Source organism: Pseudodesulfovibrio cashew (assembly GCF_009762795.1).
In the GTDB taxonomy this organism is placed as follows: domain Bacteria; phylum Desulfobacterota; class Desulfovibrionia; order Desulfovibrionales; family Desulfovibrionaceae; genus Pseudodesulfovibrio; species Pseudodesulfovibrio cashew.
Map to the genome: position 1 here is coordinate 2251408 of NZ_CP046400.1, position 114749 is coordinate 2366156.

General features: G+C 58.2%; 103 protein-coding genes, 4 tRNA genes and 1 riboswitch (2 of these 108 only partly in view). Of the genes, 40 read left to right on the forward strand and 67 right to left on the reverse strand.

Features of this window, described 5'->3' with window-relative positions; all coding sequences use genetic code 11:
- Together GM415_RS10035 and GM415_RS10040 are read left to right on the forward strand one after the other, a co-directional pair.
- Positions 1-897: the 3' portion of an FAD:protein FMN transferase gene (locus GM415_RS10035; protein WP_158947763.1), read on the forward strand. 126 nt of this gene lie to the left of the window's left edge; only the last 897 of its 1023 coding nucleotides appear in the window; the start codon falls outside the window, past its left edge; it ends in the stop codon at positions 895-897.
- A gap of 232 nt (positions 898-1129) precedes the next feature.
- Positions 1130-1588, forward strand: coding sequence for a hypothetical protein (locus GM415_RS10040; protein WP_158947764.1), 459 nt, complete (start codon positions 1130-1132; stop codon positions 1586-1588).
- Between the two features lie 253 nt (positions 1589-1841).
- Here the strand turns inward: GM415_RS10040 and GM415_RS10045 are convergent, their stop codons facing one another.
- The 13 genes from GM415_RS10045 to GM415_RS10105 all read right to left on the reverse strand — a co-directional run bounded on the left by GM415_RS10045 (position 1842) and on the right by GM415_RS10105 (position 16976).
- Positions 1842-2969 (reverse strand): MFS transporter, encoded by a 1128-nt coding sequence (locus GM415_RS10045; protein ID WP_158947765.1) that lies wholly within the window; start codon positions 2967-2969, stop codon positions 1842-1844.
- 532 nt (positions 2970-3501) lie between these two features.
- Positions 3502-3918 carry a cytochrome c3 family protein gene (locus GM415_RS10050; RefSeq protein ID WP_158947767.1) on the reverse strand — a complete coding sequence of 139 codons (417 nt, stop codon included), beginning with the start codon at positions 3916-3918 and terminating at the stop codon, positions 3502-3504.
- A gap of 24 nt (positions 3919-3942) precedes the next feature.
- A complete protein-coding gene (locus tag GM415_RS10055) occupies positions 3943-4695 on the reverse strand; it encodes a 4Fe-4S dicluster domain-containing protein (protein ID WP_158947769.1) in 753 nt (250 codons plus the stop codon).
- Positions 4695-7742 (reverse strand): formate dehydrogenase-N subunit alpha, encoded by a 3048-nt coding sequence (fdnG, locus tag GM415_RS10060; protein WP_158947771.1) that lies wholly within the window; start codon positions 7740-7742, stop codon positions 4695-4697. The genes GM415_RS10055 and fdnG overlap by 1 nt, the downstream gene beginning before the upstream one ends.
- A gap of 21 nt (positions 7743-7763) precedes the next feature.
- The gene (locus GM415_RS10065; protein ID WP_158947773.1) at positions 7764-7994 is read right to left on the reverse strand and encodes a hypothetical protein; all 231 of its coding nucleotides are present in this window, start codon (positions 7992-7994) and stop codon (positions 7764-7766) included.
- A gap of 384 nt (positions 7995-8378) precedes the next feature.
- Complete coding sequence (locus GM415_RS10070) at positions 8379-8885, reverse strand: hypothetical protein (RefSeq protein WP_158947775.1); 507 nt, start codon at positions 8883-8885, stop codon at positions 8379-8381.
- Between the two features lie 28 nt (positions 8886-8913).
- Positions 8914-10212: an ABC1 kinase family protein gene (locus tag GM415_RS10075; RefSeq protein ID WP_158947777.1), complete on the reverse strand. Its 1299-nt coding sequence runs from the start codon at positions 10210-10212 to the stop codon at positions 8914-8916.
- Complete coding sequence (locus GM415_RS10080; protein WP_158947779.1) at positions 10196-10936, reverse strand: TetR/AcrR family transcriptional regulator; 741 nt, start codon at positions 10934-10936, stop codon at positions 10196-10198. The genes GM415_RS10075 and GM415_RS10080 overlap by 17 nt, the downstream gene beginning before the upstream one ends.
- Before the next feature lie 386 nt (positions 10937-11322).
- Positions 11323-12114 (reverse strand): dimethyl sulfoxide reductase anchor subunit family protein, encoded by a 792-nt coding sequence (locus GM415_RS10085; RefSeq protein WP_158947781.1) that lies wholly within the window; start codon positions 12112-12114, stop codon positions 11323-11325.
- A gap of 2 nt (positions 12115-12116) precedes the next feature.
- On the reverse strand, positions 12117-12677 hold the full coding sequence (locus tag GM415_RS10090) for a 4Fe-4S dicluster domain-containing protein (protein ID WP_158947783.1): 561 nt from the start codon (positions 12675-12677) through the stop codon (positions 12117-12119).
- Positions 12678-12688: 11 nt separating this feature from the next.
- Complete coding sequence (locus GM415_RS10095; protein WP_199244284.1) at positions 12689-14935, reverse strand: molybdopterin-dependent oxidoreductase; 2247 nt, start codon at positions 14933-14935, stop codon at positions 12689-12691.
- Positions 14936-14970: 35 nt separating this feature from the next.
- The gene (locus tag GM415_RS10100) at positions 14971-15525 is read right to left on the reverse strand and encodes a molecular chaperone TorD family protein (protein ID WP_158947785.1); all 555 of its coding nucleotides are present in this window, start codon (positions 15523-15525) and stop codon (positions 14971-14973) included.
- 116 nt (positions 15526-15641) lie between these two features.
- Positions 15642-16976 carry a LuxR family transcriptional regulator gene (locus tag GM415_RS10105; RefSeq protein ID WP_158947787.1) on the reverse strand — a complete coding sequence of 445 codons (1335 nt, stop codon included), beginning with the start codon at positions 16974-16976 and terminating at the stop codon, positions 15642-15644.
- 105 nt (positions 16977-17081) lie between these two features.
- On the opposite strand from GM415_RS10105, the gene GM415_RS10110 reads away from it, so the two are divergent.
- Genes GM415_RS10110 through GM415_RS10120 form a run of 3 tightly spaced genes read left to right on the forward strand, consistent with a single transcriptional unit; the run spans position 17082 to position 18061 of the window.
- Positions 17082-17462 (forward strand): hypothetical protein, encoded by a 381-nt coding sequence (locus GM415_RS10110; RefSeq protein WP_158947789.1) that lies wholly within the window; start codon positions 17082-17084, stop codon positions 17460-17462.
- A gap of 13 nt (positions 17463-17475) precedes the next feature.
- Positions 17476-17754 carry a DUF2958 domain-containing protein gene (locus GM415_RS10115; RefSeq protein ID WP_158947791.1) on the forward strand — a complete coding sequence of 93 codons (279 nt, stop codon included), beginning with the start codon at positions 17476-17478 and terminating at the stop codon, positions 17752-17754.
- Positions 17747-18061 carry a hypothetical protein gene (locus tag GM415_RS10120; protein WP_158947793.1) on the forward strand — a complete coding sequence of 105 codons (315 nt, stop codon included), beginning with the start codon at positions 17747-17749 and terminating at the stop codon, positions 18059-18061. Before GM415_RS10115 ends, GM415_RS10120 begins: the two co-directional genes overlap by 8 nt.
- A 98-nt stretch (positions 18062-18159) precedes the next feature.
- On the opposite strand, the gene GM415_RS10125 is transcribed toward GM415_RS10120, so the two are convergent.
- From GM415_RS10125 to GM415_RS10145, 5 genes are all read right to left on the reverse strand, one after another.
- A complete protein-coding gene (locus tag GM415_RS10125; protein ID WP_158947795.1) occupies positions 18160-19476 on the reverse strand; it encodes a hypothetical protein in 1317 nt (438 codons plus the stop codon).
- Positions 19477-19478: 2 nt separating this feature from the next.
- Positions 19479-20510: a hypothetical protein gene (locus GM415_RS10130; protein ID WP_158947797.1), complete on the reverse strand. Its 1032-nt coding sequence runs from the start codon at positions 20508-20510 to the stop codon at positions 19479-19481.
- 291 nt (positions 20511-20801) lie between these two features.
- Positions 20802-20877: transfer RNA gene (locus tag GM415_RS10135), tRNA-Thr, on the reverse strand.
- Positions 20878-20998: 121 nt separating this feature from the next.
- Positions 20999-22999 (reverse strand): hydantoinase/oxoprolinase family protein, encoded by a 2001-nt coding sequence (locus GM415_RS10140; RefSeq protein ID WP_158947799.1) that lies wholly within the window; start codon positions 22997-22999, stop codon positions 20999-21001.
- 17 nt (positions 23000-23016) lie between these two features.
- Positions 23017-23397, reverse strand: coding sequence for a hypothetical protein (locus tag GM415_RS10145; protein ID WP_158947801.1), 381 nt, complete (start codon positions 23395-23397; stop codon positions 23017-23019).
- Positions 23398-23700: 303 nt separating this feature from the next.
- Here GM415_RS10145 and GM415_RS10150 point away from each other — a divergent pair, with 303 nt between their 5' ends.
- The gene (locus tag GM415_RS10150) at positions 23701-24111 is read left to right on the forward strand and encodes a gamma-glutamylcyclotransferase family protein (protein WP_158947803.1); all 411 of its coding nucleotides are present in this window, start codon (positions 23701-23703) and stop codon (positions 24109-24111) included.
- 26 nt (positions 24112-24137) lie between these two features.
- On the opposite strand, the gene GM415_RS10155 is transcribed toward GM415_RS10150, so the two are convergent.
- Positions 24138-24533 carry a hypothetical protein gene (locus tag GM415_RS10155; RefSeq protein WP_158947805.1) on the reverse strand — a complete coding sequence of 132 codons (396 nt, stop codon included), beginning with the start codon at positions 24531-24533 and terminating at the stop codon, positions 24138-24140.
- Positions 24534-24678: 145 nt separating this feature from the next.
- Here GM415_RS10155 and GM415_RS10160 point away from each other — a divergent pair, with 145 nt between their 5' ends.
- From GM415_RS10160 to acs, 3 genes are all read left to right on the forward strand, one after another.
- On the forward strand, positions 24679-25404 hold the full coding sequence (locus tag GM415_RS10160; protein WP_158947806.1) for an MBL fold metallo-hydrolase: 726 nt from the start codon (positions 24679-24681) through the stop codon (positions 25402-25404).
- 70 nt (positions 25405-25474) lie between these two features.
- The gene (locus GM415_RS10165) at positions 25475-27718 is read left to right on the forward strand and encodes a mechanosensitive ion channel domain-containing protein (RefSeq protein ID WP_158947808.1); all 2244 of its coding nucleotides are present in this window, start codon (positions 25475-25477) and stop codon (positions 27716-27718) included.
- 128 nt (positions 27719-27846) lie between these two features.
- A complete protein-coding gene (gene acs, locus GM415_RS10170; RefSeq protein WP_158947810.1) occupies positions 27847-29961 on the forward strand; it encodes an acetate--CoA ligase alpha subunit in 2115 nt (704 codons plus the stop codon).
- Positions 29962-29967: 6 nt separating this feature from the next.
- Here the strand turns inward: acs and GM415_RS10175 are convergent, their stop codons facing one another.
- Positions 29968-30165 (reverse strand): tautomerase family protein, encoded by a 198-nt coding sequence (locus tag GM415_RS10175; protein WP_158947812.1) that lies wholly within the window; start codon positions 30163-30165, stop codon positions 29968-29970.
- Between the two features lie 170 nt (positions 30166-30335).
- On the opposite strand from GM415_RS10175, the gene GM415_RS10180 reads away from it, so the two are divergent.
- The 4 genes from GM415_RS10180 to speB all read left to right on the forward strand — a co-directional run bounded on the left by GM415_RS10180 (position 30336) and on the right by speB (position 33808).
- Positions 30336-30881 (forward strand): macro domain-containing protein, encoded by a 546-nt coding sequence (locus GM415_RS10180; RefSeq protein ID WP_158947814.1) that lies wholly within the window; start codon positions 30336-30338, stop codon positions 30879-30881.
- Between the two features lie 15 nt (positions 30882-30896).
- Positions 30897-31439 (forward strand): ATP-dependent protease subunit HslV, encoded by a 543-nt coding sequence (hslV, locus tag GM415_RS10185; protein ID WP_158947816.1) that lies wholly within the window; start codon positions 30897-30899, stop codon positions 31437-31439.
- 192 nt (positions 31440-31631) lie between these two features.
- Positions 31632-33008 (forward strand): ATP-dependent protease ATPase subunit HslU, encoded by a 1377-nt coding sequence (hslU, locus tag GM415_RS10190; RefSeq protein WP_199244285.1) that lies wholly within the window; start codon positions 31632-31634, stop codon positions 33006-33008.
- A 2-nt stretch (positions 33009-33010) separates the two neighbouring features.
- The gene (gene speB / locus GM415_RS10195; RefSeq protein ID WP_158947818.1) at positions 33011-33808 is read left to right on the forward strand and encodes an agmatinase; all 798 of its coding nucleotides are present in this window, start codon (positions 33011-33013) and stop codon (positions 33806-33808) included.
- On the opposite strand, the gene GM415_RS10200 is transcribed toward speB, so the two are convergent.
- From GM415_RS10200 to GM415_RS10255, 12 genes are all read right to left on the reverse strand, one after another.
- Positions 33805-35256, reverse strand: a complete 1452-nt coding sequence (locus tag GM415_RS10200; RefSeq protein WP_158947820.1) for a response regulator — start codon at positions 35254-35256, stop codon at positions 33805-33807. The two genes, speB and GM415_RS10200, sit on opposite strands and share 4 nt — an antisense overlap.
- An 87-nt stretch (positions 35257-35343) precedes the next feature.
- Entirely contained in the window at positions 35344-37224 is a 1881-nt protein-coding gene (locus tag GM415_RS10205) for a chloride channel protein (protein WP_158947822.1), read from the reverse strand.
- Positions 37221-38207, reverse strand: coding sequence for a bifunctional riboflavin kinase/FAD synthetase (locus GM415_RS10210; protein ID WP_158947824.1), 987 nt, complete (start codon positions 38205-38207; stop codon positions 37221-37223). The genes GM415_RS10205 and GM415_RS10210 overlap by 4 nt, the downstream gene beginning before the upstream one ends.
- A 70-nt stretch (positions 38208-38277) precedes the next feature.
- Positions 38278-39714, reverse strand: coding sequence for a beta-barrel assembly-enhancing protease (locus tag GM415_RS10215; protein WP_242012221.1), 1437 nt, complete (start codon positions 39712-39714; stop codon positions 38278-38280).
- 133 nt (positions 39715-39847) lie between these two features.
- Entirely contained in the window at positions 39848-41206 is a 1359-nt protein-coding gene (gene rho, locus GM415_RS10220; RefSeq protein ID WP_277872920.1) for a transcription termination factor Rho, read from the reverse strand.
- Positions 41207-41540: 334 nt separating this feature from the next.
- Positions 41541-42056, reverse strand: a complete 516-nt coding sequence (locus tag GM415_RS10225) for a CarD family transcriptional regulator (RefSeq protein WP_158947830.1) — start codon at positions 42054-42056, stop codon at positions 41541-41543.
- Positions 42057-42309: 253 nt separating this feature from the next.
- Positions 42310-42960 carry an aminoacyl-tRNA hydrolase gene (pth, locus tag GM415_RS10230; RefSeq protein WP_158947832.1) on the reverse strand — a complete coding sequence of 217 codons (651 nt, stop codon included), beginning with the start codon at positions 42958-42960 and terminating at the stop codon, positions 42310-42312.
- 130 nt (positions 42961-43090) lie between these two features.
- Positions 43091-43720: a 50S ribosomal protein L25 gene (locus GM415_RS10235; RefSeq protein WP_158947834.1), complete on the reverse strand. Its 630-nt coding sequence runs from the start codon at positions 43718-43720 to the stop codon at positions 43091-43093.
- 109 nt (positions 43721-43829) lie between these two features.
- A complete protein-coding gene (locus tag GM415_RS10240; protein ID WP_158947836.1) occupies positions 43830-44765 on the reverse strand; it encodes a ribose-phosphate diphosphokinase in 936 nt (311 codons plus the stop codon).
- Between the two features lie 31 nt (positions 44766-44796).
- Positions 44797-44871: transfer RNA gene (locus GM415_RS10245), tRNA-Gln, on the reverse strand.
- 300 nt (positions 44872-45171) lie between these two features.
- Entirely contained in the window at positions 45172-46056 is an 885-nt protein-coding gene (gene ispE, locus GM415_RS10250) for a 4-(cytidine 5'-diphospho)-2-C-methyl-D-erythritol kinase (RefSeq protein ID WP_158947838.1), read from the reverse strand.
- A 43-nt stretch (positions 46057-46099) separates the two neighbouring features.
- A complete protein-coding gene (locus GM415_RS10255) occupies positions 46100-47518 on the reverse strand; it encodes a Do family serine endopeptidase (protein ID WP_158947840.1) in 1419 nt (472 codons plus the stop codon).
- A gap of 211 nt (positions 47519-47729) precedes the next feature.
- On the opposite strand from GM415_RS10255, the gene GM415_RS10260 reads away from it, so the two are divergent.
- Positions 47730-47806 (forward strand) — tRNA-Arg (locus tag GM415_RS10260).
- Between the two features lie 203 nt (positions 47807-48009).
- On the opposite strand, the gene GM415_RS10265 is transcribed toward GM415_RS10260, so the two are convergent.
- From GM415_RS10265 to GM415_RS10280, 4 genes are all read right to left on the reverse strand, one after another.
- Positions 48010-48729: a PEP-CTERM sorting domain-containing protein gene (locus GM415_RS10265; RefSeq protein ID WP_158947842.1), complete on the reverse strand. Its 720-nt coding sequence runs from the start codon at positions 48727-48729 to the stop codon at positions 48010-48012.
- Between the two features lie 343 nt (positions 48730-49072).
- Positions 49073-49705, reverse strand: a complete 633-nt coding sequence (locus GM415_RS10270; RefSeq protein ID WP_158947844.1) for a nitroreductase family protein — start codon at positions 49703-49705, stop codon at positions 49073-49075.
- Positions 49706-49994: 289 nt separating this feature from the next.
- Positions 49995-51047, reverse strand: a complete 1053-nt coding sequence (gene corA, locus GM415_RS10275; protein ID WP_158947846.1) for a magnesium/cobalt transporter CorA — start codon at positions 51045-51047, stop codon at positions 49995-49997.
- 95 nt (positions 51048-51142) lie between these two features.
- The gene (locus tag GM415_RS10280; protein ID WP_158947848.1) at positions 51143-51532 is read right to left on the reverse strand and encodes a hypothetical protein; all 390 of its coding nucleotides are present in this window, start codon (positions 51530-51532) and stop codon (positions 51143-51145) included.
- A gap of 276 nt (positions 51533-51808) precedes the next feature.
- Between GM415_RS10280 and GM415_RS10285 the strand changes: the two genes are divergently transcribed.
- Positions 51809-54049 carry a response regulator gene (locus GM415_RS10285; RefSeq protein ID WP_158947850.1) on the forward strand — a complete coding sequence of 747 codons (2241 nt, stop codon included), beginning with the start codon at positions 51809-51811 and terminating at the stop codon, positions 54047-54049.
- Positions 54050-54057: 8 nt separating this feature from the next.
- Here GM415_RS10285 and GM415_RS10290 read toward each other — a convergent pair whose 3' ends face one another.
- Positions 54058-56631 carry a PAS domain S-box protein gene (locus GM415_RS10290; protein ID WP_158947852.1) on the reverse strand — a complete coding sequence of 858 codons (2574 nt, stop codon included), beginning with the start codon at positions 56629-56631 and terminating at the stop codon, positions 54058-54060.
- Between the two features lie 182 nt (positions 56632-56813).
- Here GM415_RS10290 and GM415_RS10295 point away from each other — a divergent pair, with 182 nt between their 5' ends.
- The 3 genes from GM415_RS10295 to GM415_RS10305 all read left to right on the forward strand — a co-directional run bounded on the left by GM415_RS10295 (position 56814) and on the right by GM415_RS10305 (position 61466).
- Positions 56814-58532 carry a methyl-accepting chemotaxis protein gene (locus GM415_RS10295; protein WP_158947854.1) on the forward strand — a complete coding sequence of 573 codons (1719 nt, stop codon included), beginning with the start codon at positions 56814-56816 and terminating at the stop codon, positions 58530-58532.
- Positions 58533-58707: 175 nt separating this feature from the next.
- The gene (locus tag GM415_RS10300; protein ID WP_158947856.1) at positions 58708-60009 is read left to right on the forward strand and encodes a radical SAM/SPASM family putative metalloenzyme maturase; all 1302 of its coding nucleotides are present in this window, start codon (positions 58708-58710) and stop codon (positions 60007-60009) included.
- A gap of 536 nt (positions 60010-60545) precedes the next feature.
- Complete coding sequence (locus tag GM415_RS10305) at positions 60546-61466, forward strand: YceI family protein (protein ID WP_158947858.1); 921 nt, start codon at positions 60546-60548, stop codon at positions 61464-61466.
- Between the two features lie 104 nt (positions 61467-61570).
- Here the strand turns inward: GM415_RS10305 and GM415_RS10310 are convergent, their stop codons facing one another.
- The 6 genes from GM415_RS10310 to GM415_RS10335 all read right to left on the reverse strand — a co-directional run bounded on the left by GM415_RS10310 (position 61571) and on the right by GM415_RS10335 (position 67432).
- Positions 61571-63226 carry a DEAD/DEAH box helicase gene (locus tag GM415_RS10310; RefSeq protein WP_158947860.1) on the reverse strand — a complete coding sequence of 552 codons (1656 nt, stop codon included), beginning with the start codon at positions 63224-63226 and terminating at the stop codon, positions 61571-61573.
- Between the two features lie 195 nt (positions 63227-63421).
- The gene (infA, locus tag GM415_RS10315) at positions 63422-63640 is read right to left on the reverse strand and encodes a translation initiation factor IF-1 (RefSeq protein ID WP_013513878.1); all 219 of its coding nucleotides are present in this window, start codon (positions 63638-63640) and stop codon (positions 63422-63424) included.
- A 91-nt stretch (positions 63641-63731) separates the two neighbouring features.
- The gene (locus tag GM415_RS10320) at positions 63732-63995 is read right to left on the reverse strand and encodes an RNA recognition motif domain-containing protein (protein ID WP_158947862.1); all 264 of its coding nucleotides are present in this window, start codon (positions 63993-63995) and stop codon (positions 63732-63734) included.
- 253 nt (positions 63996-64248) lie between these two features.
- Positions 64249-64548: a hypothetical protein gene (locus GM415_RS10325; RefSeq protein WP_158947864.1), complete on the reverse strand. Its 300-nt coding sequence runs from the start codon at positions 64546-64548 to the stop codon at positions 64249-64251.
- A gap of 41 nt (positions 64549-64589) precedes the next feature.
- Positions 64590-66140 (reverse strand): exo-alpha-sialidase, encoded by a 1551-nt coding sequence (locus tag GM415_RS10330; protein ID WP_158947866.1) that lies wholly within the window; start codon positions 66138-66140, stop codon positions 64590-64592.
- A 2-nt stretch (positions 66141-66142) separates the two neighbouring features.
- On the reverse strand, positions 66143-67432 hold the full coding sequence (locus tag GM415_RS10335; protein WP_158947868.1) for a phenylacetate--CoA ligase family protein: 1290 nt from the start codon (positions 67430-67432) through the stop codon (positions 66143-66145).
- A 135-nt stretch (positions 67433-67567) separates the two neighbouring features.
- Here GM415_RS10335 and GM415_RS10340 point away from each other — a divergent pair, with 135 nt between their 5' ends.
- On the forward strand, positions 67568-68350 hold the full coding sequence (locus tag GM415_RS10340; RefSeq protein WP_158947870.1) for a prepilin peptidase: 783 nt from the start codon (positions 67568-67570) through the stop codon (positions 68348-68350).
- A gap of 52 nt (positions 68351-68402) precedes the next feature.
- On the opposite strand, the gene GM415_RS10345 is transcribed toward GM415_RS10340, so the two are convergent.
- From GM415_RS10345 to GM415_RS10375, 7 genes are all read right to left on the reverse strand, one after another.
- Positions 68403-69236 (reverse strand): BON domain-containing protein, encoded by an 834-nt coding sequence (locus tag GM415_RS10345; protein WP_158947872.1) that lies wholly within the window; start codon positions 69234-69236, stop codon positions 68403-68405.
- 205 nt (positions 69237-69441) lie between these two features.
- A complete protein-coding gene (locus tag GM415_RS10350; RefSeq protein ID WP_158947874.1) occupies positions 69442-71025 on the reverse strand; it encodes an ArnT family glycosyltransferase in 1584 nt (527 codons plus the stop codon).
- A 152-nt stretch (positions 71026-71177) separates the two neighbouring features.
- Positions 71178-72998 (reverse strand): radical SAM protein, encoded by a 1821-nt coding sequence (locus tag GM415_RS10355; protein WP_242012223.1) that lies wholly within the window; start codon positions 72996-72998, stop codon positions 71178-71180.
- Positions 72999-73628 (reverse strand): class I SAM-dependent methyltransferase, encoded by a 630-nt coding sequence (locus tag GM415_RS10360; protein ID WP_158947876.1) that lies wholly within the window; start codon positions 73626-73628, stop codon positions 72999-73001.
- A gap of 59 nt (positions 73629-73687) precedes the next feature.
- The gene (locus tag GM415_RS10365) at positions 73688-74533 is read right to left on the reverse strand and encodes an ABC transporter ATP-binding protein (RefSeq protein ID WP_158947878.1); all 846 of its coding nucleotides are present in this window, start codon (positions 74531-74533) and stop codon (positions 73688-73690) included.
- A complete protein-coding gene (locus tag GM415_RS10370) occupies positions 74533-75588 on the reverse strand; it encodes a FecCD family ABC transporter permease (protein WP_158947880.1) in 1056 nt (351 codons plus the stop codon). The genes GM415_RS10365 and GM415_RS10370 overlap by 1 nt, the downstream gene beginning before the upstream one ends.
- On the reverse strand, positions 75585-76634 hold the full coding sequence (locus tag GM415_RS10375; RefSeq protein WP_158947882.1) for an ABC transporter substrate-binding protein: 1050 nt from the start codon (positions 76632-76634) through the stop codon (positions 75585-75587). The genes GM415_RS10370 and GM415_RS10375 overlap by 4 nt, the downstream gene beginning before the upstream one ends.
- A gap of 303 nt (positions 76635-76937) precedes the next feature.
- Between GM415_RS10375 and GM415_RS10380 the strand changes: the two genes are divergently transcribed.
- From GM415_RS10380 to GM415_RS10390, 3 genes are read left to right on the forward strand one after another with little or no spacing between them, the layout of a single operon-like run.
- The gene (locus GM415_RS10380; RefSeq protein ID WP_158947884.1) at positions 76938-77504 is read left to right on the forward strand and encodes a TetR/AcrR family transcriptional regulator; all 567 of its coding nucleotides are present in this window, start codon (positions 76938-76940) and stop codon (positions 77502-77504) included.
- Positions 77505-77561: 57 nt separating this feature from the next.
- Positions 77562-78791, forward strand: coding sequence for an HlyD family secretion protein (locus tag GM415_RS10385; protein WP_158947886.1), 1230 nt, complete (start codon positions 77562-77564; stop codon positions 78789-78791).
- A 3-nt stretch (positions 78792-78794) separates the two neighbouring features.
- Positions 78795-80375: a DHA2 family efflux MFS transporter permease subunit gene (locus GM415_RS10390; protein ID WP_158947888.1), complete on the forward strand. Its 1581-nt coding sequence runs from the start codon at positions 78795-78797 to the stop codon at positions 80373-80375.
- A 102-nt stretch (positions 80376-80477) separates the two neighbouring features.
- Here the strand turns inward: GM415_RS10390 and GM415_RS10395 are convergent, their stop codons facing one another.
- From GM415_RS10395 to GM415_RS10415, 5 genes are all read right to left on the reverse strand, one after another.
- Positions 80478-81791, reverse strand: a complete 1314-nt coding sequence (locus GM415_RS10395; protein ID WP_158947890.1) for a TRAP transporter large permease — start codon at positions 81789-81791, stop codon at positions 80478-80480.
- A 1-nt stretch (position 81792) separates the two neighbouring features.
- Positions 81793-82299 (reverse strand): TRAP transporter small permease, encoded by a 507-nt coding sequence (locus GM415_RS10400; protein WP_158947892.1) that lies wholly within the window; start codon positions 82297-82299, stop codon positions 81793-81795.
- Between the two features lie 77 nt (positions 82300-82376).
- Positions 82377-83375 (reverse strand): TRAP transporter substrate-binding protein, encoded by a 999-nt coding sequence (locus GM415_RS10405; protein ID WP_158947894.1) that lies wholly within the window; start codon positions 83373-83375, stop codon positions 82377-82379.
- A gap of 99 nt (positions 83376-83474) precedes the next feature.
- The gene (locus tag GM415_RS10410) at positions 83475-84476 is read right to left on the reverse strand and encodes a TRAP transporter substrate-binding protein (RefSeq protein WP_158947896.1); all 1002 of its coding nucleotides are present in this window, start codon (positions 84474-84476) and stop codon (positions 83475-83477) included.
- 20 nt (positions 84477-84496) lie between these two features.
- A complete protein-coding gene (locus GM415_RS10415) occupies positions 84497-85126 on the reverse strand; it encodes a TetR/AcrR family transcriptional regulator (protein ID WP_158947898.1) in 630 nt (209 codons plus the stop codon).
- 326 nt (positions 85127-85452) lie between these two features.
- Between GM415_RS10415 and GM415_RS10420 the strand changes: the two genes are divergently transcribed.
- From GM415_RS10420 to GM415_RS10430, 3 genes are read left to right on the forward strand one after another with little or no spacing between them, the layout of a single operon-like run.
- Complete coding sequence (locus GM415_RS10420) at positions 85453-86052, forward strand: RNA polymerase sigma factor (RefSeq protein ID WP_158947900.1); 600 nt, start codon at positions 85453-85455, stop codon at positions 86050-86052.
- A complete protein-coding gene (locus GM415_RS10425) occupies positions 86042-86344 on the forward strand; it encodes a hypothetical protein (protein ID WP_158947902.1) in 303 nt (100 codons plus the stop codon). The genes GM415_RS10420 and GM415_RS10425 overlap by 11 nt, the downstream gene beginning before the upstream one ends.
- Before the next feature lie 10 nt (positions 86345-86354).
- Positions 86355-86780: a hypothetical protein gene (locus GM415_RS10430; protein ID WP_158947904.1), complete on the forward strand. Its 426-nt coding sequence runs from the start codon at positions 86355-86357 to the stop codon at positions 86778-86780.
- A gap of 57 nt (positions 86781-86837) precedes the next feature.
- Here the strand turns inward: GM415_RS10430 and GM415_RS10435 are convergent, their stop codons facing one another.
- Positions 86838-87131, reverse strand: coding sequence for a hypothetical protein (locus tag GM415_RS10435; RefSeq protein WP_242012224.1), 294 nt, complete (start codon positions 87129-87131; stop codon positions 86838-86840).
- Between the two features lie 250 nt (positions 87132-87381).
- On the opposite strand from GM415_RS10435, the gene GM415_RS10440 reads away from it, so the two are divergent.
- Both GM415_RS10440 and GM415_RS10445 read left to right on the forward strand, forming a co-directional pair.
- A tRNA-Sec gene (locus GM415_RS10440) sits at positions 87382-87475 on the forward strand.
- A gap of 126 nt (positions 87476-87601) precedes the next feature.
- Positions 87602-89320: a DUF6538 domain-containing protein gene (locus tag GM415_RS10445; RefSeq protein WP_158947906.1), complete on the forward strand. Its 1719-nt coding sequence runs from the start codon at positions 87602-87604 to the stop codon at positions 89318-89320.
- 459 nt (positions 89321-89779) lie between these two features.
- On the opposite strand, the gene GM415_RS10450 is transcribed toward GM415_RS10445, so the two are convergent.
- Positions 89780-90667 (reverse strand): DUF6731 family protein, encoded by an 888-nt coding sequence (locus GM415_RS10450; protein ID WP_158947908.1) that lies wholly within the window; start codon positions 90665-90667, stop codon positions 89780-89782.
- 343 nt (positions 90668-91010) lie between these two features.
- Here GM415_RS10450 and GM415_RS10455 point away from each other — a divergent pair, with 343 nt between their 5' ends.
- Both GM415_RS10455 and GM415_RS10460 read left to right on the forward strand, forming a co-directional pair.
- On the forward strand, positions 91011-91655 hold the full coding sequence (locus GM415_RS10455) for a recombinase family protein (protein WP_158947910.1): 645 nt from the start codon (positions 91011-91013) through the stop codon (positions 91653-91655).
- 251 nt (positions 91656-91906) lie between these two features.
- Positions 91907-92830, forward strand: coding sequence for a rolling circle replication-associated protein (locus GM415_RS10460; RefSeq protein WP_158947912.1), 924 nt, complete (start codon positions 91907-91909; stop codon positions 92828-92830).
- A 162-nt stretch (positions 92831-92992) separates the two neighbouring features.
- On the opposite strand, the gene GM415_RS10465 is transcribed toward GM415_RS10460, so the two are convergent.
- A complete protein-coding gene (locus GM415_RS10465) occupies positions 92993-93352 on the reverse strand; it encodes a hypothetical protein (RefSeq protein WP_158947914.1) in 360 nt (119 codons plus the stop codon).
- A gap of 635 nt (positions 93353-93987) precedes the next feature.
- On the opposite strand from GM415_RS10465, the gene budA reads away from it, so the two are divergent.
- Positions 93988-94728 (forward strand): acetolactate decarboxylase, encoded by a 741-nt coding sequence (gene budA, locus GM415_RS10470; RefSeq protein ID WP_158947916.1) that lies wholly within the window; start codon positions 93988-93990, stop codon positions 94726-94728.
- 538 nt (positions 94729-95266) lie between these two features.
- Here the strand turns inward: budA and GM415_RS10475 are convergent.
- The gene (locus tag GM415_RS10475; protein ID WP_158947918.1) at positions 95267-95773 is read right to left on the reverse strand and encodes a hypothetical protein; all 507 of its coding nucleotides are present in this window, start codon (positions 95771-95773) and stop codon (positions 95267-95269) included.
- Positions 95774-96358: 585 nt separating this feature from the next.
- On the opposite strand from GM415_RS10475, the gene GM415_RS10480 reads away from it, so the two are divergent.
- Both GM415_RS10480 and GM415_RS10485 read left to right on the forward strand, forming a co-directional pair.
- Positions 96359-96610, forward strand: a complete 252-nt coding sequence (locus GM415_RS10480; RefSeq protein WP_338419776.1) for a hypothetical protein — start codon at positions 96359-96361, stop codon at positions 96608-96610.
- Positions 96611-97037: 427 nt separating this feature from the next.
- Entirely contained in the window at positions 97038-97274 is a 237-nt protein-coding gene (locus GM415_RS10485; RefSeq protein WP_158947922.1) for a hypothetical protein, read from the forward strand.
- Positions 97275-97485: 211 nt separating this feature from the next.
- On the opposite strand, the gene GM415_RS10490 is transcribed toward GM415_RS10485, so the two are convergent.
- Together GM415_RS10490 and GM415_RS17980 are read right to left on the reverse strand one after the other, a co-directional pair.
- A complete protein-coding gene (locus tag GM415_RS10490) occupies positions 97486-99378 on the reverse strand; it encodes a sensor histidine kinase (protein ID WP_158947924.1) in 1893 nt (630 codons plus the stop codon).
- A gap of 213 nt (positions 99379-99591) precedes the next feature.
- Positions 99592-99738, reverse strand: coding sequence for a hypothetical protein (locus GM415_RS17980; protein ID WP_199244286.1), 147 nt, complete (start codon positions 99736-99738; stop codon positions 99592-99594).
- Between the two features lie 126 nt (positions 99739-99864).
- Between GM415_RS17980 and GM415_RS10495 the strand changes: the two genes are divergently transcribed.
- A complete protein-coding gene (locus tag GM415_RS10495) occupies positions 99865-100497 on the forward strand; it encodes a type 2 periplasmic-binding domain-containing protein (RefSeq protein WP_199244287.1) in 633 nt (210 codons plus the stop codon).
- A 329-nt stretch (positions 100498-100826) separates the two neighbouring features.
- Here the strand turns inward: GM415_RS10495 and lepB are convergent, their stop codons facing one another.
- The 4 genes from lepB to GM415_RS10515 form a co-directional block, all read right to left on the reverse strand.
- On the reverse strand, positions 100827-101447 hold the full coding sequence (gene lepB, locus GM415_RS10500) for a signal peptidase I (protein ID WP_158947926.1): 621 nt from the start codon (positions 101445-101447) through the stop codon (positions 100827-100829).
- A 126-nt stretch (positions 101448-101573) separates the two neighbouring features.
- Positions 101574-103379, reverse strand: coding sequence for a translation elongation factor 4 (gene lepA, locus GM415_RS10505; RefSeq protein WP_158947928.1), 1806 nt, complete (start codon positions 103377-103379; stop codon positions 101574-101576).
- A 186-nt stretch (positions 103380-103565) separates the two neighbouring features.
- Positions 103566-104222, reverse strand: coding sequence for a 3,4-dihydroxy-2-butanone-4-phosphate synthase (ribB, locus tag GM415_RS10510; protein WP_158947930.1), 657 nt, complete (start codon positions 104220-104222; stop codon positions 103566-103568).
- 122 nt (positions 104223-104344) lie between these two features.
- A riboswitch (FMN riboswitch) is annotated at positions 104345-104491 on the reverse strand.
- Positions 104492-104572: 81 nt separating this feature from the next.
- Positions 104573-106441 (reverse strand): sensor histidine kinase, encoded by a 1869-nt coding sequence (locus tag GM415_RS10515; RefSeq protein WP_158947932.1) that lies wholly within the window; start codon positions 106439-106441, stop codon positions 104573-104575.
- A 160-nt stretch (positions 106442-106601) separates the two neighbouring features.
- Here GM415_RS10515 and GM415_RS10520 point away from each other — a divergent pair, with 160 nt between their 5' ends.
- The 6 genes from GM415_RS10520 to GM415_RS10545 all read left to right on the forward strand — a co-directional run bounded on the left by GM415_RS10520 (position 106602) and on the right by GM415_RS10545 (position 111453).
- Positions 106602-106955: a hydrogenase maturation nickel metallochaperone HypA/HybF gene (locus GM415_RS10520; RefSeq protein WP_199244288.1), complete on the forward strand. Its 354-nt coding sequence runs from the start codon at positions 106602-106604 to the stop codon at positions 106953-106955.
- A 24-nt stretch (positions 106956-106979) separates the two neighbouring features.
- Positions 106980-107639 (forward strand): hydrogenase nickel incorporation protein HypB, encoded by a 660-nt coding sequence (gene hypB / locus GM415_RS10525; RefSeq protein WP_158947936.1) that lies wholly within the window; start codon positions 106980-106982, stop codon positions 107637-107639.
- A 136-nt stretch (positions 107640-107775) separates the two neighbouring features.
- Positions 107776-109107 carry a sigma-54 interaction domain-containing protein gene (locus tag GM415_RS10530; RefSeq protein ID WP_158947938.1) on the forward strand — a complete coding sequence of 444 codons (1332 nt, stop codon included), beginning with the start codon at positions 107776-107778 and terminating at the stop codon, positions 109105-109107.
- Positions 109108-109506: 399 nt separating this feature from the next.
- A complete protein-coding gene (locus GM415_RS18085) occupies positions 109507-109680 on the forward strand; it encodes a hypothetical protein (RefSeq protein ID WP_242012225.1) in 174 nt (57 codons plus the stop codon).
- A 110-nt stretch (positions 109681-109790) separates the two neighbouring features.
- Positions 109791-110672, forward strand: a complete 882-nt coding sequence (locus GM415_RS10540) for an Mrp/NBP35 family ATP-binding protein (RefSeq protein ID WP_158947942.1) — start codon at positions 109791-109793, stop codon at positions 110670-110672.
- 64 nt (positions 110673-110736) lie between these two features.
- Complete coding sequence (locus tag GM415_RS10545) at positions 110737-111453, forward strand: DUF6125 family protein (protein WP_158947944.1); 717 nt, start codon at positions 110737-110739, stop codon at positions 111451-111453.
- Here GM415_RS10545 and GM415_RS10550 read toward each other — a convergent pair.
- Positions 111450-112121: an ankyrin repeat domain-containing protein gene (locus tag GM415_RS10550; protein ID WP_158947946.1), complete on the reverse strand. Its 672-nt coding sequence runs from the start codon at positions 112119-112121 to the stop codon at positions 111450-111452. The genes GM415_RS10545 and GM415_RS10550 overlap by 4 nt on opposite strands.
- A 148-nt stretch (positions 112122-112269) precedes the next feature.
- Between GM415_RS10550 and GM415_RS10555 the strand changes: the two genes are divergently transcribed.
- Positions 112270-113922 carry a DUF697 domain-containing protein gene (locus tag GM415_RS10555; RefSeq protein WP_242012226.1) on the forward strand — a complete coding sequence of 551 codons (1653 nt, stop codon included), beginning with the start codon at positions 112270-112272 and terminating at the stop codon, positions 113920-113922.
- Positions 113923-114289: 367 nt separating this feature from the next.
- Here the strand turns inward: GM415_RS10555 and GM415_RS10560 are convergent, their stop codons facing one another.
- Positions 114290-114749 carry the final stretch of a pyridoxal phosphate-dependent aminotransferase gene (locus tag GM415_RS10560; RefSeq protein ID WP_158947950.1) on the reverse strand. The gene runs 728 nt beyond the window's last position, so only the last 460 of its 1188 coding nucleotides appear in the window; the start codon falls outside the window, past its right edge — the gene reads right to left on this strand; it ends in the stop codon at positions 114290-114292.

Below are 114749 nucleotides of genomic sequence, written 5' to 3' on the forward strand. Positions count from 1 at the left end.
TATGGCCTGCACGACGGTCTCACCTCTGACGCCGTGTATAAGGGAATCGGACAGGAGGTGGCCGGAGTAAATGCGGCCATGTCCCTGTTCGACCCCGATTCGGAGTTGTCGCGCTTCAACGCCTACGACAAAACCGACTGGTTTCCGGTGTCGCGCAGGTTGGCCCAGGTCGCCGAAGTGGCCAGACAGGTCCACCTCATGACGGGTGGTGCGTTCGATATCACCATCGCTCCCCTGGTGGACTTGTGGGGCTTCGGCAAGGCGCAACGCGTCGATGTCGTGCCGCCTGAGCAGGCCATTGCAACGGCCATGGCCTTGGTCGGTGAAGACCGTATCGAGGTCCGTCTAGACCCTCCGGCCCTCAGGAAAGGCGATCCGAAGATGTCTCTCGACCTCGGCGCCATAGCCAAGGGCTACTGCGTTGACGCGGTCGGCGACTGGCTCGACAGTCAGGGAGTGACCAGCTTCATGGTCGAGATCGGTGGAGAAATACGAACCCGTGGGAAAAAGCCGGACGGCTCGCTCTGGCGAATCGCCGTGGAAAAACCGGTGACCATGGAGCGCTCCGTACAGGCCATCATCTCGTTTACGGATAAGGCAATGGCCACATCCGGCGACTATCGGAACTATTTCGAGGAGGATGGCATTCGCTATTCCCATATCCTCGACCCGACAACAGGTCGCCCGATCAGTCATTCGCTTGTTTCGGTGAGCGTAATGGATGATACTTGTGCCCGAGCGGATGCGTTGGCCACCGGCCTGATGGTGCTTGGCCCCAAGCGAGGAATCGAGGTAGCTAAAAGGGAAAATCTGTCGGCATTCTTTCTCGTGAAGACAGCCGACGGGTTTGCTGAAACGGCGACCGGCGATTTTCCTCAACATGAAACATTGAAATGAGGATTTAACTCATGGAATTACTTATATTAACAGCGGTTATTTTTGTCGTTGCCTTTACCGGACTGGCGCTTGGCGTCATGTTCAAGAGAGGTTGCATCCGGGGATCTTGCCAGGGTTCCATCCAGGCCGGTGACGGATCCGGTTGCCGATGTGGCAAGTATAACTTTGAAAAAAAGTGTACTGATAAAAAGCATTAATCAACGCTTTCGGAATAGAAGCCAAGGAGAACCGTATGACAAATGTCCAAACTGCCCGGGATGTTATTGACCAAGTGAAGGCGTTTCACAGGAAGTTGGGTGATCTGTATCAGGGGTTGTCTGACACGGTGGAAAAAGAGCGGGTCAAGATCCTGCTGGAATACATGAGCCGTCACCATGACAACCTGGCTTATATCATGGATGAATACGAGGAAGGTCTTACCGAAAAGGTGTTGAACACGTGGTTCATGTACGTCCATGAGGAATGTGACCTTTCCCCGTTCTTCGATGCCAATCTCGGTCCGGATACGACCGCGCAGGAAGCCATCCTTGTCGCCCTGGATCTGGATAAGTGCCTTATGGAGACCTATGAGGCCATGCTGGCCCAGGAAGTCCCCGACGAAGTGAGCGAAGTGTTTGAGCGGTTGCTGGAGTTCGAGAAAAAGGAAAAGATCAAGCTGGCCAAGACCTCGCTTATGATCGAAGACATGTAAATACCGTGTTTGTGTTTCCCGCCGCACCGGCGGGTCATACCTAGACGTTGCCAGTGCCCCGCTCTTTGGAGTGGGGCACTTTTCGTTTGCCTACCGGTATCCTTTATGGAGTGTCTGGCAGCCTGGCAAATGGAATTGGAGGAAGTGCGGGAGCTAGTCAGGCGGTTGTGTCTCGAGGGTGCGCTCGTTTCGGCTTTGTAACTCGCCGGGGCGACACAGGAGCTTTCATCTGTCCCCTGCCGAGAGGCGTCGCTCACTCGACGTGGAGCCTTTTGGTCATGAGCAGGAATGTGGGCAAGAGGCACAGTCCTCCCAAAATGGCGGCAAGCTCGAAGGCATCCGCCATGGTTCCGTATTCCGCCGCAAAGCCGGCCAGCCCAGGACCGAGAACAAAGCCCAGATTTGCCACGCCCAAAAAAATGCCCATGGTGCTTCCCTTGGCGAATCCCATGTCGGCGGCAAGTGACATGGACGCCGGCAGGGAGAGCGCCGAACCGAGTCCCATCACCACGCCCAGGCAGGCGAAAGCCCACAAGGGGATCGGCTGCCCGAGGCCAAAGACGCACGCCGCGCACAGTCCCATTCCGAGGAATGTCAGGCCGGTCCGGTCGCGGATATCCGCCCATCGGCTTGTTACGGGTATGCCCAGAAGGATCACGATGTTGGGCAGGGTGAACAGGATGCCTGCGGCGACACCGCTCAAGCCCAGATGCTCATTGATGAGCCTGGGCAGGAAGGTGACGATCACCGAGGAGCCAAGGGTCCGGCCAAAAACGGCCAGCAGCAGGGCAATGAACGCGAAATCGCGCCAGGGCGGGCCTCCTGCCTTGGCCTGCTTTCCCGGCGTGGCCGATGAGACTGCTCCGCCTCTAAGACACAGCAGAAATGTCAGGCCCATGCTCACGGCGGGCAAGGCGAGCGTCAATGTGCCGATGCCTCCGTCCATGTTGCCGGTCAGTCCGCCTGCCAATGGCCCCAGAATGAATGCCGCGTACAGATAGGTGTTGTACGCGCCAAACAGGCGGCCACGGCGGTCGGGCGGGGCGCATTTTCCCAGGAGGGACATGCTTACGGGTTTGACTATGCCGACGCAAAACCCCAGTCCGATTTGGATGAGCCCGAGGGCTTCCCGTGTTGGATAGGCCGAGTAGAGAGCGGGAATGGCGGCCCCGGCGCAGGTGGCCGTGAGAAGAAGCGGCATGGCTCCGATATAGTCGGCCCCGTAGCCTGCGAGAGGGGCAAGGATGAGCCGCGCCAGAAAATACCCGGAGAAAGCGAGGCCGAGCCAGGATGTCGACAGTCCCGAGGCCCCGGCGTTGGCGGACAGGGCAAACGAGAACGCGCCGACTCCGAACGTGGAGAAGAACGCCGCCCAAAGCATGGATTGAGCTGTTCGCCGTTGGGCTTTGGAAATGTCATTCCAACAATCCTGCCCGAAAAAATTGAGGTGCCTTATCACGCCGAGATCTCCTCACAATAGGGCTTTTCTCTTACGTGTTTTCGATGCGTACTTCCAGTGTATTGTTGGGTGAGTAGGCGGATGAGTCAAGAAGAGGCCCCACGCAGATAGCACGCTGCGTGGGGCCTCAAGAAACTCCGTTAGCCATGTGACGCAAGGTCCGGCGCGTCTGCTTACGGAGGTGTTCCTATCAGTCTGTTCAAAATCCTCGCCATCCTTGCTCAAGTCCCTGCATGTGGTCGACATACGGCCCTGATTCCTTCTTGCGCCTCTCCTGCGAGCATTTTGAGCAGTCTGATAAGCCGGGCAGGATAAACCCGGGGCGGGTGAGGTGCCCCGCCCCGGGTGTTAGTGTGTTTCAGTACGATTTCGCCATACTCTGGCCGGACCCCGACCTTCATTCATATCAATGAGTTCGGTATCTGGTGCGTTGTACGGCTTTCCTCTTGTCGCCCTAGTACAAACCTTCAGGGTGGCAGGAGGAGTTTGCACAACCCGTCATGTCCTTGTCGCCAGAGAATTCTTCCTCATGGCAGGAGAGACAGGAGGTCCGTCCCGGGTTCTTCACATGCATCGCACGGAAGTAGGACTTGGGACCCTGGGCGTCGGGCGCGGTGTCGGTGTGACAGTTCGCGCAGGACTCGGGTTCGTCCTTGACCGTGTTTTTATGGTGACAGGTGAAGCAATCGATACCTTCATGACTGGAATGGTTGAAGACCACTCCCAGGTCACGCTTGCTGTTTCCCTTGATGACATTGATCTCAAGGTCATCGTCAGGAGCATCGATGGACGACACCAGTTCTGACTGGGCAAAGGCCAACACTGCGGTAAGACAAACACACAGCAGGGACATGATGAATGCTTTTTTCATGATATTTCCTTTATGTATGCTTGGTTACGCTTTTGCCTTGGAAGCGAAACGGCCGACGAGCAACTCGCGGCGGTTGACGCCTCCCTTGGCCAAAGCCTTTTTCGCCAGCTTGCTGCCATCGGCTGATGCGAGCAGGTTGCCGTTATAGCTTTCCGGCGGAGCGGCGCACAAGTAGATGACTCGAACAGACTCGGGGTCTGCCAGGTAGGCATCAGGGTTGGTCTTCTTGACTTCCGCCAGGCGTTTTTCCGCAAGCGCGAGCATGTCCTCACGGTTGCCGAAGTTCATGGTGCCGGTGGGGCAACTCTGAACACAGGCGGGCAGACGGCCGACTTGCACACGGTCCAGGCACATGTCGCACTTGAACCATTCTCCGCTTTTTTCGTCCATGCGAGGCACGTTGTACGGGCACAGCTCTTCACTGGTCACTTTCGCGCCAATGCCTGCCGTGCGGCTGTTCATGACAACGGCCCCGGTGTCGGCGTCCTGCTTGATGCCTTCATTGCAGTACATGTTTCCAATGTACTTGCAGGGAGGCTCAAGGCAGTGACGGCACTGCTCCGGGAAGAAGTACCACTGCAGCTTGCCTTCGGCATCACGGTCTTCGTTGAAACGGACAAGACGGATGGTCTGAAAGGACAAGTCCTGCGGGTTCTGGTGGGAGCCGACATTGCGGGTTTTTTCAGCAGGGAGGTTCTTCCACTGCTTACAGGCAACCTGGCAACCACGGCACGCGGTACAAAGGGTCAAATCAACAAAAAAGCTTTTGCCGTTCATTATTTATCCCCTTCCTTCCACTTGCGCAGGTTGACCATGAACGCCTTGTATTCGGGAATACCGGTGTTCGGATCGCCAACGTTGGGTGTTACAATGTTTGCGGAGTCGCCACCGTCGACAGGCATTACCCAGCCGTAGTGCCAGGGCATGCCCACCATATGAACGTCATTGCCGTCGATCTTGTACGGCTGGATGCGTTCGGTGACCATTGCGATTGCCCATAGGGAACCACGGACGCTTTCGATGGTGACTTTTTCACCGTTCTTGATGCCGCGAAGTTCAGCCAGTTGCGGGCTGATCTCGACAAACATCTGCGGTTCGGCTTCCACCAGCCAGTCGCACCAGCGGGTCATGGACCCTGTCTGCCAGTGCTCGGTCAGGCGGTAGGTGGTACCGACGAACGGGTAGCGCGGATCGCAAACAGCCTTCTCTTCTCCCTTGATCTGAACCGCAGTCGGGTTGTGGAGCGTGCTCGAGAAGGGATGTTCTTTGACGGGACATTCCAAGGGCTCGTAGTACTCGGGCAGCGGTCCATCAGCGCGGCCGGGGCCAAAGAGCTGGCCGAAGCCGTGCTTGCGCATGATGAACGGATGCTTGGTGCCGGGAGCCCAGCCGCCGTCGGGAACGTCGCCTTCCCATTTCTTGCCGTTCCATTCGATAACGGTTCGTTCCGGGTTCCAGGGCTTGCCCTGTAAATCGACGGATGCCCTGTTGTAGAGGATGCGTCGGTTGACGGGCCAGCACCAGGTCCAGTTCGGGAACAAGCCGATCTTCTCCTGCAGAGGAGTCTGAGCGGCGTTGTGGCGTTCGGCCTTGTTCTCCGTGTCACTCACGGAGTTGCAGTAGAGCCAGTTGCCGGATGTGGTGGAGCCGTCGTCCTGGAGGTAGGCAAAGCTCGGGACCTGCTGTCCCTTCTTGAACTCCTTGCCCTTGATCACAGTGTCCTTGGTGAACCAGCCGTTGATGAGCCTTGCAGTCTGCTGTGCGCTGAACTCCATGTGACCATGGTCATTCTTCACACACATATTTTCAAAGCTCAGGCGGGTGATCGGTTCGGGGTAGGCTCCGCCTTCTTTCTCATACAGTTCGACCATCTCTTCCCACAGTTCGTGGAAGTAGTGGCCGTCGGTGAGCACGCCGTCTTTGGGTTCCGGACCGGCATAGCGCCACTGCATCCAGCGGCCGGAGTTGGAAACCGAGCCTTCCTTTTCGATTGCGGTGGCGCAAGGAATGAAGAAGGTTTCGGTCTTGACCTTGCTCGGGTCCATTCCGGGACCTTTCCAGAAGCTGGAGGTTTCGCAGTCAAAGACGTTGACGTTCACCATCCAGTCGAGCTGGGCAATGGCCTTGCGGGTTTTCACGGAGTCGGAGCTGGAACATGCAGGGTTCATTCCCCAGATCCATGCGCCGGTGAATCCGCCATTGTACATGCGATCAATGAGCGGAATCCAGGAGTACTCGCTTGCCTTGTGGTTTTCCAACTTGGGCAGGTAGCTGTAGGCGTCCTTCGGATCGTCATCGGAGTACATGGCCTTGATCAGGCTGGCCGAGTACTTGGGATAGTTCTGCCACCAGTTCGCACTCATCGGGTCCTTGGTCACGGGCGCGAACTTCTTGTTGTACTGGTCAAGCGTGTCCAGTCCGGCAAGGGGGGTCGCGATGTATCCCGGGAGGATGTGGTAGAGGAGGGCGTAGTCGGTGGAGCCCTGAACGTTGCACTCGCCGCGCAGCGCGTTGACGCCGCCGCCGGCGATGCCGATGTTGCCGAGCAGGAGCTGGATCATGGCCATGGCGCGGATGTTCTGCACGCCTACGGAGTGCTGAGTCCAGCCCATCGCATACATGATGGTGCCTGCTTTTTTCGCAGTACCCGTCGCGGAATACAACTCGTAGAGTTCGGTCAGTTCTTCGGGAGAGATACCCGACATTCTTGAGACCTTGTCCAGCGTATACCGTTCGTAGTGCTTCTTCACGATCTGGAAGACGCAACGCGGGTGTTGCAGGGATTTGTCCATCTTGGGGACGCCGTTGGCGTCGTTTTCGAATGCCCACTTTGACTTGTCATAAGAGGCAGTCTTCGGATCAAACCCGGAGAAGAGGCCATCCTCGAATCCGTAATCCTTGCCAACGATGAAAGACGCGTTGGTGTAATCACGCATGTAATCGAGGAAATAGCGCTTATTATCGATAATAAACTTAATCATACCGCCGAGAACGGCGATATCAGAGCCGGAACGAAGCGCATAGTACTTGTCGGAACGTGCGGACGTACGAGTGTACCGCGGATCAACATGGATGATCTTTCCGCCCTTGGCTTGCGCTTTCAATGCCCATTTGAAGGAAATGGGATGGTTTTCGGCAGCATTGCTGCCCATAATCAAAATACAATCACTGTTCTGTAAATCATTCCAGTGGTTGGTCATCGCACCGCGTCCGAACGACTCTCCCAGAGCCGCAACAGTTGCGCTGTGTCAGATACGAGCCTGATGTTCGAGGTATACGATTCCCTGGGCACGCATGAATGCGTGCATTGCGTAACACTCTTCGTTGTCCAGCGCTGCGGAGCCGAGGGAGGCTACGCCCATGTTGCGGTTGACAACCTGACCTTTGTCGTTCTTTTCCTGGAAGGATTTATCACGGGATTCTTTTGCAAGCTTGGCGATGCGTTTTTTGCACCAGTCCCAGCTTTTTTCTTCCCATTCTCCGGAGTAGGGGGCGCGGTACAGGCACTTGCCGGTACGCAGCTTGTTTTCGGTCATCTGGATGGAGCTTGCGCCCTTTGCACAGAGAGAGCCTTCGTTGATGGGGTGGTCGGGGTTACCTTCCACGTTGATGGCTCTTTTGGTCTCCAAAGAAGTAGTGACTACCAACCCGCAACCAACAGAGCAGTAGGCACAGACAGAAGTCGTTTCCTTGCTCCATTCGGGTTTCATTTGGGCAATCTTTGCGACCGCTGATTTCTTGCATCCCGCACCGAGGCCGGAAAAGGCCACGCTAAGAGCGGTTGCTGAAGACAGCTTCACAAAGTCACGGCGATTAAGTTTCATTCCGTAATCCTTGATGTGTTGTTATCGTCCACGAATCTCACAGCCGAGCACTGTAAGGAGCCTGTAACCGGAGAGCGCCACAGGAGGCTCATGAAGAGCCATGTCGTCGCCAAAAGAGGCTGGAGCCCAGGTTACGACCTGGACATGCAGCGTTTCGGCATACTCCTCACACGCTTCAAGAGACACACCAAGCCCTCCAAAAGGAAGATCAGCTGTGCTCCGCGCTGTTGTGGGTTTTTCGTCGAGTGCCATACTGCACCTCCATAACCATTGCTTTCGCACTCCATGTGCGAAAGGCATTGATGGATATGAAGAATTCGGGAGGGCGGCAAAGGGAAACGACTTTCCCGAGGTTAAGCACTATCTTTTGTTGTGCTTAACCCGACGTGATGTCTGGGTTCTTTGGAGTAAGCATTTGGAGGGGGATGGGAGGTTGAGGAAGCTGATTGAATTGGCGTGGGGTGGATTCGCTCTGGCAATCGCTTCGGACGCACCGCAGGGAAAGGATTTTCCCTGCTATCGACCAAGGCATCGCCAATTGTCTCGTCTCCGGCGCCTGGATTCGTAGTGCCTTTTTTCGAGTTATCCGTTGTGGGAAAGGCTCAGGTCCGATTCAATTGCAACCGGAGGCACTGGTTACCCTTTTTGTCCTTTAAACAAAGGATTCCTGTTCATGGGGCACACTTCGACCTGGCATTTCTTGCAGATGCGGCCCACCAGTCCAAGGGTAAACCCGGCGTTCAAAGCAAGGTAGATCACGAGCAGTGTGGTATCCGCGGCAAGCCAGTATATGGGGATGCCTGCGGTCCCTAGTACGGCAAACAGGACGATGAGCAACTCGCCTGTGCTGAGTGCGCCCTTTTTGGGAATGACGAAGTTTTTTACCAGTGATGCCGGCACGAACAGGCAGTCGTCGGCAACGAAAAGATGCGGACAGCGAGAACAGACGGTATGGCGCATGAGCATGAAATAGCTGATCAGTGCATATGCCACATACGCCACGGCCAGCACCAGGCTTGTCTTGGCAATGCCATATGCCCCCAGAAGGGCGGACACATAGAAGAGTGTCCGCAGGATCAGTTTTTCTCCCGAGCCGAAAGTGCAAACATTCTCGCAGGAGATGTGGGATGGCTTCTTATCCATGATGGTTGCTCCTTCTGATGTTTTTTACTTAGCATTCGTATTGATTATGTAGTGAAATCCGGCATTTAAGCTGCTCGAAAATGCGCATGAGGCCGTATCGGGTTCGATCGAGGAAGAGGATATCGGGGTTCATGATGAAATACTTGCGGTACTTGAACATGGAGCGGATAGCCTCTTTGCCTTCCTTGATATATGCGGGGTGGGCATTGAAGTCGAAGTACTCTTCTTCGAACATGCGCCCAAGCCACTTGCCGAAGGTGTAGGCGCATTCGTGGATGGCCTCTTCCGTCTTTCGGTCGAGGTCCCCGTTGACCATTTCCATCTCTCTCAGGGCTTCGAAATATTTTTCCTTGGATCCCTGCATGATAATCTTGGGCAGCCGCTGGTACTGCCGGACGAAATCGGGTGTGAAACGTTTTATGCAGCCAAAATCAACCAGGCCGATGGTCAGATCTTCACCAATGAGGTAGTTCCCCGGGTTTGGATCGGCATGGATGCAATTCAGTTCATAGAAACTGTGCAGAAAGATGTTGTTGAGATCTTGGGCCACCGAATCACGGGCCTCTTGAGATGGGCCAGTTGCAAGCCAGTGGTTCAGTGCCTGTCCCTCCAGAAAAGACATACATAGGACGCTCTCTGTGCAGAGGTCTTCGTGGACCTGCGGCATTCTGACGTCTTCCAGGCACAGATTGTCGTGGAAGAAGCGGATGTTCGCGGCCTCTGCCAGGTAGTCGGTTTCCTCGATGAGCCGGTTTTGGATTTCATGTATGGCCGGTTCCAAGGCCTTGTTGCCGGCAAAGGGCTTCAACAATCCGCGCAAGAGTCGGATGTCATCCCAAATCGTTCGGCGAATGGCAGGGTATTGAATCTTCAGAGCAAGCGGTTTGCGGTCAAAGCTCATGGCCCGGTGGACCTGTCCGAGGCTTGCTGCGGCAAAGGCCGTGGAGTCGAACGAGGCGAACACCTTCTCGGGTTGCTCACCATACGCGGTGGATAGGACCTTGCGGGCCAGGGACCGGTTCATGGGTGGGACGTCCGTGTAGGACTTCTCCAGTTCCCGCCTTATCTCCGGCGGGAAGATGTCCAGTTCCAGGCTCAGCATCTGGGCGATCTTGAGGGCCGTTCCCTTGAGGCGGCACAAACCCGCGAACAGATCCTCCGCGCACTTTTCTGACATTGATCGCCGCGCTTCGTCCCTGTCCTCCGCCGCAATAAATGGTTTCCTTGCGGTGTACTTGAGGTAGTTCCCACCTATGCGCGCGGCCGTGCCGCCGTATGCGATTCCCCGGGCGAGGCGTCCCTTGGGCGTTTCATCGCGTGACGTCATGGCTCATGAACTCGTCTTTAAGGCGATTGAATGTGTCCCGCTCTTCCATGATCATTTCGACCCGACTCAGGATGTGGGACTTGAACATGAACGAAGCCAGACTGGTGATCTTGTCCAGTACTCCAGCCTTGAGCATGGTGTAGCCCAGGTCGAGACTTTTATCGATGAACACGGTCGTGTTCGTGAATTGCTCGGAATCGTCCCTGAGCCAATATAGCGTCACAGCCACGAAATAGTCCCAGATGCAGTGATAGACCAGTTCCTTGAGCATCAGGTCAGGCAGCTCACCGGATTCGACCGCTGCTTCGAATTGCTCCTTTACGATATCCAGAAAGCGCGAGCGGATGGCCCGCATCCCCTTGTCCACAGGGATTGGACGGAAAAAGACAGAGGAAAAGGTCTCGTCAACGAATTCCCGATCACCGAGATAGCCTTCCAGAATGGTCTCCATCAGCAACTGGAGGCGTTCGCGAAGGTCAAACTGATCGTAGTCTTCCACCTTTGCCATCGACCTCTCCGCTGTGTCCAGGGCCTCCGAGTAATACCCGTGTATCAAGGATTCCTTGGTGGGGAAGTAGTTGTATATGGTCGCATCCCCTATCCCTGCCTTTCGGGCCACGGCCCGCATGGTCATGGATCGATACCCCTTCTCAATCATCAAATCCACGGCGGCGTCCAAAATGGCCCGTCTGTTTTCAGCTTTTTGTTTTACCCCGATCTTCATTGCGAACCTCGTTTGCTATCTATTAAAATCATTTTTTATGATTTTTATGTATAGCAATTTCACAATAGGGTCAACCCGGTTCTGCCGTTGTCGAGAATTCTTCACAAAGAACGCCAGGAGAGCCTGCCTTTGGCTGGGAATGTCGAGATGTAGTAAAGACCTTGGTCGTCTGGTGGGGGGGCGGTGTGGCTAAGATGGGGTGTCTATGATGACGAAATTATTGGGTTAAGAAAATCAGTCCGATTTCTCCGAATCGATTCGGTGCCCATCGAAGTGAAAAGTAAAAGCCCCGCAATGACATGAGTCGTTGCGGGGCTGGGCTGTCCTGAGAGCCAGGGGTGTAATTAAAGGGAGCGCTAACGATCCGCTCCATTTCTTATGGGTTCCTAATACAACCCGCCCATGTTGATCGCCGTGTGGAGCGTGTCGGCAAAGAATCCGGCACGGCCGATCAGTTCGCCGGCGAGGGCAAGGAACGGGAGCCAAACGGGGATGCTCTTCGTCTTCCAGATGACGGCCAGGCAGGCCGCCAGGATGCCGATGTGCGCCCAGTAGAAGCCTGAAGCGAACCAGGCTTCACCGGTCATGCGCATGACTGTCCCGCCGGAGGCCCAGACGCAGGGCGCGATCAGATAGAGGACGAGGCCGACCACGAGCGCACTGGTGAAGATGCGGGCCATGAGAGGCTGCCGTTCCGGGCTGGCGAACCACCCCCCGAACCCGGCACCGAGGATGACGGCGGAGGTCAGGAAGAAGGCGGCGGGCAGGGCGTTGTTCAGCGCGGGCAGTGCCGGGGGCGCATAGGTCATGCCTGCGGAGGAGATCAGGCCGAGGCCAAGGGCCGCGCCGATCCAGGCCGGGGCGGATTTGGCGGCGACTCCGGCAGAGAGCACGGCGATGGCGGCCACGCCCATGAAGAGGCCCGCGAAGAGCACCTCGCGGCTGAGCCAGGCGGTACCAAGATGCACCAGCGCCCTGGGAGCGCCTGTCGGATGGCCGAGGTGAAACAGGGAACCGAGCAGGCCAAGGGCCATAAGCCCGGCGATCATGAGCCACTCCTTCCTGGCGTCGGTGTCCGGGGTGCCGGACACGGTGCGCACGGCGCGCATCATGGTCAGGCCGATGGCGGCCTGGGACAGGACGGTGAAAACGACAAGTGGGAATTCCATGGACTGCATGTCTACCTCCTCACCATCTTCGGCATTTTGGGCAGGATGAAGCGGGTAGACGGATTGAGCCGCTCCATTTTGGGATATCCCGCCGGGTATTGGATCTGGTTCGTCTGCTGCTTGGTCGCCAGATCGATCAATTGCAGGGCCTTGGTGGGGCAGGCCTGCACACAGGCCGGTTTCAGGTCCGCGTCGAGCCGTTCATGGCAGAGGCTGCATTTCTCGGCCCGCTTCTCCTCGGGGTTGTACTTGGGTGCACCGTAGGGACAGGATCGGATGCAGTTGCCGCAGCCGATGCATTTCTCCTGGTGATGGACGACCACGCCGTCCTCTTCACGCTTGGTGTAGGCGTTGACCGGGCATACGTTGAGACATTCCGGGTTTTCGCAGTGATTGCAGGACAGGGAAAGGAACGCACGCTCACGGTGCGGATAGATTTCCTCGGACAGGGGGTAGACCTGTCGCCAAACAACGCCTTCCACCTGGTGATAGTAGTTCCGGCAGGCCATGGCGCAGGTGAAGCAGCCGATGCACAGCTCGGTATCAACCAAAAACGCGTATTGTTTTTTCATTGTCATACTCCTTAGGCCCTTTCGATGTCGGCGAACTGGTCATGGATGGCCACGCCGGGGGCGCCGGCCTTGTACGCGCCCATGTCGGCGGATTCGTCGTCAACAAGGTTCTGGACGTTGAAGTCCGAGCCCCTGCCGAACCAGGCCTCGTAGATGAGCAGGCAGTCCTCGGCCACATTGTCGGTCAGCTTGACCCGGGCCTTCTGCTCGCCCACCTTGTTGAAGACGCGGACCATGTCGAGGTCGGTGATGCCCTTCCCGGCCGCGGCCTTGGGATGCATGTAGACGAACGGCTCCTTGTTGTATTCCTTCATCCAGTCAAGGTTGACGAACTGGGAATGGATGCCGAACTTGGTGTGGGGCGTGAGCAGGCGGAACTTGTCGTAGCTCTTCCGGCCTTCCTTGAATTCCGGCAGCGCCTTGTGGCCATGCTCGGCGCACAGGTCCGACCTGAACTCGTACTTGCCGGATGGGGTGCCGAATTTCATATCGTGCCAGGAAGCGGAGGACGCGAGCTTGGCCTTGGCCGGACCTTTTTGCAGGTCGGTCCAGTCGTTGATGCCGAAGAGATCGTGGATTCCCTGGTTGAATTCCTTGGCCATCCATTCCTTGCCGTCGATTTCGGTGGGCAATGTGCAGGAGCCGGGGGAGAGCTCGTTCATCTTCTTGGATAGCGCTGCTCCGATCTCGAGGTTGGATTTGGCCTCGTGCAGGGGCTTGATGGCCTGCTCGTTTATGCTCAGCCAGTAGTGCCAATACGAGGCGTTCACGGTCCATTCCTCGAACAGGGTGGTGACCGGCAGGACGATGTCCGAGTTGGCCACGGTCTCGTTGAAGAACTGGTCCACGGTGACGACCATCTCCAGCGTGTCGAACGCCTTTTGCAGTTTCGGCCGGTCGAAATCCTGCCCGAACGGGTTCTTGCAGGAGACCCACAACATCCGGATGGCCGGGTCCTTGGTGTCCAGAATGGCCTGGGCTGTCTTGTTGATGTTGACGGTCCGGTCGGAGTAGTTCGTCTTCTGGTCGGCAGTCAGGTCGAATTCGCCCTTGGCCGCTGCGCCGACAAAGCCCACCGACCCTTCCGGCTGCTTCTGGATGAAGGCGTTGTAGTTGAAGCCCCAGGTTTGCAGGTGGCCATAGCGGGCGCCGCCGCCTTCCTTGCCGATGTTGCCGGTCATGGCGACCAGGGCGTCGATGGAGCGGACGGACGCGCCTCCGTTGGTGTGGCGCTGCATGCCGTAGCCGATCCAGATGGTGGCCGGATCGGCGGTGGCGAACTCCTCGGCCACTTCCCTGATCTCCTGCGCCGGGATGCCGCTCTGCTCGGCGGCCCATTCGACGGTAACGTTTTTTCGCAGATAGTCGGCGAATTCGTTGAAGCCATGGGCATGGCTCTCGACGAAGTCCTTGTTGACCAATCCCTTGTCCAGGATGTGCCGCGCCATGCCGAGGGCCAGCGCGCCGTCACTGGCGGTCTTGGGCTGCCAGTATACATCGCCCTTGGCTGCCGTCTGGGTAAAGACCGGGTCGATGACCACGACCTTGGCCCCTCGGCGTTTGGCCTCCTGGATGAACTTCATGGTGTGCACGGAGCACCAGGCGGGGTTCGCGCCCCAGACGATGACGTATCGGGCCTTGACCATGTCTTCGGGATCGTTGCACCACATGTTGCCCATGTCGTAGTTCTGGGCATCAATGCCGGCGGGCCAGCAGGGCGTGCCCACGAAACGGGTGGTGTATCCCAGAGAGGACATCAACCCCTCGACTCCGTAGTTGGTGATGCCGAAGTTGCCGGAATACTTTGTCATGCCAAGACCAAGCAGACTGCCGTCCTGTTTCTTGAGTTCCAGGATTTTCTTGGCGATCATGTCCATGGCTTCATCCCAGGAAACGCGGCGCCACTTGCCTGTGCGGCGGCCGTCCTGGACCATGGGATATTTGACGCGGTCCGGGCTGTAGGGGCGGCGGGTGTAGGAATACCCCTTCACGCACAGGCCGCCGTCGGTGAACGTCGATTCGGGCGCGCCCTCGACGAACTGGAGGACGCCGTCCTTGACGTAGCTCTTGATGCTACAGGTGTCGTAACAGTTTCGGGGGCAGGCGTTGCGGAACACCTGGAATTCGTCCGGGTTGAACGCAGCCGCCTGGGCGGTGCCGGGTACCAGCAGCCGACAGGGCAGCATGGCGGCCGCACCGGCCGCCGTCATGCCTTTCAGAAACCGCCGCCTGCTCAGGGTCTGTTTTTTACTAGCCATATTCTCCTCCTCTCAATCTCCGTTGAAAGTTTCCTCTACGATTTAATGAGTCCGGCTTCAGCCTGTGCCGACTTGAGCCACCTGGTCAGGGCCTCCACCGCCAACATCACCGGCTCGCTGACGCCGGACTGTTCCTGCACTGCGGCGGCGAAGCATGGAATCCAGCCGTTCATGTGCTCGCCGATGAACCAGGCCTTGAGTCGCTCGACTGCTTCGTCCGCGTCTTTCTCGCAGCCGAGAGCCGTGACGGCGTCCAACTCGAAGGCGAGATGGTCGTCAGGCGTGGCGTTCATGTCGGGAACTTCGAGGCCGAGGGCGCGATACGCCTCCCGCACCTCAAGGGTTGCTTTTCCCATGAGCTGGGGTTTCTCCGCATAAGCAGAGGCATAGGGTGGAGCCGGGATGGCGGCAGGACCGACAAACAGACGGTTGAAGTCGTATTCGACTTCGCGCCAATCCGTTTCTCCGGTCATGGGCAGGTTGAAATGCCGACTGATGCCGGCTGATGCCGTGCGCAGGTCTTCGGCATCGACGGATGCGAAAAAGTCCCGCAGCGCGGACGCTTGTTCGGAAAAAATTACGTTATCCATGTGTAAAACACCTCCACATGCCAATATACAGATCTGACGATTAGTCAGTAGTATTTTTGAGAGGTGGGATAACAGACGGGAAAATGGGGATAGAATGGGTATGTGTGTCTACCCAATCAAAGGGGAACTCCCTGGGTCTTGAGATGAGCGTAGAGGCTTACACTCTTGCCATGCAGGCCGAGCTTGCGGCGAATGTTTTTTCTGTGAGTTTGCACGGTTTCGAGCGAAATGTTGAGGCTGCCCGCGATGTCCTTGGACGGGTACCCGGCTTGGATGAACTGGCACACGCGTGTTTCCATGTGGGTCAGTTTGAGCAGGAGCGGGTCGGTGGCTTTGCTGCCGGGGGCCAGCCGTGTCAGCTGATCCCTGACCACGGTGATGTATCCCTTGCGGATGGCGGCGTCTTCTTCGTTCTCTATCCTGTCCAGGGCGGGGATTACCTGGTTGTTCACCTTGGTGGAGACTTCCTTGAGCAGCTCGTCCCGTTCCTTGTCGATGCTCTGCAGCACATTGCGCAGAGTAATGTTCATCTCCTCGAGGTGTTCCTTTTCCTTGCGCAACGCCTCGGTCCGATCGGAAACCACCCGTTCCAGAGCCTCGCGCTGGGTGGCGTGGGCGGTGACGTTGGTCAGCATGATCATGTATTCGTCGCTGGCCATGCTGACATTGCCGATGGGCGTGATCTGCAGGCGGTACACCGAATCGTTGTCAAAGGGGCTCGTTTCGCACGAAATACCGATCGGATAGTACTTGAGCATATCTTCCATGGATTGCCCCTCCATGGACAGGGCTTCCCAGACGGGCCTGCCCAGAACGGTTTGATCCGAGGTTACCGCCTCCACCGCCTTGTTGACGTTTGTGACGATACCGCCGTTGTCCACCACGAGGATGAGGTCGGAGGTGGAGTCGAGGATGTTCTCGTAGCGGCATTTCTGCAACGTAAGGAGTCTGTTGGCTTCGTCCAGTTTCCGGGAAGCGATGTCGGGCAGGGTGCGGGTCCAGTCCCTGACGAAGAGCACCTCGAGTGCGTCGCCGTAGAGCTTGATGAACCGGCGGGCCTGCACCTTGCTTTCGTAAGACCCCTCCATTTTTTCTATGACGTCGATGAGGCTTTGGATGAAGGTTTTGAAACAGCCCAGGTACATATCGGCGGTGATGCCGCGCATGCGGTGCCGCCGTGCCGATTCGATCTGGCGCTGTCCCCAGTCATCCTCGTGTCGGATGAGCCAGGAGAAATCCGGGGCCGTGAACCCCTTATCCCAATGCTGCCGCATGGGTGCCAGAAAATCGCTGAGTGCCAACAGGCAGTCGTCCCGCTTGGCGGTCGTGTGCTCCAGATACCCGGCCTGCTCCATGCGGACGGACCAGCGTTCGAGGAAGAACGCCTCCTCGTCCACAAGCGATTCGATCATGTCCCAGTAATATTTTTGCTGCTCGCTTCGGCTCTTCATGGTGACTTTATCCTTTATACCCAGTGGCTACCCATATCTTGCAATATACGCCAACAGGGATATTATCAAGGCATGAATAGACACTTTCGGAACACAAACCTTCTGGTGCTCGGCTTTCTCTTGCTTCTCTGCTCGATTTCCTTCTCCGTCCCCGCCTTGGCGGCCGAGAGTGGAGTCGCATCCGATGCCGAGCTCGAGGTCAGCGGGGAGTTGCGGGTTGGCCAGCCTGTTACAGCCGCTTTCGATCTCAAGGGATACAGGATTTCCACGGGGGCATACGCGTCCATCAACGTGCGATTCGAGCAAAAGCCTGACGGTATCGATCCCAAGGTCAAAACCGGGTACCCGAAAACAATTCTGTTCTTCAACACTCCTGGCGCCTACCGCATCACTTTCATCCTCAATGAAGTCAGCAAGCCGAGCTGTGGTGGGGTGAACGCCAAGCCATTGCTGGAAAAAACCATCGAACTTCTGATCTCCGAATAGCTGCCAAGCGGCAGTGTCAGACGTTACGCCCGCCGACGAGAAGCTGATCTGGGCGCACTTCCTCCTCGGCGACTCCCACTGGTACGCCGCCGAGTTCGACGGCAAGGACACGTTCTTCGGCTACGCGGTCCTGAACGGCGACATGATGAACTCGGAGTGGGGATACTTCTCGCTGGCCGAGCTGACAGAACTCAGGGTGGGGCCGTTCGTGGTCTGCGTCGAGGACGGATGGCGGGTGCGTGAGTTTAAGGAGGTCATGTCGGAACGGCACGGAGGGGGATGGAATGGCTGACGGGTTCCGGCGGCACGAGTCAAAGATGCCCAGGCTAGGCGAGACAGATGGCGTCCCCCTCAAGGACAAGGAGATATGGTTGCACTTCTTCCGGTTAGAATCGGACTCTCACTGGATGGCGGCAGAGACCAACGGCAGGGGGCTGTACTTCGGCTGCGTCGTCCTGGGCGGCGACTTCGATGACGCCGAGTGGGCCTACTTCACCCTTGCCGAGATGGGGATCGCGCCGGGGTTGATGGTCCTGTGCCGCAAGGCCGTGAAGCGTTTCGAGGATGTTACTGTAGAAGTATGGAAGGGATCACCATAAAATATAAATCTAATGTGTTAATAGTGTATACGATGACATCAAATATTTCCTGGTCTTTGTCCTCAGAGCGTTGCCCAAAAGCTCTAGGGTTGGGAGAACTATTTGGATAGTGAAGAAAGAAGTTTTTTTGAAAGATTCATTGTCGCGGTGGTTTTGCGTTTAGCTGAGGTGTCTAGTAGTTTTTTTACCGTAGGATTGGCTGGTTGATATTGAGATAAATTATATTTTTCAACAAGACTAAACCAGCGATCCCTAGGTTTGTCATACCATGAAAGTTTTTCCAAAATACGCCCATCAGAAGGGAAGCATTGATTGAAAAAATAAGTCCATTGGCTTTCAGAGAGGCGATCTAAAATTGTCGTTGCGGAATGTTCAGCGCCCCATGAGTGGCCCCAGCTATTGCCCAAATAGACAGAGAATACAGCAGTCATGCATTTAGCAAAAGCGGGCTCTGGTATGGTTGATCCCATTGATGCTAATGCGGAAGTGGGGGCTGGCTCATTATGGAAATTGTTCATGCCATCATGTGCTGCGAGAATTTTATTAGCTGCACGCAAGAATGAATGTGAGCGTAAAGATTCTGGAACAAAATCGAATCCATTTACTTTGATGAGTGCCTTCTTAAGGCCGATGGTGGCAATCTCATTTCCTTCAGAATACACATTTCTATAGGTGTGTCCTACTTGCCACTTCTCTGAATTGCGTAGTTCCTGCCAGATGATAGGTAAAATGATATTAGTATTTCCTATCGCATGTTCAAGCTCTGCACTTTTAGCTGTTTTAAGCTTGGATAAAAGAATGCTTAATGTGGTTTTTTTATAAAAATATGGAGATGATTGTAGTACATCGATTTCAGGATCACTGATCTTAAATGTGTAGTTGGACATCCGGTCACGAAAACTAACAAACTCATCTGGTAGATCGGATTTTGGATGTCCTAATACGGCTTCGATTGAACTTCTAAGACAAAGGATGGCTTCTTGCTGATTCATTCCCTCGTCTTCAGCTAACTCTTGGTCTGAACTGGCGAAATGCATTACCGTATCTAAGCTATGTTTCAATCGCATAGCCTGCGTTTGATCTATGATGCCAAGCTCTTGAGCGAGAGTAATTGCTTCATGGGATGAAATGTCCTCGGCGGAGGACGATTCATCAAGATCAGGTCGATCAAGCATTTCGCCTATGAAATCCATGCCCAGCGAGGACAGTTGCCTCTTAAGATTCGTTAAAGCTTTGGTTAGTACGAAGGTACTAGCCATTTCATAACTTCCAGCTTCAAGTGCCTGGACAATCTGTTGGGAGTCACGTGGGCTTAGCTGCTTAGAATACGAAAGGAGCGCTACCGGTTCGTTTGCATTACGAGGGATCGCCAACGCTGATCCTGTGCCCCAAAGAGCAATTTCATTTTTGGCCATGATTATTCTACCTTACACTCGATGCTTCCGTCTTGTGACTTCATAAGAACTGCTTTCAATTGATTGGGGACTAATTCTGATAAACCTAAGTAAGTCCTCTTTCTGGCTCCACCATAGATTTGTTCCTCTTTGTCCTGATCATTAGTCGATTTGTAGAAAATTCCATAAGCAATAATATTACCAGCTGTGTCCAATAAGGTGATTCCATCACAGGATAGCATTCCGTCTAGTAGTAAAATTTGTGATTGCAGTATGTTGTGAGAGTCGATGTCATGAATTTTCTTAAATTCTTGAGCTTTATCTACTATTGAGAGAGGTTCCCGTAAAAAGATGCCTTTCGAAATCTCTTTAGGTACTTTGTTGCCATGCTTGACTATCGCAATCAGAGTTCCGTGGTTCGTTTTGAGTATCCTTTGCAATTCCCTTTTTAACAGGGCAGCGACCTCGTCCGCAATATCATCCACAACGTCACTGGCAGCTACGTCTATGAGGTTTCCAATTGGAATATCCGGATTTGTTATGTCCTTCTCCGGTGATAGCGATACAATTTTAGTGTTGCCGTGATTTCCCCCGATTAAAACCACGTTTTCAGATAGTTGCGTCGCATACACTATCGAAGTGTCGAGCTCTGGATCTAAAAATACGTCTGTGGTTGAAACCGAAAGAGGGTTTTGATTTGTCCAGATTAGGCCATATGATATTTTTTTGTCTGTTGAGTTGCGTTCTATGTATATAGCCCATCCGCCAATGGCGAGTGGAGCACATCTTTTTAAGGCTAGTTTGATGGAAGAGGCATCCAGTGTGCCAGAAGCAATAGGCAGAATCTTACCCGAAGCACTCACTTGACGCATAATCTCAATGTTTTCACAGAGGAAAACATCCGGAGTTAGGCTGTGTCCTTCTTCTTTATATGTAGCCAGTGAAGATATGAGTTGAACAATGGCATCATTTGTCAGGGCACAGGGGATATTTTCTGCGGTACAGAAATTATGGATCACTCCCTGCAGATATTCTTTAAAGCTGACCGTCGTCACTGTATCTCCACGTTTTGAGAATCCTATAAATAACTGTCATGTCAGGTGGTTGGCGTTAAAGAAGGTCCTTTTTCGTATATGACGATAGTTTTAAAGTTGTGCTAATTCAAGTTTTATTACTGAGATTGTTGTAAAAAGAATTTTTCGAGGTGTTCGAGTACGTCCCATGAAGCTGATGTAGATATACACCTCAACTACCCCAGGGTCTCCCCCTGTCCCCAAATGTATACCAGAGCGTATACCAGGGCACAAAAAAAGCACTTACGACTTGTCGTAAGTGCTTGATTTCGTTGGAGCCAGGAATCGGAGTTGAACCGACGACCTACTGATTACGAATCAGTTGCTCTACCAACTGAGCTATCCTGGCGAAACGGGAGATGATTTTTATACCGGAGAGTGAGGAGTGGTCAAGGAAAAATGCTGCGTTGCGTCCGCCGATGTGGAGCGTGCAGGGTTTGGCGCGACGGTATTGTTCTTGGAAAGGGGTGTTAATTCAATGCGAGCAGAAGGTTTGAGTAGCTGTCGACCGTGACTGTGGCGGAGGGTGGGATAACTATGGTTGAAGTGTATTCCACCACGATGGCAGGGCCCTGGAAGTGGTTGCCTGGTTGGAGGCGGGCTCGGTCGATGACGGCAGTGGCGTGAGGCTTGCCGTCGAAGATCGTCCGGGTCGTGCCGAGCCGGGCGCCCTTCGGAAGGTATGGGCCTGCATCGGGGGCGGTTGCGAAGTCCGGCTTGATCTGGCTGCCTCGGCTGCGAAGTCGGACGTTGACCACCTCGACGCCTTTATCCGGGTTGCGATGGCCATAGCGCTTTTCGTGCAGCGATTGGAAACTCTCCACCGGGTCGGGGCCGAAGGGGACGATTATTTCGAAGGATTGGCCCGCGTAGCGCATGTCCAGATACCGCTGGTGGCGGACATCGTCGGAGCGTATGCCTTCGGAGGCGAGCTCTTCGAGAGCCTGGGCTTCCAGTTCCGCGAAAAGGACCTCCAGTTCTTCCTTTGCCAGACTGTCGGCCTGTCGCATGATGGTGCGCGAGTAATCCTTTACCACGTCTGCCATGAGCATGCCCGTGGCAGAGAGAATGCCGGGATTGACCGGGATGAAGACTCGTTCCATGCGCAGCAGCCGGGCCAGGGCCGCGCAGTGCATGCCGCCTGCCCCGCCGAAGGAGAGCAGGGTGAATTCACGGGGATCATGGCCTTTTTCCACAGAGATGACTCGAATGGCGCGCTCCATGTTCGTGTTGGCCACGGCCAGCACGCCTTCGGCCAGCTCAGCAGGGGCCATGCCCAGCTCTTTTGCCAGGGATTCCACCCCCTGGCGCGTGCTGGGTTCGTCCAATTGCATGCCGCCTCCCAGGAAATGCTCCGGCACGATGCGCCCGAGGTAGAGGTTGGCGTCGGTGACGGTGACCCGCTGCCCCCCCTGCCCATAGCATATCGGGCCGGGAGTCGCGCCTGCGCTCTCAGGCCCGACGGTCAGAGAGCCGCCTGCATCCAGCCCGGCGATGGACCCTCCTCCCGCGCCTACAGTGTGGATGTCGATCATGGGCACTTTCACCGGGTAGCCGGAAATCGCGGACTCCATGGTCAGGGGGAGTCCCTGGTCCATGAGGCTGACGTCCGTGCTTGTCCCGCCCATGTCGAAGGTGATCACCTTATCGAAACCGGCCTGCCTGGCGATTTCCAATGCCCCCACCGCACCGCCCGCCGGGCCGGAGAGAATGGTGCGCACGGATTCGTGCATGGCTGTGGTTGCGGAAATGGAGCCTCCGTTGGACTGCATGACACGCAGGGTGTTGCCGCTGACGGCCCGCTCCAGATCGGTCAGATAGCGGGTCATAATCGGTGAGACATAGGCGTTGACCACGGTGGTCGAGGTCCGCTCGAACTCTCTAAATTCGGCCAGGATTTCGTGAGACAGAGACACGGGGATGCCCAACTCTTCAAGCAGCTCGCCCATGCGTTGCTCATGTTCCGGCCGGAGAAAGGAAAAAAGGAAGCAAACGGCCACGGACTGCGCTCCGGACCGTCGGATGCCGTCCACCACTGCACGGGCCGCGTCATCGTCGAAAGGTTCTATGATATCACCCGTGAAGGTCGTTCGTCCGGGAACGCCGAAGCGTCGCTCTTCCGGGACGATGTGAGGCGGCTTGCGGTAGGCCAGGTCGTAGAGGCGGCTCCTGTTTTGGCGGCCAATTTCAATGACGTCGGTGAAGCCCGTATTGGTGACCAGGGCTGTGTTCACGCCCTTGCGTTCGAGAATGGCGTTGGTGGCCACGGTTGAGCCGTGGACGATGGTCATGCCCTGATTTTTGATATCTTCGCCGAGCCCGAGGTCGGCGGCAATGCGGCGGATGCCGCTGATGACCGCCTCCGCCGGGTTGTGCGGGGTGGAAAGCGTCTTGTAGGCCTTGAATCCGGTTTCAGTAGCGTAGATGAAGTCGGTGAACGTGCCGCCTGTGTCGACACCGAGAATGAGCATGCAGCCTCCGGGGCGAGTTAGTCGAGGAGCCAGTCCAAGGCTTCCCTCCTGTTGAGGAAGGAGCGGAACACTATGGAGCGGTTGGAGGACACGGTGTCGAAATCCAGTTCGCTTTTCCAGGCTTCTCCGCTGATGAGGGCCGCGGTGCGAAGTCCCATACCCTGGTATCCCACAGCGTCCGCGCTGTCCGCCAGCAGGATCAGGTCATGGTAGTCGAGTTGGAAGTCCATGTCGCGATAATCGATCAGGATGCGATTTAGTCCATGCTTCAGAGCTGCATCCCGGTATTCCCTGGCCCATTTGACGATGGGCCCGATGGCGTCCACTTGTCCACTCACGATCACAGAAAGGTATTTATCGGTCGGATGGAATTCGAACCGGGTAATTTCCGTTGTCATTCACGCCCCCTATCTACTGAAGGGAAATATACTGCAAAGCTCCAGAGTTGACCAGCCGGAATAGTGTCCTGAGGCTCGGTGTGGGGTTGGTCCGATCTTTGTAAAGTGAAGTGAAACAAAGAGGGAAGACAGCCTGTCTCCAGGGGTTGGAGTTGCCGATATTGGCTGCAACGGGCTGAAATACTGACTCTTTGGGCATGATCCGCCGCGCCGATCGGCAGGGTGGCGATCATGCGGGGCTCGACACAATTGTTCAGCCCGGGCCGGGCAGTGAGCAAAATTGTCAACCAGCTTGGAGAAGCCATGGCCCGACACGCCAAGCAAGAGAGTGAGCAACTCCATACGGTATTCGTCTATGGAACCCTGAAACGGGAGTTCTCCAACCATTATTTTTTGCGGAACGCAAAGTTCGTCGGATCTGCCAGGACCTGCGAGCGGTATAGTCTTTACGTCGACGAGTTCCCATTGGTCTTTCGCGGCGAGCCTATCTCGCAAATCAGGGGGGAGGTCTACGCGGTGGACGACCCCACGCTGACCAGGCTTGACTCCCTGGAAGGGCATCCCCGCGAGTACAGGCGGGAAGAAATAGACGTCCAGCTCCAGTCCGGGGAGCGGGTTAGGGCGTGGATGTATTTTTATCCCGAACGAAATGGGCGGCTCATATCAAGCGGCGAGTACAAGCTCACCACCGGCCTGGGGCGCGAAGTGCTTTGACGGCGTCGCTGCCTAACTCCGAAAGCTTATTTCTCTATGGTCAGGCGGTATGCGCAGGGCGCGAGGAGTTCTATTCTGGCCTTGTCGCAGGAACTTCCGGTGTTGGTGCATTGTCCGGCCTTATGCTGAATGTAGGTCGGACAACCCTTGTCGAATTTGACTATCCATCCCAGAAACTGGGCTTCCTCTCCTGCCTTTTCATGAACGGTCTGGGCCTTTGTGTAGGTCGTTTTTTCACCGTTTTTCAAAGTGCGTTCAGGGAGTTGCCTGAGGCTCGGGAAAGCGTTGACGTAGAACTGGACGGTCAAATCCCGTCCTGATGCGTTGATCATCTCCACGTGGACGGACTCGCCGTCGGCGAAAGCGGGAAGGGAGCATGCAAGAATGCCTGCAAGGATCAGGAGTGGCATTAATCTGTACATGAGGCCTCGCGGGGTTGTGGGTTGTCACAAGGAGCGTCGCCGACTTCATGTCCGGTACAGAAGGGCGGGAGCGACTACATGAGGACATATTCAAGCGAATCTGGTATAGCATGACTGTTTTATTCTGTACACTTGGAGGTGTGCCGTGCGGATAGTCCTGACCTATATCCATCACAATTGTTTTGTCATGAAGACGCCAGGTCGCTGTTATCTCTTTGATTATCCGAACGATTCACACCTCCCTCCCGAGGCCGGAGAACTGGTGGCGCGGGCCGTGGCCGGCACTGATCTGACCATATTCATCTCCCATGGTCACGAGGATCACCTCAATAGCGACATCGTATCCGTTGCTCGGGAGGCCTCCTGCGTCCGTTATGTGCTGTCGGACGACATGGAGGAAATGCGGCCGGAGGTCATCCCGCCGGGCCGGGAGGTGCTGATCGTGGAGCCCGACGAGACCTATCGTTTTGGCGGCCTCGAGATCCGGACGCTGCTTTCCAACGACCTCGGTGTGGCTTTCCTCGTTTCCGACGGGAAGCTCCGTTTCTATTACGGCGGAGACTTGGCCAAGTGGATATGGAAAGCGGCGTCGGAACAGGAGCGGAAGTTCACGAGCGAGTTTTTTCGTCGGGCCATGGAGAGGGTGGCCTCCTTCTCGCCCCACGTGGCTTTTTCCAACGTGGACAGGCGGCTGGAGAATCTTGCCGGTGGGCTGGAGGCATACAGCACGGCGGGGGCGAGGGTCTTTGTGCCCATGCACACCTTCGGGGACACTGCCTGGTTGGCCGGTTTCAAGGATCTTCCCGGAGCCGACGGGGGAGACGTGTTTGTTTACCGCCACCCCGGCGACAGTGCCGAGTTCATTATTTGAGTTTACAGGCTATGGGGGAAGTTGTTATTTAAACCGTCTTGAATAACTGACAAATCATCGAGTTAAAACCATGCGTAAATTTCAGCTGTACCTCTTGGCCATCCTGCTGCTCGGACTCTTTCTCGCCGTGCCCCGGAGCGCTGTGGCCGCGACCAAGGCCAAGGAAGCGGTCTCTATCCCGGCGGACGCCACACCGAGCCAGGTGCGGGATATCATGGCCGGTCTGACGGACGAGCAGGTTCGCAGCCTGCTGCTTGAGGAGTTGAAAAAAGAGGCGGCTCCGGTCGAGAAGAAACCCGAGGTCCGAGGATTGGCTCTGCTCATCCATCAGCTTCGAAATGATGCAGGTCTCGTGCGCGAACGGTTCGCCTATCTCTTTTCCGGTGCGGCCATGGCTCCGCGCGAGCTGCCAAAGGCCTTGAAAAGGCTGGTCGGCGGCGACGCGCAGATGCCCGTTGGACAATTGCTGCTGGCCATCGCCGTACTTACCTTGCTCTGGGTCGTCGGGACGATCCTGTTCAAGCGCAAGACCGTCACGGCCCGCAAGGCGCTGTCGCGGCTCCCGGAAGGCGCTATGTGGTACAACAAGATGGGGCGGCTGTTCCTGCGCGCCGTGCTGGACCTTTTCGGCGTGGTGGCTGTAGGCGTGGTGGTCCTCGCCTGTTATCTGGCGGCCTTTCACGGCAATGCGGCCAAGCCGGTGATCATAGCCTGGCTCGTGGCCATGTTGTTTCTCGCCCTGGTCAAGATCGCGGCCCGCTTCCTGCTGGCGCCGCACGCTCCGTCACTTCGCTACCTTCCCCTCTCCGATGAGGCCGCGCGCTATCTTTTCAAATGGACGGTAAGGCTGGCCCGGATCATGGCTACGGGCATGTTCGTCAACGCATTGCTGCGCTTCCAGGGCAGCGGAGAAGCCGTAAACCTGCTGGTCAACATCCTGTTCGGTTTTGCGGTGGCCTTCGTCATCACCCTGCTGGTGCTCTGGAACAAGAAGCCGGTAGCCGACGCCATCCGCGCCCATAGCGAGCCTGACGGTCTGCTCTCCCAGTTCGCGGACTCCTGGCACGTGGCGGCCATCGTCTACGTGCTCGGTTTCTGGGCTCTGTGGGGTCTCGCGTTGCTGCTCTTCGGCAGCGAGGTCCGTTCCATAGGCATTCTGACCCTGCTTACGGTGCCCGCTTTTCTGCTGGCCGACTGGGCCACCCAGCGGCTGGTGGCATTCGCCGTCGAGCTGGCCGGTCCCGAAGAGGAGGGCGGTGAGGAGGCAGGGGATTCCGGCAGGCGAAAGGGGCTGCACCGTTTTCAGCGGTTCCTGCGCCAGGGCTTCCGCATCCTGGTGGCTGCGGCCACGCTCTTTCTGCTCCTGCGCATCTGGGGCATCGATATCCAGATCGGTCGGGAGGCGGTGCGGGCGGCCATGTCCATCCTGCTGACCCTGGTCCTGGCCTACATTTTCTGGGTGTTCATCAACGGCTTCATCGAACGCAAGATCAAAGCCAAGCAGCCGGGAGAGGAGCACGGCGAAGCCGGAGAGGGCGGGGGCGGCCCGGGAGGCGACCGGTTCTCGACCCTGCTGCAACTGGTCAAGAAGTTCATCTTCGCGGCCGTGTCCGTGGTTACCGTGCTGGTCATCCTTTCCTCCCTTGGCGTGGACATCGGGCCGCTGATCGCCGGCGCGTCCGTCTTCGGCATCGCCATCGGCTTCGGTGCCCAGACCCTGGTCAAGGACATCATCTCCGGCATCTTCTTCCTTATGGATGACGCCTTCCGGGTGGGCGATTACATCATCGTGGGCAAGGCGCGGGGCACGGTTGAGGCTATTTCGGTCCGCTCCTTCAAGCTCAGGCACCACCTGGGCCCGCTGTTCACCATCCCGTTCGGCTCGGTCAAGGAAATCCAGAACATGACGCGCGACTGGGCGATCATGAAGCTGCAGTACCTGGTGCCCTTCGATACCGACATCCAGCAGGTCAAGAAGATCATCAAGAAGATCAACAAGGAAATCCGCGCCGTCCCCGAACTCAACGAGTTCATGCTCGACGACATCAAGAGCCAGGGCGTCAAGGCCATGGAGGAGTACGGCATGCGCATGCGGGTCAAGTTCATGACCAAGCCCGGCGGCCAGTTCACCCTGCGCAAGCTGGTCCTGGCAAAGATGCGCAAGGAGTTCGCCGAAGCGGGTATCGAGTTCGCCAAGCCGCGCGTTTCCGTGACCCTGCCGAGCGAGCCGCGTCTTTTGCCGGAGGAGGAGAGCCTTGTGGCAGCCGCGGCCGCCAAGACCGTGGAGCAGGACGACAAGAAGGGCAAGAAATAGCAAGGCGGTCGCCGGGCCGGAGGGGGAGCCTCTCCGGCATGGCTGCCACGAATCCCCTTGTTCCGCCCGCCGGTTTCGGGTTACCGTTGACCGGCAACTCAAACGAGACCTGAACCAGGAGCCTTTTCTTGATAGACAAGGAACATCTGCACGCGTTTTTCTATCCCGAGACCGTGGCTGTGATCGGCGCGTCCGCCACGCCCGGCAAAGTCGGGCACACTATCGTCGCCAACATGATCGGGGCCGGGTACAAAGGCAAACTCTATCCGGTTAACCCCAAGGCGAGCGAAATTGAAGGGCTCCCCGTGGTCAACGACATCGCGGGCCTGCCTCCCGGACTCGACCTCGGTGTTATCTCGGTGCCCCGTCAGTTCGTGCTGCCGTCAATGGAGGCCCTGGCCGAGCGCGGCACCAAGGCGGCCATCATCATCACCGCCGGGTTCAAGGAGGTGGGACGCGAGGGGTATGAGCTGGAGCGGGAGATCATCGAGTTGTGCGAGCGGACCGGCATGGCGCTCCTCGGCCCCAACTGCCTGGGCATGATCAACACGGCGGTCGGCGTCAATGCCTCGTTCGCCACGGGTCAGCCCAAGCCGGGTTCCATCGCGTTCTTTTCCCAGTCCGGAGCCCTGTGCGTGGCCATCCTGGATTGGGCCCTGGGCGAGAACATCGGGTTCTCCAAGTTCGTCAGCCTGGGTAACAAGGCGGTCCTGGACGAGGCGGACATGCTCGACTACCTCAACCGCGACCGCGACACTTCGGTCATCCTCGGCTATGTCGAGAACGTGGAGCACGGAGACGCCTTTCTGGAGGCGGCGCGCAGGACCTGCCTGAACAAGCCGGTGATCATGATCAAGTCCGGCACCACGGCGGCGGGTGCCAAGGCCGCTTCATCGCACACCGGGGCCATCGCCGGGTCCGACCAGACCTACACCGCCGCCTTCCACCAGTCCGGCGTCATCCGGGTGGGTGACGTGGCCACGCTCTTCAATCTGGCCCAGGCCTTTTCCAGCCAGCCGCTTCCCAAGGGACCCAATCTGGCAGTGGTCACCAACTCCGGCGGGCCGGGCATCCTCACGGCGGACACGGCGGACCGCTCCAGCCTGACCATGGCCGCGCTCTCCCAGCGGACCATCCAGCGGCTCCAGGATTTTCTCCCCAGCTACGCCGCCTTCTACAACCCGGTGGACATCATCGGCGACGCAGACGCCACTCGCTATCGCAAGGCCGTCGACGTGGTGGCGGACGATCCCATGGTCCACGCCATCCTGGTCCTGCTCACGCCTACGGCAACAGTGCAGATCGAGGAGACGGCCGAGGCGCTCATCCATACGGCCCGGCGCAGCGGCAAGCCCGTGTTCGCCTGTTTCATGGGCAAGACCCGTGTGGCCAAGGCAAGAGACATGCTCATGGAGGCCGGGATTCCCTGCTACGCATTTCCTGAGGCGGCGGTGCGCTCCATCGAGGCCATGTACAAGTATTACATCTGGAAGCATCGCCCGGAGTCCGAGTATGCGCCTGTGGAGCGCGACTTGGAACAGGCCGCCAAGGTTATCCGGGAGCACGAGCGGCGCAGCCAGCCCGAGATCGTCGAGTTCGAGGCCCAGCAGGTGCTTCGGGCCTACCATCTGCCCACGCCCGCAACCACGCTGGCCCGCTCCTCGGACGAGGCCGTGGCCGCCGCCGAGGAGATCGGCTACCCCGTGGTGCTCAAGATCGCTTCGCCGGACATTTCCCACAAATCCGACGTGGGCGGGGTCAAGGTCAACCTGCAAGACGCGGGCGAGGTCATGGCCGCCTTCAAGGACATCACGGCCCGGGCGCAGCGTATGCGCAGGGAAGCCTACATCGCGGGCTGTCTGGTCCAGGAGATGGCTCCCGCCGGCGTCAAGGAAGTGATCATCGGCTTCAAGCGGGACGACCAGTTCGGCCCCATGCTCATGTTCGGGCTCGGCGGCATCTACGTGGAGATCATGAAGGATATCGCCTTCAAACTGGCTCCGCTCTCGCGCCGGGATGCCTTCGAGATCGTCCGCGAGATCCGGTCCTATATGCTGCTCAAGGGACTCAAGGGCGAACCGCCGGTGAACTTCGCCGCCCTGGAGGATATCATTCTGACCATGTCCCAACTGGCCCTGGACTTTCCGCAGGTCCTGGAGGCCGAGTTCAACCCGGTGCTGGTCAACAATGAGCGGGCCATCGTCGCAGACGTGCGCATGACCCTGCGGCTGAAGGACCAGTAGGGCGGGCTAGCGCTTCCGCAGTTCGGTCACGCTTTCACCGCCAATGCCCCAGTTGTCGGTGTCCACCTCGTCGATGATGACGAAGGTTGTCTTGGGGTTCTTTCCCAGTACCTCCTCCAGAAGCCTGGTCACGCCTTTGATCAGTTCTTTTTTCTGTTGGGCTGTGGCGCCTTCCCTGGTGATGCGGATATTGACGAACGGCATGGCTTTCCTCCTGTTTCGGTTTTGCGGCCCGGAGAAGGACCGTCACGTTTTTTTCTAGCAGACCGATGCCGGGGTGCAAACCCATGCGGCGTACAACCGGTAATCCGAGAAGTACTTTTCCCGGTTTTCCCCTTGCCAAACCGGGCAGGCGATTTATTATTTTCCCCATCATGCGACAGTACACCATCGGCACCGGCACCCTCTTCATTCGCGAAGGAGACATCACGCGCCTGGACATTGACGCCATCGTCAATGCCGCCAATTCCCGCCTTGCGGGGGGAGGAGGCGTGGACGGCGCCATTCACAGCGCCGCCGGATACATGGAATTGCAAGGGGCCTGCCGGGCCATCATCGACGAGATCGGTTCGCTTCCCGCAGGGGAGGCGGTCATTACGCCCGGCTTCAAGCTGCCCGCCAAAAACATCATCCATACCGTCGGCCCCATCTGGCGCGGCGGTGGTCAGGATGAGCCGCGCAAGTTGCGCAACGCCTACCTGAACAGCCTGAAGCTGGCCGCAGAAAACGGTCTGCGAACCATCGCCTTTCCCGCCATATCCTGCGGCGTCTATGGATATCCCGTGGAAGACGCCGCGCACATCGCGCTCTCGGCCCTCAAGGAAGGGCTGGAAGCCGGACTGGTCGGCGAGGCGGGCATGGTTCTGCACGGCCAGCCTGCCTACGAGCTGTGGTGTTCCGTCGCGGACGAAGTCGTGTAACCAAGGAGAAGACACGTGGAACTCAGAGGAACGACCATTGTCGCGGTCAAGGACGAGAACGGCACCGCCGTGGCCGGTGACGGCCAGGTGACCCTCGGCCAGGCCGTGGTCATGAAACACACCGCGCGCAAGGTGCGGCGCATATACAAGGACAAGGTCACGGTGGGTTTCGCCGGGGCAACCGCCGACGCCTTCACCCTGTGTGAGCGGTTCGAAGCCAAGCTGGAGAGCTACGCGGGCAACTTGCTCCGGGCTGCCGTGGAGCTGGCCAAGGATTGGCGTACGGACAAGTACCTGCGCAAGCTGGAGGCGATGCTTCTCGCGGCCGACGGCGAACACGTGCTGGTGATTTCCGGCACGGGTGACGTCATCGAACCCGATGACGGCGTGGCCGCCATCGGCTCAGGCGGTTCCTACGCCCTGGCCGCAGCCCGGGCGCTCAAACGAAACACCGACCTTTCCGCTGGCGCCATCGCCCAAAGAGCCATGGAGATCGCTTCGGAAATCTGCGTTTACACCAACGATAACATCATCTTGGAATCACAGGAAAAAGAATAATCCCACACAACCCCCCCCCGCAGGCGTGTCAATCAAAAGACGCCTGACCGCTCCCCCCTCTCCGCAAAGCGGAGACAAAAAGTTTAGGAGGGGAGAAAGGGATGGGGGGTCTGGGGGGAAGGGGAAGAGGGGAAGCCCTTTACAAAGGGTTCCCCTCTTCCCCTTCCCCCCAGCCGCCGGAGGCTACATATCATGAGCAATTTGACTCCCAGAGAAATCGTATCGGAACTGGACAGGTACATCATCGGCCAGAACGCGGCCAAACGGATGGTGGCAATCGCCATGCGCAACCGCTGGCGTCGCCAGCAGATCGAACCGGAATTGCGGGACGAGATCGCGCCCAAGAATATCATCCTGATGGGCCCCACGGGTGTGGGCAAGACCGAGATCGCCCGCCGCCTGGCAAAGCTGGCCAACTGTCCGTTTTTCAAGGTCGAGGCCACCAAGTTCACCGAGGTGGGCTACGTGGGACGCGACGTGGAATCCATGGTCCGCGACCTCATGGAGATCGGCGTGAGCATGGTCCACAAGGAGGAGGCCGAGAAGGTGCGCATCAAGGCGGAAAAGAACGCCGAGGAGCGCTTGCTTGACCTGCTTCTGCCCCGCACCAAGCCCAAGCAGTCGACCGGTTTCTTCATGTCCTCGCCGTCGGGCGAGATCGAGGAGGCCGAGCCGCCCAAGGACGACACCACTCGCGAGAAGTTTCGCCAGATGTTCCGCCAGGGCCAACTCGACGAGCGCGAGGTGGAGCTGGAGGTCACGGTCCAGTCCGGCGCGCAGGTGGAGATCATGGCCATCCCCGGCATGGAGGAGATGGGCTCCAATCTGCAAAGCGCCTTCTCCAACATGTTCCCCGGCAAGAAGAAGCCCCGCAAGATGAAGATCAAGGATGCCTATCAGGTGCTCATTGACGAAGAGGCGGACAAGCTCATCGACCCGGACGCCGTGAACGAGCTGGCACGCGAGCGTGTGGAGCAGCAGGGCATCCTGTTCGTGGACGAAATGGACAAGATCGCCTCCCGCCAGGAGGGCGCTGGCGGCAACTCCGACGTGTCCCGCGAGGGTGTGCAGCGCGATCTGCTGCCCGTGGTCGAGGGCAGCGTGGTCAATACCAAGTACGGCATGGTCAAAACCGACCACATCCTGTTCATTGCGGCGGGCGCATTCCATTTCGCCAAGCCGTCCGATCTGATTCCGGAGCTCCAGGGCCGTTTCCCCCTGCGCGAGGAGTTGGACTCCCTGCACAAGGAGGAGTTCTACCGCATTCTCACCGAGCCGAAGAACGCCCTGACCGTGCAGTACAAGGCGCTGCTGAAGACCGAGGGAGTGACAGTGGACTTCACCAAGGAGGCGCTGGAGGAGATCGCGGCCAACGCCGAGAAGATCAACGAGGAGACCGAGAACATCGGCGCGCGCAGGCTCTACACCATCATGGAAAAGATCCTGGCCAACCTCTCCTTCGAGGCCCCGGACAAATCCGGCCAGACCGTTGTCATCGACCGCGAATACGTCAAGGAGCAGATCGACGACGTGATCGAGGACCGCGACCTCTCCCGCTATATCCTCTAGACATGGCGAGCAAGATTGAACTCATCGGCGTCCCGCTGGACGAGAATTCCTCGTACCTGCGGGGCGCCGCTGCCGGTCCTGCGGCCATGGTCGAGGCTCTGCATTGCGACTCCGCCAACCTGTGGACCGAGACCGGTTTCGACATGGCTCCGGTGTTGCTGGACAAGGGGAGCCTGACGCTACCGGACGGCGAGGCAGCCATACGGGCAATTGAAGAAGCGGCGACTGAGGCCGGGCGTTCCGGCACGCCGATTTTTCTGGGCGGCGACCACTCCGTAACCTACCCTCTGGTCAAGGGATTGCGACGGGCCGTGGACGATTTCGCCATTCTTCACTTCGACGCGCATCCCGATTGCTACGAGGCCTTTGAGGGCAACCCCTATTCCCACGCCAGTCCGTTCACGCGGATCATGGAGGATGGTTGCTGCACGCGGCTGGTCTCAGTGGGCATCCGCACGGCTTCGGGCGAGCAGCGGGACGTGCGTGAGCGGCTGGGCATCGAATGGCTGGAGATGAAGGACCGGGCTGCCTGGCCTCGTCTGTCCTTTGATACGCCGGTCTATGTTTCCTTCGATCTCGACGTGCTGGACCCGGCTTTCGTCCCGGGCGTGTCGCACCACGAACCGGGCGGGATGAGCGTGCGCGAGGCGCTGGACATCCTGCACGCTCTCGATGCCCCCATCGTGGGGGCCGACGTGGTGGAACTCAACCCGAGCAGGGACGTGAACGGCGTGACCGCCATGGTGGCGGCCAAAATTCTCCGTGAGATCGCCGGAGTCATGTTGCGGAATGGAAGCTAGCGCTTGAGGGATTGCAGGATGCTTTCAACTTTCTTATAGCCCGGCCTGACGTTCTGGATGTGTCCCAGAACCTTGGCGGCGTCACGGTCATAGTGGGCTCTGGCGAAAACCTGGCCCATTATGTAGGCTGCTTCGATATTTTTTTCGTAGAGGGAGGAATCGAGGCGGATGGCCTGTTGGAATTGTTCCGCCGCCCGTCGCAGGTCCTTGCCTTCCACATAGGCCATACCCCGGTTGAAGGGGATTGTGGCGTCTTCAGGGGCGCGGATGGCGGCTTCTCCGTAAGCCTTGACCGCTTCCTGCCAGCATTTGCGGCGTCTCAGGAGCATGCCGAGCCGGTTGTACCATGACCAGTGGGCTTCGACCCGGTAGGCTCTGGCCAGCCTGGTGCACAGGGTCAGCAGTCCCTCTGCGGCCTCCTCTTTCCTGCCAAAAATCTCGTCGGCGTATTTGACGGCCATGGTTACGCACTCCGGCAGGCGTTGTGCGTGGGTCAATCTGATCGACTCCTCAAGGTAGGTCGCCGCCTTCTGGATATCCCCTCGGCCAAGATAGATTTCGCCGATTTCCCGTTTCCGTCCGGGATGGAGCGGGGAGAGATCGTCGATGCGCTCCAGATAGCGAAGAACGCCGTCCTCGTCATCGTCTTCCCGGTAGTATTCAACAATTTTCTTGAGTGGCTCAAGGTACATGGGCGCATTCTGTGCGGCCTGAAGGTAAAGCTTGAGCGCGTCGTCGCGTTTGGTGAGTCCCTTGAGCGCATCCCCCATGATAAGCAACCCAGCGGGGCTTCCTGGTTTGCGCTGCAGGATGTCCCTGGCCACGCCGTAGGCCAGGGCGAACTCCACATTGCCCAGCTTTCGCTTTCCCTCGCGCACTAGCTTGCCAATTTCATCCTGAGGAACCAGGGTGTTGGCGATCTTTTCGATGAGTACGTTGAGGGAGATGGGCTTGGTGATGAAGTTGTCCGCCCCTGCTTCCACAAACTGGGCGACTTGGTCCTTGTCTCCGTCGTTGGTCAGGACAATGACCAGCATATCCTTGTAGGCGGCTTTGAGTTCCTCAAGAAAGGGAAGGGTGGAGCGGCCATCGAGGTTGGCTTCAAGAAAGAGCAGCGGGTGCTTGTCGTGCTCTCGGTATATCCGGATTTCCTTGAACGCCTTTTCCTTGTTCGGGGAGAGGCGGATGCGCTCCTGATCGATTCGGAGCTCCTTGTAGAACGACTTGCGGAAGTTGTTGTAGAAGGTTCGATCCTGGCTGATGATCAGGAACAATCCGTCGTCACCGTCCACAAAGCGGTAGACGATGTCGCTATACTTGTTGATGACGTGGTCGTCAGCCTTCAGGAGGTAGACGCTTTTGGTCTCCAACTCCTGGTGCTGCTCCTCGATGTCCGTGGTGTCGCTCTTGACCACGTACACGTTTTTCATCCTGTTGCGCTTGGTCACGGCGCGCCTCCATGAGAAATTTCGATCCGCAAGAATCGCACGCGCCGATGTTCGCAGATTATACTGCGCAGGGAAACCCTTTTATAATTATTCCGGCAGAACGGCCGAGGCCGCAGGGCGTTCCTCGCCGCCCTTTACCTGGGCGATGGCTTCGGCGTAGGCCTGGAACACGTCGTCGCGATTGATCAGGCCGATGATATCGGAGGTGCTGGTCTCTGCAACTACCGGGATCTGGCCGTAGTCCGTGTTCACGAAGCGGAGCAGGGCCTGGTACAGGTCGTAGTCCGGGCGTACGTACACGGGCCGCGACATCAGGTCGCGTACCACCACCAGCTCGTGAAGATCCTCCTCGAACATCCAGTTGCGGACGTTGTGGATGGAAACCATGCCCACGTAGTCGCCGTTTTCGGTGCTGCGGACAGGGAAGTAGAGCTGGTCTGAGTTGGCGATGATGTCGGTCAGCGCCTTGAGCGTGGTGGACTCCTCCAGGACAATGACGTCACCGGGGTTGTAGAAGTCCGAGACATGCATCTGTTCCAGCACGTTGATGGTCGCGTCCTCGGTATGGGCAGGGGAGTCGAATTTGTTCTCCACCTGGTGCTCGTAGAGGGAAAAGTTGCGGCTCAGGACCAGGCACAAGGCTGAGGCTAACATCAGCGGCGCGAGCAGACCGTAACCCTGGGTAAGCTCAGTGACCATGATCAGCGGTCCGATGGGCGCGTTGGCCACTCCGGCGAAGAACGCTGCCATGCCCACCAGGATGTATGCGCCGGGCTGGGTGACGATGTCGGGGAAGAAATGGTTGCCGAACTTGCCGACCAGGCCGCCTGACATGCCGCCCACGAACAGGGCGGGCGCGAACATGCCGCCGGACAGGCCGGAGCCGATGGTCACCGAGGTGGCCACGGTCTTGCCCACGATGATGTAGCACATGCCGAGGGCCGGAATCTGGCCGAGGATGGCCAGCTCGAGCCAGCCGTAGCCGCCCGAGAGCAGGCCGCCGGTTACCAGGCCGTCTGTTGCCGTATAAGGGTACAGGATGCCGAGCAGCCCCATGGCCAGACCGCCCAGGGCCATGGACCACATTAGCCCGACCTTTTCCCTGAGCGGGAAGAAGACGTGATACTTGATGAAATAGAAGGTGCGGACGTACATCCAGCCCGCAGCCGCGCAGACAAAGGCGAGCAGTGCATAGAAGAGCAGTTCGCGCGGATCGGTGAAGGAAAAGCGGGGGATGCCGAAGATGGGCTCAGTGCCGAAAAAGAAGGTGAAGATGGAGTAGGCGACCACGGAACTCATGACCGAGGGCAGGATGGCCTCGGCCTCGAAGTCTTCGCGGTAAATGACCTCGACCGCGGTGAGAGCGCCGCCCAGGGGAGCACGGAAGATGGCGCCCAACCCGCCAGCCGCGCCCGAGAGCAGGAGCAGCCGCCGTTCCTTGGCGGAAAACTCGAATTTCGTGGCAAGCCATGAGCCGACGCCCGCGCCCATCTGTGTGATGGGGCCCTCGCGACCGGCCGAGCCGCCCGAGGCGATGGTCAGCACCGAACACAGACCCTTGATGATGGCCACACGGGGACGGATGACGCCCCCCTGGTTGTGGAAGGAATTGATGGTGGCGTCGGTGCCGTCGGTGCCGCCATTGATGGTCTCCGGGATGAAGCGGTTGACGAGCCAGCCCGTGATCAGGCCGGTGCCGGTGGTGAACACCGGGATGAGCCAGGGACGGAATGCGCCCTCCGGGCCGTGGAAGAGCCCTTCGCCCGCCGGATCAGGGGAAACCATGCCGGCCAGGTGGTGTTGAAGAAAGAATTTGCCCGCCTCGACCAGCCAGAAGAACCCCACGGCGACAAGGCCGGAGATGGTGCCGACCAGCACGCCGATGACGAGCCAGCGGAAAGAGGCAACGGTGGTATAGGACTTGGCTAATTCACGCCAGTAATTGAAAAATTGGTTCAAAAGACTCATTGCGGTTTGCTCGAGGTGGTGCGTTGGAAATCGGGCCGGGTCACCTTGATGGCGGCCTCGGGCTGAGAGAGAATCTGGCGGCCCAGTTCCACGTCCTTCCGGATGCGGCCCTTCAGCTCGTCGATGCCTGAAAATTTGCGTTCGTCACGGATGCGTTGAACAAAGTGGACGCGGATGTCGCTGCCGTACAGGTCGCCCTTGAAGTCAAGGAGGTGCGCCTCAACGGACAGGGCGTCGTTGCCGAAGGTGGGATTCTTGCCGATGTTGGCCACACCCATGTGGACCTCTTTGTTTACCTCGACCCAGATGGCGTAGACCCCGGGCTTGGGGAAAAGTTCGTCCACCAGCTTGAGGTTGGCGGTGGGAAAGCCAAGCAGTCGTCCTCCCCGGTTCATGCCGTGCACAACTTCGCCCTTGACCTGATAGAATCGGCCGAGCAGGGGCAGTACGGGCCAGACCTTGCCTGCCTGCACCAGGTCGCGGATACGGGTGGAACTGACCACGGCCCCGTCGATGGACACCGGGTCCAGGCGGTCCACGGTGAAGCCCTTCTTGCGGCCCAGTTCGGAGAGGGTCTCGAAGTTCCCGGCGCGACCCTTGCCCAGGTGGTAGTCATAGCCGATGATCATTTCCTTCATGTGCAGCCCGTCGAGCAGGTATTTCTGCACGAAATCCTCTGGCGAGAGTTTGGCCATCGCCATGGTGAAATTGAGCAGGAGACAGACTTGCGGGCCATACTGCGAGAGAAGCTCCAGCTTCTGTTCCGTAAGGGTGATGAAAGGCGGAGCGTCGTTGCGGAGCACCCGCAGGGGGTGGGGATCGAAGGTAACCACGACACTGGTCCGGTCGGTGGCCCTGGCCCGCGAGCAGGTCAGGTCGATGAGCCTCTGGTGTCCCTTATGGACGCCGTCGAAGTTGCCGATGGTGACGCAGGAGTCGCCGATGGCGTCCCGGATATCTTCTGGATTGTTGACGATGATCATTGGCTTTGTTGTCCAGCTGGAGTCGAGGGCAAATAAATTACGTGAAAAAGCGTTGCGCTTCAAGGCCGGTTTACTTGTCCGGTTTGGAACGATCCTGAATGGTCTTTTTGAGTTTCTCCAGTTCGTCCTTTTGTGCCTGGGTTGAGGCCTTGGCTTCGGCACCCTGTTCGTGATAGCGCGCCTTGCGCATGTCGTTGGAGTAGAGGGCGGCGTAGGCGAGGTGCAGGTTGCCTCCGAACTCGTCCCCGGACTCGCCGAGGATCATGCCCAGGTGGTGGTGGACTTCGCTGTCCTCCGGCACCAGTGCAAGGACTTTGCGCATGGTCTCTGCGCCACGTGCGCTCTGGCCCGCCTCTGCCTGAAGCCGGGCGAGGTAGAAGAGCCCGAGGGCGTCGCGCCTGTTTTTGATGACCGCCATCTGGAGATATTTGAAGGCTTCCTTCTGGTTGCCCGTCTTGAATTGGAAAATGCCTGCCTCGCGGGCTACCAGTGGGTCCGAGCCGTCCATGGACAGGGCCTTGGCAAAGGATGCTGCCGCGCCGTCCAGGTCCTTGAGCCTTTGTTGTGCGATTCCCATGCCCACGTAGTCCATGGCTGTGCGTTCCGCTGGCTTGAGGTTGTTGAAATAGGCCAGCGCCGTGTCGGCGGGGGACATCTTGGCCCGGACAATGGGCTGTATGTGGCGAAGGGTGACGGTCTCTTCCTTCCGCTCGGCAAAGGACGCGGGCATGCGCGAAATGCGATCGTGGAGGTAGGTGATGCGCTCGCTCAGGCCCGGGTGGGTGGAGATGTAGGTGGGAATCTGCGAGCCGGAATCGAACCAGCGTTTTTTGATCATGATCTGAAAAGTCTCCGGCATGCCTTCCGGGTTGTACCCGGCCTTGACCAGAGAGTTCAGGCCCACGTGGTCGGCCTCGTTTTCGTCCTCACGCGAGTATTTCAGCATGGCTGCGGTGGCCATACCCTGGCTGCCCGCCATGATTGCCGCAGCAGCTTTGCCCGACCCTTTGCCTCCGGCCATGCCCAGGAAGGCGCCGGCCAGGATTCCGGCCATGCTCAGTATGCCGACCTTGCCCTGTTTTTCGATACGACTTGCCACATGACGTTGTGATACGTGGGCCAATTCGTGAGCGATGACCGCCGCCAACTGGTCCTCGGACTGAACTTCCTGAAGCAGGCCGGTGAAGATGTATATGTAGCCGCCGGGAATGGCGAAGGCGTTGAGGATGGGGTTGGACACCACCGCGCTCTGGACGCGGAAGGGCATGGGCCGTTTGGCCTTGACGATGTTCTGGACCACCTTGTCCACGTAGTCGGTGATGTAGGTGTCCCCGACCATGCCCATCTGGGTGCGAATCATGCGGTCGAATTTGCGGCCCATCTCGTTTTCCTGACGGATGGTGATCTTGGTCTCGGGCAGGATGCCGGCATAGGCGGTCATGGCCGGAGACAGGACGAGCAGGAGAGCCGCAAAAAGCGCCGGCAGGATGGAGATGAAACGTTTCACGTAATATCCCGGTGGTTGAATGGCTGCGCCCATTGTAATCATTTGGGCAGCCGTGGCAACCTTGTTGCGCCATTTGCACAAAATACGAAGCGGCCCCGGAGGGCCGCTTCTTCGATTGCCGTGAAAGGTCCGTTTACTTGGACATGGAGTCCAGAAACTCCCTGTTGTTCTTTGTTCCCTTCATCTTGCCTCGCAGGAACTCCATGGAGTCTATGGAACTCATGGGAGAGAGCAGCTTGCGCAGGATCCAGACGCGGTTGAGCACGTCCTCGCCCAGGAGCAGCTCTTCCTTGCGGGTGCCGGAACGGTTGATGTCGATGGCCGGGTAGACGCGCTTCTCGGCCAGATGGCGGTCCAGGTAGAGCTCCATGTTACCGGTGCCCTTGAACTCCTCGAAGATGACCTCGTCCATGCGCGAACCGGTGTCGATGAGCGCGGTGGAGATGATGGTCAGGCTGCCGCCCTCCTCGATGTTGCGCGCCGCGCCGAAGAAGCGCTTGGGGCGCTGCAGTGCGTTGGCGTCGATACCGCCGGAGAGGACGCGGCCGGATGAAGGAGTCACCGCGTTGTAGGCGCGGCCAAGACGGGTGATGGAGTCAAGGAGGATGACAACGTCCCGCTTGCGTTCCACCAGGCGCTTGGCCTTTTCGATGACCATTTCCGCGACCTGGACGTGGCGGGTCGGCGGTTCGTCGAAGGTGGAGGAGACCACCTCGGCCCTGACCGTGCGCTGCATGTCGGTCACTTCCTCGGGCCGCTCGTCGATGAGCAGCACGATGAGGTCCACCTCGGGATGGTTGGCGTTGATGGAATTGGCGATGGTCTGGAGCATGATGGTCTTACCGGTGCGGGGCGGGGCCACGATGACGCCGCGCTGCCCTTTGCCGATGGGGGCCAGCAGATCGATGATGCGGGAGGAATAATTCTTGTCGCCGTTTTCCAGCTTGAGCTGCTCTTCGGGGTAGAGGGGCGTCAGGTTGTCGAACAGGACCAGGTTCTTGGAGTGTTCGGGCTTCTCGAAGCCGATTTCGCTGACTCGGAGCAGGGCGAAGTAGCGCTCGCCTTCCTTGGGCGGGCGGATCTGTCCGGAGACGACGTCACCCTTGCGCAGGCCGAAGCGGCGGATCTGGGACGGGGAGACGTAGATGTCGTCAGGGCCGGGCATGTAGGAATACATGGGCGAGCGCAGGAATCCGAAGCCGTCGGGCAGGATTTCAAGAACGCCGTCGCCGAAGATCTGGCCGTTCTGCGATGCGCACTGTTGGAGCAGCTCGAAGATCAGCTCCTGCTTGCGCATGGAGCTGGGGTTTTCCACTTCCAGCTGGACCGCCAGGTCGGTCAGGTCCTGCATGGATTTCAGTTTGAGCTCGGCAAGATTGAGTTTGTCTACGCCGTTGCCGTTGGTTTCCGTCGTCACCTTCGGCTTTTTTTTGCTTTTGGCGGCGGGCTTGACTTTGCCTTTGGTCTCTTTAGTGGTCTTTTTTTCGGCCATATGGATGAAATTCGATGTTTATAGGTTGGTGAGTATATCAATTTGGCCCCGAATGGGCGTCCAGGCGGATGGAATGCCGAATGTCGGCTGGTGCATGTGAGGTGGGTGTCGCGCCACAACGATGGCGATGCGGCAGTGACCTCATACTCGGGTTAATTGACGATTTGGTGTGTCAAATCACAATGATAGTGGGATATATGTATCAAGCCGCAGAGGCGGCGACAAAACCGAAGTATACTAAACAGGCGTTGTTGACAAGTACTCTTGGAGGTTCCCGGCAAAAATCGCGGGCTCAACGCATTCCCGAGCACTCCCGGCCCCTGCTTCAGACCGGCTAGGCGTCTTCTTCCTGGGCTGCGATGACATCGGCGAACATCTCATTGATGTCGTCCTTGATCTGCTCCTGATCGCGATCAACAGAATAAGCCAGTTCCATGGAAACCAGTCCCATGGCCTGTTCCAGCAGACGGCGCTCGCCAAAGGAGAGCTCCTTGTCCTTGCCGATGAGGAAAAGCTCCTTCAGGACGTAAGCCACGTCGGAGAGATCGCCACTCTTGAGCTTTTCGGAATACTCACGGTAACGGCGGTTCCAGTTTTGGCCGGTATACCCAGTAAAATCGGATCGATCGTTGAGGGAATCGAAGATACCCTGGCCGGTTTTGGCATCACAGACCGGGCGCAACCCCACGTTCTCGGCGTTGGCCACGGGAACCATCAGGGTCACGTTGTTGCTCAGGATGCGAACAATATAGAAATCGGCTTTCACACCACCGATTTCCTGGGATTCGATCCGCTCAACGCGGCCGACTCCCTGGGAGGGATAGACAACTAACTCATTGACCTTGAACACGGGAAAAAAGGCTCCTTAGATTGCGGCTTTCATATGCGCAGAAATTCATCATACCCAAATTAACGGAAAGAGTCCATGGCTTATGGGGCAAACCATTCGTTTTCAAAATCGCTTCGAAAGCTGGCAGGTCGCAACAGATTGTTTTCAACACACTGGGATATAAAGATGAAAGAGTATTTAGCTTTGCTGAAATACCATTCACGCCAGTTATTCATCAAATAGATTCAGCAAACGGAAAGGATCGGATGGGTGATCAACCGTTTTCTTCTCCTGTATCGTCCTTCTCCGCAGGCCCTTCCGGTTCTTCCAGGGAGAAGCCGTTGATGTGCTGAGTGGCGAATCCCTGTCCCCGGCGATAAAAGATGTCCAGCCCCTTGCACGCGTGTTCGATGACAGCCGGGATGTGTCTTGCGTTTTCCGGCAGGAACGGTTCCAGAACCCAATCGCTGATGGGCTTGTATTTATCCTCCGGGCGGCCCACCCCCAGGCGCAACCGGAAAAAATTCGGAGTGTTCAGTTGTTCCTGTATCGATTCCAGCCCGTTGTGCCCGTTATTGCCGCCGCCTTTCTTGAGTTTCATTCGTCCTACGGGCAGATCGAGCTCGTCATGAACAACCATTACCTGGTCGGGAGTCAGGCCGTGCCGTCCGCAGATCTTGGAAACCGCCTTGCCGCTCAAGTTCATGTAGGTCATGGGCTTGGCCAGAAGTCGGTAGGCTCCGGCGAAGCGGATTCTCCAGAGGGCGTAGTCGCCGGATTCCTCGATCTGCTCCAGGCGCATGTTTTTTCTGGAAGCGCCAATGGCCAGCAGATGGTCCACCAGCATGAAGCCGATGTTGTGCCGGGTGTTCTCGTATTTGGGGCCGGGATTCCCCAGGCCGACGATGACGCCTTTGTAGTCCATGGTACTGTGTGGGGGATAAGGGTGATACCTGATATAGAAATTCTATCAGGCCTTGCCCGAAGAGGCAAAAAAAACTCCCGGAGCACGGCGGGCCATGCTCCGGGAGGTCCATACGTAATGTGGTGGGGCGCTATTCAGCGGCCTCTTCAGCTGCTTCGGCTTCGCCTTCTTCACCTTCTTCGTCGTCGTCAGCACCGCGCTTGGCAGCGATGCTCAGGACGGCGTAGTTCTCGTCGAAGACAGGAGTCACACCCTCGGGGAATTCAATGTCCTCGATGTGCACGGAGTCCATGATCTCCAGGCCGGAGATATCAATGATGAGGGACTCGGGGATGGCCATGGGCTTGCAGATGACTTCAACGGACTCGCGGAACAGTTCCAGAGTACCGCCGAGCTTGACGCCCGGGGAGGAGCCGGTGATCTCGAAGTGGACGGCGACCTTGATTTCCTTGTCCAGATCGACGCCGAAAAAGTCGACGTGTTCAGGAGTGCCCGAGACAGGCTCGTTACGCACGCGCCAGAGCAGGGAAGGATGGGTCTGGGTCTTGCCGTCCTTTTCCAGGACCAGGTCGAAGACCTGGGCGTTGCCGAGGGCGGAGTACGCCTTCTGCAGGGGGATCATGGCCACCTTGACCGGGATGTTGGCGCCCTTGGCATCGTAGTAAATGCCCGGGACCATGCCGGTGGCACGGAGGCGGCGGTTGGGGCCCTTGCCCAGCTGGGTGCGTTCCTGAACGTTGAGTTTAAGCAGTTCTGCCATTGGAGTTTCTCCTTTTACGCCCTGGCCGTCTCCCATAGACGGACGCTCGCGCTTTAAATGGTTGTTGCCGTTTGGGCGGGGTGTTCCCTGCCGTTGCGGCTGCTTCTATCTAGATAAACAGAACGGACACGGACGATTCCGTGTGCACGTTGTTGATAGCTTTGGCCAGCAGGGACGCTACAGAGCGCACCTTGATCTTCTGGCAGCAGTTTTCATCCTTGAGCGGGATGGTGTCGGTGACGATGACCTCGGAGAAGGCGGACTCCTCCAGGCGTTGGATGGCCGGGCCGGACAGGACCGGGTGGGTCGCGCAGGCCATGACTTCCTTGGCGCCGTTGTCCATGATCACGTTGGCCGCAGCGCACATGGTGCCTGCGGTGTCGATCATGTCGTCGATGACCACGGCCACCTTGTCCTTGACGTCGCCGATGATATGCATGGCCTTGGCCTGGTTGGGCGCGTCGCGGCGCTTGTCCACGATGGCCAGGGTGGCGCCCAGCCGTTTGGCGTAGGCACGGGCGCGTTCCACGCCGCCGGCATCAGGAGAGATGATCACGAAGTCGTCTTCACGGTCGCGCAGGTGCTCCATAAGGACCGGGGCGGCGAACAGGTTGTCCACCGGACAGTCGAAGAAGCCCTGGATCTGGCCCGCGTGCAGGTCACAGGTGACCAGCCGCTGCATGCCGGCTGCGGACATGATGTCGGCCACCAGCTTGGCGGAGATGGGCGCCCGGGGAACCACTTTCCGGTCCTGGCGCGCATAGCCGAAGTACGGAACAACGGCGGTGACGCGGGAGGCGCTGGCACGCTTCAGGGCGTCCAGCATCAGGCACAGTTCCATGAGGTGGTAGTTGACCGGCGAGCAGGTGGGTTGGACCACGAACACGTCGTCGCCGCGCACGTTCTCGCCGATTTCAATGCGGATCTCGCCGTCGGAAAAGCGTTCACGCAACACCGGGGACGGCTTGGTACCAAGGTGTTCGCAAATGGCCTCGGCCAGCTGCGGGCTGGCGGAACCGGAAATGATCTTCAACTCACCATGCATGTCAACATTCCTCATGCGCTGTTTAAAAAAGTGGCTGGGGCGGGAGGACTCGAACCCCCGAATGTCAGGACCAAAACCTGATGTCTTACCACTTGACGACGCCCCAGCAAAATTTTGTCGAGAAGCGGCCAATCGCTGCGTTGCTGCGCAGCAGCCGGACTCTTGCGTATTAAAATACGCGGCGTTCCCGTCTTCTGCTTGCGCCTTGCGCTTGACCGCTTCTCGACAAAATTTGCCGAAGTCGGCGGCCAATCGCTGCGTTGCCGTGCTGTACGCTCGGCAGCTTCTCCACAAAATTTTACGGCCGGACGGCCTGGCTGTTCGGGGATTCAGGGATGCGGAACACGCTCATGGCATGTCTGCGGCCCTGGCCCGTCCTGGGGCGATCCGGCGGCGAACGGAGTGATCAGCGACACTCCGTCACGACTATTTCAGTCCCGTTTTCCTTGAGAGCCCTGACAGCGGACATGGCTGAATCCCTGTTGCGGTACAGACCGAACAGGGAGGCTCCCGAGCCGCTCATGGCGGCTGCCGCCGCACCGGTCTGGATGAGCTTTTCCTTGATCTTGCGCAAAGTTGGATGCTTTGCAAAGACAACAGGCTCCAAGTCGTTGACCACTTCCAGGGGCGAAACGGGAGATGGATTCTTAGTATCCTTGCCTAGGGTTGTCAAGGAATCATCAATCTTGCGGAAGTCGTTGGCCTCATCCCATGCCTGGAAGGCCCAGGGGGTGTCCACGTGAAGGTCGGGCATGACCAGGACGAGTGTCATGCCTGAGAGTCCCGGCGAAGCCGGAGTCAGCTCTTCGCCGATTCCTCGCGCGAGGGCCGGGCCGTCCATGAGGAAAAAGGGAACGTCCGCGCCCAGAGTTGCGGCCAGTGCCAGGAGTTCCTGCGTGGTCAACGCGTTCGGCCCGGCGTTCTCGTTAAGCCAGCGGAGCATTGTTGCGGCGTTTGACGATCCTCCGCCAAGCCCGCCGCCCATGGGAACGGTCTTGTTCAGGGTTACGAACATGCCGGGCTGGAAGCCGGTGGCCGCGCCGAACGCCTTCCATGCCTTATAAATAAGGTTGGAGGTGGACTCCAGGTCCGGACATTCCGGGCAGCGCAGGTACATGTGTTCGTCGTGCCCCGGCTCGATGCGGACTGTGTCGTGTAGGTCGTCCACCGGATAGAAGAGGGTGTCCAACTCATGGTAGCCGTCCTCGCGAAGTCCGAGGACCTTGAGGTAGAGATTGATCTTGGCCGGGGAGGCGAGGATGGACTCGGAGAAAGGTTCGCTACGTGTCATGATAGTGAAAAGGGGGCTCCGAAGAGCCCCCTGTTGATGGTGCTTATTGGTCTTCGAGCGGCAGGGCCACGAAGAGGTTCTGTCCCTGGCGCTTGATGAGCAGCATGACCGCGCCGCGCTTCTTGTCGCGCTGAATCACGGCCTCCAGTTCGGCGGGCGTGTTCACGTCCTGCTGGTTGGCCTGGACGATGACGTCACCCTGGCGCACGCCTTCATCGGACGCGGCAGCATTGGGGTCCACCTGGACCACGAGCAGGCCATGCGCCGAGCCGAGTCCCAGTGCGGCGGCTTCCTTCTTGCTGATGGGCTTGACGGACATGCCGAGCACGTTGGACGCCTGCTTGGGAGGCACGGGCTGCATGGAGGCCATGGCCTTTTCGCCGCGCTGGCCGAGGGTGACCGTGCGGGTGATCTCCTTGCCGTTGCGCCACAGGGTCAGCTTGGCCTTTTCGCCGGGCTTCAGGTTGGCGATGCTTCGGAGCAGTTCATTGCTGTCGTGTACCTTGATGCCGTTGACTTCGAGGACCACGTCGCCCTGCTTGACTCCGGCCTTGGCCGCGGGCTGGCCTTCGCCAACAGAAGCGATGAGCGCGCCGGTGGGCTCTTCAAGGCCAAGGGCCTTGGCCTGGTTCTCGTCAACGGGCTGGATGGTCACGCCGAGCCAGCCGCGCTGGTAGGTCTTGCCCTGCTTGAGCTGGGCGATGATCTCCTTGGCCTGGTTGGACGGCACCGCGAAGCCGAGGTTCTGGCCGGCCGCGTTGATCAGGCTGTTGATGCCGATGACCTCGCCCTTCATGTTTAGGAGCGGGCCGCCGGAGTTGCCCGGGTTGATGGACGCGTCGGTCTGGAGGAAATTATCGAACGGGCCTACGCGCAGGTTGCGGTACTTGGCCGAGATGATGCCTGCGGTGACCGTATTGTCCAGTCCGTAGGGGTTGCCGATGGCCAGGACCCATTCGCCGACTTTGATCGCGTCAGAGTCGCCGAAGTTCAGGACCGGAAGCGGCCTGTCGAGGTCGATCTTGATCACGGCCAGGTCGGTCTCCTTGTCCTGGCCGATGATTTTGGCCGGGTGCTCGGAGTTGTCGCCCTGGAAGTGGACGGTCACCTTGTCTGCTCCGTCGATGACGTGATTGTTGGTGACGATCAGCCCGTCGGACGAAATAACGAAGCCGGAGCCCTGGCCACGCTGCTTGCGAGGCTGTTTGCCGGGCTGCTGGCCGAAAAACTGGTCGAAGCGGTCGAAGAAGTCCTTGAACGGATGACCATCCGGGATCTGCTGCCTGAATTGCTCGGTCTGAGTCGGCACGTCCGCGACTTTCTCCGTGGAGATGAAGACCACGGATTTACCCGCAGTGGCCGCCAGTTCAGTGAATTCGGGCAGGTTGTTCGCCTGTGCGAACACCGGCAGGAACAGCACAAGGGATAAGACAAGGGTGAATTTGAGGGTTTTGCGAATCATGATGACTCCTTGAAAGGATGCGGAAAACAGGATGCGGGCTGACCCGCGTTCATGAACTATATAACTTTTTTTTGCCGTGTAAACCGTGTGAACGCGATTGCACCAAAAAAATGCGCATCCGGTGATTGCCTGCGGGCTCCCGTCATCATTCCAAGGCACATCAAGGAGTGCTTGCATTTTTCCCTTTGGTCGGCTAGTGAATTCCACCCGTGCCCCCATAGCTCAGTTGGATAGAGCGCTGGATTCCTAATCCAGGTGCCGCGTGTTCGAATCGCGCTGGGGGCACCATGAATTTCCTTAACGGGACGGTTTCAAAAGAAACCGTCCCGTTTTTTTTGTACAGGGTATCCTGAGTAACAAGCCAGGTATGGAACGGTGAACAGCTGGTGAGGGGCATCCTGGTTTGCCTTCGGATAACAAATTATTGGTGCCGAAAAGAAGAGGGGCGCGCCATTTCAGGCGCGCCCCTCATATATTGCGTAGCTGATGGACTAAGCAGAATGTCTTTTGCGACGGAATACCAGCAGGCCGCCCATACCGATTGCCATAAGAAGGACAGTGCCGGGTTCAGGAACGGACGGATTGAGCTGGGGGCCGGTGCCGACATCAATGAGAGAGGCATCAACGCCCTGGGTGAAGTCATAGTAGTTGTCGCCCGGAGTGTCAGCGTCGAAAAGGCTGTAAGCAATGGAGCCGCCAGCCATGGAGGCATACAAGCTGCTGAGGAACGTGTTGTCACTGCTGTAGAAAAAGCCGGTTCTGAGTTCGTCATCATTAAAACCGTAACTCGTTGCACCCAAGGAGGTTCCGGTGGAGGAAGTCCTCTCGGTAAGGACATTGCTGAAGTTTTGCATGTAGATGCCGTTCAGCCACAGATCGACGTCGCCATCGTCAAAGTCACCGGGCGCCGTGTCGCCATCCCACAGGGTGACGCGGACAGCTGCTTCCAAGAGACCGCCGCCGAGGGAGCTCAGGATGCTGGCGGTGAAGCCCGTTTGCGTACCGATAGTCTGGGGGGTGGAACCGGCATAGCCCACGTACAGAGACGAAGCCGAAAGCTGGGCAACCACGCGGTTGTTGTTCTGGCCTTTGAGCTCAAGAACGATGCCTCCCACTTCTGAGACGGTGCCCGGGAGTGCACCGAATGAAGTGAGGGATGTGGTGGTGGATGTCGAGGCCGAAGCCAGGGCCGGAAAAGCGAACAGAATCAAACTCAGTGCCATCAGTTTAAGAGATTTTATGTTGCCCTCCTGCGAATATTAAAAGTTAAAGCAATAAGCGTATCAATGACTGCCCCTTTAATTTTCTTTATGTTTCTTTAGCAAGAGGGTGCGTAAATGTAAGGTTTCCCGACTGTGGCGAATAAAATTCATGGGATTTTTTACACCTGCTCCGCCATTTCGTTGCAGGGGGCGGCATGCCAGACGGGAAGCCCGAAATGGCGGGGTGGTTCCAGCGAACGGGAAAATCGAATTTCGTGCCGAATAAATGAATCGGAGGTCCGCTCAATACAATTGATGCGGGCCTCCGGGAATTGGTATTTTGAGGTATCGATTAGGTAAGGACCAACTCTTCCAGCTGTTTGCGCTTGTGCTCCGTAGGTTGACCTGGAGCGGGGTGGCCGACGGCAAGCAGGCCCACGATGCGCAGGCCCGGGGGCAGCCCTAGCATATCCTTTATCTTTTGTTCGTTGAACATGCCGACCCAGCAGGTTCCGAGCCCCAGTTCAACTGCACGGAGCATCATGAAGGAGATGGAGATACCCACGTTCATCGCCGCCGCGCCGAAACGCGCACTTTCGGCCGCCGAGGACTCCCGCTCAACGTATTCGTCGATTCCTTTCATGGTATCCCCTTTGATCAGGTCGTTCTCCCTGTAGAAGAATGCGCTTGCCTGGGAATCGCGGACATAGCCTTCGGTGTCGGCGCAGCAGACGATGATCGCGCCAGCTCCGGCAAGCCAGGCCTGGGTCCGTGAGATTTCTTTTTTGCCGAATTCAGTAAGCAGCGATTTGTCCCGCACGGCCTTGTAGCGCCATGGTTGGGAGTTGAGGCTGGACGGGGCCAGTCGTGCTGCCTGGAACAGGGCGTCGAGTTGGTCATTCGAAACTGGTTTTTCGGTGAAGGTGCGTACGCTGTGCCGTTTGGTGATGGCATCCATAACGCCAAGATTTGTGTCTTTGGGCATGATATGGCTCCTTGCTGATTGTTGCAGTGAACCGGAATTGACATGGCCGTGCCGTTTGCCTGGGACTTCCATCCTCCAGCTCGAGTTAAAGGGGGAGCTTATTGACTCCCACCGATGATCATTGAGTTGAAGTGCGGAATTTCCGGTTCCGTCCATGTTACACCTTTACGGTGCAGGGAGAACCCTTTTGGTGAATTGTCTATTTACCAAAAATGGATCACTGAAAAGGCTTTGGACGAACTCGTTCGCCTTTCGGAGGGTGTCGCAGGAGTGGTGCGGCTTATGAAGGCTAAAGCAGTTTTTTCCTGACGAAATAGACCAGCATGATCACGCCCACGGCACCCATCAGGCCCAGGGCGAGGAAATAGCCGTAGCGCCATTGTAGTTCGGGCATGTTCTGGAAATTCATGCCGTAGACCCCTGCGATGAAGGTCAGGGGAATGAAGAGTGTCGCGATGACGGTCAGGAATTGCATGACCTTGTTGGTACGGATGCCGATCATGGAGATCTGGTAGTCGATCATGCTTTTGAGGATGTCGTGCAGGGCGAAGGTCCCTTCCACGGACTGAGCACTGTGTTCGGCCACGTCCCGAAGGTAGGGCAGCGCCTCCTCGGGCGTTTCCGCGTCCTCGCGCAGGAGCGCCTTGAAAATGTCCTGAACGGGCATCAGGATATTCCGGAGCAGGATGGTCTCCCGCTTGATTTCGTAGAGCTGGCCGAGGTTGTCGTCGGTTGTCTCCTCCAGCAGTGAGGCCTCGAGCTTTTCGGACAGTTCTCCCAGTTCTCCCAGGGCGGCAAGATGGCGGTCCACAAGGGCATCCAGAATGGCCGCCACCAGGTAGGCCGAGCCCGTGGACCTGAGTTTTCCTTTTCCTTTGCCCAGGCGGGCCAGGATGCCGTCCAACAGCCCGTCGTCCTCTTCCGTGAAGACCACGACCAGTCCGTTGCGCCAGAACAGGCTCACCTGCCGGCTTTCCAGGCGGTGATCCGCCATCTGTACATTTTTCATGACCACGAAACCGGTGTCATCGTCGAGCCAGGCCAGCTTGGCGCGCTGCCCCATGTTCATGACATCCTCCAGGGCCAGGGTCGGAAAGCCTAGTTGGGTTCCTATGGTCCGGATCATTTCCGGGTGATGCACGCCTACCACGTGAACGAAGTTGACTCTGCCGCTGGGCAGTGAATCTTGGTCCAGGGCGTCCGCCGTGCGCGAGTCCAGATTGTTCGTGTCATAGGAGTGGACGCGAAGAAAGGGGACGAAGTTCTTTTCTTCGCCCGCATAGAGCAGGGTCCCGGGCGGGACGTCCCGCTTGTGATGAATCCATCGTAGAAAATCGAACATGCTGGCACCCGGCCTTGCTGGGGTTTCCGGAATGCTTCCCACGATAGTGCGAACCGCAGAGAATTGTCTATAGACATTCCCTGCGGTTGCAAGCGTTATTGATTGGCGTGCGCTTCCCGAATCCTGCCGGCGATATAATCCTTCACGTCGGGAGAATCCACATCGAAGCAGTGTCCGTCCTCGCCGAGCAGGCCGCCGGGCACGAAGTCGCCCAGTTCGTCCGGGTCGGTTATGGTTTCGCCGTAAAAGCAGACCGAGAGCCAGCGGTCTGCCGGATCGTCGTCGATGACGTCGACCATGACGAAGAGCGGGCGCTTGTCCTGGCTGGTCTTTTCGCCACGCAGGGAAAACGTGATTCCGGGACGGGCGATGAAGTGGACCTTGGTGTCCTCAAGCGATTCCAGGAGGTTTTTGTATTCGAGGAAGGTGGGCTTCACTTCGGCGGGGTCTTCTGTCCATTCGGCGATAAACTGTTCGAGCTCCATTGTATGTTCTCCGGGCTGCTGGTTGCGTTGGACAATCGGGCCTGAGGAAGGGGCATACCGCCAGTGATGGGTTCGAGGCCACAATTGCATGAAACGTCCGTCACATACCAAGGCTTGTGGCATTTCTCAAGGAGAGGTTGTGGGCGTTGCCAATCGGTTGTGAAATATCGTACTTGTCAATTGTGTCGTTCCAGGTATGATCCAAACCGGGGTCTGATTTGCGCCCTTGTCCTAGTTGTTGCATGCCGAGGGGGGGATGGTTTGCTTTTGGACGTCATGCATGGTTCCATTCGCAAGAAATTGATTTTTCTCGTTTTATTGGCGACATTGCCGGTCTTCGCCGTGCTCCTCGTCAATCAGGTCAACGAGCGAAATGACGATGTCCGGCTTGCCGAGCAGGACATCATCATCTTTCTGCATGGGTTCAGCGAGGTTCAGCGGGGAATCACGGACTCCACCAGGACTCTTCTTGGCACCATCTCGGAACTACCGGAGATTCGTAACGGAGATCCCGTCGGTTCCAGACGTATCCTGAGCACACTGCTCAAGGCCAACCCAATCTATACAAACGCCATCCTGGTGGACCTGGCAGGCAAGGTCGTGGCCATGGGGCGGGGCCAGGACAAGGGGTTGAATTTTTCTGATCGGAAGCAGTTCAGGGACGCTGTCCGGACAAAGCGGTTCGCCAGCGGCGAGTTCGTCATCGGTAAGCAGACCGGGAATTCCATCTTTCCTTTTGGCATGCCTGTCCTGAACGAGGATGGCGGGGTCGAAGGCGTCGTGCTTATCGGCGTGGACCTGGAGGTGTTCGGCGGCCTGTATGACAAATCCCGATATCCCGGGGGCGCCTTTTTCGGACTGTGCGATCATCGGGGCCTGCGCCTGTATCGGCACCCGATGCCCGAAGGGCTCAATCTGGGCGACCCCATCGTCAGGCGGGTGTTCGAGGCTGCGAAAGGTGAGGACAGGCCTGGTCTGCTCAATGCCGTGACCTCGGAAGGCGTGCCCCGGATAGTGGCTTTCGAGCCGTTGCGCCTCACGCCGGACGATCCTCCCTACATGTACATGTTCATGGGATTGGATCATGCGAGCATCGTGGCCAGGGCCAACCGGTCGCTGTTGTATGGTGCCGTGGTCGCGGTGATTTCGTTGTGCTGCGCATTGTTGTTCGCCTGGCTTCTCGGTTGGAAGGCTATTGCCGCCAAGATCGACCGGTTGGCCCTGGCCGCCCGTCGGTTGGGCCGGGGCGAGGAAGGGGTCTCCAGCGGCGTCCCCTACGAAGACGGCGAGATCGGGCAGTTGGCGCAATCTTTCGATACCATGTCGGTGCTACTCAAGAAACGCGAAGTGGATCTTCACGCGGCCAAGGAGGCGGCCGAGGCAGCCAACAAGGCCAAGGATGAGTTTCTGGCAAATATCAGCCACGAGGTGCGCACGCCTCTCAATGGCGTGATGGGCATGCTGCAACTGGCAAAGGAGGCAGCCGTATGTGAGGAGCAACGCTCATATCTGAATACGGCGCTGGATTCCTCCCGTAGCCTGCTCCGCGTGCTCAACGACCTGCTCGACTTCATTAAGGTCGGAGCGGGCAAGCTTGAACTGCTGGAGGAGCCTTTTGACCTCAAGGAGTTGCTGGAGCAGGTGGCCGGGTTGTTCCGACAGCAGGTGGCCGAAAAGGGCGTATCGCTAGAAACGGAGATACACTCCTGTGCGTCGGGCTATTACCTCGGCGATGCCGGGAGGCTGCGCCAGGTCATGTTCAACCTGATGGGCAACGCCATCAAGTTCACCCATACAGGCAGCATTACCATCGAAGTCTCGGCCGAGGCGGAGGGCAAGGAAGGAATAGTACGGCTCGATTTCGCCATAAAGGACACCGGGGTCGGGATCCCGGAGGACAAGCTGGAGTATATCTTTGACGCTTTTACCCAGGTGGACGGCTCGCTTTCGCGTGAGTATCAGGGCACCGGCCTCGGGTTGCCCATCGTCAAAAATCTGGTGTCGCTCATGGGCGGGAAATGCGTCCTGAAGAGCACGGTCGGCAAGGGCACCATGGTTTTCTTTTCCGTCAAGATGCTGCGGGGGCGGAAGCCCGGGGGGGAAGCACCCGTAAGAGTGCGCCCCGTGGAGTCCCCCCCCCTGAGAATACTGCTGGTCGAGGACGAGCGAGTGAATCGGATCATGGCCAGAAGCCTTCTGGATAAGATGGGGCACACGGTCGTGACCGCTGAAAACGGCGCCGCGGCTCTGGGGGTCCTGCTTGAACAGTCCGTGGATGTGGTTCTCATGGACATCCAGATGCCGGTGATGGACGGCCTGGAGGCTACCCGGATAATCAGGACTTCGCCAGAACATCGGGGACACGCCACGGTTCCGGTTATCGCCCTGTCCGCCCATGCCGCTGATCACGACAAGCAGCGCGCACGCAAGGCGGGGGTCAACGAGTATCTCACCAAGCCTTTTGAAAAGGAGGCCCTGATGCGCGTCCTGCTAACGGTTATTCCAGGCGGGGAGTGATTCGGCGGCTACCCGTTGTCGGACACGGGGAGGGTGAATGTGAATGAACTGCCCCCCCCCTCGGCCGAGCAGACCGATATGGTGCCCCCGTAGTGGGTGATGATTTCCCGGCAGATGGTCAGGCCCAGCCCGGTTCCCTTGTCCTGGGGCGCGACGGTATCTCCGTTTCCAAGTTTATGGAACTTCTCGAAAATTTCTTCCCACGATGACTCGGGAATGCCCTGGCCGGTGTCCTCCACCGTGATCCTTACGTAATCCCTATCGGCTTCCATGGAAACGGAGACCTTTCCCCGGTGTGTGAACTTGCAGGCATTTCCCAACAGGTTGACGACTACCTGGTGCAGTTTGTCCGGGTCGGCGTACACGGCGGGCATCCGTTCCGGGAGTTCTACCTCCAGGCGCACAGCAGGCTTCGCGGCAAAGGCTCCGGAAAGGCTTTTGGCGGCCTGGCTGACGACTTCCGTCGGATTGAGCAGGGTGTCATTCCAGGTTGCCTTGCCGGATTCGATGCGGTTGATGTCCAGAAAGTCGTTGATGAGCCTGGTCAGCCGTTCCCCTTCGGACTCGATGATATCGAGGTTGGTGAGTAGCCGTCCTCCCTTCTTTTCCAGGTCAGGGGAATGGGACAGGGGGAGAAAATGTTTACTGAAGTCCTTGCTCGAAAGTTTGGCAAAGCCTCGGATCGACGTCAGCGGCGTCCGCAGTTCGTGCGAGATGGAGGAAACCAGGGAGGATTTGATCTTGTCCAGTTCCTTCAATCGCGTGTTGGCAGCTTCAAGTTCGGTGGTTCGACGTTTGAGTTCTGCGGTGCGTTCCTCCACCTTACTCTCCAATTCCTCGTTGAGCCGGGTGAGTTTCTCTTCGCCGATCTTCCTTTCGATGGCCAGGGCGACTTGCTCCGAAGCCGCTTCCAGCAGGTCCACGTCCGATTCACGGTAGTGAAGGGGGTCGCGGTAGTCCTGGACAGCCATGGCCCCGATGATCTCATCCTTGTGCTTCAGGGGGACGCCCATCCATACTGCGGGAGTGGTTCCCACCACGCCGATTTCCTCGACCAGCTTTTGGGAACCGGGATGGGCCATGGAAAAGTAGAGAGGCTCTCCGGTGCGGAGGATGTGGAGGACCAGGGATTTCTTTTTCTGGGAACTGACGTCGTGCATGACGTAGAACTCATCCTGTTCATCTACGAAGTAGGGAAAGTGAAGACAGTCCCTCTCCTTGTCGTGCAGGGCAATGAAGAAATTTTCGGCCCGGATGAATTCGTCAAGGATCGTGTGGATCTCGCTGTAGAGGTGCTTCAGGTCCGGGGCTGTGCCCATTGCCTTGGAAATGGCATAGCGCGCATTGGTGGTCCTTTCCCGGAGTTTCCTCTCAGTGATGTCAGTATGCGTCCCGGCCAGGCGGGAGATCGTGCCCTGTTCGTTGGATATCCCTGTTCCCCGCCCCAGAATCCAACGGTAGGAGCCGTCCTTGTGGCGCATGCGGTATTCGACCTCGAATAGCTCCGTCTTGCCTTCAATGCACTCCAGGTTGGCCTTGATGACATGGTCCAGGTCATTTGGATGAATGTGGTTTTTCCAGGAGTCGGCCACATTGGGAAATTCCTGGTCTTCATAGCCGAGGATCGCCTTGTACCGGGGGGAGAAGTAGACGGAGTCGTCCGTAAGGTTCCAGTCCCAGATGCCGTCGTTGGCGCCGCGCACCACCAGTTCGTACCGCTCTTCGCTGACGCGAAGAGCCTCAGCCGCCTGCTTGCGGTCAGTGACGTCTATGAGAGAGCAGACCCGGTTGGCGGTGCCAGGGATTATCTGGACGAAGACGTGTATTGTCCGTCGTTTTTTGGTCCAGGTCATGAAAGGAAATTCATAGTCCATGGGGGCGGTTTCCTCCATGGTCCGCGCCTTGTGGATGGAGGTCATCCTCTCCAGCGCGGTGGGATCCACGAAATCGGACCACCTCATCTTGCCCTCAATCTCTTCCTTGGGCAGTTCCGCCAAAAGAGAGAATCGGTCGTTGCAGCTTCGGATTATGCTGTCCTCACCGAAAATGACCAGGGATGTTCCCGTGTTGTTGAACAGGGTGCGGTGGTACCTTTCGCTCTCGCGAAGGGCCTGCTCCGCCTCCTTGGCTTCGGTTACGTCCACCAGAATGCCGCGGATTCCCACGGGTTCGCCGTCCTGCACGACGGGCCTGGAGTATATCTTGACGGGAATAATGCTTCCGTCTTTTCGGAGCGCTTTGTATTCATTGCCGAAATACCCGTCACCTTTGAGTATGTCGCGCATGTTTTCCAAGGCTCGATTCAAGTCGTCGGGATGGAATATCTCCGACATGGTCATGCCGGCTTCCATTTCTTCGAGGGTATAGCCAAAGACCTTCAGCGCCTCTCTGTTTACGAAAACGAGACGTTGATCCTTGTCCACCTCGAAGACAATCTGCGGCAGGTCGTCCAGAAGGCGTTTATACGTGTTCCTATGCGGGGTGTCTTGGGAAAGGACCGGCGTAACGCCATTACCCAAAATGGAACGCAGTTCCTTGAGTTCGGCTATGAGTTGGGCTTTGCTCTTCGAATCATCGTTCATACGTTGACCTTAACTGCAGGATTCATAGCCGGGATTACCGATTGTTGCAATTATTAGATGGCGCATTGAGGCTTCGTCATTTCCACGTGATAATTGGGGTGCATATATTATTATAATTGCGGAGTTGCGAAGTCTGTGTGCATCTAATGAGCGAGAACCAAATGATTTCGCCGGGAGGGTGTATGTTAAGAAAAGTATCAATTCGAATCCGAATGATCATTCTGATAGGTGTCATAATTCTTTTTACCATAGGCATTGCCGCTTCCTTTCTGAATGGCATGGGCAAGGTCGAGGAGGTTGGAGTCGAAAGGGCTTCCGCCGCCATGCTGGCCGGGGAGCGCAACAAGCTTTCCGTGTCCACGCACGCCATGGCCGTGTCCATCTCCGAGGCCATCAAGGACATCCCGGATGAAGCGGGCAAGGTGGAGATGATCCGCCGGATGGTCAAGGACATCTGGTTCGAAAAGGACAAGTCCGGCTATTTCTTCGTCTACAATCAGACGGTCAACGTGGCCCTGCCACCCAAGCCCGCAGCGCAGGGCAAGGACCTCAAGGACACCAAGGACTCCAACGGGTTGTATCTTGTCAGGGAACTGAACAAGTTGGCCCATAACGGCGGCGGATTCCTGACCTATGTCTGGCCCAAGCCCGGCAAGGGCGACCAGGACAAGCTCGGTTACGCGGAGTTGATCCCCGGCACCGACATGTGGATCGGCACCGGTGTCTATCTGGATAACGTCGCCGATGAAAAGGCCGCGATTCAATCCGATATCGACGTCATCGTCACCTCGTACAGCTGGTGGATAGGCGGCACGGTTTTCGGTGTCTTTCTCCTGGTGGTCCTGCCGTTCTGTCTGCTTATTGTCCGCTCCATCGTCCAGCCTTTGAACGAAGGCGTGGCCCTGGCCGACAAGGTGGCGGGCGGCGACCTGACCGTGCGGATCTCCTCCGAATTCAAGGATGAGCCCGGACTGCTGACAGCCTCGCTGGGAGAGATGGTCTCCCGGCTCGGCGCCATCGTGGGCAAGGCCAAGGCCAGTGCGGATCAGGTGGCTTCCGGCAGCCTCGAAGTGACGAATTCAGCCCAGACACTGGCGGACGGTGCCAACAGGCAGGCCGCATCCGTGGAGCAGGTTTCCTCCTCCATGGAGGAGATGATTTCCCAGATCAGCCGGAATACCGACAACGCGCGTGAAACCGAGAAGATGGCCACGCAGACCTCCCAGGACGCCCAGAAGGGCGGAGAGACGGTCATGGAGGCCGTGGATTCCATCAAGCATATCGCGGAGAAGATTTCCATCATCGAGGAGATCGCCAGGCAGACCAACCTGCTGGCTCTGAACGCGGCCATCGAGGCCGCCCGTGCGGGCGAGGCGGGCAAGGGCTTCGCCGTCGTCGCCAGCGAGGTTCGCAAGCTGGCCGAACGTAGCGGCACGGCCGCGGCGGAGATCGGCGAGCTCTCCACTGCCACTCTGGCCAAGGCAGACGAGGCGGGCAACATGTTGACCAAGATGGTGCCGGATATCCGCAAGACCGCGGAACTCGTCCAGGAGATATCCTCCGCCAGCATGGAGCAGAATGCCGGTGCCGAGGAAATCAACAAGGCGATCCAGGAACTCGACACCGTCATTCAACAGAACGCGGCCTCTTCCGAGGAGCTTGCCTCCACTGCCGAGGAGTTTGCCAGCCATGCCGCACAGTCTCTTGACGCTATGCAGTTCTTCGACACGGGCGAGATGAGGGCGGCCCGGCCCGCTCCGACACGGGCCAAGGTGGTGCGGAGTTCTCCCGCAGCGGTATCGGCGGCCCCTGCAGCCAAGCCCCAGGCCATAGCCAAGGCCCCGTCCGGCAACGGGCTGGATCTGGACATGGAAGCGGACGACGATTTCGAAAAGTTCTAAACCCATTCTCCTCCTTTGTTGCAACGGCCCGCTTCGGCGGGCCGTTTCTTTTTGGGATTTGATCAAGGTCAATGTCGGGTGGGCTCCATTCGGATAGGGTCGTGCCCGATATCGCGGCTTGCAATCCAGGCCGATATCAGTATCCTCGCACCAACTCGGTTTCACGGAGAAGACCATGATTGCATCCAAGCCCCATCCCTCCAAACTTTATGTGGAGACCACGACTCTCTGCAATCTCAACTGCGAAATGTGCGTCAAGTACGCCGATGGCGCGTGCATTCGCGAGCAAAGCATGTCCATGGACGTGTTCCGTGCGCTGGCTCCGGCCTTCCCGCACCTGGATGGGTTGATTCTGAACGGCATCGGCGAGCCGCTTCTGGCCCCGCACCTGCTTGAAATGATATCCTTGGCGCGGCAGACCATGCGTCCCGACGCCCTGATCAGCTTCCAGAGCAACGGCATGCTGCTCACGCCTGCGCTGGCCGAGGACCTGGTCCGGGCCGGGCTGGACAAGATCTGCCTGTCGGTGGACATGGTCGGGCGGGAGGGCGTGTTTCACGGCGGTGAGGACATCAGCGACACGGTGCATGCCTTTGAATATCTGCAGGACGCTGCGCGCAAGGTCGGACGCCCGCTGTCCATCGGCGTGGAGTTCGTGCTCATGCGCGACAACGCCGAGGCCCTGCCCCGGTCCCTGGAGTGGGCGGCCGATCAGGGCGCGGATTTTGGCCTGGTCACGCATATGCTGCCCTATGCCGAGGACATGGCGGACCAGGAGTTGTTCAATCCCAATACCGATCGATCCATGCTGGAGTTCGAGCGCTGGCGGCAGGAGGCCGAAGATCTGGGGATGAATCTCTCCGCCTATTTCGGCACTTCCTGGAAATTCCGCAAGACCAACGAGGACCTCCGGCTGATGCGTTTCGTCAACGAGCGGCGAATGGAGGCCTTCTCGCGTGACATCCCCATTCATATCGTCAGTCTGGAGGAGTGGTCCACGCCGGATAAACTGGCCGAGCAGCAGTGGCTCGAAGCGCTTCTGGCCGAGGCGCGCAGCGTGGCCGAGGCGCGCGGTATGGACGTGGCGCTGCCCCCTGTGGCCGCCACCCATGAGCGCAAGTGCGATTTCATGGAGCAGGGCGTGGTTCACATAACCCCGACCGGAGATGCGCGTCCCTGCTACTTCCTCTGGCATGAGTACTCCTGCTTCATGGACAAGGGGTTGAAAAAGGTCAGCCCCGTAACCTTCGGCAACGTCACCGAAGATTCCATTCTCGACATCTGGAACAGTGAAGACTACGTGGCCTTTCGCACCGAGGCCCTCCGCTACGATTTTCCCTACTGCTCCAACTGCTCGGTGGTTCCCTGCTCGGACGTGACCGGGGCCATGGGCGTCTTTCAGCAGGACTGTTACGGCCTGAATATCCCCTGCGGCCACTGCCACTGGTGTATGGGCGGCCTCCGCTGCCTCCTCTAGCCGGAGCGCGGGAGCGGCGCATCCGCTGCGTTGGCGGGTGCGAGTCCGTCCTCGACGTAGCGTTGCTACGCCTCCGGCGTCCCCGCCCCCGCCGCCTTGCGGCTGCACCACTCCCGCGCTCCGGCCCGGCTGTATGACCGCATCCGCTGCGTTGGCGGGTGCGAGTCCGTCCTCGACGTAGCGTTGCTACGCCTCCGGCGTCCCCGCCCCCGCCGCCTTGCGGCTGCACCACTCCCGCGCTCCGGCCCGGCTGCATGACCGCATCCGCTGCGTTGGCGGGTGCGAGTCCGTCCTCGACGTAGCGTTGCTACGCCTCCGCGTCCCCGCCCCCGCTGCCATGCGGCTGCACCACTCCCGCGCTCCGGCCCGGCTGCATGACCGCATCCGCTGCGATGGCGGGTGCGACAAGGCCTTCCCTCTTCCCTTCTCTCTTTTTATCCGCAGCTTGTTGCACTGCTTCAAGAAAGTCGGCTAAGGTGAAGGATAGTGGCCTGTTCACCATTTCAGGCTTGGGCCGTCAGCAAAAGGAGGAGCGTATGCAGTCCGCGATTCGGGAATATTCAGCGGCCGAAGTCCTGGCCTTCGTCAAGGACGGAAGGGGGGTGCTGATTGATGTGCTTGTGCCGGAGCATCATGCCGTGTGCCACATCCCCGGCTCCGTCAACGCCTGCGTCTTCGAGGTTGTTTTCCAGGACACCATGGCCGGACTGGTGCCGGATAAGACTACCCCCGTCATCTTTTATGGTGCAGGGGGAAATTGTCTGGACTGCGAGACTGCTGCGGACAAGCTCTTCAGGGCCGGTTACACCGAGGTTGGCGTCTATCCTGGCGGGCTTGAGGACTGGCGAGAACAGGGCCTGCCCCTGGAGGGGGGCGCTCCGGACGAGATGGTCCCGCCGCATCCGAAGTTGGTCCTGGAATCCAAAGTTTACAGATTGCTGCCCGACGAATCCATGTTTCGCTGGACAGGGCGCAACGCCAAGACCACTCATACCGGATCGCTAACCGTCTCCGTCGGCGAGCTGGACGCGGCGTCTGATCATTTATCCGCTTCGTTCACCCTGGATATGGCCTCAATCCGCAATTTCAACCTGGAGGGGGATGAGCTGCAACCCGTGCTTGAGAATCATCTCAAATCGGACGATTTTTTCTTCGCCGCGTTGTTCCCGGAGGCGGAATTCAACTCAACCAAGATTTGTCCGGCAGTGGACAGCGAGGCCACACGGCCGAATTTCCTGGTTCAGGGAGTGCTGACCCTGCGAGGCGTCTCCAACGAGATCGCGTTCCAGGCCCATCTGCGCAATTTGGAGGACGACAGGATTGCCTTGGTCGCCAACGTCGATTTCGATCGCACCCAGTGGGGTGTGATCTACGGGTCATCTCGCTTTTTCAAGCACCTCGGTTACCATTCGGTCTTCGATTTCATCTCCGTGGAGTTCCGGCTGGTGTTGGCTTAGGGAATCCCGGCGGAAAAGGTGTTCTACCCACCCCGCCCTGAAAATCAAAGGCGGAAGCTCCCTTTCGGGGCTTCCGCCTTTGATTTGCTATGCCTGTGGAAGGCTTATTCCGAGCGCGGCTTGTAGTGCTTCTTGAAGGGCCGCTTGCCGCCTCTGGGGCCGCCTGATTTTTTAAAGTCGCGGCGGTAGGGGGGCTTGCTCTTGTGCTGGTCCACGGTGACCAGCGGACGGCCTTCGCGCGAGTTTACGCGGCTGATGACCGTGTCCGCCTCGGCGGCCGGGACCGTGAACACGGTCTTGTTGGTCAGCACCTTTACGTGCTGCACCAGCCAGGGCTTGACCTTGGCCGTATCGGTGATGAAGTCCACGAAGGCCTTGGGGTGCATGCCGTGGGAGCGGCCCAGGGCGCAAACCAGGTCGGCGCGGCCTCGCTTGGCCTGAGAGACCGCATCGATCTCGCGGTAGCTGGACTCCACCAGTTCGTCGCCGAAGGTGTTCAGGAGCAGGGCCGCGATGAGATCAGCCGGGTTCTTTTCCTCCATCAGGTCTCGGGCCATGGCCTGGTAGGCGTCGGGTACCTCTTCTTCCATGAGCGCTTCAAGACGGGCGACCAGTCTGCTCTTCTTGGAGTAGATGACGTCGCGGATGCGCGGAAGCGCGGCCTTGGTGATGTCCGTGCCCGTGGATTTGGTGATGTACATCAGCTTGCGGAATTCGCCCGGCGCGATCAGGGTGATGGCCACACCTTCCTTGCCCGCCCGTCCGGTGCGGCCGGTACGGTGCACGAAGGTAGCGGGATCCTGGGGCAGGGCGAAGTTGACCACGTGGGTCAGGTCCGGCACGTCGATGCCGCGTGCGGCCACGTCCGTGGCCACAAGAATGGTCGCCCGCCTGCTGCGGAAGCGGCCCAGGATATCCTCGCGCCGTGGCTGGGACAGGTCGCCGTGGATGGGCTCCGCCGGATAGCCGCGCTCGTTGAGGCGCTCGGCCACCCTGTCGGCGTCCGCTCTGGTGCGGGTGAAGACCAGGCCGTAGAAATCGGGCTGGGCGTCGATGACCCGGCAAAGGGCCTCGAATCGGTCGGAGTCGGCCATTTCGTGGAAAATATGGCGGATGAGCGGGGTCTCGCTATGCTCGGTCTCGACCTTGACAGTCTCGTAGTCGCCCATGAACTCGGTGGCGATGCGCAGGACTTCACGGGGCATGGTGGCGGAAAAGAGCAGGGTGCGTCGGTCCTTGTTGGCCTCGGAAAGGATGGCGCGGACATCGTCCACAAAGCCCATGTTGCACATCTCGTCCGCCTCGTCGAGGACGAAGAAATCAAGGTTGTCGATGTGCAGGGTGCCGCGTTCGAGGTGGTCCATGATCCGGCCCGGGGTGCCGACCACCACGTCCGCACCGCGTTTGAGCGCCTTGATCTGCATATGGATGGCCTGGCCTCCGTACACCGGTAGGACGCGGATGCGCTTTTGCCCCTTGAGAGAGTTGATTTCATCGGCCACCTGGATGGCCAGTTCGCGCGTGGGGGCCAGGATCAGAGCCTGGACTCGCTGTCCCTGCTCTTCCGCGCATTCGATGATGGGCAGGCCGAAGGCTGCGGTCTTGCCGGTGCCTGTCTGGGCCTGGCCCACGATGTCGATGTTGCCTTGGAGCAGCATCGGTATGGTCCGTGCCTGGATGGGCGTAGGCGCCGTGAATCCCTTGGATTCCAGCGCGGCGAGGGTTTGCTCCGACAGACCCAGGTCCTTGAATGTGGTCATGAATAGCTCTTGGTAAAATGGTGATCACGCTTCCGTCGCATAGGACGACAGAAGACTTTGCCGCATCGCTTGGCGGATGCGGGGCAAATGGCTCTGGCGAGGAAAGAGAGAGGGAATCCGAGGGAAAGGGAACAGTGGGCGACCCATCAGAGGTTGCCCGCTCTCGCCTCCCCCCCAGACGCCGGCGGCGCGAGCCTACCGGGGGCGGAAGGTGATTCTGCCTCGAGTGAGATCGTACGGGGAAAGTTCGACGGTGACGGTGTCGCCGGGCATGACGCGAATGCGGAACTTGCGCATCTTGCCGGAGATGTGTGCAAGCACGGAGTGTCCGTTTTCCAGCTCCACGCGGAACATGGCGTTGGGCAGCGCTTCCTCAACGGTGCCCTGAACAGTGATTCCTTCTTCTTTGGCCATATACTCTGTCAATCCTTGTTAATTTTGGGACGGGAAAAGCCCGCCCTCAGTGGGCGGGCTAGTACTGCCTACTCTATGGCGGGCGAAATGTCTACCAGCGCGGGCGTTCGGGACGGGGCCGGGCTTCGTTGACTTTGATGTTGCGGCCGCCGAAGTCGGAGCCGTCCAGGTTTTCGATGGCTTCGAGAGCCCCCTGGTCTTCCATTTCCACGAAACCGAAACCACGCGGGCGGCCGGTTTCACGATCGTTGATCAGTTTGACGGAGTAAACTTCGCCGTAAGCTTCAAAAGCCGCGCGCACTTCCTCTTCCGTGGAACTCCAGGGCAGATTGCCCACATAGATGTTCTTGGCCATTGTGTAAAAAACTCCAAAAAAAGTAATGAAATAGAACGAATGACGATACAACGTCCGGTGAAACAAAGAGGAGGAGACGAGAGGCGAACGAGCTTCTGACCAATCTACTATTTGCCCACCAATTGTCAGCGTTCACCGGGTGTTACCCCGGCTTGGCCCCCATGGGCTTCGCCGACTACTTTAGTAGATGCCCTTACGCGGTGAAATATCTTGCGTCAAGTGAAAAGTGAAAAAATGGGGGTTACTTTGCGCATTAAAGTACAAATTCCATCTCACTGAAAATCTTGTTAGGTTCGTACAATCCTGGATGTTCGAGGGCCACTTTTTCCATGGTCTCGAAGTAGGCGTCAAAGCCTTCGACCTCTGCCACCTTCTTTTTGTTCACAAACACCTTCAGGACCGTGCCGCGCGGACACTTGGTAATGTTCAGTTCCAGCACGCCTTCAGGCGTCATGTGGGTCCAGACCGCCGACCAGACGGTGCGGTCTCCCTCGGTTTTTTTGTATTTCTCGAAGAAGGCTTCGAAGATGCGCTCGATATCGTTTCTTTCCATGGCTTACTCCCGTGTTTGTCTGAAGTATGCCGTATTTCCGGTCAGGAGCCAAGGGAGGGCTCGAAATCGGCAGGCCGGAACCGCGTACCCATGATGTGCGAGGTGAACAGGGGCGAATATTCCGGATCGGTGCCGTCGCCATGGTGGTAGGCGCAGAAAAAGGACCCGTCAGGCAGTTCGGCCCAGCCTGAGTATCCGAAGTCAGGGGCCGCCGCGTGCCGGTCGTTCTTGAGCTCGAGGATGTTGTCCAGCGCCCATTGGTCGGGCATTCCCTGTCCCGCATGCCATGACCACGCGTAAGAGCGTTGCAGGCGGGGTTCGCGGGTACTCAGGGACACGCGCCTCCAGGTTGCGTCCACATCGTTGTCTTTAAAAGGATAGGGCGCGCCGAAGAGAATGGCGCGGGTTTCGGCGCAATCCTCTTCGACTTCAATGGCCAAGCGCTCCTCGCCGTCCACGCTGAGCGCCACTTGGCCATGGGCATAGTCCAGTCGCAGGGTATGGAATCGGCCCGGCGCAAGGGGGATCGCACCCCCGTCTTCAGTGTCCGGCACTATCCTGTCCGGAAAAATGCGCCACCAGGTGCCCAGTCGCAAGCCGCAGCCGTTATCTCCGGCCATGTCGACGCGCACTTCCGCCTCCAGCGTTGCCGTGGCCGAGCGCGGGTCCGTGAGCGGGCGCAGGACATATCGGACCGGGGGAGCGGTGTCCTCCTTGTTGTGGATACGCAGTCCCTCGTCGGTAAGCGCGAGGTCTGCCGGGGCTTCATGGCGGCCCTGGACTCGGAAGCCGCCGAGCAACTCCTCCGGAGTGCCCAGCCAGGCACAGGTGCCCATATCCGGAGCCACGTTGCGGTAGGTGACGAGCAGGAGCCCCTGCGAGGTCAGCCCAACCGTGGGGCGGTGGCCTATGAGCGGTGTGGGTATGGGGTCGGACCAGGTGGCCCCTTCGTCCTCGCTCAGACAAGCGTACATGGGCTCATAAATGAAACTGTTCTCGCGCAGCAGCGCCAGCAGGCGTCCGTCCGGCAGCCGGACCAGGGATGCCTCGCACAGCACCAGGTTGCGCTCGCGTGCGATGACCGAGACGGTAAGCCAGTGTTCACCCTGGTCGTCCGAGCGGTAGACCATCTGCTCCGTCGGGGCCTGTCGTATGGCGGGATGCGGCTCGGTGCCCCTATGCAGGTGCCCGGTGGTCAGCCAGGAGCCGTCGTCGAGAACGATGACCCGGTCCAGCATGTCGTGGGCGAACCCGGTCATCTTCCGGGTATCCCAGGTCTGGCCGTTGTCCTTGCTGAAATGCTGAAAGACGTTGCTTGAGGTCATGTGCAGTGAGCCGTCGGGCAGCTTGTTCAGCCTGGGGCAGTGGCTGCGCCGGACATCCACGCGGACAATGTCTCCCCAGGTCTGCCCGAGGTCCCGGCTGGCGCGCACTAACAGGTCCCGCCTGGACGGCGTGACGTGCTGTTCGGCGGCGTTGTAGGCGACAATCAGGCGTTCGTCGGAGAACACTACATCCGGGAAGCAGAGATATTCTCCCTCCCGGCGGTCGATGACCACGTGCCGGTCGGCCCGGTCCGTCAGGGTGGGCATGGTTAGTCTTCGCCGCGCTCGTCCTGCACCCGTTTCGTCTTGGCAAAGGAGCGCGGGAGTTCGCCCGGTCCGAGAATCTTGACCTCACTGCGGACCAGGATGTGCTTGCGGATTTCGTCGGCCACGGCGCGGGACAGGTGCTCGCAGGACTCGGCACCGGTGTCCGGGGCGCACTCCACGCGCACGGCCATGTGGTCCAGGCCGTCCCGTCGGGTCAGGGAAATCTGGTATTCCGCGGACAGGGCGGTGAAGCCTTCGAGGACCGAGCCGATCTGGCCGGGGTAGATGTTCACGCCCCGGAAGATGAACATGTCGTCGCTGCGGCCCTGGATCTTGTCCACGCGTGGCATGGATACGCCGCAGGAGCATTGGCCGGGAATCAGGCGCGTCAGGTCGCGGGTCCTGTAGCGGATGAGCGGGGAGGCCTCCTTCTGTAGAGAGGTGACGACCATCTCGCCGACCTCGCCGGGGGCAACGGGCTCCAAAGTTATTGGGTCGAGGATTTCCATGATGTAGAGGTCCGCCCAGTAGTGGATGCCTTCATGGGCCATGCACTCCAGTCCGGTGCCCGGGCCGTAGAGCTCGGTCATGCCGATGATGTCGAAGCTGTCCTCCAACCCCAGGGCTTCTTCGAACTGACGGCGCATCTTGGGCGTGTGCGTCTCGGCTCCGAAGATGGCCTTCTTCAGCGCGATCTTGTCTTGCAGGCCGTGTTTTTGGACCTCCTCACCCATGAGCAGGGCCATGGAAGCCGTGGAGCAGAGGCAGGTGGACTTGAGGTCGGTGAGCATTTGGAGCTGGATTTCGAGAAGTCCCGGCCCGACGGGCAGGGCCATGGCCCCGAACCGTTCGCAGCCGAGCTGGAAGCCGGCCCCGGCGGTCCACAAGCCGTAGCCTACGCAAATCTGCACCCGGTCCTCCACGGTCAGCCCGGCCAACTCGTAGCAGCGGGCGAACATGTCCTTCCACAGGTCGATGTCATTCTGGGTGTAGGCCAGGATCTTGCGCTTGCCAGTGGTGCCGCTGGAGCCGTGGATACGGACCACATCCGCCTCGGGCACCGAGAGCAGGGGCATGGGATAGCCGTTCTTGAGGTCCTCCGCCGTGGTGAAGGGCAGCTTGCGGAGGTCATCCAGGGTGTTGATGTCCTCCGGATTCATCCCTGCCTCGTCCAGCCTGGCCCTGTAAAAGGGGCTGCCATCGTAAGAGTGGCGCACGGTCCACTTGAGGCCTGCCAGCTGTTTGTCGGCAATCTGTTCTTCTGTAAGGTCGGGGATGAAACGGCGGTCCATGAAAAATCTCCTTTTGCGTTACGACAGGCGGCTCCCCTTGTCTCGAACCACCAAATCCGGTAGTTCCGGGAGATACCGTCCCTCGCGGTATTCATGCAGCAAAAGGCGCAATTCTTCAAGAGGGAAGGGACTTTCATGGAATACGTACCCCTTTGGGCATTCTATCTGGGCGCGGCCGTACTCGGGCTTGAGTTGGGCGGCCTGGCCACCATCTTCGTCCAGCGCTGGATGGCGGAGTCGCCCATCCTCAGGCCGGGGCGCTCCCGTTGTCCGGTTTGCGGCGAAAAGCTCGGCTGGCGGGATACCATCCCGCTGCTCAGCTACTTCTTGCTCAGGGGGCGATGCCGTCACTGTGACACTGCCATCGGGCTCCAATATCCCCTGGTGGAGGTGGCCTGTCTGGCGTGGTCCCTTGCCCTGGCCCACGTGGACGGCATGACCCTGGCCTGGGGTGTGCATCTGGTGCTCGGTTGCATGCTCATCGCGGGCAGCATCATTGATTTCGAGACTTTTCTTTTGCCCAATCGCATCACTCTCGGCGGGGCCGCCCTGGCTCTTGCCGCCTGTTTCGTGCTCGACAAGCCCGGCTGGCAGAACGGCGTGCTTGGCGCGGTGGCCGGGGGAGGCTTCTTCTGGGTTCTGCAGCAAGGCTACCGGCTTTGGCGCAAGGACGAGGGGCTGGGCACCGGCGACGTCAAGCTCATGCTCATGATCGGGGCCATGACCGGCCTTACGGGCCTGCCTCTGACTGTCCTGGCCGCTGCCGTCACTTCGGCTGTGGGCAGTGTGATCTTCATGCTTCGTCCCGAGGGGCGTGGGCTCAAGACGCGGATACCCTTCGGGCCGTTTCTCAGCCTGGGGTGCATGCTCTATATTCTGTATGGTGAGCCGGTCATGCGCTGGTGGGTGGCCCGGTAGTTCCTGAGAATGAGAAAGCCGCCTGGTGCAGGCGGCTTTTCGAAAACTTTCCTCAGAGTCCCAAGACACGTCCGTTGACCACCTCGGGCGGCCTGGGGATGTTGGAGGCCACGGCCTTGGTTCTGGCCGGTTCGCTGACCTTCTTGTCGGTCTTCTTGGATTTCACCCGTTTCGGGGTGCTCTTTTTCTTTGCTTTTGGGATCGGGCTGACCGCTGCGGGCGCAGGCAGTATTTCAGCGGTCATGGTGCGCGGCGAAGGACCTGCGATTTCGGAATGGTAAAGATAGGAGATTACTCTGCCATCGCCAGCCGACGCCAGGGCGTGGGCCATGATCTTGTCCCGCTCGGCCTTGTCCGAAATCACGCCCAGCAGGATGATGTCGCCGTGAACGACCTCAACCTTGACCGGAGAGCTGGTGACCTCGAAGTCGGCCAGCAACTGCGTCTCAAGCTCGGTTATCTTTGCCTGCTCCGAGAGGAAACTCGATTCGTCCTTGTCGTCTTTCAGGTAGAGGCGACTGATGACCGTCCGTTTGTCCTCGACCTTGTCCATGCACTGGTAAATCTTCTCAAGCTGCTTCTGGGAGTCATATTCTCCGACAAGATAGAGCTTGCCGAAATAGCAGTATGCCGTGATCTGGGCGGGCCTGATGTCCTTGTCTTTGTAAAGCTCCGCCTGGGCGTGTCCCTCGATGATGGCGTCGAGCATCTGTTGGCGCGAGTCGCGCTCGTCCACGGCTGTCTCATAGGCGGTCTGGCCGTTGCCGATGACCGACGAAAAATAGGAAGGTGCGCCGGGAATGAGCCCAATGCCGAAGGGAACGGCGGCGCAGCCCGGCAACAGGAGAAAAAGAAGAGATGCTAGTGCGAATTTGAGTCCGTTCATTGTCGTCTGCCCTATGCCCGCTTGAAAAAGAGAAAGGCTCCACCCTGATTGCCAAATCAGCAAAAATCACGCCAGTTGTTGGTATCTAGATAAAATGAATAATTACAGTATATTGACGTTTTGTGGAGATGGGAAAATATGACCGCATATCCATTAAAAATGGATGCTCGCCAAGGGTGATCGGGTTAGTCAATTAAAAGTGGACTCAGAACCGGTTGCTGGAGTGCTCGGGCCATTTGCCCTTGAAGCCCCGGCACAGGTGCAGGGTGAACTTTCTGGCTGGCGCGTCGTTGAACGACGTCGTGTAGTAGATGGGCGGGCTGATTTCCTCGAAGAGGCCGAGGGTCTGGCGCGGGATGGGATTGGTGGTGTGCCGCTTGCGGACCATGATGGCGTCCCAGCCCTTGTGCGCCTCGCCCGGGCCGGGCCAGATATCGTACTGGTTCATGCGCCGATCAGCGGTCCACAGGCAGAAGGTGATGGGCTGCCCCGGTGTGTAGAAGGCCAGCTCCGAGGTGATGTCGTATTTGTTTGAGAACAGGAAGACCTTGGACGAATCCGTAAACTCCGTGTCCATGAGCCGCTGCATTTCCTGGCCCAGGTCTTCCCACCCCTTGAGCCGGTGAGTGATGTTGTACTGATCCGGCAGCGGGGCCAGGGGAGAGGCAAAGATGAGCAGGGTGAACATGGCGGCGGTACCGGCCAGGAGCCGCTTGCCCCGCGCTTTGCGCTCCGGATTCTCCCACCAGCTTTGGAAGGCGGAGCCGCCCACAATGGCAGCGGCCATGAACGAGACTGCGGTCCAGTTGGCTTCGGTCTTGGATTTCAGTGCCCAGAGGGTGATGGTCAGCCACAGGGGCCAGAAGAAGAGGGCGGCCTGGAGCGTGTGCCGGTATTTTTCGTCAAAGGAGCCCACCGGCCCAAACCAGGATTTTTTGATGGACCGCCAGCCGCCGAGCATGATGAACGGGAACCACCAGGGTGCCAAGAGCGCGACCTGCGCTCCGAACATCTCCAGGAACGGCAGAAACCGAATGGAAAACGGCTTGTCCTTGCCGGCGGTAAGCTTGGCCACATGTTTGAAGCCCACCCAGTCGTTCTGCATGTTCCAGATGACGATGGGCAGCATGCCGACAACGGTTCCGGCCAGGGCGGCCAGGGCAAAACGCCGCCAGAACCGTTCCGGGAGCTGGCCGCGGAAATGGAGGATGAGGGCATAGATCGTGCCCAAGGCCAGGAAGGCGAGCATCATGTACTTGGCCAGGATGCCCAGGGCCAGGCAGGCGCTGATTATGACGAACGGCAGGTTGCCGGGCGTGTGGTCCGGCTTGTTGCGCGTGGCTGCGGAGAGCGCGAAGAAGGCCACTGTCCAGCAGAGGATCAGCGGGTTGTCCGTGGTCATCAGGATGCCCAGCCCGTTGAGCAGGGGCAGGGTTGCGGCCACAAACAGGACGTAGAGGGCCAGCCGATATTCCCGCCAGACGCGCGAGACGCCAACGTAGAGCGCGGTCTGGATACCGGTCATGCCGATTATCGAGCCGAAGCGCACGCCCAGCTCGGTGGAGCCGAAGACCTTGCACCAGGCCGCGATGACCCAGGCGATGAGCGGACCCTTGGAATAATAGGAAAGTTGCGGGCGGCGTATCCAGTCCCAGTACTGGGCCTCATCCTGGACCAGGTTGAGTTGGCCTGTGGCCACGAACCAGTAGCGTACGGCCAGGGACACGGCGATGATCGCAAAGGCGATCACGTCCAGACGCAGGGAGGGGGATTGATTGGGCGCGCTCATGACGTGGGGATGGATATATTATATGTGCGGCCGTGGCAAGAGCACGGGCTTTTCCCTCGGCCACGGCAGCACTCCCGAAGCAAGCCCGGCGGGTCCCTGGAGAAAGGAGCTCCGCCGGGCGTCGGGAGTGGAGCGAGGTAGTCAGGTCCCGTCTACCTGACCGGCACGTCCCACCTCCAGGCGCTGTTCGGTTTGGCGAATGACCGGTTGACGCCGAGCGGGTCGAAGTCCCCGCCATAAAATCGGTCGTGGAATTCCCTGGCCTCCTTGTCGATGTCGAATCGGGCCGCTTCCGGGTGCATGGCGTTGGCCGCATGCATTAGCCCCAGCACCCACTTCGGGCTGCCGAAATCGCTGCTGGGTATGGGTGAGGTGTGAATGCGCCTCTGGCGAACCGCTTCCACGTCGATTCCCTTGTCCTCGCACTCCTGGTGGAAGACGTCCGGCGAATTGGAGAGGAAGGAGGAGATGAAGATGACCTCCGGGTTGAGTCTGATCAGCGTTTCTCTGCCGATGCTCATGCCGGGCCGCCCCCCCAGTTCCAACTCCCTGTTCACGCTGATGCCGTTGCAGAGCTCCACCAGATGGTTCTCAAAGCGTTCGCCCTTGATGCAGAAGAGCGGCTTGCCCATGGCGTAATAGACTCTGGGGCTGTGCTTCTGTCCGGCGCAGAGCCGCCTGACGCGCTCCGTCTTCTCCTCCAGGTACGTTGCCAGCTCTTCCGCTGCCGTTTCTCTGCCCACCAGGGAGCCGAAGAAGCGGACCAGCTCTGCGTACTTGTCCGTCCGCTGGATGTCGTGATGGAGGTCTTGCATCTTGTGGTTGCAGAGCAGGTGTTCCCAGACGCTGACGGTCTCCGAGGCGTCCTCGGCCCCCATGGCGATGAGGATGGACTCCACGATTTCAAGGGCCCTGGTGAAGGGGTAACCGCCTTGGAAGTGCTTTTCCTTGAAGCCGGACATGGTGGGGAGACCTGTCATTCCGGCCTCATGGCCGCAGACGGGACAGTGGACGGGCGGTGCGCCGCCCACGTCCACTTTGAGCAGACGCGCGCCCATGGGGCCGTAGAAGTCCCTGCGGGCCAGCCGCTCGCCGCACTCTGTGCAGACCGTGTCCAGCATGTCCGTGCCGGGAGAGTTGAAGACATAGACGTGGTCAAGGAACTGGCGCAGGGTCACGCAGAGCTCCTCGGTATCCCTGATCAGCGGCTCCTGGTCCGGGTCCGCACCCTCCAGCGGGATGAAGCGCATAACCTGAAGGGGAATGCCGGGAGAAATGGTCCGGAGGATGGCCGCGAGTTCGAGCAGCTCACCGGCGTTGTCTCGTTTGTGAATACAGGCGACCTCCACGTGGACTCCCGCCTCGTGGAATAGTTTGATGTTCCGTAGGACGGGCGATACGCCCTTGAATCCGGCGCAGTCCTGATAGCCGCTGTCGGAGAGCCCCTTGACCCCGATGTTGATGCAGTCCAGCAAGGGGATGACGCGCTCCATGGCCTGCCTTGAAAAGTAGCCGTTGGAGGCGCAGCCGACCTTGAGTCCCTTGGCCTTGGCCTGCTTGGCCACGGCAATGAAGGTATCGAACGCCGCAAGAGGGTCGTTCATCAGGAAGGTGACGCCGTCGCAACCGTGTTGGATGGCCTTCTCCACCACCTGTTCCGGCGTGAGACGGTGCAGGGCTCTGGAGTCGGGGTTCATTTCCCGGACTATGACCGTGGAGATGCAGCCGGGGCAGTCGAAGTTGCATCCTACGGTGCTGAGCTGGAGAAACCTCGCGCCCGGGTGGAAGTGAAGCAGCGGCATGGTCTCTATCTTGATGGGGCAGGAGAGCAGGTAGCGGTCCGGGAAGCGCTCGACAACCGCTCCCCGGCTGTTCTCATAGCGTCCGCAGCGTCCTGTTCCGCCCTCGGGAATGAGGCATTCGTTTTCACAGACCGGACAGTGTGCCGATCTTTCCTGCGCGTCGAGCAACACTTACACATCCTCCGGTTTGCGGATTTCCACCCAGGTGCCGTAGCTGTCGTCCAGGATGGCGCTGTAAGTGATCCCGGCCTTGTGCAAGGCATCGGTGAGAGCCGTCCCCTTTTTCCAGCGGGTTCGTTCCTCTAGAACCTCGGGAGACCAGTTGGGGCGCATCTTTTCCACTTCTTCCACGGTTTGGTAGTGGCTGAACCCGCACCCGATGAGGGCTACGCCGCCTTTTGCAAGGACGCGCCATATTTCCCGGAACGCTGCTGCGGCGTCTTTCCAGAACGGGATGGAACCCCTGCTGACTACCAGATCGACGCTTGCGTCCGGCAGGGGCATGTCCTCCACTGCGGCTTCTATGAAACGGATTCGCCCGGTGTTGATGCCGTGAGGCGCCAGATTTCCCTTAGCCAGTTCGATCGCCTCGGGCTCGGGGTCCAGTGCGGCGATCTGGAGGTCGGTCAGTTTGGCCAGCTCAATGGCCATGGCCGCGCTTCCTGTGCCGATGTCGAGGCACGAGCCTGAGGTTACGCCGTATTCCTCGACTATCTCCCGCGCGAGCAGGGGGTACATGGAGGCGAAACGGTGGTTCTCGGTGTATCGGTAGAAGTCCTTGTTTTTTTCCTCGATGGCCATGGCGGTATTCCTTGTTGGTATTGCCTGGGTTGGGGTTGCCGGACAGGGGTGGGCCCGGATCATGCGGTGGCGACCGTGCGCTCGGGCCGGACGGGCGCCTCCGCCGGGAAAAGAGTGCCGCACACCCGGGAACGAAGATTCTCAGGTATGCAGATGCTGAAATTTTCGGCAAAGGGGACGACCCGGACCCGGGCTCCGTAGAGCGAGAACAGGTTTTCCCCGGTAATCACCTCGCCGGGTGCGCCGTCGGCGTGGATGACGCCGTCCTTGAGCATGATCACGTGGTCCGCCACCCAGAGGGCGTGCTCCGGGAAATGGGTGGACTTGATAAAGGTGTACCCCTCCGCACAGAGTTCGTGAAGCTGCTCGAGCAACTGGAGCTGGTTGCCGTAGTCCAGGCCGTTGAGCGGCTCGTCCAGAATGAAGATGCGCGCTCCCTGGGCCAGGGCACGGGCGATGAGGGTCAACTGGCGCTCACCGCCGCTGATCCGGGTGTACGGCTTGTCCTTGAGATGGAGGATGCCCATTTTTTCTAGCGCCTGGCAGGCGATATCCTCGTCATCGCGGGAAAACAGGGCGAAGAACGGCTTGTGGGGCATGCGTCCCATCTTGACCACCTCCTTGACCGGATAGGGGAAGGAGGGGGTGTGGACCTGCGGCACGTAGGCCACCATCCTGGCGAGCCGTTTCCTGTTCATTCGGGAGAGGGGAACGCCGTCCAGGAACACCTGCCCGGAACCGGGGGCGTTCAGCCCGAGCAGGATTTTGAGCAGAGTGGTCTTGCCGCACCCGTTGGGCCCGAGGATCGAGACGAGCTCTCCCTTGCCGATGGTGAAGGAGACGCTGTTCAGTACAGGGGCTTCCCCGTAGGCGAAGCGGATGTTCTCGGCGCGGATGAGCGGCATCAGTTCCATCCTTTTCTGGTGTTCTTAAGGACAAGTGAGAAAAAGGGTATGCCCACCAGTGAAGTGATGATGCCCAGGGGAATCTCCACGTCGAGCAGCATCCTGGCCACGTCGTCCACCACAACAAGGTAAATGGCTCCGATCAGGGCCGAGGCCGGAAGCAGGATAGCGTTGTTCGGCCCCACGAGCATTCTGCCGATGTGCGGGATGACGAGGCCGACCCAGCCGATCAGGCCGCCCACGGCAACAGTGAGCGCGCTGACCACCGTGGCCAGGAAGATGAGACAGAGGCGGATCAGACGTACGTTGACGCCCAGGGATTTTGCCTCTTCGTCCCCTAGGCTCAGGATGTTCAGGTGGCGGGACATGAGCAGGATGCAGGCTATGCCGATGAGCACCGGTGGGGCCGTCGCTGCGACCGTGTTCATGTCGGCGAGGGAGAGGCCGCCCATGAGCCAGTAGACGATGGCAGGGAGCTGGTCCGTGGGGTCAGCCGTGTACTTGACGATGGAAAGCAGCGAGGTGAACAGGGAACCACTGATGATGCCGCCGAGGATGAGCATCATCACCTTGTCGCCATCGTAGAAGCGGGCCAGGAGCAGGGCCAGCCCCACGGCGAGCACGCCCCCTGTGAAGCTCATTACCTGCACGCCCAGGGTGGAGTCTGCCACCAGCAGGCCCAGAGCTGCACCGAAGGAGGCGCCAGGCAGCACGCCGAGGATGCCCGGTGAGACCAGCGGGTTGACGAACATGGCCTGGTAGGCGGCTCCGGAGACCGACAGGGCGGCCCCGATGAGCGCGGCGGCGATCAGGCGCGGGGCGCGGATTTCGAACAGGACGCCGCTCAGCAACTGTTGCCGGGCGGCGTCCACCCCGTCCGTCGAAAATATATGGTGGCTGATCACCCGGCCTACTTCCTCATAAGAGATAGGATAGTTGCCCATGGTCATTGAAATGGCCATGCAGGCGGCCAGGACAATCCCCAGGCCAGCCAGCAGGGAGGCAGGACTGTTCCCCCGCAGGGTGGGAAGGATGCGCGCCGCCGTTCGTTTCATTTCGAGGCTCCCAGCAGCTGTTCCGCTTCACCCGTTGTTATTTCCTGCTGCAGGAAAATGGAGAAGAATTCCCGCGTCTCCTCGCGGAGGTCCCAGTCGAAGAGACCGGGATACAGGGTGTCGGCAACCCACTTCAGGCCCAGCACGCGCATGAAAGAGGGCGGGCGGTCGAACCAGTTGTACGGACATTTGGGCGTCAGGTAGACCCGCTTGTTTTTGACTGCGGGGAGGGTCTTCCAGCCCGGAGCCGAAAAGATCCTTTTGTAAAAGCCCGGCTGGTCCACGAAGATGACTTCCGGTTGGTATGTCATGACCTTTTCCAGGGTGATCTTTTCGTTGCCGTACCGTCCGGCCTTGCCATGGCGGTGAACGTTGTGGCCTCCGGCGAGGTTTATCAGTTCGGCGTGAATGGACGTGCTGTTTTCGGTGCTTAGCCCGTCGGGCCCCTCGGCATAGTATACCCGGACCTTTTCGGCCTCGGGCATGGCTGAGGTTTTGGTCACGACCCGGGATAGGGTCTTGGCCGTGTACTCCGAAAGAACTTTCGCCCGCTCGGGCCTGCCGAGAATCTTTCCGGCCACCAGGAACGCCTCGGGGTACTGGCGCAGTTCGTCAATGACGATGTAGGTCAGCGGGATTTTGAACTCGGCGAGAAATGCTTCCAGTTTGTCGTTTCTGGCATTGGACTTCCGTCCGATGACCACGTCGGGCCGGATTTCGATGAGCTTCTCAAGGTTGGGGGTCTTGCCCTGGCCGAAATAGCCTCCCACCTCGGGGATAGTCGCCATGTAAGGGTGGACGTATCTGCGGCATTTTTTGCTGATGGGGCGGTTGCGTCCGGCGAGCAGGGTAGGGTCGATGGCGTAGACAAGCATGGTCTCCGGCGGAGAGGCCGCATAGACCTTGACGATGGTGTCCGGAATGGTCACTTGCCGCCCGACCATGTCCGTGATCTCCCTGGCCTTGGCTTGCGTCGGGCAACCGAGGATGACGATGAAAAGGAGAAGGGCGGCACCGGCGGCCCGGGCGATGATTCGTGATGGCATGGTATCCTCTCTGACCATATTGGGTTTTTCCCCGGCCGGGCTTCGGACCGGTTTGGGTATAGTTGTGCTCAACAAAGCATAAAGCTGGTTTTACACCAAGGCCGTCACGCTTTTTGTCTTTCCCGTGACCGGGACGAAACGGATAGACGCTGTGCGTAGTACCCTGAGTCAGTCTTTGACTTCCCCGCGCTACAGGGAGTAGAAGCAGGCATCAGAACTGACCGGTCAGTTCTGCCATGCGAAGGCAGAACCGATCGTTTTAAACATATTCAATTGAAATATATCGATATCTAGTGAATTGACATGAAAGAGTACTCCGAGAAAGAAACGCGAATTTTGGATACTGCGGCCGATCTTTTTGCCAAGCAGCCCTTTCACAAGGTGCTTCTGAGTGACGTGGCCAGGGCCGCTTCCGTGGGCAAGGGGACCCTCTACCTCTATTTCAAGAGCAAGGAGGACCTGTATTTCGCCGTCCTCTTTCGGGGCTTCGACGTGTTGGTGGACCGCCTGCAGAAAATTCTGTCCGACAAGGCCATGCCGCCGGACGAGCAGTTGACCGCCGTGGTCCGCGATTTGGCGGAGCACATATACGGCAAGGCTACCAATGTGGAGCTGCTGGGCGTGGTCATGACCTGCCCGACCACGGATGAATGGTCGCAGAAACGCAGGGAGCTCTGGGCTCTGATTGAGGAGATCATCCGTCGGGGCGTCGCCCAGGGGGTGTTCGAGGATGCGACCCCGGCGCTCACGGCCAAGTATATCCCGGGGCTCATTCGGTCCGTCTGTCTCTTCAAGCCCGAGGGGGTGGACATCAAGACCATTTGCAACCATGCCTGCGATTTTGTCCTGCGCGGGCTCAAGAAAGCGTGACCATGCTTTCGGCACGCTGGCATCAGACGAATTTTTACGTGATTACGAGGGAAGGAAATGACCAATGAAAAGGCAACCGGCACCGCCGGTAAGAAGGGATTCTTCGCAGGCCGGAGTGCGTTGGGCCGCAGGAAGACGTTTGGCCTGATCGCCGTGGTGGCGCTGGTTCTGTGTGTGGTTGTGGGCTACCCCCTGTATCTTAGGATCATCAGCCACGAATCCACTGACGACGCCTTTGTGGAGGCGCAGGTGGTTTCCATCAGCCCGCGCGTGGCCGGTCACGTGGCCAACGTGCTCGTGACCGACAATCAGCGGGTGGAAAAGGGCGACCTCCTGGCCGAGGTCGATCCACGCGATTTCGAGGTGGCCCTGAAGATTGCAGAGGCCAAGTGTGCCTCGGCCGCAGCGGCCATGCAGGAGGCGGAGGCGATCGCGTCCGCCGCCGGAAAGGTCATGGAGCAGAAGCGCGCCGCACTCAGTTCCTACGTGGCGGAGCTGGCCCAGGCCCGCGCCGGTGTCGCCGAGTTCGAGGCCGGCAACAACCGCGACAAGAGCGATCTGGAGCGGATGAAGAAGATCGCCCAGGCCGGGGCCGTGAGTCGTCAGGAATACGATCACGCAAGGGCTCAGGCCGCCGTGAGCCGGGCCAAGCTCAATTCCGCCCACAGGTTGGTGGAGACCCAGTCGGCCAGGACCATTCAGGCCCAGGCGGCCATCGGCGCGGCCGAGGATGAGCTTCACCAGGCCCAGGCCCAGGTGGAGATCAAGGCTGCCGACCTGCGGGAGGCCGAGGCCGAAGTGGAGCGCGCAAGACTCAATCTTTCCTATGCCCATATCACCGCCCCGTGCTCCGGCTACGTGACCAAGAAGACCGTCGAGCCCGGCGCGTACGTGCAGGTGGGGCAGCAACTGTTCGCCATAGTCAATTCCGATGTCTGGGTGGTGGCCAACTTCAAGGAGACGCAGATTTCCGACATGCGTCCCGGCCAGCCCGTGGAGATTGAGGTGGACGCCTATCCCGGGGTGCCCTTCAAGGGGCACGTGGACTCCATCCAGCGCGGTACGGGCTCCCGCTTCACGCTGCTTCCGCCGGAGAACGCCACCGGCAACTTCATCAAGGTGGTGCAGCGCGTGCCTGTCAAGATCGTTCTGGACGCCGAGGCAGGCAATGACGGCTACCTGCTGGCGCCCGGCATGTCCGTGGTACCCAGTGTGGACATCTCCGCCGGGTCCGGCGACGAGCGCATGAGCGCCCGGTCCGAACAGTCCGGCACGGCGGTCCGATAGCCCATGTCCCTCTTCAAGTCGCCGGAGGAGACCTCTCCTGCGGAGCGGTGGACTATCGCCTTCACCGTGGTCTTCGGGGCCTTCATGGCCGTCATGGACACCAGCGTGGTCAACGTGTCCATGCCGCACATGATGGGCTCCTTCGGCACGGACCTCTCGGCGGTTACCTGGGTTGCCACCAGCTACAGCATCGCCGAAATCATCATGGTCACCATGTCCGGGTGGTGGAGTGCGCTGCTGGGGCGGAAGAATTTCTACTTGGCCTCCTTCGCCCTGTTTACCGTGGGCTCGGTCCTGTGCGGCACGGCCACGACCTTTCCGCAGATGATCATCTATCGCGTGATTCAGGGCATTGGCGGCGGAGCGCTCATTCCGGTCTCTCAGGCCATTCTTCGCGAGACCTTTCCCCCGGCCCAGCAGGGCATCGCCATGGCGCTTTACGGCATGGGGGTGGTCCTGGCCCCCGCTCTGGGGCCCATCTGCGGCGGCTGGCTCACGGACATGTGGGGCTGGCCCTGGATTTTCTACATCAACGTGCCGGTCTGCGCCGTGGGCATGGTCCTGACCATGAAGTTCGTCCATGATCCGCCCTATCTGCGCAGGGGCATCCGCTTCGTGGACTGGCTCGGCATCGGTCTGCTCACCGTGTTCCTGACCGGTATGCAGGTGGTGCTTGAGCGGGGCCAGGAAGAGCAGTGGTTCGACTCTACCCTGATCCGCTACTGGACCGTGGCCACGCTGCTCTCTCTGGTGGTCCTGATTTTCTGGGAATGGCGCTGCAAGGAGCCTGTAGTCAACCTGCGGGTCTTCAAGGACAAGAACCTGGTCCTGGGCTCGGTCATGGGGCTCATCTTCGGCGTGTCCCTGTTCGGCACCACCTTTGTCCTGCCCCAGTTCACGCAGAAGATCCTCGGCTACCCCGCCTTCGAGTCCGGCCTGGCCCTGGCCCCGCGCGCCATGGTCCTGATGATCTTCATGCCCGTGGCCGGCTGGGCCTACCAGAAGGTCGGGGCCAAACCGCTGGTCATGGCGGGCATTACCATCATCGTGTGGTCCTATTATGACCTGATGCAGCTCAGTGTGCAGGCGGGCTTCTTCGACCTGGTTCCCCCGCTGCTGATCATGGGGGTGGGCATGCCGTTCATGTTCGTGCCGTTGAGCACGGTCTCACTGTGCACTGTGGACAGGAGTCTGGTCACGGATGCCTCCAGCATCTACACCCTGGCGCGCCGCGTGGGAGGCAACATCGGCTACAGCCTTGTGGCGGTCCTCCTGGACAGAGGCATCACCAGCCACCGCACCTATCTGGCCGACCATGTCAGCGCATTGGATCCCACCTCTCAGGAATACCTGGCCAAGCTCGCCCAGGCCTTGCAGGCAAAGGGCGCCAGCGCGCTCCAGGCTTCGCAACTGGCCCTCGGCCTGCTGGAAAAGAAATTGATGCGCCAGGCCACCATGCTTGCCTACAACGACATCTCTTTCATCTTCGGCTGCCTGTTTTTCCTGCTGGTACCCATGGTCTTCTATCTCCCCGGCAAGGCTCAGGTCCTCGCGCTGGCGGGAAAGAAAAAAAGTAAATCCTAGGGTAGTAGGTCGAGCCTAAAGTGTTTCCGACAGAAAAAGCCTTCCGGCTGACCGGAAGGCTTTTTTTGCGTGGTTTCACGTGTCGTGCGGGGGCCGTATTTCCTAATACATCAGCCCCGGCAGGAACAGGATGATCTGCGGGAACAGGAAGAGCAGTGCGATGCCCACGATGATCGAGAGCATGAAGGGCAGGATGCCCTTGAACACTTCCTCCAGGGTTACGTCCGGCGCAATCTTCTGGCACATGCCGTAGACCACGTAGACGTTGATGCCCACCGGCGGGGTGATCACGCCCATTTCAGTGACCAGGACGATTATGATTCCGAACCAGATAGGGTCGTAGCCCATGCCCGTGACCACCGGGAAGAAGACCGGGATGGTCAGCATGATCAGGGCCAGGGAGTCCATGAAGCAGCCACCGATGAAGTAGATGAGGATGATGGCCCCCATGATGGCGAACGGCGGCATGTCGAAGGCCGAGACCCAGTTGGCGATGTCGAAGGGAATGCGGGTCACGGCCAGGAATTTGCCGAAGACCACGGCGCCCGCGATGAGCACCAGCACCATGCAGGAGGTGCGCAGTGTCTCGTAGAGCGAGTTGACGAATCCTTCCCAGGTGAGCTGCCGTTTGACGGCGGCCAGGGCGAGCACGCCGATGACGCCGATGGACGCCGCCTCGGTGGGCGTGAACCAGCCCAGGAACAGGCCGCCGATGACCAGCACGAAGATGATGATGGTATCAATGAGGTTGGCCAGCGATTTGAGCTTTTCCCGGGTGGTGAAGGAGCCGCCCTTGGGGCCGAGGGCCGGATTCATCTTGCACTGGAGATAGATGCCGATGATGAACAGGATCGTGAGCAGGATGGCCGGGAGGATGCCGGAGACGAAGAGCGCGCCGATGGATTGTTCGGTGAGCACGCCGTAGATGATCAGCACCACCGAAGGGGGCATGATCATGCCCAGGCCGCCGCCCGAGGCCACGGACGCGGCGGAGAGGGAGTTGGCGTAGCCGTATCGCTTCATCTCCGGGATGCCCACGGTGGACATGGTCGCCGCCGTGGCCGGGCTGGAGCCGCAGACCGCGCCGAAGGCGGTGCAGGCCGAGACCGTGGCCATGGCCAGGCCGCCCCGGATGTCGCCCAGGAAATGGTAGGCCGTGTTGTAGAGCCGCCGCGAGATGCCGCTGTTGAAGGCGATCTGGCCCATGAGGATGAAGAGCGGGATGGTGGACAGCTCGTAGGAGGCGAAGGCGTCGTAGATGTTGCGGCTCATGAGGTTCAGCCCGCCTTTCCAGGAGGTCAGCAGGGAGAATCCCACGAAGCCGACCAGCATCATGACGAAGGCCACGGGCATGCGGGTCATGAAGAGGAAGACCATGATCGCGATGCCGATGATTCCGGCGGTAGTCGGGTCCATGCTACGCCTCTCTCTTCTTGAAGAATTTGATGATGTCCGCCAGCAGGCAGAGGGTGTAGGCGCAGAACCCGAAGGAGAGGACGTAGATGACCAGGTACTCGGGCAGCTCCAGGTTCATGGAGACCTCGCCGGACTCGGCCTGGCTCTGGGCGTAGAGGAACATGCGCCAGGTGATGATGGCGACCAGGGCCAGGGTCGCCGAGTTGGTCAGCAGCTTGAGGGCTTCGCGGGTGCGCCTGGAGAGGCGGCGGACCAGTATTTCCACGCCGATGTGGGATTTCTGATAGTGGGCGTAGGGCAGGGCGAACCCGACCACGATGATGCCGAGGATGCTTACGATCTCCTCGCTGCCGAAGATGGGCGTGTTGAACACGCCGCGCATGAACACGTCCGCGCCGGTGACCAGCGCCATGCCCATGAGGCATGTGGCCGCGATCTTGCGCATGACGCCTTCGAGTCTGTCGAGGAGTGATGGCTTCCGTTGCAGGGCTGCCTTGGTTGCTTCCATTTCCGTTTCGTTCCTTTACGCCCCGTTGGGCGAAAAAACAGGGCGGACCAGGTGGCCCGCCCCGTTGGGTTGCGTGGCTATTTCAATGTGGAGCGAGTGAACTCGAGAATGGCCTTGCCGTCAAGTCCCTTCTCGTCGGCTGTCTGCACGTAGCTGTCGAGCACGGGCTGGGCGGCCTTGACCCACTTGGCGGACTCTTCCGGTGTCAGGGAGACTATTTCGCCACCCTGGTCCTTGAGGAACTGTCTGCCGATGACGTCCGCATCATCCCAGGCCTGGGCGTGTTTCACAGCCCATTCCCTGTTGATCTCGCGGATGGTCTCCTGGGTCTTGGCGTCCAGGGAGTTCCATTTACCCTTGTTCATGACGATGAAGAAGACCGTGGTGTAGGCCACGTCGAATGAGTCTGTGCCGAACTTGCAGACCTCGCCGAGTTTGAAGGACTTGTTGGACTCGATGGGGTGCATGGAGCCGTCCACCACGCCCTTCTGCAGCAGCTGGTAGTTCTCGGACATGGACTTGGCCACGGGAGTGCCACCCAACGCCTTGACCAGCTTGGCGGAGTTGCCGGTGGAGCGGATCTTGAGGTTCTGCATGTCCTCAAGGGTCTTGACCGGCTTGTCGGTGGTGAAGAGCAGGCCGGGACCGTGGCCGTGGAAGTACATGACCTCGACGTCATCCAGCTCGGCGGGCTTGAAATGTTCATATACGGCGTTGGCAGTCGTCGTTGCCTGTGCCGCGGTCTTGTAGCCCATGGGCAGGTCCACGGCGGCCATGGTCGGGAAGCGGCCGCGCGAATAGGCCAGACAGGAGAAACCGACATCCGAGATGCCTTCCACGACGCCGTCGTAGCACTGGGGAGCCTTGGTCAGGGTCTGGCCGGGGTAGAACTGCACCTTGACCTCGCCGTTGGTGCGCTTCTCCACTTCCTTGCACCACTCGTCGGCCAGCTTGGCCTGGTGGTTGGTGGGCGGGAAGAAGGTGGAGTAGGTCAGGGTGACCTCGGCCTGGGCCAGGGAGGGCAGGGCCACGCAGAGCACGGCTACCGCCAGAAGCGTCGTCAGGGTTTTTTTCATCGATGTCTCCGGTGTTGCATTGTTCCGAGGAGAGAGGACTCTCCCGTATATGTGCTGGCCGCCCGCGCGGCCATATTCGCGCGGGCGGCCTAAGCTTCTCTATTTGGCCATTTCGGCCTCGATGAACTCGACGACAGCCTTGCCGTCGATGCCCTTTTCGGCGACGTTTTTCTCGTATTCACGCATGACCGGCTGGGCGGCTTTTGCCCAGCGGGCGGATTCCTCGGCGGACAGGGGGATGAACTTCCCGCCCTTTTCCAGGAAATAGGCCTTGCCTTCGGCGTCGGCCTCGTCCCAGGCCTGACCGTGCTTGAGAGCCCACTCGTCGTTGATCTCGCTGATGATCTTCTGGGTCTCGGCGTCCAGCGCATCCCATTTGTCTTTGTTCATGACCACGAAGAAGGTGGTGGTGTAGCCCACGGAGAAGGATTCGGTGCCGAACTTGACCACCTCGGCCAGCTTCCAGCCCTTGTTGGATTCCACCGGGTGGATGGAGCCGTCAACAACGCCTTTCTGCAGCAGTTGGTAGTTCTCGGACATGGATTTGGCCACGGGAGTGCCGCCCAGGGCCTTGATCAGCTTGGCGGAGTTGCCGGTGGCGCGAATCTTGAGGCCCGCGAGGTCCTCCATGACGGCCACGGGTTTCTCCGTGGTGAAGAGCAGGCCGGGGCCGTGGGCGTGGAAGTACATGGGTTGGACGTCGCTCAATTCCTTCGGGTCGAACTTCTTGTAGACCGCGTTGGCAACCTGGGTGGCCTGGACGCCGGACGCGTAGCCCATGGGCAGGTCTACGGCGGCCATGGTGGGGAAGCGTCCGCGGGAATAGGCCAGGCAGGACATGCCGATGTCGGAGATGCCTTCGACCACGCCGTCGTAGTTCTGTTTGGCCTTGGTCAGGGTGGAACCGGGATAGTAATTGATCTTGACCTTTCCGTCGGTGCGTTTTTCCACTTCCTTGCACCACTGCTCCGCCAGTTTGGAGTGGATGTGGGTGGGCGGGAAGAAGTTGGAATAGCTCAGGGTGACCTCGGCCCAGGCCAGTGAGGTCAGCGCCACGGACAGGGCGAAAAATGCGACAAGGGTCAGGGACAGCTTTTTCATGATATGGTTCCTTATTGAATTTATGAGGTTGCCGGCGGACAGCCGTCCTCCGGCCCGGAGCCTTTGATGGTGCCGTTCTTCAGGGCGAGTTCGATGGCCGCCTCGCGTATCTCCCGGAAGGTCAGGACATCGTTGTCCAGGGTGTGTTGGATGAGATAGCCCTCGAACAGGGCGGTGTTCAGGGCGCCGATCTTTTCCGGGGGGAAGTCGGTTTCCACGTGGTCCCGCACCAGGTCGGCGAAGATTTCGTTCGAAAGGCGGTAGATGGACTTGTTCATCAGCTTGCGAAGGATTTCGCTGGTGGCTGAGTAGACCGTGAACTCCAGGAAGATGCACGACCAGTTGCGGTCGTTGACGATGGTCTCCAGGAAGTCCCAGATGACGTTCATGGCTTCTTCCAGGTTGGAGGCCTGCTTCACCTTGGCCTCGCGGGCCTCTCGGTATGACTTGAGTTTCTGTTCAACGATGCAAAGGAACAGCTCATCCTTGCTGTTCCAGTGGCGGTAGAAGCTGCCCTTGGCGTATCCGGCATGTTCGGTGATTTCCGCCACGGACGTCTGGGCGAACCCCTTTGAACCGAAGAGCGCCACCGCCGAAGCCATGAGTTCGTTCATGGTCTGCTGGGACTTTTCCTGCTGTTTTTTCGCCATGTCTCGTGTTTTCCGTTGGCCCGAAGGCTGAGTTCATCATTATTGACCGACGGTCGCGAAGTGACTTGCGGTCAGAAAATGACCGATGGTCATTCTCAGCCCGAGAGGTAGCAGGGGGGCAGTGGGGTGTCAAGAGGGGATGGGGTACTTGGACGGACAAAAAGCGTTCCGGTCGCAAGATTTTCTTGTAACCATTCTTCGGCGTTGAACGATTGTATTCATGTAACCGAACTGCGTCTGCCACAGGGCCACCAGGTCCTGCTTGCGCCAACCCGTCCGCTTGGGGCACAGTGCGTAGTCGGAACACGATTACTGATAAGGAAGCGATGCCCGGAACACCGGACGACATGCAGATCATTGCCGAGGTCCTCGGCGGTGACGCGGATGCCTTTAAGCTTTTGCTCGAAAGGTACGAGTCCACTGTGGCCCGCGTGGTGGGGTCCCATGTACCGGCGGAAAACGTGACCGAGGTTGTCCATGAGACGTTCATCAGGGCGTACGGCTCCCTGTCCGGGTATGCCCCGGTCAAGCCGTTCGCCAATTGGCTGGTGACCATCGCGTCCCGGAGTTGTCATGATTATTGGCGGGCGCGTTACCGGAGGCGGGAGTCCTCGGCCAGCGACCTGAGCGAAGACGGGCAGGCGTTTCTGGAGAACGCCATGGCTGTGGAGTCCCGGGAGCGGTTTGACGCGCTGGTGCGGCAGACGGAGGCGCAGGAAGTGCTTTCACTTTTGCTGGATCAGCTCGCCCCCATGGACAGGATGGTCGTCACCCTGACCTATCTGGAAGAAAGGTCAGTGAAGGAGACGGCTGCAATGCTCGGCATCAGCGTGCCCAACGTCAAGGTGCGCGCCTACCGGGCCAAACGCAAACTCAAGAGCTTCTTGAAACGGCACGGCATCCAAGGAGGGCTGCATGCATCGTAACGAGAGGACCCCTTTTTTTCGCCTGCTGGGCGCAATTCATGCCCAACGGCGGGTTCCCAGGCTGTCGACCGCGTGGCAAGACGCGGTAATTCGTGAGATTTCGGCTTCCTACCGTCCCCCGGTATCGGAGTTGCTGCGCCTCGCCCCTCGCTTTACCTATGCTGCGGCAACGCTTGCTGTTGTTTGCGCAGTGGCCGCAGGGCCGGTCTTGAATGGGCTTTCCAATGAATTGCATTCGCTTTACGCGAACCATGTGTACGCGCTGAACCCGCTGTCATTCTTGAATCTCTAGGACGGGAACCATGAGCAAATGGAGAGTGTGGACCGCCTTTCTGACGGTTTTTGTCTGTGGTGTACTTGTGGGCGTGACCGGCCTTGGGTTGTTCCTGCGGCAGCACTTCAGACCGCCGGAGGATCCTTCGGCTTTCAGGAAGGAGATGCGCGAGCGGGTGCTTACGGACCTTCGGGAGGAGGTGCGGCCGTCGCCCGGAGCCATGGCTGCCATCGCCGAGATAGTGGATGCGACACAGGACGAGTTGGAGGCCATCCGCGAGGAGACGTTTCCCCGCGTCGAAGCCGCATTCGCAAAGGGCAAGGAGCGGATTAGCGAGCACCTGACGCCGGAGCAGCGTAAGCGCTTCGAAGTCCTGCTCGAAAAGCGGCACAAAGGCGAGATGGGCCTTTTCAGACTTCCTCCGCCCATGCCGCCTCGTCCGGGCATGCCTTAGGCATCCGCCGTAGGACGGACGGGGAGGAGTGGCTCTCTCGGTCCGGCTTCTCCCTGTTTATTTGCAGAGCGGTCCGGAGCCGGGGGCCAACCCGGCAAGGTAACCGGTAGCCGCATCTATCTGTCCAGCATCCAGCTTGGCGCCCTTGGCGACCATCTTGGACACTGTTCCCTTCCAGGCTCCTGGGCTTTTCACTCCCAGGTTGAGACAGATCCGTTTGGCCGAATGGCATGCGGTGCAGGCCTTTTTCAGCGTCGGGCCCATGTCGGCGGCTCCGGCCATGGCGGCGAACAGGAAAAAGCTGAGGCAGGCAAAGACTGCCGTGATGTAGTGCATACGAGTCGTTTTCATCAGGTACTCCCTTGTCTTGTGGCAGGCCGCACACGGAAAGCAAGGTTTGCGGTCACTTGATCATGTTTACGCCATCGGTACGGGAAAGTACAGATTCCAGTATCGGAAGGTATGATGTAGTCCCATTGCCAACGTACCCGGGGCGAAACCTCGGCTAAAACATTCCCCCTTGTCCCGCCAACCGAAAATTGCTAAATCTGACCACCTTGCCCCGCCGCATCTCAAGGGCGGCAGTCCGCAGGGACAATATGGAAGCGTTTCGGCACCGGTGTGTCGCTTGGTCTTCAAAACCAATGTACGGCAGTGATGTCGTAGGCAGGTTCGACTCCTGTACGCTTCCGCCAATCGATCATAAGGGCCTGTTATGCAGGCCTTTTCCCTTTAAGGCCACCTAACACCCTGTTCTCGCAACACAAACTAGGACGCTTTTAGGACGATCCAACGTCAAATCGACCTAGTGCGAGGCCATCATGAGCGACTACCTGACGCTCCAAGGGACGACCTACCACTTTCGCTACTTCATCCCGGAACCGCTACAGCCGACCATCGGGAAGAAGGTCATTAAAATCAGCCTGAAAACGGGCCGTAAACGCCTTGCCAAGCGTAAGGCCGGGCAGTTAGCCTCTGCCGTCAGAAAATTCCTTGAGCGGGCAATGAGGAGCAAATCCATGGACAAGCAGCAACTTCAGCGAAACCTTCGCACTTACCTGAAATACTTGGTCGAGCTTGACGACTTTCTCCGCTCCGCTCCCGTTGAGATCGAAGACGACGCTGGCCTGTCCACCTTTTTTCTCGACCAAGTCACTGAGAGCATGAAGAAAGCCGACAACGCGAGCATCAAGCCCTTCATCGACGAATTCTTGTCCATGAGCGGGTTCGCCCCGATCCCCGTTGACACCCTTGAGTACAACCTCCTCGCACGGCAGATGCATAAAGTCATCGTCCAGTTCGCCCACGTCGGCAAACTCCGAGCGGAAGGAGACGTCATCGCAGAGCAGGAGTATCTCGACAAGCTGTTCCCCGACGAGGCCTTTACCGCACATGCCCGGCCTGCCGCTTCGCCTCTCCCTGCCCCCCTTGCGGTAACGCCTCCTCCTGTTCCCGAATTCGATCCAGAACCCATTGAAGAACTGATCGTGGACTTCATCAATGCCAGTGAGAAGACGCCTGAGACGAACGTGAAATACGAATTCACCATCAGGGAGTTCATGGCGATCACGGGTGCCGTGCATATCGAGGACGTGAACCACCCCATGATGCGCGAGTACGTCGAGGTGCTGAAGGCTCTACCACCGAACTACACGAAGAACTTCCCGAATCTGTCCGTCGTGGAGGTATCAAGGCTCGAACACGACAAGACGGTCACAGCTCGCACCGTCAACGACAAAATCGGCGTCATGGGTCGTTTCTTCCGGTGGGCCATCAACCAAGGATACATGACGACCAACTTCGCAGACGGCAAACGCCTCCCTAAGGGAAAGCCGCAGCACTCCACACACGAGGCATACACCATCGAGGATTTGCGCAAGATGTTCGCCGCCCCGCAGTATGTGAACGACTCCTTCCGCTCGCCGTACCAGTTCTGGATGGTCCCGCTGGCACTATACACCGGCGCGAGACAGTCCGAGTTGGCCCAACTGCGATGCGACGACCTCTACAAGGCCGACGACCTCTGGTGCATCCGGATCAGGCCGGATGACGAAGACGACTCCTCACGGGTTAAAACCGTCAACGCGATCAGGACAGTTCCCCTGCACCCGGTGTTGACAGACGAACTGAACTTCCCGGCCTTCGTCGAACGCGTACACAAGGCCGGACACGACCGCGTCTTCCCTGAGATCAAGCCGAGGCAGGGCAAATACGGAAAGGTCGTCTCCCAGTGGTTCAACGACAGATTCAAGAAGAAGCTCGACATCCAGCCGCCGAGGGCCGGATTCAAAAAAGACTTTCACAGTTTCAGAAACACATTCATTGATGCAGCCAAACAGGCCCGCGTCCCTATTGAAATGGTAGAAGAAACCGTTGGCCATGCAAGCGCGTTAGGAAATCGGCAGCAGTCGATGTCGGGGGACTACTACGCAAGCGACTATAATGAATGGATCAGATATGAAGAACTGATGCTCAAGGTCAATTTCGACGTGAAATTATCACATCTCACAAACTCAAAATACCATCCCGGCAAAAAATAAAATCGAGTCACGGATAGAATCAGTCACCAAGTCCACCAGAATGAAGAAGTCGGTAAAAGATATGGATGGCCCGGTATGACGTCGCAATGGAATAGACAATCAACAGAAGGAGAAAAATCATGAACCACTTATCTGTTTTCTCCATACCAAATAACAAACAACACCCCGCGTAGACAGCCAATAGCAGGCACCCATTTACAGCGCGAAGCATATACGAAATAAGCTGAGTAAATCCTCCACTGGACCGGATACGCCGTACGATATCTTTATCCTGTATGGTGTACAGGATCGACATCGCCGTGAACAAAAAGCCGAGAATTATTGAGGATACGCTAATCAACGTCGTTAAAAAATTTTCCAACGTGAACTTGGGACTAACCAAATCGAACACGAGGAAATAAACAAACGCAGCCAGAATTGATACCCCTAGCGGGTAATACTTTTCAACCCAAAGTCCCATCACCCAAGTTCCTCAAGTAATCCACGCAATTCAACACGTCTGCGCCTTAAGGCGTCATATGCGGCTCCGACGCGGCCTCCAACGTCCAACTGGCGATCCTCATTCAAAGGAACCATAGCCTCTTCAACCATCCTCTCCTCAATCAAATCGATGAAACAACTCTCCGAGTCATCATCATCTTTCCCGGTGACTTCAATCCGAGTCACGGCTCCGTTACGTTCGCCACGTATCCCGGTGAGTTCTTCAATGGTACGCCGGATAGCATTCCCACTCAAAGAACCTTGTCTTTGATGCCCCATACCGATCGTCACATCTATGACCGGTGCTTCGAATTGCTCGGCCAAATCGACGAGCCTGTTAACGCTATGCCCCTGATCCCGGAAGACATTATTGTTCCCTAAAGGGGCAACCCGTACACGAAGTTTTCGAAAAACACCCAATTGAGCCAACCTCTGGTACGCCCCTGACACCAAAATGGGGTCAAGTCGGACCCATTCGTCAAGGTCGTACTGGTCATACAGATATCGGGCAAACTGGGAAGCCGTGACCCCCATCCTATTCCTCTGCATCACGAGCACATTCAAGGTGGGGTCATACACAAATGCAGTGTCTTCACCAAGCCCCTCGTCCTCGTCCAAATCGATGGAGGAACTGGCTCCGGTCGTTATATTCTTCTTGGGCGGGATGCCATCCATCCGAACCTTGACAAGAAGGCCGTCAATCAGATTTCGACGACCGTTTTCGAGAGCATCCAAGCAAACCGGACAACCATTGATATCACATGTCCGATCCGGGTAATCTAAACCTATGATATCCGCAAGGGCATCTTCCAAGCCATCTTCATCCGGGAAATGGACACGATAGAAGTCAAATTTTACCGCTTTCATTACATACCTCGCGAGTATTTTGAATTTGTTTATGCATTCTCCTATCGCACATCTCAATCATATGTCCACCATGACGTAATAACGGTCAACTTATCTTGGAACTCAATGAGCAAACGAGAGTACGATCGCCCCCCTTGTTTGACGAACAAGCGGATCATCCGAATACAGATGCCCACCACTCTCTCGCAAAACGTGAGGATTCGGTCCACACACTCGAAGACAAAAACGATCGTTTTTTTCATCAAAAACCAAAGAAGAAAACGGTTGACTTCTTTCTTCGTAAATGATCAAAAACAATCACTCAATGACGTTTTTGTCTTCACATTCATATGCCGAGGTCCACATGCCCCAAGTCTTCGCCTACATCAGAGTCTCCACCGCCAAGCAGGATCATCAGAATCAGGAATTGGAAATCCGCCGCTATGCCGACAAGGAGGGCATCCAGATTGACCACTGGTTCCGCCTCGAAGCCAGTAGCCGCAAGTCAACGAAGGAACGCAGACTGGACGAGCTTCTCGACGAGCTCGAATCCGGAGACACGCTCATTGTCTCTGAATTGTCTCGTCTTGGTCGCTCTCTCTCTCAGATTGTCCTCACCATCGATTCGCTCCGAGAAAAGGACGTGACCTTCATCGCCATCAAGAACGGGATGAAGTTCAATGGGGACCATGACGCCACGGCCAAGATTCAGATCGCCATGTTCGGTGTGCTGGCTGAGATCGAGCGTGACCTGATCAGCGAGCGTACCAAGATGGGACTCGCTGCAGCACGGGCAGAAGGGAAGACATTGGGAAGACCTGCAGGATCGCTCGGCAAATCTAAGCTCGACGGTAAGGAGAAAGAGATCGAAGAGCTTCTCGGCAAGGGTATGACAAGGGCTGCGCTCGCTCGTTACTTCGAAGTCTCGCCTCCGACACTGACTTCCTTTCTCAAAACCCGAATGCCAGACCTTCACAAAGCACACAGGCAGCCATCGAAAAAGAAGTAGACGAACGACTCCCCCTCCTCAATGTTCCGCATTTTGACCGTGTTTTTGGGGTGGTGAAAAATTTTCCACCCCTAACTTTTGGCCTTCGAGTCATCACAAAACCTGCCATTTTGACCTACGGTACACAGGTGTGAAGAAATGCAACAGGAAGTGGTTGCTCATGTTCGAGGCATGATGTAGTAGTTTCCCCCTTGTCTAGGTATATGTGCTGCATATCGGCAGCCCTTTCACACCAACGGTTAAGAGGCATTATGACGCCCCCGAATCCCCCCTCACCCGGCTCCCTCATCCTGCGACTTGGATTCAGGAGCATCACAGGCATCACACCCCGCAAAAGGGGAACGACAAACAAGAAATCACAGAAGACTCCTTCTCAACCCGGCACTCAGAAAAAGTCGAGCGGGTTCAAGAAGAGGAGCAGGAACAATCTCATCAAGGTGATCAACGACCTCATGATCCAGCCAGAGTTGATGCTGACCCTCACCTACACCGATGACGTCAGCCACGATCCAGAGACATGGCAACGTCATCTCGACAATCTGCGAAGAACCATCTCCCGGAAGTTTCCGCAAAGTTGGTGGGTGTGGAGAGTCGAGCCACAGGAGCAGACGGGAAAGCCGCACTATCATCTTGTCGGCTCTCTTGGCGACACAATGTCCAGCGATGACTTCTGGCATTGGCTTCATCCTCACTGGTGTCGTATTATCGGAGTTGATCCCAAGAATGCGCAATTCTCTACGAGGGTGAAGGCCATCACCACAGATATGGAGAAGCTGTCTCGGTATATGACCAAGCATGAAGATTCCAACGACTACCACGGATTTGGACCAGCATGGGAGAAGCTGACAAATCGATGGGGCATCCATGGACGGAACCATGCGCCTGTGTCTCCTGTTGGCGAGTATGAAGCAAGCCCAGAGACGGTTGCAGAAGCCAAGGAGTTGATCCTTGGCAGCATCGAGACTCAGATGAACGCACTGCGGGAGAAGTTGTCCGATACGACTGCGACAAACTCACGCAAGGATATTCACAAAATGAAGCAGAGCATCTCCGACAAGCAGGCATTGAAAAACAAAATCACCCATCTGCAGGATTGGTTCGGTATCCTCGATGCAGATCACGTCGAAGCGATCCGGGAGTACCTTGAAGGCAGAAAGAAGGCCGGACTTCTGTAGCCCATGACCGTACGGATCGGATCAGGGTTTGGCCGTCCTGCCTTTTTTGAGGAAAAGCGCATGGGCTCTAGCTTCCCTAGTGGCAACAGCAATCTCATTAGGGACAGAATACCAAAAGAGAAAGGCTCGCAGATTCAACTACGAGCCGTCCCATGAAATTGGTTATTGGGTTCGCATTCTCAAAATTGCTTCAAGAGCTTTTCGTTTCCCTTCATTTTTTGCTTCTTCAACATATTGATCAACTTGGATCGGAGCAAAATCCCGCCTTTTGAGATCAAGGGCCATCTGACCAAGCAGATCATCGCAATCCTTGGAGCTCGCATCGACTATGAGCTTGGGATCAATTTTTCCATCATCCAAGTCGAGACTCTTCTGAACAATGCACTTCGCATAGCTGTGCTTAACCTGCTCAACCTTATCAGTCTCATACTGATTCATGGTTGAGATTTGTCGGTACGACCCACCACAAGCATAGAGGGAGAGCAGCATGAACAAGGAACAAGCTAGAACAAGAATTCGCATTACGACTCCATAGAAATAACAGGTTGAACAAGCATGATACAACAATCGGTATTTGCTATCAGAATGCGAAGACGCTTTCAATTGTTCAATCAAAATGCAGCCTCATGTTAGAACGATTGCACAGTCAGCAAGGAGAGCGATCGTCCTACATTCAGGAAGGCACTTGAAAAGCGGACGATTTTTGGTCATCCTTACAACGACGACGTGAACAGAGAACAGGACAAATCGTCAACGATCGTGGAGTGATAGGAGGCCACACAAGCCAACCCGGCTACAGGCCCCTGTACACTTCCGCCATTATTGAAAAAATTAGACACTCTCAAGGGTGTCTTTTTTATTGCCGACATCCTTCCCAACGCTATCCCGAGCACGCCAGAGCATGAATATGAGGCGAGCTAATGCAATCAGCCCCGGCCCCTGTTGAAAATCGCTGAATCGAAAGAATCGCCGATGAAGATAAGAGCCAACAAGCTATTGCAATCGATTGCAAGCAGGGATTAAGCGAGGGTTTCTGAAATTTCGTGCATGATTGGCATACGACCTACAAGGCGGGCTGCTTCAGTAGCCTGCCTTTTCCTTTTTTGCTATGGCTAAACGCAATAGATAACCATACGAATTTCTCACTGGAGGCTGTCATGACGCACCGCAGGACTGCCATACTCAGGTCCGCCCTCGTCTATTTTTTGCTGGTGTTCTTCTGCTGTCCGCCCGTCTATGCGGACGATTCATCGGTACTGTTTCAAATCGGCAACGGCAATTCGCTGCTTGCAGGCGCATTCGACGGCAGCTTCACCTGCGCCGAATTGCTCGAACACGGAGATCTGGGCATCGGCACTTTTGCCGGATTCGATGGCGAAATGGTTATTTCCGGCGATTCCGTCTACCAGATTCGGAGCGACGGCAGCGTACATGTCATGCTCCCGCAAGCCACAACGCCCTTTGCCATGGCAACTTTTTTCAAGGCCGACCTGCGTCTGACGCTGACCAACGTCACCAGCCGGGAGGACTTCATCCAGCGCCTTCAGCAAAAACTACCCGCCAAGAACCTTTTTTACGCCATCAAGGCCACCGGCTTTTTCGAGCACATCAAGACGCGCAGCATTCCCAAGCAACAAAAACCCTACCCGCCTCTGGCCGAAGTGGTCAAAACCCAACCGGAGTTCGTATACGACCATACCGAAGGAAGCATCATGGGATTCTATTGCCCCGAGATAACCAAGTCCATCGCTGTGCCCGGATTTCATTTCCACTTCCTGAGCAAGGACAAAGATGGCGGCGGCCATCTGCTTGAACTCCAGGCCAAGACCATAATAGTCGAACTGGACACAATCTCCCGGATGTATCTCGTACTGCCTACTGATGCGTTCGCACAATAGGTGGAGTTTTCCCATGGACTTTTTCTGGGTGGCCATGGCATGTGCCGAGTCTGATCACGGCCGCCTTTTGGGGGCATCCATTTTTCCAAAAAAGCGCATGGTGTTTGCGCTGCCTATTTGCAAGCAGAGGCCAGCCAAGGCCATAGATCGTCCAAATTAAAAAAACGCACTTGAAAAGCGGACGATTTTTGGTCATCCTGACAACGATGACGACAACCGAGAACAGGACAAATCGTCAACGATTACGGAATAGTAATAGGACATCGCGGACACCACGACTACATGGTCCTGTACGCTTCCGCCAATCGACCACAAAGGCCTGTTATGCAGGCCTTTTTCTCTTTGCATAGCGTAACATTCTGTTTTGACAGTGTAAGCTGGGAAGGTCCGACGTCAAATCGTCCTGGCGCGAGGACATCATGAGAGACTAGCGTGTTCCGGGAAACGCTCATGGGGCGTGGGGGCTCAGTGGCAAAGTGCGGCTTGTGAAAGAGGGTAACTATTCTACCTTCGGGTCAAACCACTTGTCAGCAATACGCTAGGCATTGCAGATTCTTTGTCCAATAGTGCTCGGCGTAATTTTCTCCCTAAATAGGCGCTCAGCCTCCGCAACGATCTTCTTTACCTTTGGCTCCACTTCATCAGAGCTTCCCCAAGACCAAATTACCTGCTCATATTTTTGCCTCTCAGCGCTCATCTCTTTCCTTCTTTCATCCTCGCAATGTCCCATCGGTTCTGTCCAATAGTGATCACCAAGCATCTCCGCCGAGAACCTAATTTTAATAATGATGCTCCAAAGGTCATCAAAAAGCCCTGTGTACGAATCACCAAATACCACACGGCATCTTTGTCGAACGGACCTCATTTCAGTGTACAGATCGTTATATTTCTGGAGTCGAGAGAAAATCACGTAGGCCCGATCCCGAGCACTTTTTTCACTCTCAGACTCATATTGGCTAGTTTTACGATCTGCATATTCGGTACTGGTAGAGAAAGGACTACGGATGGCGGCAATCGCACCTTCCATCTCATAGACACAAAGCAAGGCTCTTTCCGCGAGTTAAGATCGCTTTTTCCACCGAGCTTCTCTCTTCCAAGTCTCGACTCCAACTATCGCTACCAACGAAGCAAGAATTACTGCTGAGTTGCTCACCAAATTCATGATATCCGTATAGTTCATCAAAACACCCTCATCTCTTTGATCAAGTTGGCAAACGGGAAAACATTATCCCAATGCCGTTGTTCCACCAACCATCAATATAGCATTTGGAAGCGGATTATTTATGGTCATCTTTACAGCGACGATGCCCACTGAGAACAGAATGGATCTACAACGATCACGAATTGCTATCTGGTCGTCTTGGGCGCCCTGGCTGCGTGGTCCTCTACGCTTCCGCCAATGTTATCAATTGAGCCTGGTTTTCGGGCTCTTCCATTTTACAAGATTATAACACCCATGAAATCGCAAATATGATACTCCAATAGGCACCATAAACCCTCAACCATACGGAGACCGACTATGCCGAATATGGATTACCCCGGACCGTGCCCTAGCTGTATGGGGATCGATGGTTGCCCAACCGAAACTGGTAAGCAGGAGGCTGTGACCCACTACTGTAAGGGACTGGAGATGGAACTCAACACCTGGAAGGCTCGGCTTTATGATGTCTTGGCATCAGACAAAAGCGGAGACCTCGCCGATGAGATTATCTTGATCAAGTCGACAGTTAAGGAAATCGAAGCCATCGCAGAGCAAATGCAAGGCACTTGCCCCAGTAGCTTGAGTGACCAGGAAAAAGTCATCGGCGGCAAACTTGAAGACCTTCGGGTTCATTACACGAAGGCCCTTGAGGTTATTGCGCCCGGTTGGTTTGGAGGATAGTTCAAGCCCGTTTTAGCAATTAATGAAAAAGCCACCTCATAACGGTGGCTTTTTCATTGCCGTATCGCCAAAATATCAGGGCGCTTTTGAAATCCATAATATTCAGTGGTTGCAATTTATAGTGGGCCTTTGCAATATGGCTCGAAACGGCGAAATAGCCCTGTTCTTTTGCCCGATTTAATTGTTGCTCCGTTTTCTCGAGAAATCTGCGTCCTGTTTTTAAGTCTTTCCCCAAGGGACGTCCTTCGATTTCGCAGGGCCGGTATTTCCGTATGCTTCTGGAGAATATGGGTGCTTTTCAGCGGCCAGTTGAGGGCTACTGCAGTAGGCTATTGACATCATACTGATTTTTTTAGCCCAAGCCGAATCACGGCTACCGGCTCTTGGATCGAACACAGAATAACCACAAGCCAGCGAGGATCAGGGAATGAACACAGAACAGGAAAAGGTCAAAACCATATATATGGGCTACCACCCCCGGTCGCATGATGGCAGCATTCCTCAATCACGCACCCGCAGTGAGGCTATTGAAATCATGGACGTCTTCAACAAGAGGCAGGTGGAAGGGAAGCTTCGGGCTGAAGTTGTCGAAATCGCCTGCAGCGATCTTTGCGCCGTTGCCGTCATGGAAACTGCGATCGATAAAGTCTGGCAGTACATCTGATTTCCGCCAAGATCCTTTCAAAATGCCTCTATAGCCATGTCTCGCCGGTCGGCCATAATCAACCACAGAGGCCAGTATTGAGGGGAGCTTTTGAGCTCCACTTCCATTCAGCCCGGGTCGGATCCTGTTTGACGGATACCGGGCCGCGTTGGCTCGTTCTTGCAATAAATAGAGTAAATCTAGTTGGAGCTACCAGTAGGAAACTTCGGACCTAGTCATGGTGCGGTTCGATATGTAGCGGCAATCTGACATAAAAGCTCGATCCTTCTCCCTCGGGACAAGGGGCAACACCGATTGTGCCTCCATAGTGTTCGATGATTTCCTTGCAGATGGCCAGTCCCAGTCCGGTGCCCTTGGGTGCTTTGGCTATTCCCTTGGAAGGGGATTCGGCCTGGTAGTATTTCTGGAAAATCAGGGCTCTTTCCTGGGCCGTCATTCCAAGGCCGGAGTCGGTGACGCGAAATTCCAGGATATCGTCTCCGATTCGGTTCGTCGAGATGACGATCTCGCCGTGTTCCGTGAATTTGATGGCATTATCCAGAAGATTGGTGAGAACTTGCATGATGCGGTCGTGGTCCGCGTAGATGTATTCTCTTTCGCTTGCTGCCTCAACGTGTAGTGACAATTTCGGCTTGGCTTCCAATTTGATGCGGGCTCCTTCCACGGCACTTTCCACGATGGATTGCACCAAGAGGGCCTCATCTCTCCATTCCATCTTGCCCGCCTCGATTTTGCTGACATCGAGCATGTCGTCCAGGAGGCGGGTCAATCTGTCGCCTTCGGATCTGATGATGGCGAGGTTATGCAGCGCCAACTCAACCTTTCGTTTTACCGTGGAGTCTTCCCCGACAATAGGGACAACGTGTTTTTTCAGGATCTTGTCGACCAATACGGAGAAGCCGAGAATGGACGCAAGCGGTGTTCGAAGTTCATGGGAGGCAGATGAGACAAAGGCGGACTTCTGGTTGCTGATGGCGATGAGCTGGTCGTTTATCTCTATAAGTTCCTTTGTCCTCTCCTCAACCCTGTGCTCCAGGTTTTCCTTGGCTGCAAGGGTCGCCTCTTCGGCCTGTTTCCTGTCCGTGATGTTGGTCAGGACGGTGACGGTGGCCACTTTGCCTTTCCACTGTGTTATTCCCGCACTGATCATGACCCAGATGATGTTGCCGGACTTGTCTATCAAGCGATAATCATAGCGGGGCGGCACAGTCTCTCCGGATTGGCGGGCTACATAGCGTTGCTGCAGCATCGGACGGTCGTCGGGGTGAACGAAGGAATGGAAGGGACGGCTTTGCAGCTCCTCCAGCGTGTATCCGAAAGTGCTAATCATGGCAGGGTTGCAATAGACCAGCCGTTCGTCCTGGAAGATGCCGATGGCTTCGGATGCGGTGTTTGCGATCGCCGAAAGGTTCTCTTCTGCCTGCTTCAGTTTTGTTATGTCGGAGATGACGCTTAAAAAAGCATCTTTTCCCTTCCAATTGATATATTGTGAAGAAATAATTGCGAATCTGATTTCCCCGTCCTTACGCAACAGTCTGTATTCATCGATATCCTGGGTCTCTTTTTTATCAAGAATGGCGTCGCGCCGGGCGTACACGTTGTCGTGATCAGTCTTGACGATGAAATCGAGGGCTCGTTGCCCGATCAGCTCGTCTCGGGAGGTTCCAAGCATTTTCTCCAAGCTTGGGTTTGCGAAAACCATTTCACCGTTTTGAATAATGACTATTCCTTCGATGGAGGTGTTGATGATGGTCTGGAAGAGTTGCTTGCTTTCGGCAAGCTTGTCCTCAGACGTATAGAATTTGTAAAGGGTCGGACCCAGTTTCCACATGCCCACCAGCACCAGGAGTATCCCGAGATAGTAGCCGCATATTTCAGTTAGAATCTTGTTTGTTTCCGGGTCGGAAAAAATGATGAACCCATGAAGTTGCGGGATGTACAGGCCCAGTTGGAGCATGCTGCCGATTGCAACGACACCGAATCCAAGAGTTATGTAGAACCACCCCGTGCCGCGCCTGACGTGTTCCTTCTTCCCTGCATGCAGGAGAACCAGAAATGCCGCCAAAAGCAGGCAGAATCGTATGGCAATGAGTGCAACAATCATTTTGTTACGTTGAAATAAATAGATGCCAGGCGTCAAGTATACTTAGAACATGACAATGAAAGAAAAGGAGGAGAGGGGGATATTCTTTCCGAATTGCCCATATGAAGTGGCAGGGGAGATTCAGGCCACGAGGCATGTGCTTTGGCCTGATGCGAACATGGTCTTCTTTTATATCTTTGTTACAGTTTGCCGTTCCCGCTTCTATTGCGATGACTATTTTGCTAAAAATGGAGCATGCAGAGCATTTGCCTGTTTTTGATTCTCACATTGTTTCTCGCTTTTCCCGCCCAGGCCGCGGAGCCTGATGTCATTCTTTATCCGTGTCCACTTTCTTCCAGCGACAGCCGGTTCGATTACCATCTTTCCCTCCTTCGTGAAGCCCTGGAGAGAACCGAGGCTGAATACGGCCCCTTTGAACTGCGGCCGTCCCCGGTCAGGATGAACCAACTTCGGCAATTTGATTTGCTGCAATCGGGAAGCCGGGCTTTGGATGTCGCCATCAAGCCCACTTCGATCAAGCGCGAGCAGGCGCTGACGCCCGTGCGTATTCCCTTGGGCAAGGGCATGGTGGGCTGGCGAATCCTGCTCATCCGTCATGAGAACCAGGCCGGCCTTGCCCGGGTTCGCAGCCTGGATGACCTGAAGAAGTTCGTCGTGGGGCAGGGATTGGGCTGGAGCGATGCAAACATTTTGCGGCAAAACGGACTTTCAGTGGTGGAGGGCGCGGACTATGAGGGCCTCTTCAAGATGATGCTATCCTACCGGTTCGACATCTTTCCCCGTAGCGCGAGTGAGGCCTTGATGGAGTGGGATGAGCGCCACGGGAACCGGCCCTCTCTGCATGTGGAGGAAACGCTGCTTCTCCACTATCCCTTTGCCCGTTACTTCTGGACCGCCAACAGCGAACGGGGCAGGAAACTCAACGAGCGTATCACCAAGGGCCTGGAGGCGATGATTCGTGACGGTTCTTTCGATGTCCTTTTCCAACGTCATTACGGGGAGATTATTCGCCGCGCCGGGTTGAGGGAGCGCCGGATTATTCGTTTGGAGAATCCCGACCTCCCGCCCGCCACTCCGCTCGGCCGCAAGGAACTCTGGTTCGATCCGCTCGGGAAGTAGGGCGGCTGGATTGCCCGCATGCTTGGCTTGCCGGGGAAGAGCCCTGCTGTGGCCGCAGTTGCTCCTGCAATTCACTTCTTTCCCTCTTGCCATTGAAAGGTACATCTCAAACCAGCGTCGTCTCCTTTGTCCCTTCCCTCAGTTGGCCAAGGCCTTCTCTTCGGCAGCCTGTCGTGGTGCCGTTTGCAGTACGCGAGTTTCTTCGTGACGCTTGCTTTCGTGCGAGGAGAGGATGCGTCCTGAGAGCTGCCCCATGGCTGGCTGTTGCCTGGAAAGAAAAAGGCCGCTCCCTTTTGGGAGCGGCCTTTGTGTCGTCTTGAATGAGCGCGCTAGTTGAACATGGTTCCGATCCGGTCGAAGCGGATGTCCGTCAGGGAGCCCCAGGACCAGTATATGATCAGGGCCTTGCCCACGATTTTCTGGCGTTTGACCGTGCCCCACCAGCGGGAGTCGTGAGAGCCTTCGCGGTTATCTCCGAGCATGAAGTACTCGCCGTCGGGCACAACGATGGGGCCGAAGTTGTCGCGGACCGGGAGAATACGGGCGTCGGTGCGTCGCACGTAGGGTTCGTCCAGGGGCTCGCCGTTAATGTAGACCACCTTGTCGCGAAGTTCCACAGTGTCGCCGGGCAGGCCGATGACACGCTTGATGAAGTCCTTGGACTCATCCATGGGATACTTGAAGACGATGATGTCGCCGCGTTCGGGATCACCGGTCTTGTACAGGACCTTGCCGTCAGTGGTGTCGAGCCAGATGTCCGAGGGCAGGCGCACGTCGTAGGCGAATTTGGTCACCAGCAGGTGGTCGCCGATCTGGAGAGTGTCGAGCATGGAACCGGACGGAATCTTGAACGCTTGAACGATGAAGGCGCGGATTACAAAAGCGAGAAGCAGGGCCACCACGATGGCCTCGATGGTGTCGCGGAATTGTTTCATGGAATCGTGAGACATACGTATTTCCTAGTGATTGAACCGGAAGCGGAAACCGCCTGCGGCGGTATCGTCGGGTGATTTCGTCTCCAGGCGCCGTGAGGTCGTGTCCGGCGGCTTGGGGTGCTTCTACGGTTGCGTTCGATGTTACTCTTCGTCGGCCTTGAGCACGGCGAGGAAGGCCTCTTGGGGGATTTCCACGTTGCCCATGCGGCGCATGCGCTTTTTCCCCTCTTTCTGTTTTTCCAGCAGCTTGCGCTTTCGGGTGATGTCGCCGCCGTAGCACTTGGCGGTGACGTCCTTGCGGAACGGGGCGTTGCGCTCCTTGGCCACGATCTTGTTGCCGATGGCAGCCTGGATGACCACCTCGAACATCTGGCGCGGAATGGAGCGTTTGAGCTTGAGCGCCAGCGAGCGGCCGATGCGGGCCGCATTTTCCCTGTGCACGATGCAGGAGAACGCGTCCACGGGGTCGCCGTTGATCAGGATGTCCAGCCGGACCAGGTCTGCCTCGCGGTAGTCTATGATCTCATAGTCCAGGCTGGCGTAGCCCTTGGTGGAGGATTTGAGCTTGTCGAAGAAGTCATACATTACTTCGGCGAACGGCATCTCGTAGGTGATGACCACGCGGTTTTCAGTCACGTAGTTCATGTCCTTCTGGATGCCTCGTTTTTCCTCGCACAGGGCCAGGACCGCTCCCACGAAGTCGTTGGGGACATGCACCTCAAGGCGCACGAAGGGCTCGTGGATGGACGCGATGCGCGTCGGGTCCGGCAGCTTGGACGGGTTGTCGATGGTCAGGGTCTCGCCGGTCACGGTTTTTACCGTGTAGATGACCGAGGGGGCGGTGGTGATCAGCCGGGCCTCGAACTCGCGTTCCAGCCTTTCCTGGATGATCTCGATGTGCAGAAGTCCGAGGAAGCCGCAGCGGAACCCGAAGCCCAGGGCCTGGGACGTTTCCGGCTCATAGCTGAAGGCCGCGTCGTTGAGCTGGAGCTTTTCCAGGGCCGCCTTCAGGGTCTCGTACTCGCTGGGCTCCACGGGGTAGAGCCCGGAGAAGACCATGGGCTTGACCGGCTTGAAGCCCGGATAGGGCTCCTTTACTGGATTCTCGGCCAAAGTGATGGTGTCGCCCACGGGGGCGTCGCCCAGTTCCTTCATGGATGCGCACAGGAAGCCGACTTCACCCGGCCCCATGGACTTGATGTCCATGGCCTCGGGCATGAACGCGCCCAGCCGGGTTACCTCGAACTTCTTGCCGGTGGAAAAAATCTTGATCTGGTCCCGCTTCTTGATCGTGCCGTCCAGGATTCGGAACAGCACCACCACGCCCTGGTAGGAGTCGTACCAGGAGTCGAAGATGAGCGCCTTGAGCGGCGCGTCAGGGTCTCCGTCCGGCGGAGGCAGCAGGTGGATGACCGCGTCGATGACTTCCTGCACGTTCTGGCCGGTCTTGGCCGAGACGCAGATGGGGTTGGAGCAGTCAAGCCCGATGACGTCCTCGATTTCCCGGCTGATGCGCTCGGGATCGGCGCTGGGCAGGTCGATCTTGTTCAGGACCGGGATGACCTCGAGGTCGTTGTCCAGGGCCAGGTAGACGTTGGCCAGGGTCTGGGCCTCGACGCCCTGGGTGGCGTCCACCACCAAGAGCGCGCCCTCGCAGGAGGAGAGCGACCTGGAGACCTCATAACTGAAATCGACGTGGCCGGGCGTATCGATGAGATTGAGAATGTATTGTTTGCCGTCGGTGTCGGTGTAGGGGATGCGAACGGTCTGGGCCTTGATGGTGATGCCGCGTTCGCGTTCAAGCTCCATCTTGTCCAGATACTGGTCCTTTTTTTCCCGGTCGCCGACCATGCCGGTCAGCTCAAGGATGCGGTCCGCCAGCGTCGACTTGCCGTGGTCGATGTGAGCGATGATGCTGAAATTGCGTATTTTATCGATCTTGCTCATGATTCTCTTTTTCAAGGATGGAATTTCGCCGGACAGGGGTAAAGACCCCGTGGCGCGGGCGTTGGAGACGCTTGTAAGGCATTTGGGAGCCCTTGTCTAACACATACTGTCGCAGGAGGGAAAAGGAAGGGCCGCCATGAGGCGGCCCTTTTTTTGTTTAGGTAGGGAAGGAGGAGCGGGACGGCGTTACGCTGCCGCAGCCTCCCTGGCCTTTCGGTATGCGGCGATGTCATCCACCGTGCAGACCGGCATGCCGTGTTTGTCGGCAAAGGCAACTATTTCCGGCAGGCGGGCCATGGTGCCGTCCGGGTTGGTCAACTCGCAAAGCACGCCGCACGGCTCAAGGCCGGCCAGACGCGCCATATCCACGGTGGCCTCGGTGTGCCCGCCGCGCTCCAGCACGCCGCCGGAGCGGGCGCGCAGGGGAAAGACGTGCCCCGGCGAAGCGATGTCGGACGGTTTGGCGTCGCCGGCGATGGCCGCCTTGACCGTGCGCACACGGTCGGCCGCGGACACGCCCGTGGTTACGCCCTTTGCCGCCTCGATGGAGACCGTGAAGGCGGTCTGGTACTGGGAGCGGTTTTCCTCGACCATCATGGGCAGGCCCAGGGCGCGGACCTTGTCGTCCGTCAGGCAGAGGCAGACAATGCCGCTGCACTCGCGGATGAGCAGAGCCATTTGTTCGTCGCTGAGGGTTTCCGCCGCGAAGATGAGGTCGCCCTCGTTTTCGCGGTCTTCGTTGTCGGTGACCAGGATGCCCCGGCCCTCTCGAAGGGCCGTAAGCGCGTTTTCGACCCGCTCAAGCGAGGAGCCGAACCGATTGAGTAGAGAAGACTGATTCATGTGCATCTCCCTATGGGAAAATGGTGAATCAGGGCGTGGGAAAAGGACAGCCGCCTGCCCGCATGAGCGCGCGCAGGGATGACGACGGGCCGCGCGTCGGGCGCACGTCCGCTGTGGAACTGTCTTATTCTCTTTCATCCGGACTGTTACCGTCGGCCCCGGAATCACACCGGGTCTGCTGACCCTCTCCACCCGGAGAGGCGCTCGCGGGCTTTCTGGCGAACCAGATCACCGCCGGTGGGGACTTCCACCCCGCCCTGAGAACAAGTGCGGCGATAATGGCCCAGGTGTTCAGGTATGTCAATGCGGGAAGACGCGCCTTGCGGCTGCTCCTGTTTCGTTGGGGGGGGCTATGCTACGGGCAGGGTGAAGCGGAAAATGCTGCCCCGTCCCGGTTCCGATTCGACTTGGATGGCGCCGCCGTAGTGTTCGACAATCTCGCGGCAGATGGCCAGCCCCAGGCCTGTGCCGAAGGGCTTGCCCGACTCGGTCCAGTCCGCTTGGCTTTGATAGAAGTCTTCGAAAATTTTGCTGATATCCTCAGGGGATATGCCGCTTCCTGTATCTTCCACAGTGAATTCCATAACGCCTTCCCCGGTGTCGCGAACAGAAAGGCGCACGCTGCCTCCCTCCGTGAACTTGGCAGCGTTTTCGAGAAGATGCGTCAGCACCTGGTGGATGCGATCCCGGTCCACATGGACATGGGGCAGGGCGGGAGGCACATCCACCGTGAAGGCGACGTCCGGCATTTTCATGAAGACAGGATTGAACAGCGTTTCGGCATGGCGGGCGATTTCTCCGGGGGGCACGTCCTCATCATGCCACTCCACGCAATTCGTCTGAATTCTGCTCAGGTCGAGCAGTTTGTCGATGAGGTACTTCAGGCGAGCCGTCTCCTGGTTGACGACCTGGTAATTGCCCAGGTGCTTGCCCAGCCTCTCCTGGAGGTTCTCGACGGGTTGGAGGTAGGGCAGGAAATGCGTTTTGAAGGTCCGCTCCATGATCTTGATGAAGCCGATGATGGCCGTGAGCGGCGTCCTCAACTCATGGGAGGTGGAGGAAAGGAACCGGGACTTGGCCCTGTCCAGGCTTTGGAGTTCCTTGTTGGCCTCCTCCAGATCCGCCGTGCGCTCGGCAACCTTGCGCTCCAGTTGAGTGTTGGCAAGGTAGAGTGCCTGCTTGTCCTCGTTTATGACGCGGAGCATGGAGTTGACCGACTCGCCGAGTTGAGCGATCTCGTCGTTGCCGTTGACGGGCACCTGCGTCCGCTCCTCGTTGAGCAGGTCGATGTCCCTTACCTGGCGGTTGAGTCGTTCCACCTTGGAGATGACCATGTATTGGAGGATGATGAACACGAGTGCGCTGAAGGCAACCAGCACGCCGATGATCAGGTATGCGTTGTATAAGGCTACGGACTTTCCGTGCTTGGAAATCTTCCTCTCCTGGGTAACTCTGAAGATGACGCACGGCTTCCTGAAAATGTCTTTTTCCACGGTGTATCCGGTAATGGTGTCCTCGTCGCGGACCTGGATGAACACTCCGTTATCGCTTTGTATGTCTGCCGTGTGATCCGGTCCCGTGCTGTCCGGCGTTTGTGTCACGGCATGGATGGTCACGTTCAGTTCCAGCCGCTCGGAGGCCGATTCAGCCGCGGAATCAGTCAGCAGACGGCCCATGACGAGAGTGCCTCTGGACGGTCCCTCGCCGTTGGAGGTCAGGATCGGCCTGGCCGCGAACAGCAACGGTCCCCTGACCAGAGTTATCAGGCCGCCTTTGCCCTCGCTATCGGGGAGTGGAGGAATGTCTTTGCCCATCACCGTGTTTTGAAAGTCCGCGAGGAGATCGGCCATGTCGTTGCCCTCGCCGTCCAGAGCACGTCCGTAGATTACTTCTCCTCTGGCGTTCGCGATCAGGATGAGGTTGAGGTGCTGATCGGTGAAGGTGTCTTCCGGCAGGTTGGAATCAACATACTCCTGATTGTGGTCCTCGATGAAGGCATAGGTGTCGTCCCATGAAGCCCAGTCCCAGACAAAGGCGTCCAGGATGGCCTGTTCCTTCAGAAGATCGTTATGCGCCCGGTGGGCGTCGGCTATCACCAACTCCCGCTCCAGTTCGTCAAATCCGCTTTTGACAGCAAAGTTGGTGGCCAAATATTCGGCGGCCATGGCTACTATGGAAAGCAGCAGGATGGCGGAAAGAGTTACTTTGCGTATCTTCATGAGTGTATCTTGACCCGGATGAGCGGCTAATGACCATTATACTTTATCTATTGGGATGATGCACCTTTTAATTTGAGCATCCTGTCCAATACGGATTCCATGCGTGCGGATAGCGTTCCCCGCTTGCCGCTCTCCCGAAAAAGGGGTAAGCGAATTTCCCATGCATGAAATGTCCATAGTTCAATCCATCCTCGGGATTTTACGCGAGGAAATGGTCAAGCACGACGGCAAGCGGCTCAAGAAGGTGGTCATCAGAAACGGCGCGTTGGCCGGTGTGGTGACAGAGTCGCTCCAGTTTGCCTGGGAAGCACTGACACCCGGGGGCGAGTTCGACGGGGCCGCCCTGGAGGTTGTCGAGATTCCCATCAGGGTGAAATGCGGCGATTGCGGCGAAGAGTTTTCGCCGGAGCACACTCGGTGCATGCCGTGTCCCAAGTGCGAGCAATTGCTTGGCCATACGGTGCTTGAGGGGAAGGAGATGCTCATCGATTCGATAGAAATCGACGATGAGTAGCAACATATTTCGTAGGAGAAACAGATGTCTCAGGAAGTCACCATCGTACGCAACGTTCTGGAAGCCAACGACCGCCTCGCGGAGGAATTGAGGGTCACGTTCAAGGAGAAGAAGATCCTCTGCCTGAATCTGATGAGTTCCCCCGGCGCGGGCAAGACCACCCTGCTGGAGCGGACTCTGACCGACCTCAAGGACGAATTCAAGATGGCGGTTATCGAGGGAGATCTCCAGACCGACAACGACGCCCAGCGCGTGGCCGCCACCGGCGCCCAGGCCGTGCAGGTCAACACCGAGGGCGGCTGTCACCTGGATTCCGGCATGGTTCTGGATTCACTCAAGGCTCTGGACCTGGAAGGCGTGGACATCCTTTTCGTGGAGAACGTGGGCAACCTTGTCTGCCCGGCCGAGTTCGAGGTGGGCGAGGACTACAAGGTTACGCTTCTGTCCGTGGCCGAGGGCGATGACAAGCCCGAGAAATATCCCCTCATGTTCCACATCTCCGCAGTCATGCTGCTGAACAAGATCGACCTGCTTCCCTACGTGGACTTCGATCTGGACAAGGCCTCGGCCCATGCCACCAAGCTGAACAAGGACATCGAGGTCATGCCCATTTCCGCCCGCACCGGCGAGAACATGGAGACCTGGTACGCCTGGCTGCGCGAGAAACGCGCGGAAAAGCTGTAATCCTTTCCAGCCGAGTTATCTCAATCGCCCGCTTGCCTTCCGGCAAGTGGGCGTTTTTTTCGCCCATGGGAGAATTTGCCGCCTGATTGGCCGATTTTATCATTGGCATCTGGTCCTGCCGGACGTATAGGAAACCATGCCGTTTCCCAAAAATCTGCCTCTTGAGGACATCTTTGCGTCCATCGCCGACGGGCTGTTCACCGTGGACACCGAGTGGAACGTCACGTTTTTCAACGAGTCTGCCGAGCGGATCACCGGGCTATCCTCGGAGGAGGCGCTGGGGCGCAAGTGCTGGGACGTGTTCCGTTCCAGTCTGTGTGATGGCCAGTGCGCGGTGCGCCAGTGCGTCCTTGAGGGGGGGCGGATTTCCAACAAGTCCATCTTCATCATCAAGTCCGACGGCACCAAGCTGCCCGTGTCAATCTCCGCCGCGCCCCTGCGCAACGCCAGGGGGGAGGTCGTGGGCGGTGTGGAGACCTTTAGGGATCTTTCCGAGCTGCACATCATGCGCAAGAAGGTCGAGGCGCTCTATGAGTTCGAGGATATCGTGGGCCATAGTTCGGCCCTGGAAAAGGTGCTCAAGATCGTGCCCCAGGTGGCGTCCAGCGAGGCAACGGTGCTGCTGCTGGGCCAGTCCGGGACGGGCAAGGAACTGTTTGCACGGGCCATCCATAACCTGAGCCCGCGCAGGGACAAGCCCTTTGTGGCCGTGAACTGCGGGGCACTTCCAGACACGCTGCTGGAGTCGGAGCTCTTTGGCTACAAGGCCGGTGCGTTCACCGATGCGCGCGTGGACAAGCCTGGGCGCATCGAGATGGCCGAGGGCGGCACAGTCTTTCTGGATGAGATAGGCGACCTGCCAGGACATCTTCAAGTCAAGCTCCTGCGCTTTCTCCAGGAACGGACTTTCGAACCCCTGGGCGGGCTGGCTCCGGTCAAGTCCGATGTGCGGGTAGTGGCCGCCACCAATCGGAATCTCAAGCAGCGCGTGGCCGACGGCCTCTTTCGAGAGGATCTCTATTACCGGCTCAACGTGGTTACCCTGCACCTGCCGAGCCTCATCGAGCGGCGTGAGGACATCCCCCTGCTGGTGGATCACTTCGTGGAGCAGTTCAACGCCCTGCAGGGGAAGGCCATCCGGGGCGCTAGCGAGGATGTGCTCCACGTCCTCCTGAACCATGATTTCCCTGGCAACGTGCGCGAACTGGAGAACATCGTCGAGTTCGCCTTCATCCTCTGTCAGTCGGGTTTCATCCAGTTGGAGCATCTGCCGGAATACCTGCAGCCCCGGTCGGGAGAAGTCGATTCCGAAGGCGGGTTGTACGGGACCATGGACGAGATCAAGTGTCGGGCCGCACGTACCGCCCTCAACCGAAACGGCGGCAAGCGCATGGTCACCTGCCGCGAACTGGGGATTTCCAAGGACACCCTGCGTCGCCTTTTAGCTCATAGTTCAGAGGGCGAATAATTCGCCCAAATCCTTTGTTTTGGACTTCTTTTACGCCCTCTTTCTTCTCGTTTGTTTCTATAACATATTGTAATCGTAGTATTTACTTTTTTGGCATGCTCCATGCTTTATGTGACTCAATGGCACGGGTCCTGACGCAGTGGAGCGACAATGACGAATGAGACGACAACACTGCTCTGTCTGGCATGTTACGGGACCCGCCTGGCTTCTGTCTGCGAAAACGCGGACGAATACAAGCTGTTTGAAATACGTGAATCCAAATTTTACCCCGCAGGCCTCCTATCCCTTCCCTCAAAGGACCCTATGGACAGGACATCCGCCATATTGGCTTGCGGGGTATCTTTTTTGCTTTGTGGCGCGATCTGCGACGAGACCAGGAGGCGCCTTGAGCAGGGCCGCGTGATGGTCTTCCCCTGGTTGACGGGCACTGTGGAGCAGGCCCTCGACGCCTTCCGGGGCAACTCCTTTGCCCCGCTTGCCATGCCGGGCTGCCGCGACCGCTTCCGACGCAAGGGGGCCGGGCGGGGCAGGCGACCCGGACAGGGGAACATCTGGGCCGATCGCGTCATTTGACATTTCTTGTTTGATGAGTATTTCTCTGAGACCGTCCGCCGGAATCCGTCGGGCGGTCGTTGCATGACAAATCCGGCGGCCCGCCGCCTTCCATACTTAGGAGTACAGTTATGAGTGAATGTTCAGGATGTCCCTCCGCCTCTCCCGACGGCGGTTGTTCCAGCGCCACCGGTTGCGATCAACAGCCGGTTGACGACAAGCTCAACAAGACCCTGGGCCGCATCAAGCACAAGATCGTGGTCATGTCCGGCAAGGGCGGGGTTGGCAAGTCCACCGTGGCGGCCAACATCGCGGTGGCCCTTTCCCTGGCCGGCAAGAAGGTCGGCCTGCTGGACGTAGACGTGCACGGTCCCTCCATTCCGCGCCTGCTTTCCCTCAAGGGTCAGACCCCGCACATGGGCGTGGACGTCATGGAGCCGGTGCCGTGGAGCAAGAATCTTTCGGTCATGTCCCTCGGCTTTCTGCTGGAAGACGACCGCCAGGCCGTCATCTGGCGCGGTCCGGTCAAGATGGGCCTGATCAAGCAGTTCGTCGAGGACGTCATGTGGGGCGATCTTGATTACCTGATCGTGGACTGCCCTCCGGGCACCGGTGACGAGCCGCTCTCCACGCTCCAGACCCTCGGCCCCACGGCCATGGCAGTTGTCGTGACCACCCCCCAGGGCGTGGCCATCGACGACGTACGGCGCTCCCTCTCCTTCGTGGGCGAGGTGGGCAACCGGGTGCTCGGCCTGGTCGAGAACATGTCCGGCTTTGCCTGCCCCGACTGCGGCGCGGTGCACAATATCTTCAACTCCGGCGGTGGCGAGGACCTGGCCAAGGAAGCGGGCGTCCGGTTCCTGGGTCGCATCCCCATGGACCCGGCGGTTGCCCGCTCCGGCGACGAAGGTTTCCCGTTCGTGAAGGTGAGCGAGGACTCGGCCACAGGGCAGGCCATGAAGGCGATCATCGATCCCATGCTCAATCTGCCCGATCCGCCGAAAATGGCGTAATTCGATATGCAGAGGGCTCCCGGTTCACACCGGGAGCCCTTTTTCCTTTTCACAAGGAGTTTTCATGCCTCAGGAACAAAAGGATATCCCCGCCGTTCTCGCCGACATTGTCCGGCAGCTTTCCGCACACTACGGGTTGTGGCTGGCCGAAGCCGTGCACCAGTTGGGGCTGGAAGGGGCGCTGGACGCCGAGGCAGAGGCCGGGGACCGGCTCTTTGCCATCCTGTCCGGCAAGTTGGAAAGGGCGCTCGGCAAAGAGGCGGGCGGCCTTCTGGCGGACGTGGACCCTGAGGTGCTGGAAAAGCTGGCCCAGGCACTGCGGACGGCGTGGCTGGCTACGGACGGAGTCTGGTTTCAGGCCGTGGAAAAGCAGGCGGGCATGGATGCGGCCAAGCGGGTCAACGACACCTGCTGGGCCCGTTTTGCGCCCCTTGAGGCCCGACGGGCCAAGGCGCGGCTTGGGCTTTCGGGCGAAAAGCCCATCGAAGACCTCAAGGCGGTCCTGGCCGAACGGATGTACGGCCATCTCAATCAGTGGGAGTTTGCCGAGGAGACCCTCACGTCACTGGTGTTTCGTATGACCGATTGTCGGGTGCAGACCGCTCGCAAGCGGCGCGGCCTGGCCGATTATCCGTGTAAATCCGGTGGCACCACCGAGTACACCGGCCTGGCCCGCGAGGTGGATCGCCGCCTCCGGTGCGAATGCGTGGCCTGCCCGCCGGACGAGCACCCCGAGGAATGGGCCTGCGCATGGCGCTTCACCCTGGTAGGGGACATCTAGCGGACTTCCTGCAGATAGTTCGCCGCCTCCTTGTGTTGTCGCCATTGGGCTATGCCCAGCGGGGTCAGCCCCCGCTGGTCGACGGCAGCCGTGGAGGCGCCGTGTTCCACCAGTAAGCGACAGCCCGCCACATCCCCGTTGCCGGCGGCGGTATGCAGGGGCGTCTCCCCTTTGAGCGAAGCGGCGTTGACGTTCGCTCCGTAACGGAGGAGCAGTGCGCAGACCTCGATCTGTCTGTTCTCCGTGGCAAGAAGAAGCGGCGTTCGTCCCCACCCGTCCGGGGAGTCGGCATCGGCCCCGTTGGCCAACAGGATCCGGATGAGTTCCAGGCTGTGGTGGACCCGGTAGAGGCGAACGGCGTGCAGCAAGGCGGTCGCGCCGCAATCGTCCTGAATGTCGGGCGTGGCTCCGGCGTCCAGGAGCGCCTGGACCATGCGCAGTCCGCATCCGGTGTTCCGGTGAAAAGAGAGGATCGCGTCGTGCAGCGGAGTCCGCTTGTTGCGGTCACGGATGTCCGGGTCGGCGCCATGCGCCAGCAGCCGCCGGACCTGGACCAGATTGCCGGTGTTCACGGCCCGCTCCAGGTCGGAGGCATGCACGGCACGGGCCGGGCTTGCCAGAAATACGGAAAGGAGTGCAAACGACGCAACGAAGTGCCGAAACGTCATGGTCATTCTCCATGGTTTCGGAAGCAACTGGAGCAGGCTTGACTATACACTCCTCTTCCTGCCGAAAGTCAAGCATACTTCCGGGCAGTTTTCTTCTCCTCTTCCCCGACCCGGAAAAAATGACTATCTTTCTCCCATGTCAAAACAAATGAAATATTTTCTCAGTCTGGCGAGCCTGATCGTCGTCGGCTCGTTCCTGGCCTTCCTGTATAATTGCATTGACGGACTGGCCCTGTTTTCGGCCCGCATTGATCCCGCTCTGGAACCGTGGGTGTTCTGGATATTGTTCGCCGCCGTAGCCGGGATACTCGGCTGGTTCGCGGCGGTGGCTTTGGTCCGGCCCAAGCCGATGCTGGTCTATGCCGATCCCACCGAGGCGGACCTGATTCGCTTTCGTCGGGAGTTGCTCGCGCGCCTCAAGCGCAATCGTCACCTGCGTGATGCCGAAGTGGTCATCAACGACGAAAACGACCTTGCTACCGGGCTGGCCGTGCTCAAGGTGCAGGCCAACGAGGAGATCAGGGCCACGGGCAAGCGGATTTTCATCACAACAGCCATTTCCCAGAATGGGCGGCTTGATACCCTGGTGGTCCTTTTTCTCATTACTCGCCTCACCTGGCGGTTGGCCAAGCTTTACAACCAGCGTCCACACTACCGGGAGATGCTCAACCTGCTGGCCAATGTAGGTGCCACCGCCGTCATTGCCGGGAGCATCGAGGAGCTCGGCATCGAAGAGCATGTGGCTGAACTGATGGGGCCTCTGGCGGGCGGCTCGGCCATCGGCGCGGTGCCTGGTGCCCAGGCCATCGCCGGGACCATTACCCAGTCGGTGCTGACCGGTTCCACCAACTGCCTGCTCGCTTTGCGCTGCGGCGTGGTGGCGCGCAACTATCTTGCCCTCGACCTGGACGCCAAGGGAGCCATGCGCCGCAATGCCACGGCGGAGGCTTCCCGCATGTTCGTGACCATGTCCGCCGAGACTGTGACCTACGTGACCAAAGCCCTGGTCCGGGGCGCGTCCGGCGCGGTGCGCTCCGGTTCGGCCAAGGCGGTCCGCACCGTGGGCAAGACTGTCTCCGGCACGGCGCAGTCCGTGGGCGAGGGCGCAAGGAAGGTCGGCGATGCGGCCAAATCCACTGCGCAAAGCGCGGGGCGCGGCGTGAAGGGGGCGGCGGATGCCGTCGGGCAGGGTGCCAAAAAGGTCGGTGATCTCACCCGTTCGACTGCGGATACCGTGTCGCGTGGAGTGAAGGATGCGGCCGGTGCCGTCGGCGATACTTCGAAAAAGACGGCCCGAAGCGTGGGTAAAGGTGTCAAAGACGCGGTAGAGAGCGTTGGGCAAGGGGCCAAAAAAGTCGGCGGCACCACCCGATCTGCTGCTGATACTGTTTCACGCGGAGTGAAAGAGACTGCCAGCGCTGTGGGCGGCACCTCCAGGCAGGCGGCTCGGAAAGCGGGTGAGACAGTCAAGGATGCGGCTTCGACAGTGAGTGGCGGCGTGAAAAAGGCCGGGCAATCCGTGAAAGACGCTGCCGACTCCGTGACGCGCAACGTGCGGGACACGGCTTCGGGCGTCAAGGGAACGGCCAAGCGGCTTTCGGAGAAGGCTGTGGAAAATGTGCGTACTTCGCGCGGTAAACTCCTGCACAAGGTGCGAGGCGCATCAGAACAGTCTGAAGATATTAAGGATAAGGCGGACAGTGTGTCCGATGAACCCGTGTCCGATGAATCCGTGTCTGAAGCGAAATCCGGCGTTCGCAAGGTGCTGGGCCGATTCAAGGCGTTTCGCCGCAAGAAATAGCCGGGGCTCCAAAAACGAGAAAGCCTCCGTGAGGAGGCTGTTGTTTTCTCGTGTGCAAAAAAAGGAAGATGCTTTCTTATTAGCACACGGCGTGCCAACTGGTCTGTGGATTGGGAATTAAATTTTATAGTCAAGTTTTACGGATGGTTATTGTATTGGCGAAAGAGGGCGGTCAGAGTGGTGCGATGTGCCTTGGGGTACAAAATTTTCTACTTCCTCTTCTCCGCCCAGGTGGAGGACAAAAATTTTGAACCGGATGAAGAGTTGTTTTCGGCAATAAAAAAACGGCTGCTCCAGGCAGCCGTTTTTATTTTGTGTCTATGAGCTGACGTGTCGTCTCTGTCTGCTCGGGTTGTAAAGACTGTCCTTACGCCTTGTCCATGGCCCGCTTGAAGGCGTCCTTGGCGCGCAGGATCACGTCTTCGCCCACACAGAAGGCGAGGCGGAAGTAGCCGGGGCTGCCGAAGCCGGTGCCGGGCACGGCCAGAATCTTCTCCTCCTGGAGGGTTGCGCAGAACTTGATGTCATCGCCGCCCGGCGCTTCCGGGAAGAAGTAGAATGCGCCCTTGGGCATGGTGTACTTGTACCCGGCGTTGTCCAGCACCTCGGCCATGGCCTTGCGGCGGCGGTCGTAGATGGACACGTCCACCGAACTGCCCAGGGCCTTGCCGAGCAGCTTCTGGGCCAGGGCAGGGGCGTTGACAAAGCCGAGGATGCGGTTGGCCATGATGATCGCGCCCATGAGTTTCTCCTTGCCCTCGATGGCCGGATTCACGCAGGCGTATCCAACGCGCTCACCCGCCAGGGACAGGTTTTTGGAGAAAGAC

What these genes read in the sequence shown, in the direction of transcription:
- GM415_RS10040 (WP_158947764.1), top strand. Translation starts at nt 1,130, where the DNA reads ATGACAAATGTCCAAACTGCCCGGGATGTTATTGACCAAGTGAAGGCG.
- GM415_RS10045 (WP_158947765.1), bottom strand. Translation starts at nt 2,969, where the DNA reads ATGCTTTGGGCGGCGTTCTTCTCCACGTTCGGAGTCGGCGCGTTCTCG.
- GM415_RS10050 (WP_158947767.1), bottom strand. Translation starts at nt 3,918, where the DNA reads ATGAAAAAAGCATTCATCATGTCCCTGCTGTGTGTTTGTCTTACCGCA.
- GM415_RS10055 (WP_158947769.1), bottom strand. Translation starts at nt 4,695, where the DNA reads ATGAACGGCAAAAGCTTTTTTGTTGATTTGACCCTTTGTACCGCGTGC.
- GM415_RS10065 (WP_158947773.1), bottom strand. Translation starts at nt 7,994, where the DNA reads ATGGCACTCGACGAAAAACCCACAACAGCGCGGAGCACAGCTGATCTT.
- GM415_RS10070 (WP_158947775.1), bottom strand. Translation starts at nt 8,885, where the DNA reads ATGGATAAGAAGCCATCCCACATCTCCTGCGAGAATGTTTGCACTTTC.
- GM415_RS10075 (WP_158947777.1), bottom strand. Translation starts at nt 10,212, where the DNA reads ATGACGTCACGCGATGAAACGCCCAAGGGACGCCTCGCCCGGGGAATC.
- GM415_RS10080 (WP_158947779.1), bottom strand. Translation starts at nt 10,936, where the DNA reads ATGAAGATCGGGGTAAAACAAAAAGCTGAAAACAGACGGGCCATTTTG.
- GM415_RS10085 (WP_158947781.1), bottom strand. Translation starts at nt 12,114, where the DNA reads ATGCAGTCCATGGAATTCCCACTTGTCGTTTTCACCGTCCTGTCCCAG.
- GM415_RS10090 (WP_158947783.1), bottom strand. Translation starts at nt 12,677, where the DNA reads ATGAAAAAACAATACGCGTTTTTGGTTGATACCGAGCTGTGCATCGGC.
- GM415_RS10095 (WP_199244284.1), bottom strand. Translation starts at nt 14,935, where the DNA reads ATGGCTAGTAAAAAACAGACCCTGAGCAGGCGGCGGTTTCTGAAAGGC.
- GM415_RS10100 (WP_158947785.1), bottom strand. Translation starts at nt 15,525, where the DNA reads ATGGATAACGTAATTTTTTCCGAACAAGCGTCCGCGCTGCGGGACTTT.
- GM415_RS10105 (WP_158947787.1), bottom strand. Translation starts at nt 16,976, where the DNA reads ATGAAGAGCCGAAGCGAGCAGCAAAAATATTACTGGGACATGATCGAA.
- GM415_RS10120 (WP_158947793.1), top strand. Translation starts at nt 17,747, where the DNA reads ATGGCTGACGGGTTCCGGCGGCACGAGTCAAAGATGCCCAGGCTAGGC.
- GM415_RS10125 (WP_158947795.1), bottom strand. Translation starts at nt 19,476, where the DNA reads ATGGCCAAAAATGAAATTGCTCTTTGGGGCACAGGATCAGCGTTGGCG.
- GM415_RS10140 (WP_158947799.1), bottom strand. Translation starts at nt 22,999, where the DNA reads ATGCTCATTCTCGGTGTCGACACAGGCGGCACGTTCACCGACTTCATC.
- GM415_RS10145 (WP_158947801.1), bottom strand. Translation starts at nt 23,397, where the DNA reads ATGACAACGGAAATTACCCGGTTCGAATTCCATCCGACCGATAAATAC.
- GM415_RS10150 (WP_158947803.1), top strand. Translation starts at nt 23,701, where the DNA reads ATGGCCCGACACGCCAAGCAAGAGAGTGAGCAACTCCATACGGTATTC.
- GM415_RS10155 (WP_158947805.1), bottom strand. Translation starts at nt 24,533, where the DNA reads ATGTACAGATTAATGCCACTCCTGATCCTTGCAGGCATTCTTGCATGC.
- GM415_RS10165 (WP_158947808.1), top strand. Translation starts at nt 25,475, where the DNA reads ATGCGTAAATTTCAGCTGTACCTCTTGGCCATCCTGCTGCTCGGACTC.
- GM415_RS10175 (WP_158947812.1), bottom strand. Translation starts at nt 30,165, where the DNA reads ATGCCGTTCGTCAATATCCGCATCACCAGGGAAGGCGCCACAGCCCAA.
- GM415_RS10180 (WP_158947814.1), top strand. Translation starts at nt 30,336, where the DNA reads ATGCGACAGTACACCATCGGCACCGGCACCCTCTTCATTCGCGAAGGA.
- hslU (WP_199244285.1), top strand. Translation starts at nt 31,632, where the DNA reads ATGAGCAATTTGACTCCCAGAGAAATCGTATCGGAACTGGACAGGTAC.
- speB (WP_158947818.1), top strand. Translation starts at nt 33,011, where the DNA reads ATGGCGAGCAAGATTGAACTCATCGGCGTCCCGCTGGACGAGAATTCC.
- GM415_RS10205 (WP_158947822.1), bottom strand. Translation starts at nt 37,224, where the DNA reads ATGAGTCTTTTGAACCAATTTTTCAATTACTGGCGTGAATTAGCCAAG.
- GM415_RS10210 (WP_158947824.1), bottom strand. Translation starts at nt 38,207, where the DNA reads ATGATCATCGTCAACAATCCAGAAGATATCCGGGACGCCATCGGCGAC.
- rho (WP_277872920.1), bottom strand. Translation starts at nt 41,206, where the DNA reads ATGGCCGAAAAAAAGACCACTAAAGAGACCAAAGGCAAAGTCAAGCCC.
- pth (WP_158947832.1), bottom strand. Translation starts at nt 42,960, where the DNA reads ATGGACTACAAAGGCGTCATCGTCGGCCTGGGGAATCCCGGCCCCAAA.
- GM415_RS10235 (WP_158947834.1), bottom strand. Translation starts at nt 43,720, where the DNA reads ATGGCAGAACTGCTTAAACTCAACGTTCAGGAACGCACCCAGCTGGGC.
- GM415_RS10240 (WP_158947836.1), bottom strand. Translation starts at nt 44,765, where the DNA reads ATGCATGGTGAGTTGAAGATCATTTCCGGTTCCGCCAGCCCGCAGCTG.
- ispE (WP_158947838.1), bottom strand. Translation starts at nt 46,056, where the DNA reads ATGACACGTAGCGAACCTTTCTCCGAGTCCATCCTCGCCTCCCCGGCC.
- GM415_RS10255 (WP_158947840.1), bottom strand. Translation starts at nt 47,518, where the DNA reads ATGATTCGCAAAACCCTCAAATTCACCCTTGTCTTATCCCTTGTGCTG.
- GM415_RS10270 (WP_158947844.1), bottom strand. Translation starts at nt 49,705, where the DNA reads ATGCCCAAAGACACAAATCTTGGCGTTATGGATGCCATCACCAAACGG.
- corA (WP_158947846.1), bottom strand. Translation starts at nt 51,047, where the DNA reads ATGTTCGATTTTCTACGATGGATTCATCACAAGCGGGACGTCCCGCCC.
- GM415_RS10280 (WP_158947848.1), bottom strand. Translation starts at nt 51,532, where the DNA reads ATGGAGCTCGAACAGTTTATCGCCGAATGGACAGAAGACCCCGCCGAA.
- GM415_RS10285 (WP_158947850.1), top strand. Translation starts at nt 51,809, where the DNA reads ATGCATGGTTCCATTCGCAAGAAATTGATTTTTCTCGTTTTATTGGCG.
- GM415_RS10290 (WP_158947852.1), bottom strand. Translation starts at nt 56,631, where the DNA reads ATGAACGATGATTCGAAGAGCAAAGCCCAACTCATAGCCGAACTCAAG.
- GM415_RS10295 (WP_158947854.1), top strand. Translation starts at nt 56,814, where the DNA reads ATGTTAAGAAAAGTATCAATTCGAATCCGAATGATCATTCTGATAGGT.
- GM415_RS10300 (WP_158947856.1), top strand. Translation starts at nt 58,708, where the DNA reads ATGATTGCATCCAAGCCCCATCCCTCCAAACTTTATGTGGAGACCACG.
- GM415_RS10305 (WP_158947858.1), top strand. Translation starts at nt 60,546, where the DNA reads ATGCAGTCCGCGATTCGGGAATATTCAGCGGCCGAAGTCCTGGCCTTC.
- GM415_RS10310 (WP_158947860.1), bottom strand. Translation starts at nt 63,226, where the DNA reads ATGACCACATTCAAGGACCTGGGTCTGTCGGAGCAAACCCTCGCCGCG.
- infA (WP_013513878.1), bottom strand. Translation starts at nt 63,640, where the DNA reads ATGGCCAAAGAAGAAGGAATCACTGTTCAGGGCACCGTTGAGGAAGCG.
- GM415_RS10320 (WP_158947862.1), bottom strand. Translation starts at nt 63,995, where the DNA reads ATGGCCAAGAACATCTATGTGGGCAATCTGCCCTGGAGTTCCACGGAA.
- GM415_RS10325 (WP_158947864.1), bottom strand. Translation starts at nt 64,548, where the DNA reads ATGGAAAGAAACGATATCGAGCGCATCTTCGAAGCCTTCTTCGAGAAA.
- GM415_RS10330 (WP_158947866.1), bottom strand. Translation starts at nt 66,140, where the DNA reads ATGCCCACCCTGACGGACCGGGCCGACCGGCACGTGGTCATCGACCGC.
- GM415_RS10335 (WP_158947868.1), bottom strand. Translation starts at nt 67,432, where the DNA reads ATGGACCGCCGTTTCATCCCCGACCTTACAGAAGAACAGATTGCCGAC.
- GM415_RS10340 (WP_158947870.1), top strand. Translation starts at nt 67,568, where the DNA reads ATGGAATACGTACCCCTTTGGGCATTCTATCTGGGCGCGGCCGTACTC.
- GM415_RS10345 (WP_158947872.1), bottom strand. Translation starts at nt 69,236, where the DNA reads ATGAACGGACTCAAATTCGCACTAGCATCTCTTCTTTTTCTCCTGTTG.
- GM415_RS10350 (WP_158947874.1), bottom strand. Translation starts at nt 71,025, where the DNA reads ATGAGCGCGCCCAATCAATCCCCCTCCCTGCGTCTGGACGTGATCGCC.
- GM415_RS10360 (WP_158947876.1), bottom strand. Translation starts at nt 73,628, where the DNA reads ATGGCCATCGAGGAAAAAAACAAGGACTTCTACCGATACACCGAGAAC.
- GM415_RS10365 (WP_158947878.1), bottom strand. Translation starts at nt 74,533, where the DNA reads ATGCCGCTCATCCGCGCCGAGAACATCCGCTTCGCCTACGGGGAAGCC.
- GM415_RS10370 (WP_158947880.1), bottom strand. Translation starts at nt 75,588, where the DNA reads ATGAAACGAACGGCGGCGCGCATCCTTCCCACCCTGCGGGGGAACAGT.
- GM415_RS10375 (WP_158947882.1), bottom strand. Translation starts at nt 76,634, where the DNA reads ATGCCATCACGAATCATCGCCCGGGCCGCCGGTGCCGCCCTTCTCCTT.
- GM415_RS10380 (WP_158947884.1), top strand. Translation starts at nt 76,938, where the DNA reads ATGAAAGAGTACTCCGAGAAAGAAACGCGAATTTTGGATACTGCGGCC.
- GM415_RS10385 (WP_158947886.1), top strand. Translation starts at nt 77,562, where the DNA reads ATGACCAATGAAAAGGCAACCGGCACCGCCGGTAAGAAGGGATTCTTC.
- GM415_RS10390 (WP_158947888.1), top strand. Translation starts at nt 78,795, where the DNA reads ATGTCCCTCTTCAAGTCGCCGGAGGAGACCTCTCCTGCGGAGCGGTGG.
- GM415_RS10395 (WP_158947890.1), bottom strand. Translation starts at nt 81,791, where the DNA reads ATGGACCCGACTACCGCCGGAATCATCGGCATCGCGATCATGGTCTTC.
- GM415_RS10400 (WP_158947892.1), bottom strand. Translation starts at nt 82,299, where the DNA reads ATGGAAGCAACCAAGGCAGCCCTGCAACGGAAGCCATCACTCCTCGAC.
- GM415_RS10405 (WP_158947894.1), bottom strand. Translation starts at nt 83,375, where the DNA reads ATGAAAAAAACCCTGACGACGCTTCTGGCGGTAGCCGTGCTCTGCGTG.
- GM415_RS10410 (WP_158947896.1), bottom strand. Translation starts at nt 84,476, where the DNA reads ATGAAAAAGCTGTCCCTGACCCTTGTCGCATTTTTCGCCCTGTCCGTG.
- GM415_RS10415 (WP_158947898.1), bottom strand. Translation starts at nt 85,126, where the DNA reads ATGGCGAAAAAACAGCAGGAAAAGTCCCAGCAGACCATGAACGAACTC.
- GM415_RS10420 (WP_158947900.1), top strand. Translation starts at nt 85,453, where the DNA reads ATGCCCGGAACACCGGACGACATGCAGATCATTGCCGAGGTCCTCGGC.
- GM415_RS10425 (WP_158947902.1), top strand. Translation starts at nt 86,042, where the DNA reads ATGCATCGTAACGAGAGGACCCCTTTTTTTCGCCTGCTGGGCGCAATT.
- GM415_RS10430 (WP_158947904.1), top strand. Translation starts at nt 86,355, where the DNA reads ATGAGCAAATGGAGAGTGTGGACCGCCTTTCTGACGGTTTTTGTCTGT.
- GM415_RS10435 (WP_242012224.1), bottom strand. Translation starts at nt 87,131, where the DNA reads ATGAAAACGACTCGTATGCACTACATCACGGCAGTCTTTGCCTGCCTC.
- GM415_RS10445 (WP_158947906.1), top strand. Translation starts at nt 87,602, where the DNA reads ATGAGCGACTACCTGACGCTCCAAGGGACGACCTACCACTTTCGCTAC.
- GM415_RS10450 (WP_158947908.1), bottom strand. Translation starts at nt 90,667, where the DNA reads ATGAAAGCGGTAAAATTTGACTTCTATCGTGTCCATTTCCCGGATGAA.
- GM415_RS10455 (WP_158947910.1), top strand. Translation starts at nt 91,011, where the DNA reads ATGCCCCAAGTCTTCGCCTACATCAGAGTCTCCACCGCCAAGCAGGAT.
- GM415_RS10460 (WP_158947912.1), top strand. Translation starts at nt 91,907, where the DNA reads ATGACGCCCCCGAATCCCCCCTCACCCGGCTCCCTCATCCTGCGACTT.
- GM415_RS10465 (WP_158947914.1), bottom strand. Translation starts at nt 93,352, where the DNA reads ATGCGAATTCTTGTTCTAGCTTGTTCCTTGTTCATGCTGCTCTCCCTC.
- budA (WP_158947916.1), top strand. Translation starts at nt 93,988, where the DNA reads ATGACGCACCGCAGGACTGCCATACTCAGGTCCGCCCTCGTCTATTTT.
- GM415_RS10480 (WP_338419776.1), top strand. Translation starts at nt 96,359, where the DNA reads ATGGAACTCAACACCTGGAAGGCTCGGCTTTATGATGTCTTGGCATCA.
- GM415_RS10485 (WP_158947922.1), top strand. Translation starts at nt 97,038, where the DNA reads ATGAACACAGAACAGGAAAAGGTCAAAACCATATATATGGGCTACCAC.
- GM415_RS10490 (WP_158947924.1), bottom strand. Translation starts at nt 99,378, where the DNA reads ATGATTGTTGCACTCATTGCCATACGATTCTGCCTGCTTTTGGCGGCA.
- GM415_RS17980 (WP_199244286.1), bottom strand. Translation starts at nt 99,738, where the DNA reads ATGGTAATCGAACCGGCTGTCGCTGGAAGAAAGTGGACACGGATAAAG.
- lepB (WP_158947926.1), bottom strand. Translation starts at nt 101,447, where the DNA reads ATGTCTCACGATTCCATGAAACAATTCCGCGACACCATCGAGGCCATC.
- lepA (WP_158947928.1), bottom strand. Translation starts at nt 103,379, where the DNA reads ATGAGCAAGATCGATAAAATACGCAATTTCAGCATCATCGCTCACATC.
- ribB (WP_158947930.1), bottom strand. Translation starts at nt 104,222, where the DNA reads ATGAATCAGTCTTCTCTACTCAATCGGTTCGGCTCCTCGCTTGAGCGG.
- GM415_RS10515 (WP_158947932.1), bottom strand. Translation starts at nt 106,441, where the DNA reads ATGAAGATACGCAAAGTAACTCTTTCCGCCATCCTGCTGCTTTCCATA.
- GM415_RS10520 (WP_199244288.1), top strand. Translation starts at nt 106,602, where the DNA reads ATGCATGAAATGTCCATAGTTCAATCCATCCTCGGGATTTTACGCGAG.
- hypB (WP_158947936.1), top strand. Translation starts at nt 106,980, where the DNA reads ATGTCTCAGGAAGTCACCATCGTACGCAACGTTCTGGAAGCCAACGAC.
- GM415_RS10530 (WP_158947938.1), top strand. Translation starts at nt 107,776, where the DNA reads ATGCCGTTTCCCAAAAATCTGCCTCTTGAGGACATCTTTGCGTCCATC.
- GM415_RS10540 (WP_158947942.1), top strand. Translation starts at nt 109,791, where the DNA reads ATGAGTGAATGTTCAGGATGTCCCTCCGCCTCTCCCGACGGCGGTTGT.
- GM415_RS10545 (WP_158947944.1), top strand. Translation starts at nt 110,737, where the DNA reads ATGCCTCAGGAACAAAAGGATATCCCCGCCGTTCTCGCCGACATTGTC.
- GM415_RS10550 (WP_158947946.1), bottom strand. Translation starts at nt 112,121, where the DNA reads ATGACGTTTCGGCACTTCGTTGCGTCGTTTGCACTCCTTTCCGTATTT.
- GM415_RS10555 (WP_242012226.1), top strand. Translation starts at nt 112,270, where the DNA reads ATGAAATATTTTCTCAGTCTGGCGAGCCTGATCGTCGTCGGCTCGTTC.